Genomic DNA, 115343 nt, shown 5'->3' on the forward strand with positions numbered 1-115343 from the left:
AGCTTGCAATTGAAACGTTTGTAAATATGTTCAACGAAGTTGGATTAACGATGATTCACCCTTCAACGATGAATTATACAGCAGTTATTGCTGACGGAAAGAATTTTCATCAATTAGTAAGAAAATATTGGGAGGGTACGATTGTAGGAGTAGGGAATTTAAATCGGAAAGAGGCTGAAGAAGCGTTGCAAGAAGGAACAATTGATGTAGTGGCATTCGGAAGACCTTTAATAGCTAATCCAGATTTTGTTCATCGAATTAAAAATGCTGAAAGTTTAGTTGAATATGATGCGAAAGAGCATCTTGCTACGTTAATTTGAATAAAGATAAAAGGAGAACACATCAGGTGTTCTCCTTTTATTATGGATTTTCATAGGAGGAAGCGGGATGAGTGAAACGCTACTCGTTATTATTAGTATATTGCTCTTATTGATGTTACTATTAATCATTTTTTTTATTATTACATTTTTTATTAAAAAACGGACGCATCATTCTATATTAAAGCTGCATCCATACTTAGGAAGGATGCGTTATTTACTTGAAAAGATAGGACCGGAATTTAGGCAATATTGGTTTGATCATGATACGGATGGAAAGCCCTTTTCACGTTATGATTTTCAAAGTGTAATGTTTCTAGCGAAATACCGTTCAGAAATACTCGGTTTTGGATCAAAACGAGATTTTGATGCATCTGGATATTATATTGCTAATACATTATTTCCGATATTAACAGATGAATTAAGTGTGAATGTAACGCAAGAACGTGAAGGGAAAAAGTATGTGATTCATAAAGAAGGGTTATTTTCACGAAGAGAAAAATTGACAGCGGATACAACGAATCTTTGGTTATATGAAGAAGACGATGCAATTATCGTCGGTGAAAACCGCAAATATCCGTGGAAACTACATGGCATGTTTGGGGCATCTGCGACTTCTTACGGTGCGATTGGCGAAAATTATATTTTAGCGAGCGGATTTGGTGCGAAGATGGCTGGCGGATCGTGGATTAATACTGGCGAAGGTGGCGTTATTCCAGAACATTTACATACAGGTGCGAATATCGTTGCGCAAATTGGTCCGGGTTTATTTGGGTACCGTGATGAGGGTGGTAATTTTTCAATGGAGAAATTTATGGAGAAAGCAAAAGAAAGCAATATTAAAGCATTTGAATTGAAATTTGGGCAAGGTGCGAAAATACGTGGTGGTCATCTAGAGGGACAAAAAGTAAATGAGAAAATTGCTTCTGTTCGGAATGTGCGAAAAGGAGAAACGATTAATTCACCGAATCGATTTCCATTTTTAAAGAATGCAGCAGATACACTTTATTTTATTCAACGTTTGCAAGAAAACGGCGGTAAACCAGTCGGGATGAAGATTGTAATTGGACAGCAGGAGCCGTTGGAAGATTTATTCAAAAGGATGAAAGAGTTAAGCATCTATCCAGATTTCATTACAATTGATGGTTCAGAAGGTGGATCAGGAGCAACGTATAAATCGATGGCAGATAGTATGGGGATGCCGCTTATTCCAGCGTTACTGACATGTATTGATACAGCGAATCATTATGATGTTCGGGACAAATTCAAAGTGTTTGCCTCGGGGAAATTAATTACACCAGATAAAGTGGCAATTGCTTTAGCTATTGGTGCAGATGCTGTAAATTCAGCACGCGGATTTATGATGGCAAGTGGCTGCATAATGGCACTTCAATGTAATTCCGGACAATGTCCATCTGGAGTTGCCACGACGAATCCGCACTATCAAAAAGCGCTAGATCCGTATGAGAAGAAATGGCGAGTAATGAATTATGTTGTTAGCATGAGATATAGTTTGTTCTCACTTGCGGCCGCAGCGGGAGTAAAGAGCCCGCGTCATTTAACGAGAGAGCATATTGTGTTTAAAGATGAGGTGGGGCGGATAGTTCCTCTTTCAGAATTGTTTCCTACTAGTAAATAGAAGATAAGCTATGTTTAATAGATTAAAAGTCATATATTCGTATGGCTTTTTTCTTTTAAAATTTGTCTGATAAGTGAATGAAAATAAGGTGTGAAAAACGGTATTATATTTTCTGAATATTTTTACTTTAATTTATTTTAAAACCGGGGTAATCCACTGGGATAAAGGCGTTTATAAAGGTTTTCACATGTAGTGAAAAGGGCTTGTTCACTTGAAAGAACAAAAAATGTTTGTTAAGGTAGGGAACCATAAGCGAAAACAAGAAAATAGAAAAAGTCATTTTTCGAAATTTTGAATGGCTTATGTAACTAAGGGAGAGATTTGGTGAAGATTGAGATTATGGTTTCGCTTGCTATTTATATGGCAGGTATGTTGTATATCGGTTATTGGTCTTATAAGAAGACATCCGATTTATCAGATTATATGTTAGGAGGAAGGGGACTCGGTCCAGCAGTTACAGCTTTATCAGCTGGTGCTTCTGACATGAGTGGTTGGATGCTAATGGGATTACCTGGTGCGATGTACGCAACAGGATTATCTAGTGTATGGATTGCGATAGGGTTATTAATAGGTGCTTATGCAAACTATTTAATTCTTGCCCCGCGTTTGCGAACGTATACAGAAGTGGCAAATGATTCAATTACGATTCCAGACTTTTTAGAGAATCGATTTAAAGATCGTACGAAAATACTTCGTTTTGTCTCCGCTATCGTCATTTTAGTATTTTTCACATTTTATGCGTCGGCTGGTTTAGTATCAGGTGGGCGTTTGTTTGAAAACTCTTTCAACCTTGATTACAAAATTGGTTTATTTGTAACTGTCGGTGTCGTAGTTGCTTATACACTATTCGGTGGCTTTTTAGCAGTAAGTTGGACCGACTTTGTGCAAGGATGTATTATGTTTATTGCGCTTGTATTAGTACCAATTGTTGCTTTTACAGATGTGGGCGGTGTAACAGAAACCTTCAATACAATTAAGCAAGTTGATGCATCGCGTTTAGACATGTTTAAAGGGACTACAATTCTTGGTATTATTTCATTTTTAGCATGGGGTCTTGGGTATTTTGGGCAACCGCATATTATTGTTCGCTTTATGGCAATTACCTCTATTAAAGATTTAAAAACTTCTCGTAGAATCGGTATCGGTTGGATGACGATTTCAATTATAGGTGCAATGCTTACTGGTCTAATTGGTATTGCTTATTACGCTAAAAATAATGAGACATTACAAGACCCGGAAATGGTCTTTGTAACATTCTCAAATATTTTATTCCATCCGTACATTACTGGGTTTTTACTATCAGCTATTTTGGCTTCGATTATGAGTAGTATTTCCTCGCAATTACTTGTTATTTCAAGTGCAGTAACGGAAGATTTCTATAAAACATTTTTCCGTCGGGACGCTAGTGATAAAGAACTTGTATTTATCGGTAGACTGTCAGTATTAGTAGTAGCTATGATTGCAGTTGTTTTAGCAGATCATCCAAGTGATACAATTTTAACACTTGTCGGTTATGCTTGGGCAGGATTTGGTTCAGCATTCGGACCCGCTATTTTATTAAGTTTATATTGGAAGAGAACGAACAAATGGGGCGTTCTTGCTGGGATGATTGTAGGTGCAGTAGTTGTTATTACTTGGGTACAAATTCCAAGTTTAAAAGCCACTATGTATGAAATGGTACCTGGATTCTTCTGTAGCTTATTAGCTGTTATTGTTGTAAGTTTATTAACGAAAGAACCAGTGAAAGCAATTCATCGTGAATTTAATGAGATGGAAGCAGTGTTGGAAGAGGAAACGAAATAATTAGCGAAGAGAGTAAATGATAACTAGCATTTACTCTCTTTTGATTTAAAATGAAAATAAGCACCTTGTTGACAACTAAAAGTAAGTAACTTATAATAAATATTTAGTTCGAGATAATTTATTTCCGAATAAAGATTTCAGATGGAGTAAATATTTTTTGGGAATTATCTCGAATTCGAGATTAATTCAGTGATATAGAAGATAATGCGTAATTTCACAGCTTATATCTCGAATTAAAGATAAAATCATAACGATGGATTTTACTTTGCAGTATGGACAAAATGAATAATGAATTTTAATGTATACAAGTTTTTAAAATGAAATAAAAAGGGGCGGAGAAAATGGAAAAGAAAACGATGGGAATTCATCACATTACAGCAATCGTAGGACACCCACAAGAAAATGTAGATTTTTATGCTGGTGTGTTAGGTTTACGTTTAGTGAAACAAACAGTGAATTTTGATGATCCAGGCACGTACCATCTTTATTTTGGTAATGAAGGAGGAAAGCCTGGAACAATTATTACGTTTTTCCCATGGGCAGGTGCTCGTCAAGGAATTATTGGTGACGGTCAAGTAGGCATTACGTCTTATGTCGTACCAAAGGGCGCAATGGAGTTTTGGGAAAATAGATTAGAAAAATTTGATATTTCGTATACAAAAATGACTCGATTTGGAGAGCAGTATTTAGAATTTGATGATCCACATGGTTTGCATATAGAATTAGTAGAAAGAGAAGAAGGCGAATTAAATAATTGGACTTTTGGAGAAGTTACGCCAGAAGTAGCAATTAAAGGATTTGGCGGTGCTGTTCTTTTATCTGCACAACCTCAAAAAACAGCTGAATTGTTAGAGCATGTTATGGGTCTTGAGAAAATTGGAGAAGAGGGTGAATTCGTTCGATTCTGTTCTTCTGCTGATATTGGGAATATTATCGACTTGAGGCTATCGACAATCGGGCGTGGCCAAATGGGTGTTGGTACAGTCCACCATATTGCTTGGAGAGCGACTAACGATGATGATCAACTCGACTGGAAAGAGCATGTGTCTCGTTTTGGATATCACGTAACGCCTGTACAAGATCGAAATTATTTTAACGCAATTTATTTTAGAGAACACGGGGAAATCTTATTCGAAATTGCAACAGACCCTCCTGGTTTCGCTCATGACGAATCGTTAGAGACGATGGGTGAGGAATTAAAGTTACCGGAGCAATATGAACCACATAGAAAACAAATTGAACAAACACTTTTACCATTTGAAGTGAGAAATTTAGACGAAAAGTGATTGAAAGGGGAAAAGGATTATGATGAAACATATTTTTCAAAAAGGAAAAGATACGTCAAAACCCGTGTTGTTATTACTTCATGGTACAGGAGGTAATGAATTAGATTTATTACCACTTGCAGAAATAATTGATCGGGAAGCATCTGTATTAAGTGTTAGGGGAAATGTATTAGAAAATGGCATGCCACGTTTCTTTCGCCGATTAGCAGAAGGTATTTTTGATGAAGAGGATTTAATTTTCCGTACGAAGGAATTAAATGAATTTTTAGATGAAGCTGCAAAAACATATGAATTTGATAGAAATAACATTGTAGCTATCGGTTATTCAAATGGAGCAAACATTGCTGCAAGCTTATTATTCCATTACGAAAATGCATTAAAAGGTGCTGTCCTTCATCACCCAATGGTACCTAGAAGAGGAACACAATTGCCTAATTTAGCAGGGAAATCAGTATTTATCGCTGCTGGGACAAATGACCCGATTTGTTCATCAGCGGAGTCAGAGGAATTGAAGGTACTATTAGAGAATGCAAACGCTACTGTTACAATGCATTGGGAAAATAGAGGACATCAATTAACGATGGGTGAAGTAGAAAAAGCAAAAGAATGGTATGTCAATACAGTATTATAAAAGTAAAAAAGAAGCATCTGCTAACAATTAGCAGATACTTCTTTTTTTTACGACTGAATTGCAAGATGAGACGAAGAAAGTGGTAGCTGAATATCAACGATCGTACCTTTATTTAATTCGCTTGAAATGTGTAATTTACCATGATGTTCTTCAATTATTTTGTAACACATCATTAATCCTAGTCCTGTTCCCTTTTCTTTTAAACTATAAAATGGTTCACCTAAACGAGAGATACGATCTTCTGGGATACCGCAACCTTCATCTATAATACGTATTAAGATGAAAGTATCCTCTAATGGCTTTGTTTGGATGTAAATATTTCCGCCATTTGGCATTGCTTCTATCGCATTTTTTAATATATTTATAAAAACTTGTTTTAATTGGTTACCATCACATTGAATATCATGTTTGTAATCAAAATGATCCATAATGATATGAACACTATGCATAATAGCAGTTGGTAAAATAAATGTAACTACCTCTTCAATTAAAGCTTGTATGTTACAAGTTTGGATAGATAATACTTGTGGTTTAGACATCGCCATAAATTGACTCGTGATAGATTCCATCTGTGAAATCTCACTTAACATAACATCGATATACCATTTCTGCTCCTCATTTATTTCAGGGAGTAGCAATGTTAGAAAACCTTTTAGAGAAGTGAGTGGATTTCGAATTTCATGTGCAATTCCAGCTGTCAGTTGTCCGACTACTGCGAGCTTTTCTGATTTTCGTAATAACTTTTCCGTTTCTTTTAGCTCGGTAACATCTCTTCCCATTACGATAAGACCTTTACGGGAGCCGTCAGAATGATAAAGTGGAACTTTCGATATACTTAAGATTAGATCGAAATCATCTCTATGAATAATAAATTCCTCGCCATGAAGAATTTGTCTTTGTTGCCATGCTAGTTCGTCGACTTCTTCACAATGTAAAAAAGCCTCTCGGTACGCTTCGTTATATTGAATGAGTTCACTATCTTTTTTCCCGTGGTAAGGTACATGATGGAAATTGAAACAAGAAAGTGCGTAGTCATTTGCCTCAAGCCAGCGCCCCTCATGATCCTTAAATATAACAAACGCAGGCATGGAGTTCACTAATGTACGTAACCTCTTCTCACTTTCTTTTAGCATATTCTCAATTCTTTCTGATTTTTCAAGAGGCTTCATAATGGCATATACGCCAGTTAGACGATTTTGGACAAAAATAGGAACTAGTTTTGTCACGACGTCTAATAAGAATCCATTTTCATGATAAATTGATAAGATATACTCTTGTTGATTATCCGCTCCAGTATTCTTTATATTTTGTAATACTTGCTCAGAAATACGAGCTTCTAAAATAGAGGTAATATTTTTCTGTTCTAATTCTAAAGAAGTGTAACCTAATATTTTTTCGGCAGAAGGATTTATATGTAGTATAACTCCCTCTAAATTTAATGAAATAATACTATCAGGATTGTGTTCGAACAGAGATGCGTACATTTCTGTTAATGAACGATTTTGTATATGGTTTCGCAAACGTCTAGAAATGTTCGGATGACGTTTTCTTTGAGTTGATGAATATTTTTTACGACTCATAATAGTTCCTCCGTACAAATAGCATCTAAAAAGATTTGTCTATTCATAACTATAATATAGATGTAATGTGTATTTCTATAAAAAATGGAAGTTATATAATAAATTTTGTTTTCTTTATTTTTTGCAAAGTGAGTACAAGGTGGTAATAAGGGGAGCTTATATTGTTTTATAACTCTTTTGTAAGTTACAAAAGTAGGTTTTCTTTATAACATTAGGGTAGAAGAGGGGGGGAGAGAAAATGAGAAATTATATTCAAGGTATCGATCATGTGCAAGTAGCTGCGCCTGTAGGGTGTGAAGAAGAAGCAAGAGAGTTTTACGGTAATAAAATTGGTATGGAGGAAATACCGAAGCCAGAGGAATTAAAGAAGCGTGGTGGGTGCTGGTTTAAGTGTGGAAATCAAGAGATTCATATCGGAGTTGAGAAAAACTTCAATCCAGCTAAAAAGGCGCATCCAGCTTTTTATGTTTTAAAAATTGATGAATTTAAACAAGAGTTAATAAAGCAAGGCATTGAAGTAATAGATGATCATGCACGGCCAGATGTAATTAGATTTTATGTGTCAGATCCGTTCGGAAATCGAATTGAATTTATGGAAAATAAAAACTAGGTGGAAATCCACCTAGTTTTTTAACCTTTTCTAAACAATCCTAATACTTCAACCGTTTCGGTAATGTTAACGAATGCATGAGGGTCAATTTCAGAAATTGTTAATTTCATACTTGCTAATTCTTCACGAGAAACGACGGTCATAAGTACACGTTTTTTTTCGCTGGAATAAGCACCTTCGCCATCAAGTAATGTAATTCCACGTACAACAGTTGAAAGGAGTTGTTTTTTCATTTTTTCTGCTTCATTTGTTACAATCATAAGTGTAACCTTTCGATGTTTCGTATGAATAGCATCGATCACTTTACCAGTTACATAAATTGAAAGTAAGCTTGTAAGAGCAACATCCCAAGTGAAGAAGAATCCTGCAATTATTACAACGACTGCATTTAAAATAATAAGGAATCCACCAAGTTTAATGTCTCTTTTTCGAGACAATAGCATACCGATAATATCAAATCCACCAGTTGATCCATTACAGTTAAAAACAAGGCCGATACCAGCTCCGGCAATGACACCACCAAAGATAGATGATAAAAGTGGGTCTGTTGCTACGACTTTTACTGGAACGTAGTATAATGCAACAGATAATACAATAACAGAGATAACAGTGTTAAAAATCACTTTTTTTCCAAGACCTATGTAACCTAAAATAAGGATAGGTAAGTTTAATACAAAGTTAATAATACCCGTGTTTACAGGAGTTACAATCCCTAAAATAATAGCAATTCCGCCAATTCCGCTACTTAAAATTTTGTGGGGGATAAGGAAAAGATTAAATGCAATCGCAATAATAATAGAACCGATAATAACACCAAGAAATCTGACCATTTCTTTCCCGTCCTTCACTAAAAAATTCATATTATTTCAAGATTATATATGATATTGAAAGTTTTGGGTAAAAACAGTTTATTTCGGAAAATTAGATTAATCAAAAGAATTCGAGTATTTTCTCGTTTGAAAGGGGATACAGATATGAGGATAAAAACGTATCAACAGAAAAGCCCGTTAAAGCAAGAATGTGAGGATTCTTATTTTTGTAATGAAGAAAAAAAGGTGTATGGTGTATGTGATGGTGCAACACCGCTCGTCCCGTTTCGTGATGAAAAGGGACATAATGGAGCATACATCGCTTCGCATTTATTTGCAAGTTATTTTGCTTCATTACGTGAAAATCATAGTTTGCAAGTTGCCGTTGCAAAAGCAAATGAAGCATTGCAAAGCAAAATGTTAGAGTATGAAGTAGATACGAGAAAGAAAGAGCATTTGTGGTGTACATGTATTGCGGCAGTTCAAATAGATGGTGAGAAAATTGAATACGCACAGTTAGGGGACTGTATGATTGTCGCAATACTTCAAAATGGAACGATGCGAGTATTAACGCAAGACACGGTTGAAGGAATTAGTAAACGAGCAAAAAAAAAGAGGGAAGAAGACCGTAATAAAGGGTTAACTGTACCAGAAGAACATGTTTTTCAAGATGTGCGAGAACAGTTAAAATATAATCGTTATCTTGCAAATATGCAGGACGGGTATTCTGTTGCAAATGGAATGAAAGAAGCGATACATTATTTACAACATGGTGAACTACATATAGATGAAGTGAGTGGGATTTTTATTTGTTCAGACGGATTATTCCACCCAGATTGGCCACTTGAACAAACTGTTGCATATATAAGAAAGAATAGTATAAGTGAATATGTAGCAATCATTGAAGAGCTAGAAGGGGAAAAGAGAATAAGACCAGATGATAAAACAATTATGATCATTGATTTTTAAGGGGAGGATGTTCAAATGGAAATTAAATGTGTTAATTTAACATTTCAAGATGAATTAGTTCCTTTAGAGAAAGTTAATAAACTGATTATCCACCATACATCCGAAGATGGATGGGATGTGTATAAAACACATGAATTTCATCAAAAAGTAAGAGGGTGGAGCGGGATCGGTTACAATTATTTTATTGAAGAAGATGGAACTGTAGTCCAAGGGCGAGGTTTACATATTGGAGCACATGCGAAAGATAATAATAGGGATACAATTGGAATATGTATGACGGGTAATTTTGATAAATATGATCCAACTACCGCACAAATGAATGCATTATATTCTTTATGTAAAATGTTTATGAAGCAGTTTGCTATAAAGAAAGAAAATATACTCGGTCATAGGGAGCTAGAAGGCGTTACAAAAAGTTGTCCTGGAAAGCATTTTTCTATGGTAGAGTTAAGAAACGGACTAACTTAAATATAGAGGAGTAACAAATGATGATGAATATAAAAATACCTAATGATAAAAAAGAAGAGCTTGTGGCACAAATTCAGCAATTTTTCGTTGAAGAAGATTTAGATGAAATTGGACGTTTCCAAGCAGAGCGATTAATAGAAGAAATGATTAAATTAGTAGGACCGTTTGCATACAATCAAGCAATTGGAGATGCTAGAAAGCTTGTAACAGAGAAACTATCTAATATTGAAGAAGATTTGTATGTGTTAGAGAAGAATGAAGGGAAGTAAAAAGAGCCATTTTGGCCGTATTCCGTCAATTATAAAATAAGTATTATGCCACGGCTTTTTCCGATGTTCTGTTTGGAAAAGGCCGTGAAGTTGTTTTTGGGCATATAAAATAAAGTTTCATTTTTTTTGTCAAAAAGAACCCTAGAACTAAAAACGTTATTCTTTCTTAACAAGCTAGATGAGAAAGAATAACGTTTTTTAGATTGAGATTAAAAATATATTATCTTAATTTTATCTTTTTTTAATAATTTATTTATAGGCAATTTATAGTTGCTATTTATAATTCCTATATATAGCAGCTATGGATACTACAAAGAAGAAATTTGGATGTGTATCCCTTTGTATCCAATTAGCTGTAATCAAAATTTAAAACATGAATTGCTCACATAGAATCTTCTTTTGGAAGATAAGTGGTGTAATTCTTTGTTAAATGAAGGAAGGGATTGGGAAGCTATGAATAAAACAATTTTAAAAACATGTATCATATCAGCAGTTTTAGGTGGAAGTTTATTAAGTGAAACGAATGGAGAGGTGAAAGCAGAAGAGGTTACACCAAACACGAATCATACTGGTGTATTCAAAGATGTTCCAAAGGGGCACTGGGCATATGAGGCGATTCAGCAATTAGCAGGTGAGAAAATCATTTTTGGCTATGATGATGGAAGATTTGGTTTTGGAGATAACGTAACACGTGAACAAGTTGCAGCTTTAATGTATCGTTATTTTAATATGGAAGAAAACAAAAATTATCAAAACCCATACGGTGACGTAAGTGAAGATTCAACAAGCTATATAAAGGAAATTTTATCTTTAACAGAAATGGGTGTTTTTAAGGGGGATGAGCATGGAAACTTTAGACCGAATGCATCCTTAACACGCGCAGAAATGGCACAAGTTCTTACAAATGCTTTTCATTTAAAGGCAAAGAGTGATCATACTTTTAATGACGTTGCAACGAACTCATGGGCAAGAAATGCAATTAGTGCTGTTCAAACAAATAATATTGCAAAAGGAGTAGGAGGAGGGAAATTTGCTCCAAGTATGGATGTGACGCGTGAACAGTACGCACAATTTTTATACAATGCAATACAAGAAACAGAGCAAATTCAACAAACGAAAGGGCAACTACTAGCTAGCATACTTGGTGAAACAAACTGGAAAGGGACAAAAGTCTATGACAAAGATCATAATGATGTAACGAAAGAAAATCAAAATTTCATCGGGCTTGCAAAATATGATGCTAAAACTGCAAGGTATGAATTTTTTAATGCAAGTACAGGAGAGAGTCGTAATGATAGCGGTACCTTTTTTATAACGAATGATGGAAAGAAAAGGGTGTTAATTTCTGAAACGCAAAATTATCAAGCAGTTGTTGAATTAACGCAATTAGATAAGGAGAAATTTACATATAAAAGAATGGGGAAAGATGCAAAAGGGAACGATGTAGAAGTGTTTGTTGAACATGTTCCTTACCATGGAAAAGAACTTTCTTTCACGTGGCCTGATAAAAAGTTAGAAAGCTCGACGGGGAAAATAGTTACAGACGTTGATGGAGATGAAATTTTATCTAGTACACTATGGAATGGAACGGTGGTATTAGACGAACAGGGTAATGATGTAACAAAATACAACTCAAACTTAATCAGTCTAGCAAAATACGATAAAAATACAAATAAATACGAGTTTTTCAATGCGAATACAGGAGAAAGTCGTGGAGACTATGGTTTCTTTGATGTTGTACATGGTAATAAAATAAGGGCTCACGTTTCGTTAGGAAATAATAAATATGGTGCGGTCCTTGAACTGACTGAGCTAAATAAAGAGAAATTTATGTATACAAGAATCGGGAAAGATGCGAATGGAAAAGATATAAAAATCTTTGTTGAGCATGAACCGTATACAGGTGACCTAAAACCAAATTTCACAAAGTAATCTTTTACTCTAGCAAATGCACTATGTTAGTAAGAGAAAGCCTGAGCTATTAGGTAATTATACAGTAGAAGTAAAATAGTTATTTAAAGACAAATAGATGCCTTGAGGCATCTATTTGTCGGTTTAAAATGATTTTATGGGCAAATATTAAATACAAATTCTTTTTTCTAGGATCTAGTAACTCCCTACTTGCACAACCATATATCCTAGTTCTTTTTTATTTATTCTCTTTATGCTCTTTATATTCATGTACTTTCTCTTTTACATTACCAACCGTATCTTTAGCAGTGCCTTTCACTTTATCCCATTTTCCTTCAGCTTGTAATTTCTTATTGTCAGTTACTTTCCCGACAACTTCTTTTACTTCACCTTTTACTTTATCAATGGCACCTTCTACTTTTTCCTTTAAACCATGATCATTCTTAGTCATACATTTCTCCTCCTTGTAGTTTGATTAGAATTCTCTTTTCATGTTGCAAGTTGAATGATGTATCTAGTAATAGCGTAACAAATATAGTTTGAATATTCAAACGATTAATAGGATAGAAAAGGAATTGTCATGAAATGTATAAAATTGTAATGAGAAGAGAAAGCATGTAAATTACATGTCTTTTGCAGTCCATATTGATTTTGTATAAGCAATTTTCATATGGGCACGTTCCATATTATTTTGACTTCCGGTACCGAACCTTGCTTGTCCGACTATTAAATGACAGTTTTTCGCTAGGGCTTTTTCTATTCGTTTTTGAATTAAGGCAGTATGACAGCCTTTACGCTGAAATTCTGGCAAAGTAGCAGAAGCAGCTAATGAAGCAATCCCATTATTTATATACAGGACACCAATGCCTGCAGGAGTATTTTGAACTTCGGCTATGAAAAAATGCCAGCCAGGTTTATTGTAGAGAATTTCGTTATTTTGGCGTACGCCATCTTTTGTAAAGGGTGGCATGTTAAATCCACGTACATATATGTCTGCAAAAATATGAAATTCATTTTCTTTTAGTTGGCGTACTGAAATGTTAGAAGTAAGTAGGGATGGATCTTCTCTCGGTATACTATATAAAGCGGTATGGAAGCTGGATTGGTAAAATCCTTTTTGAGACAAGTATTGAAATAATTCAGCTGTACCTTGAGCGGGTGTAATTTCAAAACGACAAGGGATTTGTAGCGATTGATAATAAGAGATGATTTCATCTATCTCATCTGTATTTGTAAAGGTAACGCCTTTTACTGTGTTAAAAGCAGGACCAAAAATTATTTTTGATGAAAAGGCAGTGGCATTCCCGAACTTTTTCATTTGTATTTGCATTGGATTTTCAGCTAACGCTTGTAGTGCTTGTAGTCTAGAAGAGAGCATATGTATTTCTGCGTTTTCAATTTCTTGAGCTGCATTGAGTGTCATAATTGTACTCATAATATTCCTCCGTCAATAAATATATTTCATAGTACATATACGATGTTTGTTCGGAGATTCCTGTTGAAATGTAAGAGAATAAGAGGTTTTTTGGAAGGGAAATGGAAGTGAACTGTCGAAGGGAGTGGAAACAGATTAAAGGTGGTGCTCTCATGAAACAGGAAGACGTGCAGACATGCTCTAATTGTGGTTCTCATAACATAGGAGAAGGGGAGTTTGTCGGTTATGCACAAATACGGAAAAAGGAGACGATGTTCACATCTTCACCAGTAGATGCTTATATTTGTACAGATTGTGGGAATATCCTTTTATTAAAAGTACGACATTATGAAAAGTTTAAGCAGAAGCCGTTATGATTATGGAGAAGTGTTTTTATTAGGGAAGTTAGAGGAGTAATATTTTACATATATATATATGAGTATGTCCTTATATAAAGAGATGACAACATATACTGTGTGGGATGCTTATTAATCGTTGCACGACATACAAAAATGTATAGAAGAAATTGTGAATCAATATGGGGAAGACAAATTAACCCTTATTGGAATACTTCATATCGAAAACTCCTTTAAATGAATAAGGGAGTTTTTGGGTTTTTGTGACAGTAATTACCTTTAATTGTTATAATTGGTTATTGGGAGAGGGTATTTTATTAACGCCATAATCATAGAAGAAAACTAGCTAAATCGTATAGAAAACGGCTATATAACACAATCGCAACCATAAGTTTACAAAGTGCAACTGCAGGAAGATAGAGATAAGGGTAATGTTTACATACAATTTAGTTAAGAAAACAAAGGGGACACACATATGGGATTTGGTGAAAAGCTTTTTAAATTAAGAAAGGAAAAGGGCCTTTCTCAAGAAGCATTAGCTGAAAAATTAAACACAACAAGGCAAGCGGTTAGTAAATGGGAAAACGGTCAAGGTTTTCCTGAAACTGAAAAGTTAATAATGATTGGAAGTGTATTTGAAGTATCACTCGACTATTTATTAAAAGAAACTGCTGAGCAAAGTAATGAAAATGTGGAGGGCTATTACGTAAGTCAGGAAATGGCAGAAGGGTATATAGTGTATGGGCAAAAAATTTCTAAATATATTGCGTTAGGATTTAGTTTGCTCATTTTATCGACAATACCGTATTTATTATTTAAAGAAAATGCAACAATGTCGACATTTCTTGTCATTATCATTGCTGTCCTTGGAATTGGAGCAATGATGGTACCGGCAACGATAGAAGAGAGTCGATACAATGTATTGAAAAAAGAAGAACTACTATTTGATCAAAACTTTCTAAAAGAATTGACAAAAAGATATGAAGTAATTAAGAAGAAGTATGCTGCAGTAATGATCGTTGGATTTTGTTTTATAGCAGCAGGAGCGATACCATTTTTATTTGAGAAAAAGCATATCACTTCAGGAGAATTAGTGCAGTATTATCCGTACTGTGTTGTACTTATTGCGATTGGAGTCTATCTTTTTGTTCGTGTTGTAGGAGTGTGGGAGATATATCGAATTTTAGTAGAGAATAAAGAATATAGCAATCGTATTATTTTTAAAATGAAAAAGAAAGTAAGAAAAAAGGTAGATAGTTTATAAAAAATAAAAAACATGTTTCGAATCAATGTATTCAAAACATGTTTTTTATCGTTCTGAATTATTTCCAAAGAAATAATTCAGAAAATACGGAAAAATGTCGTAATCACTTGTAGAAGTCTGTTATAATGAACGAAATGAAAACGCTTTAAAGGGGGATATAACCAATATGATGATGAATGTACCGTTAACAATTAGTTCTATGATGGAAAGAGCAGAAAAACTGTTTTCAAAGAAAGAAATTGTTTCACGGACACATGATACAGTTACGACGTTAACGTATAAGCAGTTAGGTGAAAGGACGAGAAGGCTTTCTAGTGCGTTACAAAAGCTTGGGATTAAAGAAGGCGAGCGTATAGGAACGTTAGCGTGGAATCATCATCGACATGTGGAAGCGTATTTTGCTATTCCTGGTATTGCTTCCGTTTTACACACAATTAATATTCGTTTATCTCCTCAACATATTTCATACATTATTCAGCACGCAGAAGATCGAATTCTACTTATAGATGAAGATCTCGTACCACTTGTTGAAAATATTCAATCACAATTATCAACTGTACAAGCCTACATTATTATGACTGATAAAGATGAACTTCCCAATACTACGCTAGAACCTGTATATCATTATGAAAAGCTATTAGAAGAAGGCGATCCAACTTTCCAATTTGTAAAAGATATTGATGAAAATACACCTGCTGGTATGTGTTATACGTCAGCGACTACAGGAAACCCAAAAGGTGTTGTATATACGCATCGTAGTACTGTATTGCATTGTATGGCACTCGGTTTAGCGGATACAGCTGCTTTATCGGAAAGTGATGCGGCGATGGCAATTGTACCGATGTTCCATGTGAACGCTTGGGGGCTTCCTTTTGCAGCTACTTGGTTTGGAACTAAACAAGTACTGCCAGGACCAATGTTTACTCCAAAAATTTTATTAGAGATGATTCAAGCTGAAAAAGTAACGATAGCAGCAGGTGTGCCGACAATTTGGCTCGGTGTATTACAAGAGTTAGAAAATAATAGTTACGATTTATCTAGTATAACGAGAATATTATGCGGTGGTGCTGCTGCACCGAAAAGCGTTATTAAAGCATTTGAGCAAAAATATAATGTTCCTTTCGTACATGCATATGGTATGACTGAAACAAGCCCACTCGTAACACTTGCACGTTTAAAAAGTTATGAAACAGAATTATCATATGAAGAGCAATTAGAAATCCGCTCAAAACAAGGGTATCTTGTCCCTGGTGTAGAGATGAAAGTAGTTGGTACAAACGGTGAAGTGAAGTGGGATGGTACGGAAATGGGAGAACTATGTTTAAGAGCACCATGGATCGCTGAAAGTTATTATAACGATGAACGTACTGTCGAAGGTTTTCGTGATGGTTGGTTATATACAGGAGATGTCGTTACGGTTGACGAGGAAGGCTGCGTGAAAATTGTTGACCGTACGAAAGATGTTATTAAAAGCGGAGGTGAGTGGATTTCTTCAGTTGACCTTGAAAATGCATTAATGGCACATGATGCTATATTTGAAGCAGCTGTCGTTGCCGTTCCTCATCCGCAGTGGCAAGAGCGACCAATTGCCTGCGTCGTTCAAAAGAAAAATAGTACAGTAACAAAAGAAGAAATATATGAGTTTTTAAAACCACAGTTTGCGAAGTGGTGGTTACCAGATGATATTGTATTTATGGAAGAAATACCGAAAACATCTGTTGGGAAGTTTTTAAAACAGGCGCTTCGTAAAGAACTTGAGCATTTGCATAAAGAGAAATAATTGAAAAAATATTTGTAAACCTATATTTAAAACAAGTTGACAAAGACTAAATAGAAAGATAATATAACTCCTATAATATGTTATCTGAAAATCATTTTAAGTTTACAAATAGGAGAAGCAAATATGAATACAAAAAACTTAGTTTTCGTCGCTTTATTTAGTTCTATTATGGGAGTGTTAGGGTTAATACCTCCAATTGCTCTTGCTATTACACCAGTTCCGATTACATTACAATCACTCGGTGTTATGCTTGCTGGTGGATTGTTAGGGTCACGTCTTGGTGCGTTAAGTCAGCTTATTTTCTTACTTATAGTTGGAGTTGGAGCACCATTACTTGCTGGTGGACGCGGTGGTCCAGGCGTATTTGTTGGGCCAAGTGCAGGATATTTACTTGGTTATATCGTTGGAGCGTTTGTCATTGGTTATTTAATTGAGCGTTTACGTGAAGTTTCTATAATAAAGGTATTATGTATTAATATAATTGGTGGTATTTTCGTAGTTTATGTATTTGGTATTATTGTACAAGCTTTCTTTATGGATGTTTCTATATGGCAGACGATGAAAGTAAGTGCCGTATTTTTACCAGGTGATTGCATAAAAGCGATTATAGCAGCAATTCTTGTAACGAAATTACATCGTTCATTGAAACATATTATTACGCCTGCTCTCAAGAGTGGGAAATATACAAATGCGGGATAAGAAAGAGAAGAAACACGTTCATTGCGTGTTTCTTTTTATTATTTTGTAAAGAAAGGACGTCTCAAATGGGGATTACAAAAGAATATAAAAAGTATGCCTCTTTACAAACAAATAAAATAGCAATAAAGGAAAATGATCGAGTATTAACATTTAAAGAATGGTTTGAGTCAGTATGTAAAGTAGCAAACTGGTTGAATGAAAAAGAATCGCAGAATAAAACAATAGCAATTCTATTAGAAAATAGTATGGAGTTTTTACAACTATTTGCTGGTGCTGCTATGGCCGGATGGGTTTGTGTGCCGTTAGATATAAAGTGGAAACAGGATGAGCTCAAAGAAAGAATTGCGATCAGTAATCCGGCTATGATTGTGACAGAGCGATATAAGGTAAAGGATTTACCGGATGAAGAAGGAAGAGTAATTGAAATTGATGAGTGGAAAAGAATGATAGAGAACTCTCTGCCTGCATATGCCCCTGTAAAAGATGTACAACATGCTCCGTTTTATATGGGATTTACATCAGGATCGACTGGGAAGGCAAAAGCATTTTTACGTGCACAACAATCGTGGGTTCATAGTTTTGATTGCAATATACATGACTTTCATATGAAAAAAGAAGATTCTATTTTAATAGCTGGGACGCTCGTTCATTCTCTTTTTTTATACGGCGCAATAAGTGCATTATATGTAGGGCAAACGGTGCATATTATGAGAAAGTTTATTCCAGATCAAGTACTGGAAAAGTTAGAAACAGAAAATATTTCGGTCATGTATACAGTTCCGACAATGCTAGAATCTTTATATAAAGAAAATAGAGTAATAGAAAATGGGATGAAAATTATTTCGTCAGGAGCGAAATGGGAAGCTGAAGCGAAAGAAAAAATAAAGAGTATATTTCCTTATGCACAAAAATATGAATTTTACGGTGCATCGGAACTAAGTTTTGTAACAGCACTTGTTGATGAAGAGAGCGATAGAAGGCCAAATTCAGTAGGAAAACCTTGTCACAATGTTCAAGTTCGAATATGTAACGAAGCAGGAGAAGGAGTACAGAAAGGCGAGATAGGAACTGTTTATGTGAAAAGTGATCAGTTTTTTATGGGCTACATATTGGATAAGGTTTTAGTTCCAGAGTTGACTACGGATGGCTGGATGACAGTGCGAGATGTAGGTTATGAAGATGAAGAAGGCTTTATATACATAGTGGGTAGAGAGAAGAACATGATTTTATTTGGAGGAATTAATATTTTTCCAGAAGAAATAGAAAGTGTATTACATGAACACCCAGCTGTTGATGAAATAGTTGTAATTGGTGTGAAAGATAGTTACTGGGGTGAAAAACCTGTCGCCATTGTAAAAGGAAGTGCTACGAGGCAACAATTAAAAAGTTTTTGCTTACAACGATTATCCTCGTTTAAAATACCGAAAGAATGGCATTTTGTAGATGAAATACCGTATACAGATAGTGGGAAAATCGCTCGTATTGCAGCAAAAAATATGATTGAAAACCGGGAGAAGATATATGAATAGAGCGGTTATTGTAGAAGCGAAAAGGACACCTATTGGTAAGAAAAATGGGATGTTGAAAGATTATGAAGTTCAGCAATTAGTAACGCCGCTTCTTACGTTTTTAAGTAAAGGGATTGAGAGAGAAATAGCCGATGTCATATTAGGGAATATTGTGGGGCCGGGAGGGAATGTTGCAAGATTATCTGCTTTAGCGGCAGGACTTGGTTATCATATTCCTGGTGTAACGATTGATCGGCAATGTGGTGCCGGATTGGAAGCGATTCGCACCGCATGTCATTTCATTCAAGGCGGCGCAGGTAATTGTTATATTGCAGGAGGAGTAGAGAGTACAAGTACATCAACTTTTCAAAATAGAGCACGATTTTCACCAGAAACAATTGGTGATCCTAATATGGGAGTGGCGGCTGAATATGTTGCAGAGCGTTATAATGTAACGAGAGAAATGCAAGACGAGTATGCTTGCCTTAGTTATAAACGGACACTGCAAGCATTAGAAAATGGATATTTACAAGATGAAATACTTTCTTTTAATGGACCTTTAGATGAGGCTATAAAACGAGAAATGAATTATGAAAGAATGATTAAAAGAACTAAGCCCGCATTTTTACAAAATGGTACAGTAACGGCAGGTAATTCGTGCGGTGTAAATGACGGAGCATGTGCTGTTCTTGTAATGGAAGAGGGGCAAGCCCGAAAACTAGGATACAAGCCTGTTCTTCGTTTCGTCCGCAGTGCTGTAGTTGGAGTGGATCCAAATCTTCCGGGGACTGGTCCGATATTTGCGGTGAACAAATTATTAAACGAAATGAATATGAAAGTAGAGGACATTGATTATTTTGAAATAAATGAAGCATTTGCTTCAAAGGTTGTTGCTTGTGCAAAGGAGTTACAAATTCCTTTCGAAAAATTAAATGTAAATGGTGGTGCAATTGCGCTCGGTCATCCGTACGGTGCATCTGGAGCTATGCTTGTGACACGTTTGTTTTATCAAGCGAAAAGAGAGCATATGAAATATGGAATTGCGACGTTAGGAATTGGTGGTGGAATAGGGCTTGCGCTATTATTTGAGAAAGTAGAAAACTAGAAAGGGACTAGTTTTCTACTTTTTGAGGAACATAAGCATTGCTACCAGGTTTTGCTTTTATTTCATTCCAAGCAGCGATAGCATCAGCTTTTGATTTCCCTTTGTTATTTGGATCTTCGAAAAAGTCGCGAGTGAAACGATTGTATTCAAACTGCGCGCTAATAGTTGTTTTGTATGTAGGATCTTTTTTTCGTTCGTTTTCTTCATACCAAAACGTTAGCGCGTCTTCATATGTTTTTCCGACATTCTCTTTAAAAAACTTTTGAAGAGCTACTGTAAAGCGGAAGTTTGCTCCGATTTTTTCTTTGAAAAAAGCACGAACTTCTTCGCTGCAGCGGTGATTGTTAGTAATAATTGTTTGAAGAGAAAGTTCTTTATAAGAGAGGGAAGCTTTACTCACCTTTTGACGAGAGTTGTTTTTTAATATTTTACCAGTATGTAAATAATGTGAGATACGCTCGGTTATTTCAATCTTAGAGCCACTAGCTGGCAAACCATGCTCACGACAAAATGTTTGGAGTTCTGCTTTTAACCAATAAAAGTTTTGGAAATCTTCAAGTGATATAGACTTTGTTAAAGGTGGACGCATAGATGTAACAACTTCTTTCTTCCATAATTTTCTTTAATTATAAAACGTATGTTCTTTTTGTGGAAGGATTAATTTGTAAATATAACGGGAAGAGGAGATTACATATGGAAAGTGTAATGCAAGTTCGTGTTACGGGAATTTTAATTGAAGATGAAAAAGTATTGCTAGTAAAGCAAAAAGTTGCTAATCGCAATTGGTCTTTACCTGGGGGAAGGGTAGAAAATGGTGAAACGTTAGAAGAAGCGATGATTCGAGAAATGAGAGAAGAAACAGGATTAGAAGTTAAAATTAAGAAGCTACTCTATGTTTGTGATAAACCAGATGCTAGTCCATCTTTATTACATATTACGTTTCTGCTTGAAAGGATTGAAGGTGAAATTACGCTACCTTCTAATGAGTTTGATCATAATCCAATTCAAGATGTGCAAATGGTACCGATTAAAGATTTAAGTCAATATGGTTTTTCGGAAACTTTTATAACTCTTATAAGTGAAGGTTTTGCAAATGCAGGGAGTTATCAAGGCTTGAAACAAAATATAGGCTTGTAAATATAGTTGAAGGATAGCAGTTAGCTATCCTTCATAAACATGTTTTACACTTCTGACTGTAAAGAAGAAACAAGTTGATTTAAAAATTCGTCCCCGGTCATAACCGCTTTTCCGCCGCCGCGAGCACTCTTTTTATTTCCGCCACCTTTTCCTTCAATTGTAGGAAGTGCCTCTTTTAAAAGAGCATTCATATCGAGCGTGACTGTTTTTCCACAAGCGAGGATGCATTGTAGTTTGTCCTCATTTTCAATAACGAAATATGTAATGGCATGCTCTTGTTGTTCTGTAATAATGGCAGAAAGCTTTGCGATTTCTTGCATAGAACGATTTGTAAATACTTTAGAAATAAGTATGCCGGCATGTATTTCCGTAGGCTGTTGAAATAGTTCATTTGCCTCTGCAAATAATAATTTTTCATTCATTGTTTGTATTGCTTTTTCATTTTCTTTTTGAGAAGTAAGAAGTTGTGCTACTTTTGCTGGGATATCACTCTCGCTACTGTTTAATTGTTTAGAAACATCTTTCATAATTTGTAGTTGTTGGCCCATTAAATTTAGTGTGCGCCAACCAGCGATAAACGTTAATCGTATGCCCCCTTTATTGCGCTCCCACCCTAGTACTTGAATAGGACCTACTTCACCTGTACGTTTCGGATGCGTTCCGCCACAGCCGTTGTAGTCGAAGTTCTCAATTATAACAACACGTATATTTTCTGTTATAGTCGGTTCTTTACGAAGAGGTAACGTTTTCGCTTCTTCTAAATTCATCCACAGGGTACGGATTGGATGGTTTTCAAAAACAATTTTGTTTGCAATTTGTATTGCCTTTTCAACTATTTCTGCATGAAGATTTTCTGTTTCTAAATCAATTGTTACCGTTTCTTTACCAAGGTGGAATCCAATCGTAGGTATGTTAAAATGGTCCCAAAAAGCAGCAGATAAAATGTGTTGAGCCGCATGTTGCTGCATATGATCAAAACGGCGCTCCCAATTAATTTTACCTTCTACTTCTTCTGTATGTAATTGTTCGGTAATGAAGTGGCGGATTTCGTCATTGACTTCTTTAACATCGAGTACAGCAATTCCATTTAAAGTTCCAGTATCATGGGGCTGCCCGCCACCTGTCGGATAAAATGCTGTTTCATTTAAAACAACGTATAAGTTACCGTCTTTATCATAATCTTGCTTTATGACTTTCGTAGTAAAGTCTTTTTTATAAGCGTCAGTGTAATATAATTTTTGCTCCAATTTTCTTTCCCCTTTCCTGTTCACTAGTTTCATTGTAAAGCAATCGAAATTAGTTTCCTAATATTTCAGAAGAAAGAAACTATTTTTAGAATTTTCTTGCTATAATAAGAAGAAAATGCGGGGGTGGAATGAATATGTTATATGAAAACGGCGTAGATAAACTGCTTAGTTTAAGCAAAAATATTTCTGAATTGTATCGAGAATTAAATGAAATGACCCGGATTTTAACGGATTGTAATCGAGAAAGTGTGAAGTTTGATCGGTTATATGTAAAAGAGGTACTGTGGAAGAAAGAAGATGTAATAGAGAAATATGATCAGCTGCTTGTGCAACTTTGTATAAATGAATGCTTTGATTTAAAAAGTGTCATTACAGGGGAGTATAAGTATACATATGAAGAAGTAGAAAATATCGTTTTACAATTTAATGAGAAGTATAATGTCGTAATTTTAATTAAAGATGTTTGTAAAGAATTACAGTTTACATATGGCATAGATATGGAAATAACGAGAACAGCTCGGGTATCAACAGCTCAAGTATAAAAAGGGAAAAGAAAGCAGATCCTTTGCTTTCTTTTTTTTGTAAGAACAGGGAGAGTAGGTTTAACGATGAAAGGGAAGTTACAAAATATTCATCCGTTAGGAATGACAATTATAATAGGGACTTTATTTGCGAGGTTCGCCACGTCAATGAGTATTCCTTTTTTAGCAATTTATTTAACGACTGTTAAAGGTGTATCAGCTGGAATGACGGGTGCTATTATCGGAACGAGTGCACTTGTTGGAGTGTTTGCTAGTTTTATCGGAGGGAATTTATCGGATCGATTCGGCCGAAACATGATTATAATATGGTCCATGATCGTTTGGGTGTTTGTATTTATAGGTTTTTCATTTGCAAATCATGTTCTAAGTTTCTTTTTATTAAATGCTTTGAATGGATTATGTCGGTCTTTTTTTGAACCGACGTCAAGAGCATTATTATCAGATTTAACGAAACCAGAGTATCGTTTACTCGTATATAATTTGCGTTACGGTGCAATCAATGTTGGAGTAGCGATTGGCCCACTTGTCGGATTACAGATTGGAAGTGCAAAATCTACAATTCCTTTTTTAGTAGCAGCTGGAGTATATATTCTATATACAGCTATATTAGCATTCCAATTTAAGAAGTATCCAATTGAAAAAAAGAAAGTAAATACAGAAAAGCCTGTCACAATGTTAAATGCAGTTCGTATATTGCGAAAGGATGTCGTATTTTTAGTTGCTTTAGTCGGTATTATTTTGAGTAATTGTGGCTTTTCACACTTAACGACAACAGTATCTCAATATTTTGCGAATTCACATATATTTCAGGATGGAGTGACATTGTTTTCGTATATGTTAGCTTTAAATGCGATTGTTGTAGTCGTAATTCAATACCCTGTTATTCAAATATGTAAAAAGTATACACCGTTAACATCAATTATGGTTGGAACTTTATTTGTGAGCGGGGGGTTGTTTGGATTTGGAATAGCAGAATCTATGCTAGGTGCTGCTATTTGTACAATTATTTTTACAGTTGGAGAAGTTTTAATGTTTTCCATGACGGATGTATTTATTGATGATATAGCTGTTTCACATTTAAAAGGAACATATTTTGGAGCAATGGGATTTTCAGGGATTGGAGCAGTAATTGGTCCATGGTTTGGAGGAGTGCTTCTCGATTACTACGGGTATCAAAATGGGTTTGTAGTATTTTCAGCACTAGCTATATTTTCAACTGTAGCATTTCCTGTACTTGTAGTTACAAAAGGTTTATTGAAAAAAAGATATGATAGAAATTGTAATTTAGAATTAGATGCGAAATAAAATAAGCCCCAGCAGATGACTGGGGCTTATTTTTGTATTTATCCCGCTATTTGCGGGCAGTAAGAACCCATTGATTAAAGCTTTACTTTATTTTAATTCTCAATTTGAAAAAGAACTTTTTCTTCATGTTTATTAGCAACTTCATTTTTGGAAATATGAATGGCTAAATATCCATTCTCTAAGCAGGCTAGCATCTTTTTATAAATAATAGTAGCGGGTAAAGGGATGATCCGCTGCAAAGAAATATTTTTATGAAGTATGCAAATATTTAGGCCTGTCTCCATCTTTTTAATAACTACATTTTGTTCGGATACATTTGGTACATCTGTTTCCAAAATGTATTCTTGTTCAGTTTCACAAAGGTCAATATGAATTTGATTTGGGAAACTAAAGTTACTACAAGAATCAGAACAAAATTGATCCATCCATTCTTCGAAACCATCAACATGAAAAAGACAATCCTTCTTTTTCTTGCCCATGTAAGACACCCTCCGTAAAATCTCAATTCATACTATGTTATGCATGAATGAAGTAGGGGTGAAGAATAAATGGAAAAATATAAACATTGTATGTGGCAAAGGTAGCTAGTGTGAGCCTTTTGTTTTACATATCATGATGTGCATGATTTTTTTGGCGTGAATGGTTACGGTTTTTTACTTTATGAGATCCGCTTAATGGTTCAGGTTGTCCCTTTTTTTCTTTCGCTTCACGATTGTTTTTTCCCATTGTATGTGACACCTCCTCTTTCTCTTTAGAATGAGAGAAGTTTGCAAATTTATACGAGAATGTTTTTAGAAAAAAAGGTAAAGATAAATGGGACTAACTATTATGGAAAGGGGATTATATAATGCCATATCATAAAGATAAACAACAAGCTTTTCAAGCAGCGCAGCAAGGAGTTACACAAGCAGAAAACGCATTTAATAACATTGTAAAAAATGATCCAAACTACGGTCATGATTTAAAAGAGTTACGCCAAGAGGTTCAGGAAGCGTATGAACAAATTCAAAATGCGTTAGAGGTAGCTTCAGAAACACAACGCCCACAACTTGAGCAATACGAAAATAATCTCCAAAACATTATGCGAAATGTAGATCAATTAGAAAAGTAAATGAGATTGTTGTGTATTCGACAACCTTATTACTTTGACGAACGTTATGCTAAAACAGAAGATTTTTCTATTCGTTTTTTGTTTATTATGCGCATTACATATATTTCAAGTTGAAAAAGTGGAAGCGAAAATGTTGCTCAGAAAAGAGCTAGAACCAACTGGCTATGTAACGTGGGAAGTACCTAATAATGAAAAGATTATTGCCATTACATTTGATGATGGCCCAGATCCAACTTATACACCGCAAGTTTTACATTTATTACGTCAATATAAAGCAGAAGCAACATTTTTTATGATTGGATTTCGAGTTCAGCGTAATCCATATTTAGTGAAACAAGTGTTAAAAGAGGGACATGAAATTGGAAATCATACGATGAATCATTTATATGCGAGTAATTCATCGGATGAAAAATTAGAAAATGATATTTTAGATGGAAAGAAATTTTTCGAAAAATGGGTGAAAGAACCTTTACTATTCCGTCCACCTGGCGGATATATTAACGATGCTGTATTTAAAACAGCGAAAGAAGCAGGTTATCAAACTGTTCTATGGTCGTGGCATCAAGACCCGCGTGATTGGGCAAATCCAGGGGTTGAATCCATTGTAAATCATGTAGTAAAAAATGCTAAAAGTGGAGATATCGTATTGTTACATGATGGAGGAAATGATCGTAGTCAAACAGTAGCAGCATTAGCAAAAATTTTACCTGAGCTGAAAAAACAAGGATATCGATTTGTAACGGTTTCAGAATTACTACGTTATAAACATTAGAAAAAATCCCAAAAGGAAATGGACCTTTTGGGATTTTTCGTTACTGGTTCTTTTTACGTTTTTTATTATTTTGTCGCTCTGCTGGAGTTAAAGGCTCGTTTGCAAATTCTTCATTATAACCAGCACCTTGTCCTTGTGCAGATGCCGCATTCATTCCTGAAATAGTATGATTTGCTTTTCTTTTACCCATTTTATTTCACCTCTATAACTTTTTTTGTATGTTGAATGATGAGCAGTTCATAGTATGTATGAACTGTAAGTAAAGCACTAATAGAGCACTTTACTTTATGGTAATAGTATTCATAAGGAGCGTGAACACTATTCAAATTTAGAAACATAAAGAAAACTTATGATAATCTATAAGTTTCTTATTATTTACTTATTTAGAAAGTTGTAATAAGATATTATCGTAAGGTATTGAAAAGTTTGTCTACATTTTATATTCAGACAACTTAGTCACGTTTAACAGGGGGGAAACATAATGGTCAAACATAATCCATTTCAATCACGTGCAACTTTTGAATTAGATGGAAAAACGTATCATTATTATAATTTGAAAGCGCTTGAAAACGCAGGGGTTGGCAACGTATCTCAATTACCATATTCCGTGAAAGTTTTACTTGAATCAGTACTTCGTCAAGTAGACGGACGTGTAATTACAGAAGAGCATGTTACAAATTTAGCGAAATGGGGAACGAAAGATGTGCAAGATATCGATGTTCCATTTAAACCATCTCGTGTAATTTTACAAGATTTCACTGGTGTACCAGCTGTTGTAGATTTGGCTTCGCTTCGTAAAGCAATGGCAGATATGGGCGGGGATCCTGATAAAATTAATCCAGAAATTACTGTAGACCTTGTAATTGACCACTCTGTACAGGTTGATAGAGCGGGTACGGCAGACGCGCTTGCATTCAACATGGACTTAGAGTTTAAACGTAATGAAGAACGTTATAAATTTTTAAGCTGGGCACAAAAATCATTTGATAACTATCGCGCAGTGCCACCAGCTACAGGTATTGTACACCAAGTAAACCTTGAATATTTAGCACCAGTTGTTCATGCTGTGAAAAATGCTGAAGGTGACTTAGTTGCATACCCAGATTCATTAGTTGGAACAGACTCACATACAACAATGATTAACGGTATCGGCGTTCTTGGATGGGGCGTTGGTGGTATAGAAGCGGAAGCAGGAATGCTTGGACAGCCTTCATACTTCCCAGTACCTGAAGTAATCGGTGTGAAATTAACTGGTACACTTCCAAGTGGTACTACAGCAACTGACGTTGCATTAAAAGTAACACAAGTATTACGTCAAAAAGGTGTAGTTGGTAAATTCGTTGAGTTCTTCGGTAATGGACTAAAGAGCATGCCTTTAGCTGACCGTGCAACAATTTCAAACATGGCACCAGAATACGGTGCAACTTGTGGATTCTTCCCAATTGACGATATTTCATTAGAATACTTACGTTTAACAGGTAGAGATGAAGAGCAAATTCGCATTGTTGAAGAATACTGTAAAGCAAATGGTTTATTCTATACAGCAGACAGCAAAGATCCAATTTACACTGATCTTGTTGAAATTGATTTAAATACAATCGAATCTAACCTTTCTGGACCGAAACGCCCACAAGATTTAATTCCACTTTCAGATATGAAAGATGCGTTCCATAAAGCTGTTGTAGCACCAGTTGGAACACAAGGACTTGGATTTAATGAGCAAGAGTTCGATAAAGAAGTGAAGGTTACATTAGAAGATAAAGAAGTAACGATGAAAACAGGTGCAATTGCAATCGCTGCAATTACAAGCTGTACAAATACATCAAACCCATACGTATTAATTGGGGCAGGTCTAGTTGCGAAGAAAGCAATTGAAAAAGGGCTTGTAGTACCTGAGTACGTAAAAACATCATTAGCACCAGGATCTAAAGTTGTTACTGAATACTTAGATAAATCAGGTTTAACAACATATTTAGATCAATTAGGTTTCCAAACAGTTGGTTACGGTTGTACGACTTGTATCGGTAACTCTGGTCCGTTAGCAGAGGAATTAGAAGAAGCAATCGCAGCAAACGATTTATTAGTAACATCTGTTTTATCTGGTAACCGTAACTTTGAAGGTCGTATTCATCCACTTGTAAAAGCAAACTACTTAGCATCACCACCACTTGTTGTGGCATATGCACTTGCAGGTACTGTTGATATTGACCTGAAAAATGATGCAATCGGTAAAGATGCAAATGGCAATGCTGTTTACTTCAAGGACATTTGGCCATCAGCTAAAGAAATTGAAGATGTAGTTCAAAACGTTGTTACATCTGAACTGTTCAAGAAAGAATATGCACAAGTATTTAACAGCAATGAGCGCTGGAATGAAATCCAAACTTCAAATGAAGCTTTATATACTTGGGATAATGATTCAACTTATATTCAAAACCCACCGTTCTTTGAAGGATTATCTAAAGAGCCAGGTGAAGTTGAAACGTTATCAGATTTACGCATAGTTGGTAAATTTGGAGACTCTGTAACGACAGACCATATTTCACCAGCAGGTTCAATTGGTAAGCATACACCAGCAGGACGCTACTTATTAGAAAACGGCGTACAACCTGTTGACTTTAACTCTTACGGTTCTCGTCGTGGTAACCACGAAGTTATGATGCGTGGTACATTCGCGAACATCCGTATTAAAAACCAAATCGCACCAGGAACAGAAGGCGGATACACAACATATTGGCCAACTGGTGAAGTAACATCAATCTATGATGCTGCTATGAAATATAAAGAAGATGGCACAGGCCTTCTAGTTATTGCTGGTAAAGATTACGGTATGGGAAGTTCTCGTGACTGGGCTGCGAAAGGTACAAACTTATTAGGTATTAAAGCGGTAATCGCAGAAAGCTTCGAACGTATTCACCGTAGTAACTTAGTATTAATGGGTGTATTACCACTTCAATTTAAAGATGGCGAAAGCGCTGAAACGTTAGGTCTTGTTGGTAACGAGTCATTTGAAATTCAAATTGACAAAACAGTTAGACCACGCGATCTTGTAAAAGTAGTTGCAACTGATGCAGATGGCAACGAAAAACAATTTGAAGTAGTAGCTCGTTTCGATAGTGAAGTAGAAATTGACTACTACCGTCACGGTGGTATTCTGCAAATGGTTCTTCGTGAGAAAATTGAAGAGTCTAAAGTGTCAAACTAAATAATTGAAATGAACGATAAGGAAGCTAACAACTGTTAGCTTCCTTATTTTATGGAAAGGGATGAAACCATTTGGTTTCATCCCTTTCTTTTTACTATAAAAATGGAGGGAACATCATGAAAGAATATAAAAGAATATTGTTACCGTTACAGAAAGAAAAATTATTAGTAATAGCAGCTGTATGTAGTGGATGCTTTGCTGCTATTTTAAATTTATCTCGTCCACTATTCATGGGATTAATTGTAGATAACCTTATTCAACGAGAGTTAAAGGAGGTGTATCTTTACATTACTTTGTTTGCAGCTAGCCGCTTGTTGATGTGGGTGAACAATCTTTCATTTGATTATGTAAGTTCAAAAGCGAGTCAGCGAATATTACGAGAGAAGCGTATAGATGTATTGCGTCATTTCTTCTCATTACCGTTTGAAGAGAGTGAGAAGATTAAGGGAGGAGAGTTAGAGACATTAGTTGTGTCTGATATTCCGAACTGGGTCAGATTATATGGATCTATATTAATAGAATATATACATGCTATTGCCCAATTTATTGGCGCAATCATAGCACTACAACATATAGATATAAAGTTCATATTGTGGGTAGCTCCGTTTTTATTTTTAAGTGCAACGGTTCCGATGTTGATGGGGAAAAAGGTAAGAAATATCGCCAGCATTGCTCAAAGAAATCAATCAAGTGTTGTAGAGATGGTGTCACAGTTTGTAAAAGGAGCACAAGATTTACGTAGTTTGCAAAAAGAAAAATGGGCCATTCGCTTATTTAAGGGAGTAACGGCACAATCTTATAAAACAGAAGTAAAGAAGACGATGATGCAACATTGCATTGGAGTAGTTGGAACCGTGATTGAAACAGGGGCATATATCGTTGTTCTCATTATAGGCGTGCAGAAAATAATGAAGGGGGAAATGGAAGTTGGTTCAATTGTTGCCGTGTTAGCCACAATTGAAATGCTCTTTTTTCCAGTCCGCTACGTTGGCGATTTATTAATGATGACACAAGTTGCAGTTGCTTCGGCAAATAGAGTTTTTTCCTTTTTAGATAAACGAGTGGCAAATAGTAAGGTGGAAAAAGCGATGGGGATAACGGTAACAAATGTTTCATTTCAGGAGAGTAATGAAGAGAAATGCAGAATTCATAATATTGATTTGCAAATTAATCCTGGTGAACTCGTTATGATTGTAGGAGAAAGTGGTGCAGGAAAGACGACACTTTTAAAATTAATGATAGGGTTGTATAAACCATCTAACGGTAACATTGTTTATTATGGTAATGTGGCTCGTATGACGACAGTGTGGCAAGAACCTCGTTTCTTTCGGACGACAGTAAAAGAGAATATGTATTTCGGGGGAAAGTATCTAGAAAATCAGTTAGAAAAAAATATGGAACTTGTAAATGTGAAACCGATTATTAGTGATTTACCTAGGGGGATTGAAACTGTACTACATAAAAGCGGGGAAGAGTTTTCTGGAGGGGAAAGAAAACGTCTTGCATTATTACGCGCTATTGGTTCAAATCCGAATCTTATTATTTTAGATGAACCGACTGCGGGATTAGATCCGGGCAATCAAGAAACTGTTTGGAATATGATAGAAGGATTAGGAAGAGGGGTCACGAGAATTGTGGCAACACATGATGTAGAGAAAGCGATACTAGCAGATCGTGTTGTTATAATGAGAGAAGGAAGTATTGTTGCATGTGGAAGTCCTGAAAAATTAATAAATAGTCATTCGTTTTTACAGAGATATGAATAAAGATAAGAGCACTGCTCTTATCTTTATTCAGCATCATTTATTTGATACTCGATAGATTCGGAGTGATTCAGATCAACGTTAAAAGTAGCAGTCATAAGGAAAGTTGCAATTCCGAGAATTAAGAAAAGGACGAATGAGACTAGAGAGACGTAGAGACAAATACGCCCTACTTTCTTTTTTTCAAGATCTTTACTAAAGAGTGAAATGATCCATGTAATAATGCCGATTGGGTATAAAAGAAAACTAAGAATATATAATGTTGTTTTTTCGAATGAATTCATAAACAATCCCCCTTTTGTTGAAGGTTATATAACTACGAGAGTAAATAGGTAAGTGGGTCAATAAGAAGATAAAACACCTCATCTGTTTTTCTAATTATATGATAAAAAGGAAAAAACTTCACTTTAAATAAGAATATTCTAATTATTTTGACTGTGAATATTTCCAAGCTTGTCCGTATAAGCTAAAATAAGGTATATAGTATTTGGGTAATTAGGTTAATAAGAAGATAAATACGTTAGGGTGATATAAAATGTGGCGGAAGCTTACGATTATTGTAGTGTTACTTTGTTTAGCGGGATATGCAGCTTATGAACAGTTTGGTAAAAAAGACCAGGCGGTACAAGGGGAGCAAGAAAAAAGTGAAGCTGCTATGAAAGAGATGATTGCAAGTAATGGTATCGAAATAGGGAAGAGTGCGCCAAACTTTGAATTAACGAAGTTAGATGGAACGAATGTAAAGTTATCAGATTTGAAAGGAAAGAAAGTGATTTTAAACTTTTGGGCAACTTGGTGTGGACCTTGCCAGCAAGAAATGCCGGATATGGAGGCTTTCTATAAAGAACATAAAGAAAATGTAGAAATTTTAGCAATAAATTATACGCCTTCAGAAAAGGGCGGGGGAGTAGAAAAGGTAAGCAATTTTGCAAAAGAAAAAGGAATTACTTTTCCTATTTTATTGGACAAGAACATTGATGTGACAACAGCGTATAAAGTAATTACGATTCCAACTTCGTATTTTATAGATACGAAAGGTGTCATTCAAGATAAGTTTATTGGACCGATGACGCAAAAAGAGATGGAGAAACGGATTGCTAAATTAAAATAATGGTGAAAAGGTAGAGGTGGAAAGTTACCATTTCTGCCTTTTCTTTTTCACGTAGTGATAGCAGCATGTTATGATAAAAGAAATATAAACGTTTAGAGGTAAAGGAGTGTTTGGAGTGGGGAATATATCCTTACCGTTAGATTATGTTGTAATTGATTTTGAAACAACAGGATTTAACCCTTATAATGATAAAATTATTCAAGTAGCAGCAGTGAAATATCGTAATCATGAACTAGTAGATCAATTTGTTTCCTATGTGAATCCAGAGCGTTCAATTCCGGACCGAATAACGAGTTTAACAGGTATTACAAATTATCGTGTTTCAGATGCACCGACGATTGAAGAAGTATTACCTTTATTTTTAGCATTTTTACATACAAATGTTATTGTCGCTCATAATGCATCTTTTGATATGCGTTTTTTAAAAAGTAATGTAAATATGCTTGGGCTGCCTGAACCTCAAAATAAAGTAATTGATACTGTGTTTTTAGCGAAGAAATATATGAAGCACGCACCTAATCATAAACTTGAAACGTTAAAGCGAATGCTTGGCATTCGTTTAAGTTCTCATAATGCATTTGATGATTGTATTACTTGTGCAGCTGTTTATCAAAAATGTGCATCTATTGAAGAAGAAACAAACAGGAAATCGAATACAGAAGTACTTGATGAAACAGTAGTATATGAAGCAGTAAAAAAGATACTTGTACGAAATAAACGTGATATCGAATGGATTCGTTGTATGAATGTAGGAAGCTATTTAGATATAAAAGCTTTTTATCCAGTTATGAGAGTAAAAGTAAAAGGGCGAAAGAAATACGTATTAACAGAGATATTAGAAGATGATGTGAAAGAAATATGTACGAGTTTAAATTGTGAACCCGCGTTAAAAAGTGAAGTTGGTAATACGAGAATTATGCTTAATAGCTTAGAGGATGTCCTGAAATTAGAAAGTTATATTTTAGGACAGTATGATTTCGTACTGCAAGCGCTAAGTGAGTATAAACAAAGTGAAATGAATGCAGATGAAAAGCTAAAAGAATATTTAAATATAATGGTATAAAAAACTCCGTGTACAAGAAGTTGTGCACGGAGTTTTTTTAGGAGTACTAAAACATAAAATTTTCTTACAAATCTGATTAAAGAGTTTTTCATTTGCTCATACTATGTATAGTAAGAATGCGAAGGAGAGAGGGTGAACAGCATGAGAAGAAGTCGCCGTAAATCATTTGACGAACTTGTGAAAGAAAATAAACAACAATTATTAAGTGATCGTGATGCAATCGATCGCATTGAAGAGCGTATTGAAAAACGTTATGAAATGCAACTTTTTAAGCAAGCTGAATAATTCTTAACACTAGTACGATACTAGTGTTAAGGAGGCGATAGTAATGGGTAATCCGAAAAAGAATTCAAAAGACTTTGCACCGAATCATATTGGAACACAATCAAAAAAAGCTGGTGGCAATAAAGGAAAGCAAATGCAAGACCAAACAGGCAAACAACCGATTGTTGATAACGGTTAAAAAAGAGAGAATGTTGTCATTCTTCTTTTTGTGACGGATTTTTAATAGTCAAAAAGGGCTGACTTATGTCAGCCCTTTTTCGTAATCGTAAAATTTTCAACGAGTAAACGCCAATTTTGCGGGAATGGTAAGCCAATCTTCCAGTAACTAATACCGCCTATACCTTGTTCTTTCATTAAATTGAATTTGCTTTGAACAGACCGTGAATCTTCAAACCAAACTTCGTGTTGAACACCATTTTCATCAAAATAATTAAAATGAGGAGCTTGAGCTGTGAAATCATAGCGGATGGGGACATTGTATTTACGAGCTAGTGCGACAGCTGCGACAGAGCTAATTGCTTTTGCAGGCGGATTGCCTTGTTTGAACGGAAGTTTCCAATCGAATCCGTATAAGTTTTGCCCCATCATAATTTTTTGGGGAGGCATTTGAGATTTTGCATATTGAAGTACTTCTTTTACAGGACCGATAGGAGAAATAGCCATCGGTGGCCCGCCTTGCCAACCCCAGTCATATGTCATAATGACGACGAAATCAACAATTTGCCCTTGTGCTTTATAATCGTGAGCTTCGAAAAATTTTCCCTTTTGATTTGAACTTGTTTTCGGTACAAGCGTTGTACTCAATGTGTATCCGTTAGGTAAGCGTGTTTTTACATTTCGTAAAAAACGATTATACGCTTCGCGATCTTCAGGTGCTATACTCTCGAAATCAAAATGAATGTCTCGCATACCGTACTTCTCAGCTGTTTGTAAAATGTTAGTAATAAATTTGTTTTGAATCGATGCATCGCGTAAAATAACCGATGTCAGATCGGCACTGAAATTTCCATTTTCAATATTTGTAATAACGAGCATCGGGATGGTTTTGCCTTGCGTTGCAATATTAGCGATTTTAGCTGTTTCAGTTGGTTCTTTTAACGTACCATCTCTTTTTGCCTCGAAACTGAAGTAAGCCAAATATGTTAAAAATGGATTAATGGCACGCGTAGCGTTAACCAAACTTTCTTTTATTGGTATTGTTGAAGGTTGTAAATAAGCGATGGATTCTACTGCGCGTTTTGTGCCTTTTGGTATATATAATTGCTGTCCAACATGGAGAATGGATTTTAAAGATAAGTTATTAACCTTAGCTAAACTAGCGAGAGGTACGTTATATGTTTGAGAGATGCGATATAGGCTATCGCCAGGCTGTACATAATAATTATTCCCTTTCGTATTAACGATTAGTGCCTGACCTACAACGAGTGTTTCAGCTGGATTTAGTCCATTGTCCTTTACTATTTCGTCAGGTGTTGATCCGTACTTTGATGCCAAGCTATATACGCTATCACCGCTACGAACAGTTACAATTTGAATCATATGCTTGCTCCTTTCAGTAAAAGATTCACTGTTTTTATTTTATTTTTGATGTCACTGTATTATGATTAAATGTATGCAAGGTAGCAGAAGTGAAAGAAGGCGAATACATATGTTTGTAGCAGAACATGAAGTTGAAATCCGTTATGCGGAAACAGATCAAATGGGTGTTGTTTACCATTCAAACTATTTGGTGTGGCTTGAACTAGGTCGCACGAAACTTATACAAGATTTAGGATTTTCATATGTTGAAATGGAGAAAGAGGGAATTATTTCTCCTGTGTTAGATTTGCAAATTTCATATCGTAAAGCGATGCGTTACGGAGAAAAAGCAATTGTGAAAACGTGGATTGATACTGTTAGTCCGCTTCGCGTTGTATATGGTTATGAAATATATAACGGTGAAGGTGAACTTTGCATTACTGCAAGTACGACGAATATTTGCGCGAAAAAAGAAGGGTTCAGGCCTGTATCATTTAAAAAGTTATATCCAGATTGGTATGCGAAATATGAGGAAATTAAGAAAAAATAAAAAAGCGTGGCAGAAGCCACGCTTTTTTATTTTTCATAATTAAATTGCGGGAAATCATCACCGTCGTTAAATGTAACAGCTAAATTATGTCCATCGAAGAACCACTCATCATCGCCTTCAATAAAGAAGTTAATACCTTCTTCTTGAGTTTGAACAGCAGGATGTGCAGGATCATCTTTACGAATACCTAAAGAAAGTCCTTTTTGCACAGTACTGCAACCGCCGTATTGTACGAAAAGGCGTAGTGTTTCACCCGATTGTAAGTTTAATTCGTTTTTATACCATTGTGCTGCTTCTTTTGTTACGGAAAGATTCATGTATAGTTCCTCCAAATTATGTTGCTTTTTCTTTAGTATAAAAAATAACGCAAAAAGACGCTATTAATATGCTTCACGTTTTCTTTTTGCGTTATGTGGGTTACGATCTTATTTTTGCTTTTTTGAAAAGTTTGCTTTCGGTTCAGTTTTATTTATAATTCGTCCGATATTTGCACGGTGTTTATAAATAACCATACCTGCTAATAAACACATCGCAATAATGAAGATTTTATCCCCGCTAACAATGGATGCAATAACAGCAACGACGGCTGTTACCATAGAAGAAAGTGATACGTATCTTGTTGTAAATAAAAGGCTGAAAAAGACAACAGCTAATATTGCAAAAACAACTGGAGAGTAGCATAATAGCACGCCAGCAGAAGTTGCAACAGCTTTACCACCACGGAATTTCGCGAAAATCGGATACACATGTCCAAGAACAGCTGCTAATCCGAACCATAGTGGGTGAACATCTAAACCGAAAATAATCGGTAGACTTGTTGCTAATGTACCTTTTAAAATGTCAGCAATTGTAACGATAAAACCTGCTTTTTTCCCTAGTGTGCGGAATGTATTTGTTCCGCCTAGATTACCGCTTCCGTGCTCACGAATATCGATTCCGTAGCCGATTTTTCCAACGACTAGTGCGAATGGAATCGAGCCAAGTAAGTAGGCAACGATAAATAAAAGATATGTAATAACCATAAGTTCAGTCTCCTTTATTCAAATGTGTTGATAAAGGGTAAAAAGAGTTTTTCCCGTATATTGTACCATACATTTGTAAAGAGCACATTTCTTTTTTGTAAATGAAAAATTCATTATTTCGTGAAAAAAATTTCACAGGAATGTTACATTTCTCACAGAAACACCAAGACTATATGTAGTAACATTTTAATCAAAAGACAACAACATATTGGTGGAGGGTTATAAATGTTACAACGAAATGTACGTGGAGAAGAATTAATGAGAGTGTTTGAGACGATTGTCCACGGTAGTGAGCAAGATTTAATGCAAGAAAATGCAAATGTAGATGGTCGCTCTCCAATGGGAGTAATGGGAACGTTCGCATCAGAGAGTGCGAAATATTATGCAGTTGAAAATTTATTGTCAGATCAAGTGAAAAAAGCGATAAATCAAAATATATTATATCCACATGACTTAGATTTTTATGCGACAGGAACGACGACTTGTTCGCAAATTCCGTTAGCGCAAATGCTTGCGGACGGTTTTCATACCGGACATGGGCATATGAGACAACCGCAGGATATTAAAAGTGCATTGGCTCTTTCGTCTATTATTTTTCAGGCGAATCAAAATATGCAGCACGGTGGTCAATCATTTGCACTCTTTGATATTGATTTAGCTCCATATGTGAGAAAAACAGTAGCGAGACATAAGAAACGATTACAGTCATATCCGCTTACGAAAGAACAAATAGAAGAATTTGCATGGAAAGAAACAGAAAATGATACGTATCAGGCGTGTGAAGCTTTCGTTCATAATTCAAATAGTATGCACAGTAGGGGCGGGGGACAAGTACCGTTTATTTCTATTAATTATGGAACAGACACATCAAAAGAGGGACGGTTATTAGTTAGACAACTTTTAAAAGCGACACAAGCTGGTCTTGGTAAAGGAGAAACACCAATTTTTCCGATTCAAATTTTTAAAATGAAAAAAGGTGTGAACTTTGAAGAATGTGATCCGAACTATGATTTATTTGAATTAGCGTTAGAGACAACGGCTGAACGATTATTCCCTAACTTTTCATTTTTAGATGCGCCATTTAATGCAGTGCATTATGACGGACGACCGGAAAGTGAAGTATGTTATATGGGATGTCGTACCCGTGTCATGTCTAACATACATGGAGAAGAAACAGCGATTGGAAGAGGCAATTTATCATTTACGTCTATCAACTTAGTGAAATTAGCGTTAATTAGTGGTTCAAAAGAAGCATTTTTTGAAGCGTTAAATTACTACTTAGATTTAGGGATTAAGCAATTATTAGAGAGATTTGAGTATCAATGTACGAAGCGAGCAAGAGATTTTCGATTTTTATATTCACAAGGTGTATGGCGCGGTGGAGAGAAGTTACAGCCTGAAGATTCTGTAGCATCCATTTTAAAGCAAGGGACGTTAAGTCTTGGTTTTATCGGTCTTGCGGAGTGTTTAGTAGCTTTAACAGGAAAGCATCATGGAGAAGATGAAGAATCATGGAAACTCGGGTATGAAATCATTTCCTTTATGAGAGATAAAATGGATAAAGCAACGGAAGAACATGAACTGAATTTCTCAGTAATTGCAACTCCTGCAGAAGGGTTATCAGGGAAGTTTGTGAAAAAAGATAGAGAAGAATTTGGTGTGATTAGCGGTATAACGAACCATAATTATTATACGAATTCATTCCATATCCCAGTTTACTATAGCATTCAAGCAATAAATAAAATTCGTTTAGAAGGACCTTTCCATGCTCTATGTAACGGAGGACATATTACGTATATTGAGCTAGACGGAGCAGCTATGCATAACAAACAGGCGTTAAAACAAATTGTACGAGCGATGGCAAATCATGGCGTTGGATACGGTTCAATTAATCATCCTGTTGACCGTTGTAAGTGCTGCAGTTATCACGGAGTTATTGGAAATGAATGCCCAAGTTGCGGAAATGAAGACGAAGCTAATATAGAAAGAATTCGCCGTATAACAGGTTATCTTGTAGGAGATATGTCGAAGTGGAATAGTGCGAAACGTAGTGAAGAGATGGATCGGGTGAAGCATAAATGAAAGTGATGAACATCATTCATGATAGTGTAGTAGATGGGGAAGGGTTGCGGACAGTCGTGTTTTTTGCGGGCTGTCCGCATCGTTGTTTCGGTTGCCATAATCCAAAATCGTGGAATATTTGTAATGGAACTGAAATGACAGTAGAAGAAATTGTGAACGAGATTGCAAGTAATTCATTAACTGATGTAACATTTTCAGGTGGAGATCCATTCTTCCAAGCTGCTGAAGTGAAAAAAGTAGCAAAAGCTGTGAAAGACTTGAAAAAAAATCTATGGATGTATACAGGTTATACGTTAGAAGAGATACAGAGTTCTCAAAATAATGATATGATAGAGTTGTTACATTATGGGGATGTTTTAGTCGATGGAAGGTTTGAAATCGAGAAAAAAGATTTAACACTTCCATTTCGCGGAAGCTCCAATCAACGTATTATTCGATTGAAAGAGTAAAAAGGCGGGATAGATTATATGAATAAAACAGTATTACTTGTTGAAGATGAAAGAAGATTACGTGAAATCGTTAGTGATTATTTTCGTAATGAAGGTTTTGAAGTAATCGAAGCAGAAGACGGAAAAATAGCGTTAGAATTATTTGCAGAGCATGAAATTGATTTAATTATGTTAGATATTATGTTACCAGAAATAGATGGATGGTCTGTTTGTAGACGAATTAGAAAAGAATCAGCAGTACCGATCATTATGTTGACAGCACGTTCAGATGAGGATGATACACTACTAGGGTTCGAATTAGGTGCAGATGAGTATGTAACGAAACCTTTCAGCCCGAAAGTGTTAGTAGCTCGTGCGAAGACGTTATTAAAACGCGCGGATGGTGTGGTAGGAGTAGCGGAAGAAAATGCTATGTCTTTAGCTGGAATAGAAGTGAATCGTCTATCTAGAACCGTTTTAGTAGATGGAGAAGAAATTATATTGACACATAAGGAATTTGAACTTCTTGTTTATTTAATGGAGAACAAAGGAATTGTGTTGTCACGTCAACATTTATTAGATCAGTTATGGGGATATGATTACTACGGTGATGACCGAACGGTTGATACTCATATTAAAAAACTACGAAATAAGCTAGGAGATAAAGCGAAGCATATCGGTACTGTTATTCGAGTGGGTTACAAATTTGAAGAATAACCTTTAAATTACTATGCGCTTTGGCTTTGGGATATAGCAAATTTATACTCTCTTTTGTAGGTGGAATGTACAAAAAATACTTTTCTTGTCTACAATGTTAGATAAGAGTATTTTTTTAATTGGATTTCACGATGAGTTCACAAGAAGGACACAAAACGTGACTATACTGAAAATACGAATTCACCAGAGAGGGGAAGTAAACATGGGATATTACGACGGACCAAATTTAAATGAAGAGCATAGTGAAACGAGAGAAGTGAGAAAATCAGGTAGTAAAAAAGGTTATTTTTTCACAGGTTTAGTCGGAGCTGTAGTTGGGGCTGTCACAATTAGTTTTGCGGCACCATATATGCCATGGGCTCAAAATAATGGAGCGGCTGTATCATCATTCAGTTCGGATTCAAAAGTTGAAGGTACTGTAGTTCCTGTTGTCAATAAAGCAAAAAATGAAACTGATTTACCTGGTATGATTGAAGGCGCGAAAGATGTTGTTGTAGGTGTTATTAATATGCAACAAAGTGTTGATCCATTTGCAATGCAACCGACAGGCCAAGAGCAACAAGCTGGCTCAGGATCAGGTGTTATTTATAAAAAAGCAGGAAATAAAGCGTATATTGTAACGAACAACCATGTAGTAGATGGAGCGAATAAACTTGCTGTAAAACTAAGTGATGGTAAAAAGGTAGATGCAAAACTTGTAGGGAAAGACCCTTGGTTAGATTTAGCGGTTGTAGAAATTGATGGATCTAATGTAAATAAAGTTGCCACTTTAGGTGATTCAAGTAAACTTCGTGCGGGTGAAAAAGCGATTGCAATTGGTAACCCACTAGGTTTTGATGGAAGTGTAACGGAAGGTATTATTAGTAGCAAAGAACGTGAAATTCCAGTAGATATCGATGGCGATAAGCGTGCAGATTGGAATGCTCAAGTTATTCAAACAGATGCAGCAATTAACCCAGGTAATAGTGGTGGTGCGTTGTTTAATCAAAATGGTGAAATAATTGGGATTAATTCAAGTAAAATTGCACAACAAGAAGTTGAAGGAATTGGATTTGCTATTCCAATTAATATTGCAAAGCCAGTTATTGAATCACTTGAAAAAGACGGAGTAGTGAAACGTCCAGCTCTTGGAGTAGGTGTCGTTTCATTAGAAGATGTGCAAGCTTATGCAGTAAATCAATTGAAAGTACCGAAAGAAGTAACAAACGGCGTTGTATTAGGTAAAATTTACCCAATATCACCTGCAGAAAAAGCTGGTTTAGAGCAATATGATATTGTAGTATCATTAGATGATCAAAAAGTAGAAAATTCGCTTCAATTCCGTAAATATTTATATGAAAAGAAAAAAGTAGGCGAGAAAGTAGAAGTTACATTCTATCGTAACGGTCAAAAAATGACGAAAACAGCTACTTTAGCAGATAATTCAGCTACAAAGAATCAATAATTGAAATAAAAGAAAGTCTCTTTCATATTGAAAGAGACTTTCTTTATCGGCTATACTAAAGGAATAGGAGGGATAAATTATGACAATTGAAAACCCAACTCGTACGGAAATTGGTGAAGTATTAAAGAAAAGCAAAACGATTGCAGTTGTTGGATTATCGGATAAGCCAGAACGTACATCGTATATGGTTTCAAAAGCAATGCAAGATGCGGGGTATCGCATTATTCCAGTAAACCCAACAGTAGATGAGGTGCTTGGAGAAAAAGCAGTTTCTTCACTAAAGGATATTAAGGAACATGTTGATATTGTAAATGTATTCCGTCGTTCAGAATTTTTAATGGATGTTGCGAAAGAGTTTGTAGAGATTGATGCAGATATTTTTTGGGCACAATTAGGAGTACAAGATGAAGATACATATAAACTTTTGCAAGAAAAAGGCTATACTGTAATAATGGATCGTTGCATTAAAGTAGAACATGCGATGACAAAATAGTATAGGTTTTAAAGAGAGAAAGATTGATTCAGCCCTCTTTATAAATAAGTAGGGCCGATGAACGAGGTGTTCATCATGAGATTTTTTAAAGGCTGTTTTTGGGGATTGTTACTTGTTATCCCATTTTGGATATTGATCATTTGGATCATGATAAAGGTTTGGAATGTATAATCTTGGCATACATATCCATTTCTCGTTGACAAACGATTATTTTTCTGAAATAGTAGCCTAGAGGAATCCTTGTGAAAAAACAAGGATTTTTCTATTGAAAATGGTATATAAAAGAGATAAGATAACTTGCCAAAACTATAGTCGAGGCGTTATTCTATAATAGAAACATATGTTCTGATTTGATTAGGAAAGGGGCAAGGAGTTTGGCAAAGCATCAGTTCCAATATAATGAAGATGCAATTCAAGTGCTAGAAGGACTTGAAGCCGTTCGAAAACGCCCGGGTATGTATATCGGGAGTACGGATAGCCGTGGATTGCATCATTTAGTATATGAAATAGTAGATAACTCCGTTGATGAAGCGTTAGCGGGATTTGGCGACGAAATTTCTGTCGTAATACATAAAGATAATAGTATTAGCGTTATTGATAAAGGGCGAGGAATGCCTACGGGAATGCATAAACTTGGGAAACCTACACCTGAAGTTATTTTAACTGTACTTCATGCCGGTGGTAAGTTTGGTCAAGGTGGCTATAAAACAAGTGGTGGTTTACACGGTGTTGGGGCATCAGTTGTAAATGCCTTGTCAGAATGGTTAGTAGTGACGATTAAACGTGACGGAAATATTTATGAACAACGCTTTGAAAATGGTGGTATTCCTGCAACGACACTGGAAAAGATCGGGAAGACGAAAGAGTCTGGTACGACAATACATTTTAAACCAGATACAACGATTTTCAGCACAACAAATTACAATTACGAAACATTATGTGAAAGATTACGTGAATCTGCATTCTTATTAAAAGGGATGAAAATCTCAATAAAAGATGAGCGAAATGATTTAGAAGATGTCTTTCATTATGAAACAGGAATCGAAGCTTTCGTTTCATACTTAAATGAAGAAAAAGATTCAATCCATCCGGTTGTATATTTTACTGGTGAACAAAATGGAATTGAGGCAGAGCTAGCTTTTCAATTTAACGATGGCTATTCAGAAAATATTCTTTCGTTTGTAAATAATGTACGTACAAAAGATGGTGGAACACACGAAGCTGGGTTTAAGACAGCAATGACTCGTGTGTTCAATGAGTATGCTCGTAAAGTATCGTTATTAAAAGAAAAAGATAAAAACTTAGAAGGTACAGATATTCGTGAAGGTGTAGCGGCTATCGTTTCTGTACGTGTACCAGAAGAAGTACTTCAGTTTGAAGGGCAAACGAAAGGGAAACTTGGTACAAGTGAAGCTCGTTCTTCAATTGATGCAATTGTATCTGAGCATTTAGCTTACTTTTTAGAAGAAAACCCAGATGTTGCTACACTTCTTGTGAGAAAGGCAGTTAAAGCAGCGCAGGCACGTGAGGCTGCTCGTAAAGCGAGAGAAGAAGCGCGTACTGGTAAAAAGAAAAAGAAATCAGAAGGTACATTAAGTGGTAAGTTAACACCAGCACAATCACGTAACCCGCAAAAAAATGAACTGTACCTAGTAGAGGGTGACTCTGCGGGTGGTTCCGCGAAACAAGGTCGAGACCGACGTTTCCAAGCGGTATTACCGTTACGTGGTAAAGTAATCAATACAGAAAAAGCAAAACTTGCTGATATCTTTAAAAATGAAGAAATTAATACAATCATTTACGCTATTGGCGGTGGTGTAGGGAATGAATTCGCTGTTGAAGATATTAACTACGATAAAATTGTAATTATGACCGATGCTGATACAGATGGTGCGCACATTCAAGTATTGTTACTAACGTTCTTCTACAGATATATGAAACCACTTATCGAAGCTGGCAAAGTATTTATTGCACTTCCTCCTTTATACAAAGTAAGTAAAGGAAAAGGTAAGAGTGAAGTGATTGAGTATGCATGGTCTGATGAAGAATTAGATGGTGTAACAAAAAAGGTCGGTAAAGGCTACATGCTGCAGCGCTATAAAGGACTTGGCGAAATGAATGCCGATCAATTATGGGAAACGACGATGAATCCTGAAACACGTACGTTGATTCGTGTGAAAATTGACGATGCATCAAGAGCGGAGCGCCGAGTTACGACATTGATGGGTGATAAAGTAGAACCTCGCCGTAAATGGATCGAACGAAATGTACAATTTGGTATGCAAGAAGAAGGAAACATTTTAGAAAATGAAATGATTATGGAGACGGAGGTGGAATAACATGCAGGCAGAGAAGTTTCATGACCTCCCGCTTGAAGACGTGTTAGGTGACCGCTTTGCACGTTATAGTAAATATATTATTCAAGATCGCGCGCTTCCAGATGCGCGTGACGGTTTAAAACCGGTACAAAGACGTATTTTATATTCTATGTATGTAGAAGGAAATGTACATGATAAAGCATTTCGTAAATCAGCTAAAACAGTTGGTAATGTTATCGGTAACTACCATCCACACGGTGATTCCTCTGTATATGAGGCGATGGTACGTTTAAGTCAAACTTGGAAAGTACGTAATGTTTTAGTTGAAATGCATGGTAATAATGGTAGTGTGGATGGCGATCCAGCAGCGGCAATGCGTTATACGGAAGCACGATTATCACCAATCGCATCTGAGTTATTGCGTGATCTCGATAAAGAAACAGTAGAATTCGTGTCAAATTTCGATGATACGAGTGAAGAACCTGTTGTACTTCCAGCGATGTTCCCGAACTTATTAGTGAACGGATCGACAGGAATTTCAGCTGGTTATGCAACAGAAATTCCTCCGCATCACCTTGGGGAAGTAATTGATGCGACGATGATGCGTATTGATAAGCCGAATAGCACTGTTGATGATTTATTAACAGTTATGAAAGGACCAGATTTCCCGACAGGTGGTATTATTCAGGGGATTGATGGTATCAAAAAAGCGTATGAAACAGGAAAAGGTAAAATTATTATTCGCGGAAAAGCTGAAGTTGAAACGATCCGTGGTGGGAAGCAACAAATCGTTATTACAGAAATTCCGTATGAAGTAAATAAAGCGAACCTTGTTAAAAAAATGGATGAATTACGTCTAGATAAAAAACTAGATGGAATTGCTGAAGTACGTGATGAGACAGATCGTACAGGTCTTCGCATCGTTGTAGAGTTAAAAAAAGAAGTAAATGCTGAAGGTATTTTAAATTATTTATATAAGAACACAGATTTACAAATTCCATATAACTTTAATATGGTAGCGATAAATAATCGTCGTCCGACACTTATGACATTACCTAAGATTTTGGATGCGTATATTGGGCATCAAAAAGAAGTTGTTACGAGACGCTCACAATATGAATTAAGAAAAGCAGAAAACCGTCAACATATTGTAGAAGGTTTAAAGAAAGCATTATCGATTTTAGATGAAGTGATTGAAACAATCCGTGCTTCTAAAGATAAACGTAATGCAAAAGATAATTTAAGTACGAAATTTGGATTTACAGAAGCGCAATCAGAAGCAATTGTTTCGCTGCAACTATATCGTTTAACGAATACAGATATTACGGCGCTAGAACAAGAAGCAGACGAGCTTAATAAGAAGATTATAGAGTTACAGTCAATTTTACAAAGTGAAAAAAGACTTCTTCAAGTTATTAAAACAGATTTGAAGAGAGTCAAGAAAACATATAGTGATGATCGCCGTGCTATTATTGAAGAACAAATTGAGGAAATTAAAATCGATGTGGAAGTTATGATTCCGCAGGAAGATGTCATCGTTACTGTAACGAAAGAAGGATATGTGAAACGAACAGGTTGGCGTTCACATAATGCATCGAACGGAAAAGACTTCGGTATGAAAGAGGGTGACATCTTACTGGAGCGATTCGATACGAATACGACAGAGACAGTCCTCTTATTTACGAATAAAGGAAACTATATATATCTGCCAGTATATGAAATGCCAGAAATTCGTTGGAAAGATTTAGGTCAACACGTTGCGAATCTCGTTTCACTCGAGCGGGATGAAATGATTATTTGGGCGACCGTCGTACCGAATTTTGAAGAAGAAAAACGATTTATCGTATTTGTTACACGAAATGGTATGATTAAGAAAACAGAATTAAACCAATATAAAGTTCAGCGTTATTCAAGAGCGTTCGTCGCTGTGAATTTGAAAAAAGATGATTATGTTGTAGATATATTTGCAACAGATGGAACGAGTGATATTGTTCTTGCAACCTATGGTGCATATGCACTTATTTTCCATGAAGATGAAGTAAGTCCAGTCGGTGTAAGGGCCGCTGGTGTAAAAGCAATTAACTTAAAAGAAGATGATTATGTCGCTTCGGGTAAACCGTTACATGGTGACAAAGATCAACTTATTCTTGTTACGCAGCGAGGTGCTATAAAACGTCTAAAAGCATCAGAAATTGAGAAATCAACGAGAGCGAAGCGAGGTCTTGTTATTTTTAAAGAGTTAAAACGTAATCCATACCGTATTGTCGGTATTGAAATTGTTCGAGATGATGAACTAGTATATATGAAGACTGAGAAACATATTGTAGAAGAAATTGATCCGAAAGCGTATCGAAATAAAGACCGGTATAGTAACGGTAGTTTAGTACTAGATGTTAATGATACTGGTGAAGTTATTGAAACGTGGACAAAAAAACGACCGGAGTAAAAAAGCATCTTGCTATGAATAATGGCAAGATGCTTTTTTCTAGGCAAATTATTATGTAAATAATAATAATCTTGTTATAATAACTGAATGAAATCGTTCTCATAAAGTGGAACTTTAATCAATCGGACTTTTACGAGCAGTTGATTCCTCAACTAATTTCTTTGCTTTCGCTGAATTTTGAGGTAGGAATCTTACTGTCCGTTAAAGCGGGACAGATGGAGGGGCAACATGGAAAAAATAGGTGTAGGCATTGTAGGATTTGGATTTTCTAGTACAACATTTCACATCCCATTATTACAAACGATAGAAGAATATGATATTCGTGCTATTTTATCTTCAAAAGAAGAACTAGTGAAGCAAGCATTACCAAATGCTGAAGTTGTTGGCACAATTGAGGAATTAGTAAATCGTGCTGATATTGACTTAGTGGTCATTACTTCACCGAATACAACTCATTTTCCATATGTAAAAGAAGCAATTTCACATGGTAAGCATGTAGTTGTGGAGAAGCCATTCGTTGTTTCAATTGAAGAAGGCGAAGAACTAATTTCATTAGCAAAACAGCATAATGTGGTGTTAAGCGTGTATCATAATCGCCGTTTTGATAATGATTTCTTAACGATAAAGAAATTGTTAGAAGAAAATAGAGTAGGGAATCTATACGCATATGAAGCGCATTTCGATCGTTTTCGCCCGAATGTACGTGATCGCTGGAGAGAAAAGAATTTACCAGGATCAGGTATACTGTATGATTTAGGATCGCATTTAATTGACCAAGCATTATCATTATTTGGGAAACCAGATGCGATAAGTGCAGATGTAATCAAACAACGACCAGGTGCAGAAATTGATGATTACTTCCATGTTATACTTCACTACGGTGTTAAACGTGTCACTTTACATAGTAGCAGTTACGTAAAGCAAGAAGGTCCACACTTTACATTGCATGGAGATAAAGGTTCTATCGTGAAATACGGTATGGATTCACAGGAAGAACAATTAAAAAATGGAATGAAGCCAGGCGATAACGGTTATGGATTAGATGCTGAAGAGAATTTTGCTACTTTACATACGGAAGAAAAGCTAGAGCGTATTCCAACAGAAGTTGGCTGTTATGACATGTATTATAAAGGTGTAAGAGATAGTATAGTAAATGGTGAGAAACCACCTGTAACAGCACAAGAAGGCTTAGAAGTTATTCGACTTATTCAATTAGCGATTGAAAGTAGTGAAACCGGTAGAGTCATCACTGTAAAGTAAAAAAGACACGAATTTCGTGTCTTTTTTATTAGGAATATGTGAATATGGATAATTATTTAGTTTAATCGTTTGTCATACATTAACTGGATTTGTATGCCGTAAGGATCTTCAATAATCCCATATGCTTCACTAAATATATTTTTTTCTAGCGGAGAGATTATCTTCACATGCTTATCGGAAATTAAATTATTATAAAACCTTTGTATTTCTTCTAAATTAGCGCTTTGAATGCAAAGTGACATGTTATTTCCAACGTTATAACGTTCATTAGGCTTCATTGTATCTTCTGCTATCATTAGCTTTGTATTCCCAATTTGTAAAACAGAGTGAGCAATATGATCTTTATTTTCACTTGTAATTTTAAAAGAACTATCTCTTTTGGCCAGTTCTCCATACGTAACAATCATTAACTGCGTAGCTTCTAAATTACGTGTGTAAAAATTAATTGCCTCCTTTGCTTGCCCATTCATTGAAAGAAAAATAGCTATTTCTAATGTCATAAATATATAACTCCTTTATTAGTTAATAATTATAATATAGACTAAAAAGGTTCCAATACATGACACCTTTTTGGGAGGGAAATATGAAAAAAACGGAACGAATAAATGATATGCTTATTTTCTTAAATAATAAAAGATATTTTAATTTAAAAGATTTAATGGCTAGATATGATATTTCTAAAAGTACCGCGTTGCGAGATATTCAATCATTGGAAGAAATAGGTGTACCAATATATTCTGAACTGGGTAGAAATGGAAGTTATAAAATTATAGAAAATAGTGTGTTATCGCCAATTTATTTTAGTGTGGATGAAATGTATGCGTTATACTTTTCGATTCTTACGCTAAATGGATACAAGACAAAACCATTTAATGTAGAAAGTATTGCGCTTGAAAATAAATTTAAACATGTATTACCTGATAATGTGAGTGAAAATATTTCAATCATGGAAAGAACGCTTTCTTTTGAAGTAACAAATCATAGTAATTTTAGTCCGTTCTTAAAAGAAATTTTACAGGGGATTTTTGCTGAGCGAGTTTATCATTTAACATATTTAAAAAAAGATGAGGAAAAAGTATTGGTCGCCCAATTTATTCGAATAGAATCTAAATTTGGCCAGTGGTATGCTAAAATCTTTAATTTTGAGACAAATAATGTTCAAATAATTAGATGTGATAAAATTCTTTCTATTGAGGAAACAAGCAATACGAATCCAAAAAATCTTGAAGAGCTGTTAAGTTATCTTACAACTTTTCACAGAAAGCCGGATGCAATTGATTTTCGTGTCATTGTTAATCAAAAAGGAAAAGATATTTTTGATAAAGAGAATTATCCTTCCATGAGGATACAAAAAGAAAATGAAAATTATAGTATAACAGGCTATTTTAACAAACAAGAAGTTGAGTTTATTTCAAGTTACTTTCTGAATTTCGGTGAAACAATTATCTCAATTCAGCCAGTTATGCTAAAAGAGTTAATCTATAATAAGGTATTATCTATAAAGCAGCATTTAACTGCTTTAAGATAAAGTTAGTTTTAATCATTTTATTGACATGAAAAAGCCCTTGAGATTTAAATATCCAAAGGGCTTTTTTGTGATGGTATTTGTTCTTTAGAAACATTATTTTTCTGGGACGGACAGTCCATAAAAGAACATCGTAACGATATCTTGTATATGTTTTTCGCGATCTCCTTCAAGAAGCTGAGCCCCGAAATCATCACCTAGTTTAGTGAACATTTGAATGTATAGTAACATCATTTCTTTAGTAAGGTGAGGGTTAATTTCATTTTTTTGCTGTGCTTGTTCTAGTATTTCTAAATACCAAGGCAGGATTTTTTCGTTTTGATAACTATAAATAAACTCTCGGAGCTCTTCATCTCTTTGCATCATTTGTAGTAACATATCCGGCTGAAATAACCCACCAGTATTCATTTTTCTTACAATCATTTTTTGCATCATCTCATGAAAAGGTAATTTTTCCTCTGCAAGATCTTTATAATATTGAAATTCAGATATGATAAATTCTTGTATAAGCTCTCTAAATAACGCATCTTTACTTCCGAAATGATTATAAATGGTAACTTGAGAAACATTTGCTTTTTTTGCAATATGTTCTATTTTCACTTCATTAAATCCACGTTCTGAAAATAATAAGAAAGCCGCCTCTTTAATAGCGTGTTTTTTCTTTTCTTTCACTCTTTCAAAGCCGTTCAATGCAATCACCTCAATTAAAATATACAAGAAAAAATAATGGAAAACAATAATTTTGAAATATGGACATATAAATATTTCAAAAAGTTGTTGCGAATATGAAAGATGAGGAGTACAATAATTTTGAAATATCACATATTAAATATTTCAAAAAATGAGGTGGAATTATGATTTCAGTTCAAAATGTCACAAAACAGTTTTCAAATGGAAAAGGTTTGTTTCATATTACATTTGATGTAAAAGAAGGGGAAGTATTCGGTTACTTAGGACCAAATGGTGCTGGGAAATCCACAACGATTCGTAATTTAATGGGGTTTATAAAACCGACAGATGGTAAAGCGACAATTTTTGGATTAGATTGCTGGGATGAAGCGGCGAAAATTCAAAGAGAAGTTGGCTATCTACCAGGAGAAATTTCTTTTATTGAAGGAATGAACGGATTAGAGTTTTTAAAGCTAATGCAAGGAATGCGTGGGTTAAAGGATACGAAAAGACGAGATGAATTAATAGAACGTTTGCAATTTGATGTTAAAACACCGATTCGAAAAATGTCTAAAGGAATGAAACAAAAAGTAGGAATTGTTGCTGCTTTTATGCATGATCCGGAAGTGTTAATTTTAGATGAACCAACATCAGGACTCGATCCACTTATGCAGCAAGTGTTTATCGATTTAATATTAGAAGAAAAGCAAAGAGGGAAAACAATCCTTATGTCATCGCACATTTTTACTGAGATTGAGAGAACTTGTGACAGAGTGGCTATAATTAAAGATGGTCGCCTTGTAACGGTTGAAAATATTCATGATTTACAAAGCTTGAGACGACAGGTAATAGATGTAACCGTATCATCGCAAGAAGAGATTGAATCTCTTACACAATGTAATTTGCAATTTGAAGCGGTGAAAGGTAGAGAAGCATCGATTATTGTGCAAGGAAACTATCAAACTGTTTTACAAACACTTTCAAACTATAATGTAACGGCGCTTCAAACGAGAGCAATGGATTTAGAACATTTATTTATGCATTATTACGATAAGAAAGAAGGGGTAAAGCATGAATAAGCAATTGTTTTTAGCTAGTTTGAAAGAAACACAAAAAAGTATTTTGAGTTATGCAACTGGTGCAGCTCTATATTTATGGTTATTAATTTGGATCTTCCCTTCAATGGTATCAGCGAAAGGGTTAAATGAATTAATAAGTGCTATGCCTTATAGTGTGAAAAAAATTGTTGGAATGGAAAGTCCGATTCAAAACGTAATGGATTTTTTAGCTGGCGAATATTATAGTCTATTGTTTATTATCATATTAACAATTTTTTGTGTAACAGTTGCAACGCATTTAATTGCTCGTCATGTAGATAAAGGAGCGATGGCATACTTGCTAACAACACCTGTATCTAGAGTGCAAATTGCAATCACGCAAGCGGCTATTCTCGTATTAGGGCTACTAATCATAGTAACTGTTACGTATGTAGCGGGTATAGTAGGTGCAGAGTGGTTTCTACAAGATAATAACTTAAATAAAGAATTATTCCTGAAGATAAATATAGTCGGTGGGTTAATATTTTTAGTCGTTAGTGCGTATTCATTTTTCTTTTCTTGTATATGTAATGACGAAAGAAAGGCACTTAGCTACTCAGCAAGTTTAACTATTTTATTTTTCGTAACGGACATGGTAGGTAAATTAAGCGATAAGTTAGAGTGGATGAGAAATATATCATTATTTACGCTATTTCGTCCGAAAGAAATTGCTGAGGGAACATATAATATATGGCCAGTGAGTATAGGTTTAACTGCTGGAGCACTTTGTATTTTCATAGTAGCAATTGTAGTGTTTAGGAAAAGGGATTTACCGTTGTAAAGTAGAAAGTCCACGGATAGAGTGGGCTTTTTTTGATGAGGAGGAAATGAATGAATCATTTGTTCCGGGTTAAACTATATGTAAATGATATTGAGAAGTCATTATTGTTTTATGAAGAAGTAATTGGTTTACAGTTGTATAAAAGAAGTATGCATGCAGCACGCTTTAATCACGATCAGTTTTCTCTGTTACTAGCTACTGATTCAACATTGAGTGAAAATCACTATTTTTACAATCGAAAAGACATGAAGGGGAATGGCTTTGAACTAATTATTGTTGTCAATCGGATTGAAGAAGTATATGAACGTTGTAAAGAGAAGCGATGCACAATACAAGAAGAAATTCAAACTTATCCGTGGGAGATGCGGGGATTTAAAGTTGTCGATCCAAAGGGATATGTCCTCAGAGTTACGTATAAAAAAGGTAAACATGAAGAATGTTTACCTTTTTTATGGAAATATTCAAAAAAATGAACCTTTTTCTAGGCTCATCCGTCTAATACATGTAAAGTTAAATTTGAAGTGAGGATGAAACAGGAGGAGCAATTGTGAAAGTAATCCCTTTATATAAAATGATTGTAAAAGAAGAAACCGATGTTTCCTTAGCGAAAAAAGGTGATCATGAAGCGTTTATGGCGCTTATACATACAGAAAAAATGAAGATGTATCGTATTGCAAAGGCTATGTTACGTGATGAGACAAATATAGAGGATGCGATACAGGCAACAATTTTAAAAGCCTATGAAAATATAAAAAAATTAAAAAAAGAAGAGTTTTTTCAAACTTGGTTAATTCGAATTTTAATGAATGAGTGTAACAATATTATTAGAGCGTATAAAAAGGTAATTGTGACAGAAGAGAATGATTACAATATGAGTGCTTGTGATCAGTATGAAGATATAGATTTGTGTAATGCGATTCAATCGTTACATGAAGAATTAAGAGCTGTTACGGTTCTTTATTATTATGAAGATATGAATCAAGAGAGTATAGCAAAGCTTTTAGAAATACCAAAAGGAACAGTGAAATCGAGATTGTCACGTGCGAGGGAACAACTGCAAAAACGATTAAAGATGGAATAGGAGGTGTAAAGAGTGGATAATGAAAAATTATTTGATGAGAAATTAAAAAAGAGAATAAAAGACGAGAATGTTATAGTACCGCCAGAGTTAAATGAAAAGATTAATCGTACACTACATAATCTTCCGGTAAAAAAGAAAGGTTACAAAGTTTATATGATGGCTATAAGTGCTGCGGTTCTAACACTGTCCATTGTGTCTATGTCGGAGTTTTCTGATCAAATTTTTGCTCAAAATGGTGGGGTATTTGAATATGTAAAGAAAAAGGCGTTTTCTGATTATGAAAATGAAGAAGAAATAAAATCGAACGTAAATTATCCAGATAAAGAAAAGATTCATGAAAAGATGTTGGATTCTATTGATCATTTTAAAAATATTTCAGGACAATTTGAGGAATATTCTAGTTCGTCAAGAATCGCTACAACATACAAATATGCGATTGATACGGAGCAACAAAGAGGTATCTCTTCGAAAGAAGATAAGCTAACGAAAAAACGAACAATTATATATAACGAGGGCAAGAAAAAAGAATTTGATGATGAGAAGTATACATATAGAGAGAAGAAATGGAGCCCGAAGGAAAGAAACTATGAACTATTAAAATTAAATCCTACGGAAAGATTATTGAGAAAATCAGGTGAAAAGAAACGATATGATGACGAATATGTGGGATTTGCGAAGTATAGTATGCAATCAGAATTTGCTGAGCTATTAATCCGATATAAAGATTGGAATTATAAAGAAACGAAGTATCTTGGACTTGATTGCTACAAAATAGAAGGGACAATAAACATAGAAATGCCTGTAAGTACATCTGAAGATTTAAGAGGGAAATTTGAAATGGTTGTAGAGAAAAATACGGGGATTATGCTAAAGTTCCTTAGTTTCCACGAAGGTATGATTCAATATTCGATTACAACTGAATGGATACAAATAAACAAAGGGTTGAAAGAGAATGTATTTCAAAAGGATAGTACTAATTATGAAAAATTGAAAAATATATTAGATGAATAGAAAACGGAGGGAACGATATGGAGAATACCTCTTCTTCAAGAGAAAAGAAAAATAAAAGAAAATATAACAAGACAACGATAATAAGTGTCTTGTTAGTAGTATTACTATTTGGCGGAGTTGGATATGGTACTTATGTATATATGAAAACTTCTAATCTCGTACAAAAGTCTAGTTTAAATTTAGCGCGTGGTGAAAAATCACATTTACGTGAGGAAACTGTAAAGCCAATTGCAAACAATGTTTCACTTTTAATTATGGGAATTGATGAAAATCAAGAACGACAAAAGGAGTATAATGGTGCTTTCCATACAGATGCACTACTGTTAGCTACTTTTAATAAAGATGATAAGACAGTGAAATTAACGAGCATACCACGTGATACATATACATATGTTCCAGTTGAAAAGAAAAAAGATAAAATAACGCATGCATATGGAAGTGGTTTCGTTAAAAATGGTAAAGATGGAGGACCGCAAGCTTCAGTGGAAGCAGTAGAAAAGTTGTTACAAGTGCCTGTTGATTATTTTGTGAAGTTTAATTTTAATTCATTTACTAAAATTGTTGATGGATTAGATGGAATTGAAGTAAATGTCCCAGTTGAATTTATGGAGCAAAATAGTAAAGATGAACCTGACGCAATCCATTTGAAAAAAGGACTACAAAAATTAACAGGGGAAGAAGCACTTGCACTGGCAAGAACGCGTCATATTGATAGTGATGCAATGAGAGGTCAGCGCCAACAACTTGTTATTGAAGCGATGTTAAGTAAATTAAAAAGTGTAGGCTCGATTACGAAGCTAGAAAAAATAGTTGAGGCGATTGACGGCGATTTTAAAACAAATTTAGTAATGGATGATATTTTATGTTTTTATAAATACGGTTTAAATGGTTCAGTTGAAAAGATTCAATTAGGCGGAGATGATTTATATTTACCTAACGGTCCAAATGGGCAACGTGTATATTATTATAACCCTAATAAAAAAGATCTACAGAGTTTGAGTAATACGCTTAGAACACATCTAGGATTAAGTGAAAAGCAGATTGAGGAGAATTAAAGCAGGCATAATGTCTGCTTTTTTATTACGTTTAATAGTATGACATTTAAATTTAAATATTATATACTATTTTAAAGTTATTGATAATAGTGTAACATAATGATGTGGTTTAAGTTAAATAGCAGGGGGGCTATTACATAAAATACATCATTAGCAATTATTGAAATCGTATGGGAGAAATGAACGAAACAGGGGAGTATTAAAAATGAGAATTGTAAAGAATTTAACATTCCAAGTTATTGTGGCAATTATTTGTGGTATTGCAGTAGGGGCAATTTGGCCTAGTGTTGGACAAGAGATGAAGCCAATTGGTGAAACATTCATCAATATGATTAAAATGGTTATTGCACCGATAATCTTTTTAACGATTGTGCTTGGTATTGCAAGTATGGGAAGTATGAAAAAGGTAGGTCGTGTTGGTGGGAAGGCACTATTATATTTTGAAATCGTTACAACAGCGGCTTTACTTATTGGTATCATCGTAGCGAATGTTGTACGTCCCGGAGATGGATTAGATCCTTCGAAACTAAAGGGTGGAGATGTTTCACAATATGTACAAAGCGGGCAAGAAATGCAGTGGATGGATTTCTTTTTACATATTGTGCCGTCTAACATGTTTGAAGCATTTGCAAAAGGTGATATTTTACAAGTTCTGTTCTTCTCCATTTTATTCGGTGCAGGGTTAACGATGCTCGGGAAAAATGGACAACCTGTTATCGACTTTTTTGAAAGATTATCGAAAGTATTTTTTAATATTTTATCTATTGTTATGAAGTTAGCGCCAGTTGGAGCATTCGGTGGAATGTCGTTTACAATTGGTAAATATGGTTTAAGTACGTTAATACCACTTGGTAAACTAATGATTTGTGTATATACGACAATGGCATTATTTGTTTTTATTGTTTTAAATTTTATTTGTAAACTGTACAAATTTAGTCTGTGGAAATATTTAGCACATATTAAAGAAGAATTACTTATTGTTCTAGGGACATCATCATCAGAATCAGTATTGCCGCGAATGATGACAAAGATGGAAGACTTCGGGTGTTCTAAGCCAGTAGTAGGTTTAGTCATTCCGACAGGTTACTCTTTTAATTTAGATGGAACGACGATTTATTTATCGATGGCAACTATATTTTTAGCTCAAGTTTTTCACGTCGATCTTTCACTAGGTCAACAATTAACTATAATAGCTATTTTATTAGTTACATCTAAAGGGGCAGCAGCAGTAACAGGTGGAGGTTTTATAGTACTAGCATCTACTTTATCTGCAATGAATGTTATCCCGTTAGAAGGGTTAGCGCTATTACTTGGTGTAGATCGTTTCATGTCAGAAGCACGTGCTATCGTGAATTTAATTGGTAACGGTATTGCGACTGTAGTTGTTGCAAAAAGTGAAAATGAATTTGATGAAGAGAAGTATACGAGAGTAATAGAGGAAATGAAAAAAAAGAAAATGGCCGGATAAAAAAGTCAGCAAAGCTGACTTTTTTATTTTTGTAGAAAAGAGGTTTGTTACGATATACATTATTTATTAACAATAATTTACAAGTGTTTTATAGCGAAGGGATATAAAGACTATTAAATCAATACATAGAATTCAATGAGGTATAGTGTTTTAAAAGATTATGGAATTTTTATGAATATTACTGTAAAAAAATAATTTTTTAAAAATTTTCAATAATAACACTTTACAAAACTCAAAAAATTAGTAGAATAATAGTTAATAAGAATCTTCTGATAAATATATAAAGAAAAACAGAATTATCAGAAAATTCTTAAACGAGAGCGTTTAGAATTAGGGAGGGTACAGAAAGTGAAAAAGAAAAAAATGAAAAAACTAACAGCAGTTGTAGCACCAGTTTTAGCAATGAGTATGGCATTAACAGCATGTTCTACATCAGGTGGAGATAAGAAGACAAGCACAAATTCTAGCTCTGGCGGGGATAGCAAATCAGAAGAAAAATTAGCAGCGAAACAAGTATTAAATCGTACTGAAACAAATGAAATTCCAACGATGGATACTTCTAAAAATACAGATACATTAGGTTCTCAAATTTTGGGGAACACAATGGAAGGTTTATACCGTTTAGATAAAGATAACAAACCAATCCCAGCTGCGGCAGAATCAAGCACGAAGAGTGAGGATGGTAAAAAATATACATTCAAATTACGTAAAGATGCAAAATGGTCAAATGGTGATCCAGTAACAGCAAAAGATTTCGTATTTGCATGGCAACGTTTATTAGATCCAAAAACAGCTGCTGAGTATGCATTTATTGCATTCCCAGTCAAAAATGCAGAAGCGGTTAATAAAGGTGAAAAACCTGTAACGGAACTAGGAGTAAAAGCAGTAGATGACCTTACTTTAGAAGTTGAATTAGAACAAGCAGTACCATACTTCTTAAACTTAGTAGCATTTCCATCGTACTATCCATTAAATGAGAAGTTCGTGAAGGAAAAAGGAGATAAATACGGTTTAGAGTCTGATACAACAGTCTATAATGGACCGTTCGTTCTTACTGATTGGAAGCATGAGCAAGGATGGAAACTAAAGAAAAATGATCAATATTGGGATAAAAAGACTGTAAAACTAGATGAAATCAACTATAGTGTAGTAAAAGAAGTAGCTACAAAAGTAAATTTATATGATACAAATGCAATTGATTTTGCACTTCTATCAGGTGAATTCGTTGATAAGTATAGAAACAATAAAGAAGAGTTTGGGACTTATTCACAAGTAAGTACTTACTTTATTCGTATGAACCAAAAACGTGGTGGACAAGATACACCATTAAAGAGTCAAAAATTACGTGAAGCAATTGCCTACTCTATTGATAAGAAAAATTTAGCAAATGTTATTTTAAATGATGGATCTAAACCTGCGGACTTCTTAGTGCCGAAAGGATTAGCAACTGGACCAGACGGTAAAGATTTCCAAGAAACATTTAAAAACGGTATTAAACCAGATGCGAAAAAAGCAGCTGCTGCATGGGAAGCAGCGAAAAAAGAACTTGGAAAAGATCAAGTTACAATTGAGCTATTAAACTATGATACTGGTAATGCGAAAAAAGTTGGAGAATATGTTAAAGATCAAATCGAGAAGAATTTAAAAGGTGTAACAGTTAATATTAAACTTCAGCCGTTCAAGCAAAAACTAAAATTAGAAACAGAGCAAGATTATGATATTTCATATGGCGGTTGGAATCCAGATTATGCGGATCCAATGACATTCTTAGATATGTTTGAGTCTAAGCATTCTCATAACCAAATGAGCTTCTCTGATCAGAAGTATGATGAAATGATTAAAAAAGCTGGCGGAGAATTAATGGGCGATGCGAAGAAACGTTGGGAAGAGCTAGGACAAGCTGAGAAATTGCTTCTTGAGAAAGATGTAGCAATTGTACCTTTATACCAACGTGGTGATGCATACGTTCAAAAACCAAATGCAAAAGGTATTGTTCACCATAACATTAGCCCAGAGTATAGCTTCAAGTGGGCATATATGACTGAAAAGGATGGAAAATAATTTTAAACAGTAATACTATCTTTAAGTGGATGTATACAAGTTTCTTAGCTTATTTTGTAGTGAGAATCTCAATGTCCACAATAGAAAGATAAAATGATAGAGCATTCCAAAGGTAGATTCTTTACTTTTGGAATGCTTTTTATTATGAGATTAAATGTAAAAAATAATGGATATAAGGTTTCTATTGTGAAAGGAATAATTTTTAGAATATTTTAAAAATAACTTTACAAAACCAGAAAAAATAGTAGAATATTAATTAATAAGAATTTTCTGATAACTAATTATTAGGAAATTACTCAAATCTAGTTTCGTACATATAATTGGGGAGGGTACAAAAATGAAGAAAAAGATGAAAAAGTTCACGGCGGTTGTAGCGCCAGTTTTAGCGATGAGTATGGCGTTGACAGCGTGTTCTGGATCAGGTGGGGAGAAGAAAACAACTACGACGTCTAATGGTGGTGGGGAAGAGAACAAATCCGAAATTAAATACGCAGCAAAACAAGTATTAAATCGTACAGAGAATCAAGAAATTCCGACGATGGATACTTCTAAATCTACTGATACGTTAGGGTCACAAATTTTAGGGAACACGATGGAAGGATTATATCGTCTTGATAAAGATAATAAGCCAATCCCAGCTGCTGCAGAATCTAGTACGAAAAGCGAGGATGGCAAAAAATATACATTTAAATTACGGAAAGATGCAAAATGGTCGAATGGTGATCCTGTAACAGCGAAAGATTTCGTATTTGCATGGCAGCGCTTACTCGATAAAAATACAGCGTCAGAATACGCATTTATTGCTTACTATATTAAAAACGCAGAAGCAATTAATAAGGGTGAAAAACCTCTAACAGATTTGGGGGCAAAAGCGGTAGATGATTATACACTAGAAGTAGAATTAGAAAAGCCAGTACCATATTTCTTGAATTTACTAGCATTCCCGTCATACTATCCGTTAAATGAAAAATTCGTAAAAGAAAAAGGCGATAAGTACGGTTTAGAAGCAGATACAACTGTGTATAACGGGCCGTTCGTGATGTCTTCATGGAAACATGAACAAGGATGGCAGCTAAAGAAAAATGATAAGTATTGGGATAAGAAGACTGTGAAATTAGAAGAAATTAACTATAGTGTAGTAAAAGAAGTTGCGACGAAAGTAAACTTATATGATACAGGATCAATTGATTTTACATTACTATCAGGAGAATTTGTAGATAAATATAAATCGAACAAAGATGAGTACGGTGAGTATTCAGAAGCAAGTACATTCTTCTTACGTTTAAATCAAAAGCGTAACGGACAAGATACACCGTTAAAGAGCAAAAAGCTTCGTGAAGCAATCGCATTATCGGTTGATAAAAAAGGGCTGGCAAACGTTATTTTAAATAATGGTTCAAAAGCAACGGATCAATTGGTTCCAAAAGGGCTGGCGACAGGACCAGACGGTAAAGATTTCCAAGATACATTTAAAAATGGTCTGAAATATGATCCGAAAAAAGGTGCAGCAGCATGGGAAGCAGCGAAAAAAGAACTTGGAAAAGATCAAGTTACAATTGAATTACTAAGTTATGATGATGGAACTGCGAAAAAGATTGCTGATTATGTAAAAGATCAAATTGAGAAAAATTTAAAAGGTGTAACGATTAATACAAAAATTCAGCCGTTCAAACAAAAACTAAAATTAGAGACTGCACAAGATTATGAAATTTCTTATGCAGGTTGGAGTCCAGACTATGCGGATCCAATGACATTTATTGATATGTTTGAATCGAAGAGCCCATATAACCAAATGAGTTATTCAAATGCAAAATACGACGAAATGGTACAAAAATCAGGGAATGAATTAATGAGTGATGCGAAGAAACGTTGGGAGACGTTAGGGAAAGCAGAAAAATTATTCCTTGAAGAAGATGCAGGGTTAGTTCCTTTATATCAAACAGGAAGAGCGTATGTAATGAAACCGAATGTAAAAGGAATTGTGAAACATAACATTAGTCCAGAATATAGCTTTAAGTGGGCTTATGTAACGGAAGGGAAATAGGAAAAAAGAGCGTTAAAAAAATATATTATTTATTTTTTTAACGCTCTTTTACTATTCAATTAAATTTAAATAAATAGAGAAGAATAAGAAAAGTGGTACTTACATATAGTAGATGGGGGAGAATTCGTATAGTAGTAATAGATTGTTATTGATTTAAATAAATTAATTATTATGAATATTCTTCAAAAATACTTTACAAATCGCGAAAAATTAGTAGAATGATAATTAGTAATAATTTTCTGATAATTTAAATTTGAAATCTCTCAAAGTTAGTTTCGTACATATAAATTGGGGAGGGTACAAGAATGAAGAAAAAGATGAAAAAGTTTACGGCGGTTGTAGTGCCAGTTTTAGCGATGAGTATGGCGTTAACAGCGTGTTCTGGATCTTCTGGTGGGGAGAAGAAAACGACAACGACATCTAATAATGGTGGAGAAGAGAAGAAATCTGATATTAAATATGCGGCAAAGCAAGTGTTAAATCGTACAGAAACGAATGAAATTCCGACGATGGACACTTCAAAAAGTACGGATACACTTGGGGCACAAATTTTAGGGAATACAATGGAAGGTTTATATCGCCTTGATAAAGATAATAAGCCAATCCCTGCTGTGGCAGAATCTAGCACAAAAAGCGAGGATGGTAAAAAATATACATTTAAATTACGGAAAGATGCAAAATGGTCGAACGGTGATCCTGTAACAGCGAAAGATTTCGTATTTGCATGGCAACGTCTAGTAGATCCAAAAACAGCTGCTGAGTATGCATTTATTGCTTACTATCTTAAAAATGCAGAAACAATTAATCAAGGAAAAGCAGAAGTAGCTACATTAGGTGTAAAAGCGGTAGATGATCATACGCTTGAAGTTGAACTAGAAAGACCAGTACCATATTTCTTGAATTTAATGGCATTTGCGTCATACTATCCATTAAATGAAAAATTCGTAAAAGAAAAAGGAAATAAATTCGGTTTAGAGTCTGATACAACAGTATATAACGGACCTTTTGTTCTTACTGATTGGAAGCATGAGCAAGGTTGGAAATTGAAGAAGAATGAGCAGTATTGGGATAAAAAGACTGTAAAACTAGATGAAATTAACTATAGTGTAGTAAAAGAACCAGCTACTAGAGTGAATTTATATGATACAGGTGCAATTGATTTCGCAATTTTATCAGGAGAATTTGTTGATAAGTATAGAAATAATAAAGAGGAATTTGGAGCATATTCAGAAACAAGTACGTTTTACTTGCGTCTAAATCAAAAGCGTGGTGGGCAAGATACACCGTTAAAGAGCAAAAAGCTACGTGAAGCAATCGCATTATCCATTGATAAGAAAGCTTTAACGAATGTTATTTTAAATGATGGTTCAAAACCAGTGGATTACTTAGTACCAAAAGGTTTAGCGAGTGGACCAGACGGTAAAGATTTCGCAGAAACGTTCAAGAATGGTTTAAAACAAGATTCTAAAAAGGCAGCAGCAGCATGGGAAGAAGCGAAAAAAGAGCTTGGAAAAGATCAAGTAACAATTGAATTGTTAAATTATGATACTGGTAATGCAAAAAAAGTTGGGGAGTATGTAAAAGATCAAGTTGAAAAGAATTTAAAAGGCGTGACAGTAAATATTAAACTGCAACCATTTAAGCAAAAACTAAAATTAGAATCAGACCAAGATTATGATTTTTCATATGGTGGCTGGAATCCAGATTATGCGGATCCAATGACGTACCTTGATATGTTTGAAACGAAAAATTCTCAAAACCAGATGAGCTACTCAAATTCAAAATATGATGATATTATTACTAAAGGTAAGACAGAATGGATGGCTGATGCAAAAAAACGTTGGACAGAGCTAGGGAAGGCAGAGAAATTGTTACTTGAGGAAGATGTAGCACTTGTACCTTTATATCAAAGTGCTAAATCATATGTTATGAAACCGAATGTAAAGGGAATTGTGAAACATAATATTAGTCCGGAATATAGTTTCAAATGGGCGTATGTAGAAGAGAAATAAAAAAGAGAAGAGCATTTTCAAGTTGCGGTATAGCACTTGGAAATGCTTTTTTTATGTGCACGATTTATTGATAGGTGAATATATGTATTATAGAAAATTTAAAGGAGAATTCTATGAAACGAAATACTTACATCGATTTCCTAGCTTATTACGGAATAGGAAGTGCTCATCCTGGTGGTTTTACGTTAACGAAACAATTGTTAGCACAATTGCCTTTTAGATATGGAGCAAATGTCCTTGAGATAGGCTGTGGTACGGGGAAAACAGCGGCATATATGAAGAAAGAATATGGTTATAAAGTAACGGCGGTTGAAAAGAATGAGATTATGATTCAAAAGGCGAAAGATAGATGGTCGTTTGAAGGAATAGACATTCAATTAATTGAAGGAAATGTAGAGCAATTACCTTGTTTGCATGACTCATTTGAGTTCGTACTCGGAGAATCGATACTCGCTTTTACAGAGAAAGAAAGGGTTATCCCGGAGTGCTATCGTGTACTACAGAAAGACGGTAAACTTGTTGTCATTGAAATGATTATTGATAGGCACATTGAGAAGAGTGAGGAAGGAAAAATTGCCCGACTATACGGGATGAAAGAACTATTAACTGAGAGTGAATGGGTACAATTATTTCAGAAAGCAAATTTTAAAAGAATTACAATTGCTGGCGGTGGTACAATTGCAGAAACAATCTCGGGCTATATAGAAGAGCCAGAATGGAATGTATCCTCGCATATTCCAAATGAATTATATGAGGCATGGGTACAGCATGAAAATGTACGACTTATGTACCAACATATTTTAGGACATCGTATTTTTATATGTGAAAAATAAAGAAAGAGAGTTGACTAAAGCTAGTCAACTCTTTACTATGTTAAATGAAAAATAATGCAGCTAATGTAATTCCGAAGATGAAACCAAATCCGAGTTCAACGCCCCAGCCGCCGCCGCCCCAGCCACCACAACTACCGCAACCACGACCGCCACATCCACAGCCGCTGAATCCACCACCACAACCAAATCCGCAACTATCACATCTGCTAAGGCCCCCACAAAGGTCACAGCCACCGTTTGCATATGCGTCATAGTATCCAAATCCTGTATCAAAAGATGAGCGCTGTTGCACTGGTTCAATCCATACAGAGCTGTTTGTCACATCAATTATTTTACCTAAATGAATGCGACCATCACGATCTTCAATGCGAACGACTTTACCGAAATAACGTTGGCACGTATCGTAACATTTTTGTCTATGCATGTTCTTTCCTCCTTCCCCATTACAGTAATACGATATGTAATGGGGACAAGTGCGGCTTGTACGAATGCCCTATCTATCATAATTGTTATAGGAAAGGGGAAATATAGGAAGAGGATATATAAGGAGGCAAAAGGCATGAAATCTACAGATCAGTTTCAGACATACGAGGTACCGTGGGAAGAATTTATTGAAGCATTGCGAGAGGAAATGAAGAAGCAAGTAGGGGCAGATATAATTGATACAGTAGTTTGCAATTTAGAAGATGGCTTTGAAGTGTATACATATGTGCAGGGGGATTTGGAGTTTGAATACAAGGAAGCACTTGAAAGAAAATACGGAAGCGATGCAAAAACTCCTAATGTGCTAACGATTGTGTTATTAGCTAGTATTTATAGTACAAGTGAAGAGAATATACGCTTGCATGCGGATCATAAAGATAATCCAATTGTTGAAGTGTATGTGAAGAAATGAAACACGCTGTGAAAGGCGTGTTTTTTAATTGTCCCGCTATTTGTGGGCAGTAAGACCCTCACCTCAAAATTCAGCGGAAGCAAAGAAGTTAGGTAGAGGATTAACTGCCCGTAAAAGCCCGATTGGTGAGGGCTAATAATCAGTGGGAAATGAACAAAACTCCCACTGATTCAAGTTTCACTTTATATGATAAAATATTAGAAAATTGAGAAAGAAGGTGAAGGTTTGAAAATTAAACATCTTAATTTAACAGTTTCAGATGTAGCAGCTACTAGAGAGTTTTTAGAAAAATATTTTGGTTTAACTTGTAGTGGGGCAAGGGGAAATGGCTTTGCGGTTATGCGTGATAACGATGGGTTTATATTAACGTTAATGAAAGGGAAAGACGTACATTATCCGAAAACATTTCATGTAGGGTTTCCTCAAGAAAGTGAAGACCAAGTAAATAAGATGAATCAAAGGTTGAAGGAGGATGGATTTTTGGTCGAACCTCCTAAGCATGCACATGCGTATACGTTTTATGTGCAAGCACCTGGTGGATTTACAATTGAAGTGATGTGTTAATTTAAAATCAAACTTTTTGATGCTTGTTTTCAATATAAAAAGTAGGAAAAGTCTGTTTTAAGTGTAGAGCTTAAACAGGCTTTTTTACTTATAGTATCGGATAGAAAACGCTAGAAGGAATAATATTCAGTTTTTATAACTGTTTACATAATAAAGTTATGATGCGCTAGTTGTCCTAAAATACAAGTCATATATCTTGTATCCTCTCATAAATTTAAACATAGGAATTTGTCTACAAAGGTGGCGAAGCCTCATCATGAAAATTCGAATTTGTGCCACATTCATGTTGTTTCTATTTATATGGTTACATCCTTTTTGGACTTTTGCAAAAGGAGAGGAGGCAAAGGAAAGGGTCGTTTCACTTGTATATGATGATTCGGGCAGCATGAGAAATAACGATCGCTGGAAATATGCCAATTACGCTTTGCAAAGTTTAGTTGCGCTATTAGATGAAAAAGATAAATTTTCTTACGTTCCAATGAGCAAGCCGAATGATCCATTAAACATTTCGTTAACGAAGGATAAGAGACAAACAGAAATTGAGGGAATTGGAGCATGGAAAACGTATTTAAATACTCCGTTTAGCGCAGTAGAGACGGCGATGCAATCTATAAAAAAGGAAGCAGATATAGATGGAAAACGTGAATTTTGGCTTATTGTCTTAACTGACGGGGCATTTAATGATTTAGAGAAAGATAAGGTTGGCGGAAAAGAACAAATTACACAGAAGCTAGCACAGTTTAAGAAAGAAATGGATGCAAAAAAGATATCGTTACATCCAATTTTAATTACGATGGAAGAGGATTTAGGGCAGCAAGAAAAGGCACAACTAAATACGTTTAAAGAAATATGGAAGAAAGAGATAAATGGCGTTACGATGCCATCTAGTGGAGAGGATGGTATTGTAAAAAGCGTCAATCAAGTGGCAGCATTAGTTGCAAATCGTGATCCGTTCTCCTCGGTTGAATCGATTGTAAAAACGAAAGTAGTAGGAAAGAAAGTAGAGATTACAACACCATTCCCGTTAAAGCGTATGACGCTTGTACGGCAATCGCCTTCTTTGTCTAGTTATCAGGTCACACAAATTTCTAAACCATTACAATTACAATCTTCTTATTCCATACATGCACCAGGAGAAGCGAAATTATTCGGAAATATAGTTCATATAAGTACGGAAAATCACGAAGTTATTAAACCAGGAACGTATACGATAGAAGTGGATCGAGATATTGAGAAAGAAGGATTACAAGTACTAGTTGAACCGGCGCTTAACTATACTGTTTCTACTTATGACAAAGACGATAGTAGTCAAAAAAATGTGGAGAAAATGTACGAAGGTGTTACTGCTGTTATTGAAGCGAAGCCTACGGAATTACCAATTCAGTCTTCCTATTTTCAGTCAGAAGTAGAAATAGACGGAAAACAGTACCCGATGAAGTGGGACGATAAAAAACATGTATTTTACTACGAAACGAAGATCGATAAAGGGTTAGTGCGCGGGAAAGTTCATATGAACATAAAGGGGTTTTACAGACAGACGAAGGAATTTAAAATCGAAGTAACTGAAAAACCAAAATTATCATTGCAAACTATTACGAAAGATTATGAGGAAAAAGTAACGAATTTAGAGAATAGTAAACCGTTTATTATACAACCACAGTTAGATGGTAAGCCGATGACAGAAGAAGCTGTAAAGAAACTATTAAAATCTACTGGTGTCACATCTAAACAATCAATCAACTATGAAATAAAACAACAGGATAATCAAATTTATATTTATCCTCGCCCTCATTACTCCGACACATTCAATTTTACAGATACCGGCACCGTAGAAGCTACCATCGTAGTGCAAGATTCAAAATTACAAGAAGTTAAGAAAAATATATCACTTCATATTCAAAATGCACCGTTCTATGAAAAATATGCGCTTATTTTTAAGTTTGTTATTCCTATCACTTTATTATTGTTAGTAGTAGGAATAATCGTTTTAGGATGGATTGTTCGTCCAAGATTTCACCGAAAAGCACTATTGTATTACGAATGGGATCAAGAGGTAGCGAAAGATTGGTTATATCAATCTGAGCCAGAATTACTTAAAAATAAATGGTGGAAACACTATTTTGGCATTCCATTCCGAGCAGAAAGAAAGACTGTGCAATCCGTTACGTTTATAGCAAAGAAAGGATCGAAATCAATATTTGTAGCGAAAGAGTCACAAGTAGTAGGAATGATTATTGATGGGATGTTTATAACAGAAGATGAGGTTGGAATGGAACATAAGACGCTATATCCAAATGAACTTTTAGTAATTGATAGAGGGTATGGTAAAGAAATTTACAAATATGAGTGTGAATAGTAGATAGGGAAAAGGAGGGAGTCTTATCTTTCTCCCCTCTTTTCAAACAAGCAAGAATAGGAAGGTGGTTCACATGACGTTACAAGTTCCAACGATATTAATTGGTTTAGGTGGAATCGGTAGTACTGTGACACATCAAATATATGAAAGGCTACCTGAGGAGCGCCGAAAAAAGGTAGCAATGCACGTATTTGATACAGATGTGAATACATTGAGTAAATTTGATCATATTCGAAAGTTTAAGACGCAAACGAGTTCTAGTAAAACGCCAAGAGAGTATATTGCAGGAGATCCAACGATTCCAGAGTGGTTTCCGATGGACCCGACTATACTTGATAAACCACTGACAGAAGGGGCAGGACAGTTACGCGTCATTTCCCGTTTAGCGTTACTTGCTGCGATGAAAGAAGATAAATTGACATCCTTTTGGCAAGAAATCGAGAAGATTTTTCCGGTTACAAGCGATCAAACGGAATATGGAGTGCGTGTCATTATCGTAACATCACTAGCGGGCGGAACAGGTTCAGGGATGTTTCTACAAATTGCATTATATTTACGTGAAATGCTTCGGAAAAAACTGCAGCATCACAACATTTTAATACGTGGTGCGTTTTTAATGCCGGATGTTTTAGTTAAGACGAGAACGGTTAGTGCGAAAGAGTTTGAAACGGTGCAAGCAAACGGCTATGCCTCGTTAAAAGAATTACATGCCATTACACTCGGTTCCACTGGAGAATTATCAAAACGTGGCGGTGTGACGATTGAATTAGAATATCGACCTGATCAAGTAGATGAAGACGGAAGAACGAATCATACGATTAAACAACATCATTTACCATACAATTATTGTTTCCTATACGATTACGAAAATCTACATGGACACCATCTGCACAATTTATCAGATTATATGGAGCAAATGGCAAATACGATTTATTTACAGTTATTTAGTCCGATGTCTGCAAATCATTTTGCACAGGAAGATAATCAAATTCAGCAATTAGCAGAATCAAGTGGGAAAGGACGATATTGCGGGGCAGGAACGGCAAAGATTATTTATCCGTATGAGCACGTGTTAAAATATTGTGCTTTAAAATGGGCTGTGCAAGGTTTAGATGAGTCTTGGCTGCATTTAGATCAACTGTTTCAAGAGAAGAAGCAAAGATATGACCAAGACGTCAAACGCGGGATGCAACGTGAAAAGCCAGAGCGTGGGAAAAGTTATTTAGAAGACTTAGAACATCTTGCTACCCGTCCAGAACAGGCTCATATTTTTTATAGACAAATGTACAATGAAACGCGTGAAGGAGCAGAGGGCGGTAAGGTCGGTGTTGCGAAATCTAAACTGTTTTTAGAGGCTGTAGAAAGTTATGTACAGCGTACGGTGCAAAAAGATGAGGAATTAAACCGACTGCAGCACGAGTGTAAAATTTCGGCTGCTAAACTGAAAATGATGGAGCAAATGAAAGGTGAAGTAGCAAGGGTGGATCATGCGGTTCGTTTATATGCGTATGCGATTCCGAGCCGCGTACATGAGCATGTAACGACACTATTGTATGACATGATTGAATCAGACCGTTTTGCACCAAGTGGTTCTGAAGGACAGTCCTATCAATTAAATACATGGTTTTTAAAGAAAACGGATCCTGTTCATCCAGTATCAGCTCGTTTTATGTTGTATGAAATTCGAAAGCAGTTAGTCGAGAAAATGAATCGACTACATGAAAATAATGAACAAAAGCGTAATTTAATTCAAAACTACGATAAGAAATTTAATGTGAGTAATATTGATGGAACAGTAACAGCTGTTCGCCGAGTAGAAATCGCGCAGCAACAAGGCTGGTTTGGAAAAATGATTAATAATCAGCAGCGTTTGTTTAAAAAAGAATTTGAAGATATTGTAACGCAGTATGTACACAAATTAAACGAGTATCGCAAAGAAATGCTATTAGAACTCGTTTATCAATCGCTTTATCAAGCAGTTAATAAAATGATTCAATATTGGGAAAGGTTTTTTGATAATTTACACGAAACGCGTGAAAATTTATTGTTTGAAATTCAAAAACGAAGCAAGGAATTTGAAGGGAAAACAAACCCAACGAATGTATACGTATTAGCTGAAGAGAAGTTGCAAGAAAAGATATGGCAAGATATGCAGCAACATTTAAATTTGGGAGTATTACCGAAAGATATATCTGCGGAAATTTATATGAGTTTATACGGGGAATATTGCCGGGATGCAAAAACAGAAGAGATTCAATCGAAAAAAGTAGAAGATTTTTATCGTGAGCACATACTAAGTTATTGCTACGATGAATTACAAATACGCTATCGTGATAAATTAGAGCTGAATATCGTTGAGGCGTTACGAAAAGAGGCGGATTATAAGAAGCGTGATCGTGATGAATACGTCCGTGAAAAAATTGAAGACTTGTTCCATTTAGCAAGTCCATTCGTTCCGAAAGTTTCCCATCATAGGGAATTACAATATTGGGGTATACATCCATCTTTAAAGAAAGAATTGCAAGAGGAATTAATTCAAGAAATGTTTAAAGAAAAAGATACAGTACATGAAGCTTTTTCGCCATTTGAAGTCATTTGTTATCGTGCGCATTACGGTTTATCACTACAAGACTTTCCTAAGCTGTCGTCTGGACATATTGCAAATGGATTTATGAATGATAAAGGTGATTATTTTCAGTCTTACTATCGCCGTGTGAACAAGTTGAATAGTAAAAAATCTAGTTTAACGCCGCATTTAGATAAATATTGGCACTTGCCAGCTTTCATGCCAGACTTAAATGCAACGCAAACGAAGTTGGATTACGATAAATGTAATCGCGCTCTTCTATACGCGTATATGTATCGTTGGATTAGTTTAGTTGCTGTTGATGGCCAGTTCGTGTATCAATATAACGGTGTTGGACGAAGCTTCTTAATTCAGTCGATGGGAAAAAATATTTCAAGTGAAAGTTACAAATTACACAGAGCATTGCTTCATAATCCGTTTATTTATGAAAACATCTTGTCCAGATTTGAAGAAGAACAAGAAAAAGCTATGATACAGGGCGGACATTTATATACACATCCGTTCGTATTAGGTGCTCAAGATATTAGATGGCTTCGTAAAGAGCATGTCCATAATATTTTAGATATGATTTTAATGTATGACCGTGAAGCAAAATATGATCCAACGTTAGAAGAAACTTCTGATGAATTATTAAGATTATTCCTTGACGAAATTGAGTTATATTTCCAAAACTATTACGGTACAGGTGCCGATATGGTTGCAAAGAAAGAGAAAGAAATGTTTATTAAACAATTGTGGGATCGTTCGTACGCGAAAGGTTATGTAGATCCAAATAGTGCTCCTTATAAAAAGTGGCAAAATTTATTAAGCGTTCATGATGAAGAAGAAACGCCAAAAACGAATGTATAATGAATGAAAAGGGAATCCTTAAAAGTGGCAATACAACTTTAGAAAAGAGGGATTCCGATGCCGTTTTTAGGAAGTGTATATCAAATATTTGGATTGTATCCAGAAATTTATTATGGAATGATTTCAGCCGAACTTGCGGAGCAGCAAAGATTGGAACAGGCGGAAAACGAAGAACCAGAAACAGAAGCGTAACTGTATAGGAAGCTTCAAAATAAAAATGAAAACACGCTACTTACTCTTTATACGTATAAGAGCAAGTAGCGTGTTTTTTTTATTTAATAATCCCGTTCTCTAAAATTTTAATAGTAGGTGCTACTTTCACATTAGACTTTGAAAAGGCACTCGGCCAATCGTCTTCAACCGTTTTCCATTCTTTATATTGAAATGCTCTCGCATAATCACCAAACCCGAATGGATCAAGTTGCTGTTTTTGAATTTTGTGGATTAAATCGTTTAAATCTTTGTTTAGTTGTTTTGTAATAAGTGAAGTTAATTTCTTTCTACCTTTGTCTATATCCATGTTGAATGTAAGTTCAGATACGGAAACTTTAAAATTCATTGCAATATTAAATTTGAAGTGGTTATCGTTATAGCCTGTGTGAATGTCACGATTCATGCTAAGAACATTTATTGTTGCGAAGTCGTCGCCGTCTGTATCTTTTAGATGACTATTACTTTCAACTGAATGAGAAGGGATTTTCAGTGTAAGTGAAACGGGTATATTCGCTTTCTTTTGTAATAGAAGAAGAAGGGCACTTTCATATCGATTTAAAGACATTTTATAGATTCCGCGAGAAGTTAATAATGCAGAGCCGGTAACGAGAATATCTTTTTTACCTTTTTTTATTTCTGAGATAGCAGGTGTTATACCTTTATTAAAAGTTTGCCTATGGAATTCATGGAATGTCGTAAACGCGGTTCGATTGTATAGTTTGTTCGTATTAATTAAATCTGTTAAATATTCAGGAAGTGCAGGCTTATCTTTAAAATTATTATATATAACTGAAGAGATTGGACCGTCTACTGCAACCATGCGCATATTTCCAGTATTTTTAGGGTCGCGATACCAAACATCAAGGTAAGGCATAGCTCCTTCTTGTTTTAAAAATTTCGTACTAAATAAAATGAGTTGTAACTTTTCTGTAGATACTAAACCGCTACTTGAACTATTAAATGTTGCTTTTGCTTCTCGAGGGGTATGTACTGTCGCTTCATGAGTTTCGTATTTTTTCTCCACATCTTCATTAAAAATAGGGTTTACGTGGTATACAATTAATTTTCCTTTTGCTTTTGCATCAAACCCGTAAATTAATGAAATGGATTGTTTTTCTAAGTCGAGCCGATCTCCTCCACATCCTGTTAAAAAGGTTATGAGAAAGCAAAATATAGTGAAAATAAAGCGTCTCATTTAAATTTTTCTCCTTTTCCAATGCTGATAAAGTGTCATGTATAAGAGAAATACGACTGGGAATAGAAAAACGATAAAATAACTTGCAGTTCCCCAAAATTCCCGCAATGCACTTATTTGATACGAGGATGGGATATAAAAAAATAAAACGAAAACACACCCGAATAATAAAAACCAAATAGGTAATGAACTCCCTTTTTTGTTAAGTAACTGATTGATTCCATCTGAGGCAGTAAAAATATAAGGAATGCAAGAATCAAAAATAATGAAGAGATAAAATGACAAAAAGATAATTTCAAACCGTTCCAGAAATGAAAAGTGAAATGGTGTAACAAGAGAAAGAGTGGGCCATAAAAACTTAGTTATACCATCTGGGCTAAAATAAACGAAAGAAACGAACGTAACTTGCAGGTAAACGAATAAAGTAATCATATTTGCAATAACGATTCCTTTTTTTGCAGAGGATTTATTACTGAGATAAGGATAAAGGACAAATGCAAACTCAAATCCGAGAAAGGCAATAATAGTTGATTTTACTGTGTTGAAAACTGGTAGCCATCCCTCTTTAAGGAGAGGAAGAAGATAAACCCAATGCCCGTCTTTAAGTGGGATAAATAATAGCAATGGCATCCAGAGTGTAAATAAGACAGTAAAAACAGCATAGCGGCTAATAATAAGAACACCTTTACATGCGAGCATAACCATTGGGATAGATAATAACATCATGATTAAAAACATTGAAGATCTAGGTAAAATCCAAATGTGAATAACATATAAGAGGGAAAAAATTAAGGATACAGCTGCAAGAACAGCATATAAAATCCAAAAAATCATTCCTACTCTTCCTAGCCACTTCCCAAGATAACGAGTTAGCACATCAAGTAAAGTATACCCGGGATGTTTTTCCATAATTTTTACAATACATAGACTGACTAAAGTAGTGATAGCGCATCCTATTATAATAGACATCCAACCATCTGTATTCGCCCCTTGCGCAACTTCACGTGGCAGTGTAAGTACACCGAACCCTACTTGAACACCACTAATCGTTAAAATGTATTGAAATAAACTAATCTCCCTCTTTGCACGCTTTGTCACTTATCTTCCTCCGTTTCTTCTATATCGCGTTGTCGATTCTCTTGTTTTAAGTTAAGGGATAGTGGTCGTTTCTTCATTAGTTTCCATGGTAAACGTACAAGAATGTCTTTTAAATCTGAAGCAAATGACGGAGAAAAAGGACTACCATAAGGAACACCAAGTGATTCCATAGAAAGAATATGGATGATGATAACTGCCATCCCGACCATAATTCCAATGACCCCAAACAAAGAAGCGGTTATCATCATTGGAAAGCGAAGAAGCCGAATTCCTGCTGACATTTCCATGTTAGGGATGATAAAAGAAGCGACTGCAGTAATAGATACGACGATAACCATAACATTACTTACTATTCCTGCTTGGACAGCAGCTTGCCCAATGACAATCCCTCCTACGACTCCAATCGTTTGTCCAACGGGACCAGGAAGCCGAACCGCAGCTTCGCGGAGCATTTCAAGTACTAGTTCCATCAAAAGTGCTTCTAATATAGGGGGGAAAGGAATTTTAGCTCGAGATTCTCCAATTGTTAACAATAATTTAAGTGGAATCACTTCATAATGAAAGGAAATCATAGCAATATAAAGAGCTGGAGCAAATATTGCAATAAATAGTCCGGTAAAACGAAGTAGTCGTATGAAAGATGGAATCATTGGCCGGAAGCTGTAATCATCTATCGTCTGAAAAAAAGATGAAAAGGTCATAGGTCCAATTAATACGCCGGGTGAGCGGTCTACAACAACAGCAATTCGTCCATCCAAAATGTGATGGGCCGTTGTATCAGGGCGTTCGGTTATTGATAATTGCGGAAAGAGAGTATAGGAATTATCTTCAACAAACCCTTCTAATTCTCCAGTAGTAATAATGGCATCCACTTTGATTGATTCGATACGGCATGCCATTTCTTGTACAACGTCTTCGTTTGCAACGTCTGCTAAGTACAGCAAAAAAACCTTTGAAGTAGCTCGTTCACCAACAGTGAATTCCTTCACTTTCAATTCGCGATTTGGAATATATCGACGAATAAGTGCAAGACTGTCGCTCGCTACTTCATTAAATCCTTCGTGGGAGCTTTTTATAGCAGTTTCTGTTGTAGGTTCTTCAATACTTCTTTTTGGCGTCGATTGCGTATCTAGTTCTAATGCTGTAAGTTGTCCATTTATAAATAAAATGCTTTTACCATGTAAAAGGGAATGTTCAATGTCGGACCACTGCTGAACTTTCTTTATATTCCCGACTGTAACTGAGGATTCCCAACAATCAACTTCATTCCACTCTTTAAATAGGAGAGGGCGAAGAATATCAATGTTAATAACGGTTTTGTCTACAAGTCCTTCCATATATATAATTGCAGCTTCTTTTCCGTTTTTTAACGGAAAAGTACGTGTAATTAATTCTGGAATACCGGTAAAAAGTTTGGACAAGTGCTTTAGATTAAGGGAAAGAGAGGAAGAGATAGATTTATTTAAAAGGTGATCAGCTTGTTCTTGTGCAGAGAAAGATTTTTCACCACGTATCCATTTATTAAAAGACCCCATTTGTTCGCTTACTCCTTGTTATGTTTTATATGGGTTATTATGGATAGTTCCGTGCTGACATATGCGTAGTTTAAATTTTATATTGTATATTTCCATCTTTAACGCTATAATTATAGTGTTAAAGATGGAATCGTGATATGACCTGTTATGAATCTATCGTTTTATTTATGAATAAATGGATTGGTATTTTAGCAAGATGTGCTAATAAACTACTCCACCATGATAATAACGTGCCGAAATGTGGTGCGTATATTTTCGTGGTGGAGTTTTTTTATTCTCAAAAAGGGGGAAAGACCATGAATAACAACATGGTTCATATTACAATTGACGGAAAAAAGTATACAGCGGAGCCTGGTTCAACGATATTGGGTGTTATTAATGAGAACGGGATTGAACATCCGCAAATTTGTTACGTGCCAGAAGTAGATCCTATTCAAACATGTGACACTTGTATTGTAGAGGTTGACGGGAAGTTAGTGCGCTCTTGTTCGGCAGTAGTGACAGAAGGTATGAACATTGAACGTAATTCTGCTCATGCCAAAGAAGCACAAACAGAGGCAATGGATCGGTTACTAGAAAATCATTTATTATACTGTACAGTATGTGACAACAACAATGGGAACTGTAAACTGCATAATACAGCAGAATTAATGGAGATTGAACATCAAAAATATCCTTATGAACCAAAAGTAGATGCAAGTGAAGTTGATATGACGCATCCGTTTTATCGCTACGATCCTAACCAATGTATTGCATGCGGTCAATGTGTGGAGGTTTGTCAAAACTTACAAGTAAATGAAACGTTATCAATAGAATGGGAAGCGGAACGTCCACGAGTTATTTGGGATGAAGGAGTAAATATTAATGATTCTTCATGCGTGAGCTGTGGTCAATGTGTAACCATTTGTCCTTGTAATGCTTTAATGGAGAAAACGATGCTCGGTGAAGCTGGATTTATGACGGGATTAAAACCAGATATTCTTGAACCGATGGTAGATTTAATTAAAGAAGTTGAGCCTGGATATAGCGGCATTTTTGCGGTATCAGAAGTGGAAGCGGCTATGCGTGATACTCGTACGAAGAAAACGAAAACAGTATGTACATTTTGTGGTGTAGGTTGTTCATTTGAAGTGTGGACGAAAGGGCATAAAATCCTTAAAGTACAGCCTTCTTCTGATGCGCCAGTTAACGCAATTTCTACTTGTGTAAAAGGAAAATTCGGTTGGGATTTCGTAAATTCTAAAGAAAGAATTACGAAACCTTTAATTCGTAAAAATGGAACGTTTGTTGAATCTACATGGGAAGAAGCACTAAATGTAGTTGCAAGTAAATTAGGATCTATTAAAGAAGAATACGGTAAAGATGCTGTCGGCTTTATTTCTTCATCTAAAATTACGAATGAAGACAATTATGTAATTCAGAAATTAGCTCGACAAGTATTTGAAACGAATAATATTGATAACTGCTCACGTTATTGTCAATCGCCAGCGACAGACGGATTATTCCGTACAATTGGTATGGGCGGAGATGCTGGAACGATTAAAGATATCGCAAAATCCGGTCTTGTTATTATTGTAGGTTGTAATCCGACAGAAGGTCATCCTGTTTTAGCTACACGTATTAAACGTGCGCATAAATTACACGGACAAAAATTAATTGTGGCTGATCTTCGTAAAACAGAAATGGCAGAGCGTTCAGACGTTTTTATTAGTCCAAAACAAGGAACAGATCAAGTATGGTTAATGGCTGTTACGAAATATATGATTGACCAAGGCTGGCACGATCAACGATTTATTGATGAGAATGTAAACTTCTTTGAAGATTTTAAAGAGAGTCTTACAGAATATACACTTGAATATGCAGAAGAAATGACTGGTATTTCAAAAGAAATACTTATTCAAATGGCTGAAATGATTCGTGATGCAGATGGTACATGTATCCTTTGGGGTATGGGAGTAACGCAAAATACAGGTGGATCGGATACTTCCGCTGCGATTTCAAACTTACTGCTTGCAACAGGTAATTATCGTCGTCCAGGTGCTGGTGCATATCCACTTCGAGGTCATAATAACGTACAAGGTGCTTGTGATATGGGTACTTTACCAGGATGGCTTCCTGGATATCAGCACGTTACTAACGATATGGAACGTGCGAAATTTGAAATGGCTTACGGAGTGAAAATTAATAGTGAACCAGGTCTTAATAATATTGAAATGCTTCACGCAATTGATGAAGGGAAAATGAAAGCTATGTATCTTGTCGGAGAGGATATGGCTCTTGTAGACTCTAATGCGAACCACGTACATGAAGTGTTATCAAGCCTTGATTTCTTCGTTGTACAAGACGTTTTCTTATCTAAAACTGCTCAATATGCAGATGTTGTATTACCGGCAGCACCGTCTCTTGAGAAAGAAGGTACTTTCACAAATACAGAGCGTCGTGTACAAAGATTGTATCAAGTTCTTCCTACGCTTGGAGATGCGAAGCCAGATTGGTGGATTGTGCAGGAGATTGCGAATAAATTAGGTGCAAACTGGAATTATAGCCATCCAAGTGAAATTTTTGCTGAAATGGCAAGTTTATCACCACTATTCTCACAAGCAAACTATGAAGTACTTGAAGGGTGGAATAGTTTCCATTGGGGAAGTTTTGATGGAACGAATACACCACTTCTGTTCCAAGATGGATTTAACTTCCCAGATAAAAGAGCTCGTTTTGCGATTGCTGACTGGGTACGTCCAGCTGAATTCCCAGCGGAGTTCGATCTTCACATTAATAACGGTCGTATGCTTGAGCATTTCCATGAAGGGAATATGACAAATAAATCAACAGGTATTCAAACGAAAGTACCTGGTGTGTTTGTAGAAGTTTCTCCAGCACTTGCAAAAGAACGTGGAGTGAAAACAGGTTCATTAGTTCGTCTTGTTTCTCCTTTTGGAGCATTAAAATTACGTGCACTTGTAACAGACCGTGTAAAAGAAAATGAGCTATATTTACCGATGAACTCTACAGATAATGAAACAGCAATTAATTTCTTAACAGGTCCTGCTGTGGACATACGTACGAACACACCTGCTTATAAACAAACGAAAGTGCGTATGGAAGTGCTAGAAGTTGATGGCGCAAATCCGATGCCAAAAGCGAACCCGCGTAACAAAAAACGTCATCCTCAAGCTGGTATTGAGGTAAATCGTAAGTGGGCACGTCCAGGGTATGTGCATTTAACGGATAAGTAGGAGGAGAAAAATATGGCTACACCTATAAAAGTGATTCAAAAACAAGAATTAAATGAGGAAGAAATAAAACAGCAAAAATTAGATGATTTAAAAGAGCTTCTAGCTAATAATGAAGAGGCTTTAAATCAAATGTTTAATATTGTTGGGGAATTAAATGACATCGGAATGCTAGAAGCTGCAAATTCTATGTTAAAGGCGAAAGAACCGATCGCAAAGATTGTACTTGGCCAAGTGACTCGTGAGCCTGTTACGAATTTAATTAATAATATGATGGGTGCTGCGGGTGCTTTAACAGAACTTGATCCAGAACTTACGAAAAAGCTTATAGGTAGCTTATTAGTAGGGTTAGAAGAAGGTAATGAACATCTAGAGAGTAATAAAAAAGTAGGGGTATTTGACCTTATGAAAGTATTGAAAGACCCAGATATTAACCGTGCTATAGGGTTTGGGCTTCATTTCTTAAAAGGTATGGGTAAAGGGTTAAAAGACGAATAATCTTCATGAAGTGAATCTTTTCGCCCAAATGTTTGTACGAAATATTTTGGGCGGAAGGGTCATTTTGGTAAAATATATAATAAAGTAAAATGAGGATTTTTGGGAGGTATAATTGTATGTCAAAAAAAGTACATGAATTTAATGATATGATACGAAAACTTCGAAAGGAACTTTTCGGAAAAGGACCAGAACGAATTCATACTGTTTTTGCTGAAAATATGGCGATTGCGACCCTTTACGGAAACTTAACACCTACTGAAAAATTCATTTCAAGTACGATGGACGGTGCGGAAATGGTTCATATGGCTAGAACGAAAATGATTCAAGAAGTGTATGCTGCGAATTCCCGTGAACATTTGGAGGAACTTGTTGGAGCGAAATTAGTGAATTTATTTTCAGATATGAAAGTAGAAGAAGATATTGCAGTTTCGGTATTTGTTTTTGATAAAAATATAACGTGAGAGAAGGATACTGATCGTGAAACCGATACAGGTAGAAAGAGAAATCTTTCGTTATGAACAAGGGGCGTTTAAACATATAGAGGACAGTATTGTAACAGAGTTTCCTGTCACGATTAAAATGAACGGACAGGAGTTTGTTACAATGGTTAGTACTCCAGAATATATAGAAGATATGGTAATAGGCTTTTTAGCATCTGAAGGAATCATTCGGAAGTATGAAGATATTGATGACATATGGGTACAAGAGAAAGAAGGATTTGTACATGTCACAACGAAAAAAGTGAATCCGTATTACGAACAAATGCAAAATAAACGTTATATTACTTCATGCTGTGGTATGAGTAGACAAGGGTTTGTTTTTGCAAATGATGCACTAAGCGCTAAAAAAATGAATGGTGTCCATGTACAGGTTGCTGCAGAAGACTGCTTTCGATTAATGAAAGAAATGCAGCAATCTGCAGAGACATTTCAACATACAGGTGGCGTTCATAATGCATCTTTGTGTGATGTGAATGGCATTATTTTAAGCCGAATGGATATCGGTAGACATAATGCATTAGATAAAATTTACGGTTATTGCTTAAAAAATAATATTTCTATAAAAGATAAAGTCATTGTATTTAGTGGTCGTATTTCTTCGGAAATATTATTGAAAGTTGCAAAGATCGGTTGTGAAATTATATTGTCAAAATCAGCTCCAACCGAATTGGCTTTGCAGCTAGCAGAAGAATTAGGTATTACTACGATAGGGTTTATTCGGAATCAATCCTTAAATGTATATACGCATCCAGAGCGTGTTATAAATATAAAATAAGTAAAAGTGAGGCAATAAATATGAAATCTGTCACATTAGACAAACTACAACGACCTTTAAAGGATTTACGTATTTCTGTTACTGATCGCTGTAATTTCCGCTGTCGTTATTGTATGCCAGAAGAAATATTTGGTCCTGATTATTCGTTTTTGTCTAATGATAAAATTTTATCTTTTGATGAGATTGAAAGGATAACACGTATTTTTGTTTCTTTAGGTGTAAGAAAGTTACGAATTACGGGCGGAGAACCGTTACTTCGAAGAGGACTTCCGCAGCTTATTGAGCGCCTTAATAAAATAGAGGGTGTGGAGGATATCGGTTTAACAACCAATGGATCGCTACTGAAAAAGTTTGCTCCTGATTTATATAAGGCGGGTTTATCACGTGTGACAGTTAGTTTAGATTCCTTAGAAGAAGATCGGTTTTTCTATTTGAATGGTAATAGAAGCAAAGTGCAAAGGGTTCTGGAAGGAATACAGGCTGCAGCTGAAGTTGGTATGAAAATTAAAATAAACATGGTCGTTCAAAAAGGAAAAAACGAACAAGACATCTTGCAGATGGCGCAATACTTTAAGGAAAATAAGCATATTCTTCGGTTTATTGAGTATATGGACGTTGGAAATTATAACGGTTGGGAGTTAAAAGAGGTTGTCTCGAAACAAGAAATAGTAGATGCCATTCATCAAGTTATGCCATTAGAACGGATAGAAGCGAATTATGTAGGTGAAGTTGCGACTCGCTATCGTTATATTGGAAGTGATGAAGAAATAGGTATTATTTCATCAGTAACAGATTCCTTCTGTTCATCATGTACGAGAGCACGTATTTCTGCAGAAGGAAAATTATATACTTGTTTGTTTGCTTCTAAAGGAAATGACTTGAGAGAACTACTTCGATTTGGATACACTGACGAGGAAATAATAGATATCGTACGTGATATATGGAACAACCGAGAAGATCGTTATTCAGATGAACGCTTAAGTCATACAAGTAAAAAAAGATCGCCTAAAATTGAAATGTCACATATTGGTGGTTAATATATAAGAGTGACGCTTTGAGGAAGTATATACAAAATGGAAAGTATGCAACGTTTGTAGATTTTCTATTTTATAGTAAAAGTGATGATTGATATCTCTGTAAAAGATGTGCAGAGAAATTAAGCAGCATTCAAAAACCTTTATTTTGAGGAGGTTTTTTGAAGCTGCTTTTTTATTTGGAGAAAATGGAGGAATTGGTAATGGCATTTCATAAACCGGAACAAATTGCTGAGCTTGTAATTGAGGCCGGTGTTCAAAAAGTAAGTCAGACGTTGCCAGCAATGCTTATTCTCGGTTTTTTAGGAGGAGCGTTTATTTCGTTAGGTTTTTTGCTTAATATTCGTGTTTTAGGTAATTTACCTGAGCGCTGGGGTAGTTTAGTCAATGTTTTAGGAGGAGCGGTTTTCCCTGTTGGATTAATGCTCGTCGTATTAGCAGGAGGAGAATTAATTACCGGAAATATGATGTCACTTTCTATGGCGCTTTATGCAAAGAAAATTACATTGGTAAGTGTACTAAATAATTGGGTTTGGATTACTTTCATGAATTTCGTGGGAGCTATTTTTGTTGCGTATTGTTTCGGTCATCTTGGCGGATTAACAGAGGGAGATTATTTAAATAAAACGGTAGCGATAGCGGAAGGGAAATTACATGAATCATTTGGGAGAACTTTAATTTTAGCAATTGGTTGTAATTGGCTCGTTTGTCTTGCGCTTTGGCTCGCTTATGGGACGAGTGATTTTGTCGGGAAAATAATCGGAATTTGGATTCCGATTATGGCATTTGTAGTGATTGGATTTCAGCAAGTGGTAGCAAATATGTTTGTTATTTCAGCAGTTATTTTTGCAGGTCATCTGACGTGGATGGATCTTGCTAGAAATTTTGTTCCTGTTTTTATCGGAAATGTAATTGGGGGAGCTGGATTTGTTGGATTTGCTTATTTTGCTTGTTATCAAAAACAACATTCTAATATGAAATAGAGTTCGTGAGAGGAAGGATATGTAATGGCTGAGCGGTATTCACGACAACAGTTGTTCAAACCAATTGGGAGTAGAGGGCAAGAAAAAATTCGGAATAAACATGTGTTAATTGTAGGAGCAGGCGCATTAGGAAGTGCGAGTGCTGAATGTTTCGTACGTGCAGGTATTGGCAAGTTGACGATTATCGATCGTGACTACGTTGAATGGAGTAATTTACAAAGGCAACAATTGTACTCTGAACAAGATGCGAGAAAGAAAATGCCGAAAGCAATTGCTGCTAAAGACCGGCTAGAACAAATTAATTCGGAAGTACAAATGCATGCTTTCGTAATGGATGCAGTTGCAGAAAATATGGAAGAGCTATTAAAAAATGTAGATGTAATAATTGATGCAACAGATAATTTTGATATTCGATTTGTAATCAATGATTTATCACAAAAACATAATATTCCATGGGTATATGGTTCTTGCGTTGGATCGTACGGTATGAGTTATACGGTTATTCCGCAAGAGACACCGTGTTTACATTGTGTGCTGAAGAACGTTCCTGTTACAGGTGTGACATGTGATACCGCTGGAATTATTAGCCCGACTGTTCAAATCGTCGCAGCATATCAAGTGGCGGAAGCACTCAAAATTTTAGTCGGAGATTTCTCAGCAATTAGAAAAACATTTTTCATGTTTGATATATGGAGTAATCAAAACCATTTTATAAAACTAGGGAAAAGCAAAACAGAAGATTGTCCCTCGTGCGGTTTGAATCGAACTTATCCTTATTTATCATACGAAAACCAAACGAAGGTGGCTGTTTTATGCGGAAGAAATACAGTGCAAATTAGGCCGGTAGAAAATAGGAAGTACGATTTTGACGATATAGAAAAAGTATTAAAAAAATTGGGGGAAGTAGATCGGAATCCGTATTTACTATCTTGCCAACTAGATGATTACCGCGTCGTTATTTTTCGAGATGGTCGTGTTTTCATTCATGGTACAAATGATATTTCGAAAGCGAAACAATTATATTATCGCGTATTCGGTTAATAGAAAGGGTTGTCAATAATGGAAAGAAGAGTGCCAATTACGGTTGAAGAAGCTGTTCGTAAAGTAATGGGATTTGCTAATGAGGGATTAAAGGAGTTACTACCTATTGAATTAGCTTACGGACGTATATTAGCGGAGGATTTAATAGCTGACCATGACGTACCTTCATTCAATCGTTCACCGTATGACGGATTTGCTATTAGAGCAGAAGATACGAATGTAGCAAGTTATGAAACACCAATTGTGTTTGAAGTAATTGGTGAAATTGGTGCGGGATCAATATTTCACGAGAAAGTAGGACCGTTTCAAGCGGTTCGAATTATGACGGGAGCGCAAATTCCGAATGGGTGTGATGCGGTTGTTATGTTAGAGCTGACTCGTCAATATGAGGAAGCTGGCAACAATTATATGGAAGTGAAGCGATCATTCAAAACGGGTGACAATATTTCTTTTCAAGGTGAGGATGCTCGTAAAGGAACGGTTCTTGCAAAAAAAGGATCATATATTCATCCAGGTATTTCAGCTCTTCTTGCTACGTTCGGATATAGTGAGGTACCAGTGGCAAGAAAGCCTGTAATTGGATTGTTAGCGACTGGTAGTGAATTACTGGATGTAAATGATTCATTACAGCCAGGGAAAATCCGAAATAGTAATACGTATATGATATTGTCTCAAATTCGAAGAGCGGGCGGAAGAGTAAAATATTTTGGGAAGTTTAGCGATGAGTTTCATACATGCTTCACAGCTGTAAAAGAAGCGTTAAGCCAAGTGGATATGCTCATTACAACAGGTGGTGTATCAGTAGGGGATTACGATTATTTACCAGCTATTTACGAAAAGTTAGGTGCATCGGTTCTTTTCAATAAAGTTGCAATGCGGCCAGGTAGTGTTACGACTGTAGCACAATTAAATGGCAAGTTATTATTTGGTTTATCAGGAAATCCATCTGCTTGTTACGTAGGATTTGAATTATTTGTAAGACCTTGTATTCGGACGTATATGTTTAGTGAAAAAGCACATGTAAAAAGAGAAAAAGCGTTATTAGGAGAAGATTTTCTAAAACCAAATCCATTTACCAGATTTGTGCGAGCAAAACTGACATATAACGAAGGGCAATTAATCGCTTATCCGTCAGGGTTTGATAAATCTAGCTCGGTTTCTTCTCTAGCAGAGACAAATATATTTATTGTACTTCCAGGTGGTACGAGAGGTTATAAAAAAGATATGTTCGTAGATGTTCTTTTGCTGGAAGATAAAGAAGGTAGTGAATGGCCTTGGGCATTTTATAAAGTGAGAGGTGTTTCTAATGGGACAAGCGCTATTTGAGATTGTAGATATAACGATTGTAGTTGAAGAAGTAACGAATAAAGTCGCAAGAAGAGAAGCAGGTGCAATTACAACATTTATTGGTACGGTGAGAGAATTAACAAAAGGAAAACGAACGTTACATTTAGAGTATGAAGCATATAAACCGATGGCAGTAAAACAACTTACAAAAATTGGTGAAGAAATTAACGGGAAATGGCCGGACGCAAAAGTAGCAATTAAGCACCGTGTAGGGCGGCTAGAAATCATGGATATTGCGGTCGTTATTGCAGTTTCAGCACCGCATCGTAAAGTAGCGTATGAAGCGAATGAATACGCGATTGAACGTATAAAACAAATCGTCCCAATTTGGAAAAAAGAATTTTGGGAAGATGGGACGATGTGGATTGGAGATCAACTTGAAAATACGGCATATCCAGAAGGAAAACCGAAGAAGGAAGAATGAGAAGATGATTACAATTTTATTGTTCGCAAATTTGCGTGAGGAAATCGGATCGGATCAATTAATAATTTCAGAAAAACAAGAAATGACAGTGCAGCAATTAAAAGAATGGCTCAAATCAAGCTATTGCTTACAATCGCTTGATAGAGTGATGGTGGCTGTTAATGAAGAATTTGTAACGGATGAAGAGATGATAAAAGCTGGAGATATAGTCGCATTAATCCCGCCCGTTAGTGGGGGATAATAAGCTTTTTCGCCAAGAAGATGTTGTATATAAATTCGAATACGAGAAGGGATGAGTTCTATGATTACTCAAGAACAAATAATGAACGCATTAAAACATGTAGAGGATCCGGAGTTACACAAAAGTATTGTAGAATTAAATATGGTTAGAAATATACAAATGAATGGAACAGAGGTTAAACTTGAAGTAGTGCTAACGATTCAAGGTTGTCCATTAAAGGCAAAAATTCAACAAGATGTGGAAGAGTCTCTTCAGGAAATTGGTGCATCTAAAGTAGATTTGACATTTGGTTCTATGACACAAGAAGAACGAGCTGCGCTAACAGAGAAGTTAAAGAAAAATAGTAGAACAGAAACTGGAATGCCGAGCATGCTTCGCCTTGATTCAGGGGTACGATTTATTACTGTAACGAGCGGTAAAGGTGGAGTTGGAAAATCAACAGTGACAATTAACCTTGCAACTGCTTTAGCTCGTATGGGAAAAAAAGTGGGGATATTAGATGCAGATATATATGGTTTTAGCATTCCGGCTATGATGGAAACGAATCAAAAACCGACGATGATTGATCAAACGGCAATTCCGGTTGTAAGTCACGGTGTAAAAATTATGTCGATGGGATTTTTTGCAGAAGGAAATAACCCGGTTATGTGGCGCGGACCGATGTTAAATAAATGGATTCAAAACTTCCTTGCGAATACGCACTGGGGAGAATTAGATTATTTACTTCTTGATTTACCACCTGGCACAGGAGATGTAGCTATTGATGTTGCAGCAATGATCCCGCAGGCGCAAGAAATTATCGTTACAACACCACACAACGTAGCTTCATTCGTAGCATCTAGAGTAGGTGTTATGGCAAAACATACGAAACATGAGATTTTAGGAATTGTAGAAAATATGGCTTATTATGAAGAACAAGATGGATCGAAAAATTATCTCTTCGGAAAAGGAGGCGGCGAAATGCTTGCAGAACAATTGCAAACAGAAGTGATTGCACAAATACCTTTTGCAAGACGAGAAGAAAATAACGGTTCATCTGTATATGATGAAGAGTCTCTTGTAGGAGAAGTGTTTACATCGTTAACGGAGGATATTATTTATAGAGGATAGAGGGGGAAGTTTAGTATGGCGTGTAATATCGATCATTCTATGGAAGATGTAATGAGTAAACTTGAAAGTCAAAAGAGTTTTTTACCGGAAGTGATTTTTAAAGAGTTAAAGGTATTTTTGCGAGGGAATCATTCACAGGAAATATTAAATGATATCTTTCATCTTTTAAAAAAGTATGATTTGGTTAGTGAAGAAGAACGAGAGATGAGAAATACTCAATTATTGCTGATTATAAAATAAATACGCTTTGGCTTTTGTTTTTTTGCAGAAGGGGTGAATGTAATGAAGATGAAAAAGATGATTGAAACGATAGAAGCAACTAAAGTGACTAACGAAGAATTATCGATTTCTACTTTACATCAAAAGCTTGTGAAGTTGTATAGTCAAAAAGATAGTGCGGAGTATAAGGAGATATTAAAATATATTTTATCATTATCCGTGCAGCTGAACCTACATTTCGTATTGAAATATTTTGGTGTGCGCCCGGTTGTTGCTGCAGATGAACGTATGCAATTTCAAGAGATATTTAAATGTTTAGCTAAGAAAGATGATAATGGGGAATGGTTTCTAAATTTCGTTTCTTTATATGTAGGACTAATTGTAGTTCTTCATTTTGATGAAAAAGAGATTGAAAGAAGTTTTTTCGATGATATGGTAGTGGATGAAGGGAATGCAATATAAGATTCTGCTCATAATATCTTTCTATTTAATTGCTGTAACTGCGATTTTAGTTGGTTATTTAAATATAAAGGTAACCAATTAATAAAAAGTGTTCTTCAGTTGTTTCCATCGTTTTTTCATGTTACCATTAAGCGAATTTTTCATAGGGAGAGAAAGCGATGAAATGGATTTATTTTATTATTATTAACGTTATAGCTTTTAGCCTTATGGGGCTTGATAAACGAAAAGCGAAGAAGAAACAGTGGAGAACGCCAGAAAGTACGTTGTTTTTATCAGCGGTAGCTGGAGGCGCAGTTGGTGCTTGGATTGGTATGTATATGTTTCACCATAAAACACATAAAAAGAAATTTGTTTTCGGTATACCGTTACTTGTCGTTATAACAGTATGTTTACTTTTTGCTGTATGAGAAATGTCGAAAGAATTGCAGATTGATTATTGGTAAAGTGAGCATGCGGGACCGTATAATGGAGAAAAATGAGAAGAGGAGAAAAGGGAAGATGGGGAGTCAATCAGCACAGCAAAAAAAAGGAATTATATATGCGGCTGGTGCTTATACTATGTGGGGAATCCTACCAATCTATTGGAAATGGGTTGAGGAAGTTCCAGCAGATGAAATATTAGCACACCGCATCGTTTGGGCGTTCGTTTTTATGTTACTTGTGTTAGGTGTCACGAAGAGGTTTCGTCAGTTTATTGGGGAGTTCGTGAATCTTTTTAAACGACCTAAATTATTAATGTCATTAACAATAGCTTCAGTCTTGATTAGCGGAAACTGGTTTGTCTACATATGGGCCGTTAATCATAATCATGTCATTGAAGCAAGTCTTGGATATTATATTAATCCGCTTATTAGTATTTTACTTGGTACAGTCGTTTTAAAGGAAAAGTTAAACTTTTGGCAATATGTTGCAGTTGGTTTAGCTGGAATAGGGGTTATCATTTTAACAGTCCGTTTCGGATCTATTCCGTGGGTTTCTTTATCACTTGCCTTTTCATTTGGATTATATGGATTAACAAAAAAATTGTTAAACTATGATGCGACAATTGGTCTTACGATGGAAACGATGTTAGTGACGCCGTTTGCGATTATCTATCTCGTTATGACAGGAGCGCATGGATTCGGTTCATTTGGATCTATTTCCATGTCATCGACGTTACTATTAATAGGAGCGGGCATTGTTACAGCTTTACCACTTTTTTATTTTGCAAAAGGAGCACAACTTATTCCGCTTTATATGGTAGGATTTTTACAATATATTGCACCAACGATTAGTTTAATTTTAGGTGTATTCGTATTTGGTGAACATTTCACATCTACTCATATGATGGCATTTTTCTGTATATGGGTTGCATTATTTGTGTTTTCAATAGCGAAAACAAAGTTTTTAGTGCAGAAACAACCGAAATTTATAAAAAATAAATCAGCAAAAGTATCATAATGCGTAGTATTTTCTACGCATTTTTCTTTATACTGATACTATATAGATTTCCATTATAGTCAGTAGGGAGCTGAGAACGTGGAAACAATTTTACATAATGATCCGCTTATGGCCGCTGTAATTTCATGGTTTCTAGCACAATTAACGAAAGTAGTCTTTAAATTATTCAAAACGGGTGAATTTGATTTTGCAAAGTTTTTCGCTTCAGGTGGGATGCCGAGTTCTCATGCTTCAACTGTTACAGCACTTGCGACAGGTGTTGGCGTTGTAGAAGGTGTGGAAAGTACCTTATTTGCTATTGCTGCTATCTTTGCAATAATTGTTATGTATGATGCTTCAGGAGTAAGACTTGCAGTTAGTAAACAAGCGAAAATATTGAATGAGTTCTTTCACGGTAGACAAACAGAATATAAGAAGTTAAATGAACTTGTCGGGCATACACCGTATGAAGTAGTAGTCGGTGCTTTAGTAGGGATTATTGTCGGAGTGGGATATTGCTTATGAGCAGAACATTTTATATGTTCTGTTTTTCTTTGTTTTCATACATATTTAGCTACCTTTTTGAATATCGTTATACGGATTTCGAAAGGGTGGGTGAGTAACTTGTTATTATATGAAAAAGTGCATGAAGAAATAGCGAGAAGAACAACTGCACTTCAAACGATGCAACGGCAAGATGGTACGTGGCAGTTTTGCTTTGAAGGAGCACCATTAACAGATTGCCATATGATTTTTTTATTAAAATTATTAGGTAGAGATAAAGAGATAGAACCGTTTGTAAAAAGATTAGCATCACTTCAAACAAATGAAGGAACATGGAAATTGTATGAAGATGAAGTGGGTGGCAATTTATCTGCTACAATTCAATCTTATGCTGCCTTACTAGCTTCAAAAAAATATACAAAAGAAGATGCGAATATGAGGCGAGCCGAAATGTTTATTAAGGAACGTGGAGGCGTGGCGCGTGCTCATTTTATGACGAAGTTTTTATTAGCAATTCATGGAGAATATGAATACCCTTCGCTCTTTCATTTGCCAACACCGATTATGTTTCTGCAAAATGATTCACCCCTCAGTATATTTGAATTGAGTAGCTCAGCACGTATCCATTTAATTCCGATGATGGTGTGTTTAAATAAAAGATTTCGAGTAGGAAAAAAGTTACTGCCAAATTTAAATCATATCGCAGGCGGGGGCGGGAAATGGTTTCGGGAGGAGCGGTCTCCGTTGTTTCAAACGTTATTAAGTGATGTAAAACAAATCATATCGTATCCACTTTCTTTACACCATAAAGGATATGAGGAAGTCGAACGTTTTATGAAAGAGCGTATCGATGAAAATGGAACGTTATATAGTTACGCAACTGCCTCATTTTATATGATTTATGCTTTACTCGCGTTAGGACATTCTCTTCAATCATCAATGATTCAAAAAGCTATAGCAGGGATAACATCTTATATATGGAAGATGGAAAGAGGGAATCATTTGCAAAATTCTCCTTCAACTGTATGGGATACGGCTTTACTCAGCTATACGTTACAAGAGGCCCACGCTTCGAAAGATAATAAGATGATTCAACATGCAGCAGCGTATGTATTAAAAAAACAGCATACAAAAAAAGCTGATTGGAGCGTACATGCTCCGGCGCTGACTCCAGGCGGTTGGGGTTTTTCGGATGTGAATACGACAATTCCAGATGTCGATGATACAACAGCTGTGCTAAGAGCGTTGGCAAGAAGTAGAGGGAACGAAAATGTAGATAATGCTTGGAAGAAAGGGGTCAATTGGGTTAAAGGATTACAAAATAATGATGGTGGCTGGGGAGCGTTTGAAAAAGGTGTGACGAGCAATTTATTAGCAAATTTACCAATCGAAAATGCAAGCGATATGATTACAGATCCGTCCACACCAGATATTACAGGAAGAGTGTTAGAGCTTTTCGGGACATACGCGCAAAATGAATTGCCTGAGAAACAAAAACAAAGTGCGATAAATTGGTTAATGAATGTGCAAGAGGAAAATGGATCATGGTATGGGAAATGGGGGATTTGTTATATATATGGTACGTGGGCTGTTATGACTGGTTTACGGTCACTCGGAATTCCATCTAGCAATCCATCAATGAAAAGAGCAGCTTTATGGCTGGAACATATACAGCATGAAGATGGTGGGTGGGGGGAATCGTGCCACAGTAGCGTGGAAAAAAGGTTCGTTACTTTACCATTTAGTACACCATCCCAAACAGCATGGGCGTTAGATGCTCTCATTTTTTACCATGATGAAGAAACACCAGCTATTCGAAAAGGTATTTCATATTTGCTTGCGAATCCTGATGATAATGAACACTATCCTACCGGAACAGGTTTACCAGGTGGGTTTTATATTCGTTATCATAGCTATGCATATATATATCCGCTACTTACTTTGGCACATTATATAAAAAAATATAGAAAATAAACCGAGAGGATATCTCTCGGTTTATTTTATTGGGTAGTAGGTCCCTGTTGAAAAGAATAAGGTTGTGCGTTCCTTATTTTTCTATTGACTGGCGTTTTTGACGTGCATCAGCGGCATTTGCACGTGTGTTTGCTTCTAAGTCATCGTGGTCAGCGAGTTCACGAGAGAACTCAACATCAATGCCATCAGCAGCTTTGTTTTGCTTGAAATTTTTTTTGTTCATTCGACACAATCTCCTTGTGTTTTATGCGACGTTGCAAAGTTAGTTTGACACAAATAGACTTTTTTATACAAAGAGGAATTGGGAAGCAAAGAGCCGAAATATACAGTATAAGTAATAGAAATGGGGGATAGGGATGGAGTTTTTAAATGGGAAAACAGCTGTAGTAACAGGAGCTGCACAGGGAATTGGAAAAGAGATTGCAAGGGTTTATGCAAAACTAGGGGCTAAAGTATTAATTAGCGATGTAAATGAAGAGAAGCTACAAAAAACGACACGTGAGTTATCAGATGAAGGATATGAAGTGAAGCAGTATCGTTGTGATGTGAGTAATCAAAATGATGCGAAGTCCTTAATTGAATACGCTGTCCAAACATTTGGTACACTGCACATTTTAGTAAATAATGCAGGAATTACGCGAGATGCTATGTTACATAAAATGGAGAAACCGGAATGGGAACAAGTACTGCAAGTAAATTTAACAGGTGTTTTTTATTGTATGCAGCCAGCACTTCTTTACATGAGACAACAAGGGTATGGACGCATTATTAACATATCTTCAATTAGTAGAGAAGGAAACATAGGTCAAGCGAATTATGCGGCTACGAAGGCAGGCGTTGTAGGTTTAACGAAAACGGCAGCGAAAGAAGTTGGAAGTTTCGGCATTACGTGTAACGCGATTTGCCCAGGATTTATGGATACAGATATGACAAAAACGATACCAGATAAAGTGAAAGAAAAGATGGTTGGCGCGATTCCGGTTGGTAGAATTGGAACGCCAGAAGATATTGCGAACGCAGCGGCCTTTTTAGCATCAGAGTACGCATCCTATATTACAGGAGAAGTATTAAATGTGAGCGGGGGATTGCAAGTTTAAATGAATACATAATGAAAAGAACCTGACCGGATAGGTCAGGTTCTTTTTTCGTTAATTTAAGTTGAGCCAAACACTCTTCACTTCTGTATAGTTATTTAATGCGTAAGATCCCATTTCACGACCAAGACCAGATTGTTTAAATCCTCCGAATGGAGATGCTGCATCAAAGACGTTATAACAGTTTACCCATACTGTACCAGCACGTACTTTACTTGCAACATAATGTGCTGTTTTAACGTTTTCTGTCCACACACCAGCCGCTAAGCCGAATTGTGATTTATTTGCACGTTCAATTACTTCATCAATATCGTTAAAAGGTATTGCAGAAATAACTGGACCGAAAATTTCTTCTTTTGCGATCGTCATTTCGTCATTTACGTCAGCGAATACTGTAGGAGAAACGAAGTAGCCTTGATCGAATGGATTGCCTCCTCCGCAAAGTACTTCAGCGCCTTCTTCAATCCCTTTTTCAATGTAGCCCATTACACGTTTTTGTTGTTCTTCGGAAACGAGAGGACCGATTGTTGTTTCAGGGTTAAGACCGACACCTTGATTTAGTTTTTTAGAATAGAGGACGAGATCAGCCATGACATTATCATACATTTTCTTCGGAACAAATAAACGTGATCCAGCAGAGCATACTTGTCCTTGGTTAAACATAACACCAGAAAGTGCACCAGGAATCGCGCGAGATAAATCAGCATCTGGCAAGATGATATTTGGTGATTTACCGCCTAACTCAAGTGTAACGCGTTTTAATGATTCAGATGCTTGTCGCATAATTTGTTTACCGACTGGAGTAGAACCAGTAAATGCAATTTTATCAACGAGTGGATGATTAACGAGAGCTTGTCCAGCTGATTCACCGAATCCAGGAACGATATTAATAACACCTTTCGGGAATCCAGCTTCTTCAATTAATTCAGCTAAGTATAGAGCGGATAGTGGAGTTTGCTCTGCAGGTTTTAAAACGATTGTACATCCTGTAGCAAGCGCTGCTCCCATTTTCCACATTGCCATAAGAAGTGGGAAGTTCCAAGGAATAATTTGACCGACGACACCAACAGCCTCATGGCGTGTATAGTTAAAGTAATTACCAGAAACAGGAATTGTTTGACCAACGATTTTCGTAGCCCAGCCAGCATAATAGCGCATATGTTCAATTGCAAGTGGTATGTCTGCTGCCATTGTTTCACGGATTGGCTTTCCGTTATCTAATGTTTCGAGCTGTGCAAGCTCTTCTTTATGTTCTTCCATTAAATCAGCTAACTTGTACATAAGACGGCTTCGCTCAGCAGTGCTCATGCGAGACCAAGGACCTTCGTCGAAAGCCATGCGAGCTGCAACGACAGCTTTATGAATATCTTCTCGACCAGCCTCAGAAACGACGGCAAGTGTTTCGCCGGTTGCTGGGTTAGGTGTTTTAAATGTTTTTCCGGAAGCGCTTTCAATGAAAGATCCATTCACATATAACTTTTTTGTACCTTGAAGAAACTTTTCTACCTTTTCATGAAGATTTACAGCTAGTTGACTCATTGTATAACCCCCTTGAAAATATAATGTAAACGCAGTACGAGACGGCGTTTATTCCGAAATCAAGGATGTGGGAACTAGATGGAAAGCCTCTAATTTTAATCATAATTAACAAATGCTGAAAATTCAAATTTCATTTGTGTTACAATTGTAAAAAATATGTAATGTAAGAGAAACTTCTATATGATTATAAAAAATCCTGCTTGTTTTTGCTTTCTAGTAGGAAAAACTAGAAGAACAATGGTACAATAATACATCGTGAGAGGAGGGAGAAAATGAAGAATTATCATGATGATCCACGCTTTCGAATTGCCCATAGAGAAGCGTTAATTGGTCTTGGACTTGCTATTATCAATTTTATAATATGGTACGGATTTGCTTATGGGCTTGGTAGTAAAAATCCAAGTGAATATACATATGTATTCGGTTTTCCAGCATGGTTTTTTTATAGCTGTATCGTTGGATTTATCGTTATGGTTATTTTACTTAGTTTAGTTGTTCGTTTTGTATTTCAAGATATTTCACTCGATGAGGAAGAAAAAAGTGAGGAATAATAGATGAATTGGTATGTAATCATTCCAATGATAATTTCGTTTATCGTTGTATTTTTAATTGGTGTATATGCTTCAAGACGCGTACAAGCGACTGCTAATAATAAATTTTTACAAGAATATTTTCTTGGTGGGCGTGAACTTGGCGGTTTATTATTAGCGATGACAATGATTGCTACGTACGGTAGTGCTAGTAGCTTTATTGGTGGTCCAGGTATTGCGTACAATATGGGCCTCGGATGGGTATTATTATCTGCGATTCAAGTTGTAACAGGGTATATCGTTTTAACGGTTATCGGTAAAAAGTTTGCAATTATCGCTAGGAAGATGGAAGCCATTACTCTTATCGATTATTTAAAGGGAAGATACAATAATAAAGCAGTTGTTATACTTTCTGCGTTATGTATTATTATCTTCTTATTTTCAGCAACAGTAGCTCAATGGGTCGGTGGTGGCCGATTAATTGAATCACTAACGGGTCTATCTTATACAACAGCACTATTTTTATTTACTTTTTCTGTACTTGTGTACGTATTAATTGGTGGATTTCGTGCAGTTGCTTTATCAGATACGTTATTAGGAATCATTATGTTAGTTGGAACGACAATCATTTTAATTGCTACTGTCATTGCTGGTGGTGGAATTGAAAAGATTATGCAGGAGCTTATTCAAATCAATCCAAATTTAATTACACCATTCGGAGCGGATGGTAGTTTAACGAAATCATATGTGACATCATTTTGGATTTTAATTGGAATTGGTGTTGTTGGGTTACCGCAAATTAGCGTGCGTGCCATGTCTTATAAAAATTCAAAAGCTATGCACCAAGCGTTAATAATTGGAACGGTTGTTGTAGGTACAATTATGATTGGTATGCATTTAACAGGTGTATTTGCGCGAGTCGTACTTCCGGGTATAACGGTACCGGATAAAGTCATGCCGCTACTCGCGATGGAAGTGTTGCCACCTTGGCTAGCTGGAGTTTTCTTAGCTGCGCCAATGGCAGCAATTATGTCTACAGTAAACTCGTTATTGTTACTTGTAAGTTCATCAATTATTAAAGACATATACGTAAATTACATAAATAAAGATGCAGCAGACAGTACGATTAGAAAAGGAAGTTTGTGGATTACTGGTATCGTAGGGCTGCTCGTTTATGCAGCAGCAATTAAACCACCAGATTTTTTAATATGGTTAAATTTATTTTCTTTCGGTGGGTTAGAAGCAGCATTCATTTGGCCAATCGTATTAGGGTTATATTGGAGAAAAGGAAATGCAACAGGAGCGCTTGCCTCTATTTTAGTTGGGGTAGGCTCATATATGTGTATTCATCTTTTCTATCCAAATCCGTTCGGTATACATACAGTTGTCTTCCCAATTTGTTTTGCGTTTATAGCTTATATCATTGGAAGTATGAGTGCTGTGAAGAAAAACAGTATAGGTTAGAGGAAGAACGTAGTCCTTATAGAGGACTACGTTTTTTTGTGTGAATTTATTCTTTTTTATTCTGTATATGTAAGGTTATTCATAAATTAATAACAATTGAGGGGATGGAGTTGAGGTCGATGAAAAAAGTATTATTTTTGGGAGACCCAGGAATTGATGACTCTTTAGCAATTATGTATGGATTGTTGCATCCTGATATTGATATTGTCGGCGTAGTAACGGGATATGGAAATGTAACGCAAGAAAAGGCGACGAGTAATGCAGCATATTTATTACAATTAGCAGGAAGGGAAGATATACCGGTTATTAATGGTGCGAAGATTCCTTTATCTGGAGATATTACAACATACTATCCGGAAATTCACGGGGCAGAAGGTTTAGGACCAATTCGTCCTCCGAAAAATCTTTCTCCGAATATAAAGCCTTTTTGTGAGTTTTTTGATATTCTTGAAAAATATAAAGGAGAATTAATCATTGTCGATGCTGGCAGGTCAACGACACTTGCGACAGCGTTTATTTTGCAAAAGCCGATGATGAAGTATGTGAAAGAATATTATATAATGGGTGGTTCTTTCTTAATGCCTGGAAATGTTACACCAGTTGCAGAGGCGAATTTTCATGGTGATCCGATTGCGTCACAATTAGTTATGCAAAACGCCAAGAATGTGACATTAGTGCCACTTAACGTTACATCTGAAGCAATTATTACGCCAGAGATGGTGAATTACATTACGAAACATTCTAAAACGAATTTTAATAAATTAATTGAACCGATTTTTACGTATTATTATAAAGCTTATAGAAAGCTAAATCCGAAAATAAAAGGAAGTCCAGTGCATGACGTTGTCACAATGATGGTTGCGGCGAATCCGTCTATTTTGGACTATGTATACCGCCGTGTCGATGTAGATACAGTAGGGATTGCAAAAGGAGAAAGTATTGCTGATTTTCGTCCACAACCTGATGCAAAATCCTTAAAGAATTGGGTGCGAATTGGTTGGTCATTACATTATAAAAAATTTCTCGAAGACTTCGTGAAAATTATGACGTAGACATAATAGGAGAATACAAGTTAAAATAATGGAGATGATTACTAAAATAATCATCTCCATTATTTTGTTTGAAAGAGATAGATAGAGAAGAGTTATACAATAGGAGAGGAATTTTACTTGAAAAAAACTATAGTATGCGCAGTGATTGTGGGTATTTTCGTTTTGCTAATATCGGGTAATTTTTTAGTGAAAAAAGTGTGGAGTTCAAATAATGATGATGCACAGTATATCGCATCCTTTATTGAAGAACATAAAGATGAAAAAAATAGTGCGCTTCTCGTGAAGAGAAATGATAAAGTTGTTTATTCTGTAAATCCAAATGTTGTATTGCCAGTTGCTAGTACGATGAAGTTAATTGTGGCGCTTGAATATACGAAACAAGTTACGGAAGGGAAAATTGATCCGTCTAGTTTCGTTTCCATTAATGATATAAATCGTTATTATGTGCCGAATACAGATGGCGGTGCACAAGATAGATGGCAAAGGTATTTGCAAAAGACAGACAAGATAACAGAAGGGGCAGTTTCTTTAGAAGAAGTGGCAAAAGGAATGGTTAAGTTTAGTTCGAATGCGAATGCTGAATATTTGATGGAAGTGTTAGGATTAGATAATATTAATCGTAATTTACAAAGTTTATCGCTTCCAGCACATCAGCCGCTATTTCCGATTGTTTCATCTTTATACATCCCTGGATATTTGCATAAAGAATTACATGTTCCGAAATATAAAATAGAGAAAAAGTTAAAAGAGATGTCTCAAGAGCAATATCGTGAATATGCGATGATTATACATGAACGCTTAAAGAAGAAGGGACCATTATTACAGAAGGAAATTCCTCTTTATTTAGAGGAACGTTACGATAAAATTTGGTCAGATCGATTACCAGCAGCTTCTGCAAACGATTATATGGTACTGCTTCAAAAGGCAAATCATAAAGGTGGCCTAACAGAGGCCGAAGAAAAAGTGTGGGCGAATATCGTTGAAACAGATATGAGTGCTAAAAAATATCGTAAAACATTTAGACATGCAGGGCAAAAAAATGGCTATACGCCATGGACAGTTACAAAAGCAGTTTATGCGATGGATAAACGCGGGAATTGTACAGAAATAGTGTTTTTAGCAAATAATTTAAATGAGGACGACAGTGCAGAAATACGGAAACATTTAGCGAACTTACATTTCCAAGTGCTGCAAAGTGATAAGTATGATGCGACTTTTATTAAGTAAACTCGGTGCAGAGAGCATCGAGTTTATTTTTATATACAAGCACTTTTTTACTCTCTCTGGGTATGATGGGTAGTAATACTTAGGTGAGAGGGGAAAAGGTGATGAAACAAAGTAAAGAAGAGTTTATAAAGAGTGAAGGCGCTGATTTCCCTGGAAAAACATATGTAGATTGCGTATTACAACATGTATTTCATTTTCAGCGAAATTACTTATTGAAAGATATGTTTCAAGTGCATAAAGCGCATATCACGATGCTGACTGAAGAAAATTTAATGAAAAAGGAAGAAGCTAAAGTTATACTACACGCATTAAAAAAGGTAGAGGGAATTCCAGAAGAGCAATTGCTCTATACAGAGCGGCATGAAGATCTCTTTTTTTTAGTGGAACATTTAATTTCTCAAGAAGCGAAATGCGATTTTGTAAGTAATATGCATATTGGTAGAAGTAGAAATGATATGGGTGTAACGATGTATCGCATGAGTTTAAGACGATATGTATTACGATTAATGGAACATCATTTATTATTGCAAGAAAGTATATTACAACTTGCCGATGATCATAAGGAAACGATTATGCCAGCTTATACACATACACAACCAGCACAGCCCACAACATTTGGTCATTATACGTTAGCGATTTATGATACGATGCAAAGAGATTTAGAACGAATGAAACGAACGTACAAACTTTTAAACCAATCTCCAATGGGAGCTGCCGCTCTTTCTACAACAAGTTTCCCAATTAAACGAGAGCGAGTTGCCAATTTACTTGGGTTTACAAATGTAATTGAGAACTCATATGATGCTGTTGCTGGAGCGGATTATTTATTAGAAGTTAGCTCGTTACTTATGGTAATTATGACGAATACGAGTAGATGGATCCATGATTTCTTACTATTAGCGACGAAAGAATATGATGGTATTACTGTCGCAAAGCCATATGTACAAATAAGTAGCATTATGCCGCAAAAGCGAAATCCAGTTTCCATTGAACACGCCCGTGCGATTACGAGTAGTGCTTTAGGAGAAGCATTTACAGTATTTCAAATGATTCATAATACTCCATTTGGTGATATTGTCGATACGGAAGATGACCTGCAGCCGTATTTATATAAAGGGATTGAAAAGACCATTCGTGTTTTTTGTATTATGAATGCAGTTATTCGAACGATGAAAGTAGAAGAAGAAACGTTGAAGAGTCGTTCTTATAAACATGCAATTACGATAACTGATTTCGCAGATGTTTTAACAAAAAACTATAGCATTCCATTTCGGCATGCGCATCATGCAGCGAGTGTTATTGCGAAAATGTCATTGGAGCAGCAAAAGGAGCTGCATGAATTACATTTAAAAGATGTAAATATATACTTACAAGAAAAATTTAAAATACATTTATTGGAAAAAGAGTGGGAAGAAATTGTATCGCCAGAAGCATTTATTCAAAAAAGAAATGTATATGGTGGACCGAGTAAAAAGGAAATGGAGCGTATGATTAAAAATCGAAAAGAGTCATTTCAAAAAGAAGAAGAGGTATTTGAAAAAGAAAAACAGAGAATTTTACAAGCTGAAACTGATTTGAATATGTTAACTTCGCATAGTATTGAATCGTAAAAGAGGGATTTAATGGATTAATCGCCAATACTTAATGAAACTATAAATAGAGAGAAGAGATTGTCGATGATTCAATTACATGTATATGAAGAGATTCTTACTTTTAAAAAAGAGATTACGCCATTTTTAGAAAAGAATGAGCAGGAAAATAATCTCATATTAGGTGTATTACAAATGGTCCAACAACCGATATTTATGGGGGTAGCAAAACAAGAGGAAGAAATTGCAGTTGTATTTCTTCAAACAGAAGAAAAGAAACAAATCATTGTTGCTACGTCTGAAATGTCGGAAGAGGACATCGTGGAACTTGCAAAAAAATTAACGAAAGTATATCCAAATGTTCCTAGGTTGATTGGTAATAAGAAAACTGTACAGAGATTAGCGGAAGAGATTGCAGTGTTAGAAAATAAGAAAACTACTGTTGCAATGGAGCAAGGTATATATGAATTAAAACAAGTGAAGAAAAAGTGGAACGGAGATGGAGTATTTCGAGAAGTAAGTAGTGATGAGCTAACATTAATAGAACAGTGGATATATCAATTTTGCGAAGATGTGAATTTGCCTACTACGAAAGAAGAAGCGACCCAAACCGCTCATACATTAATTACTAACCGTCGTCTATTTGGTTTAGAAGTAGATGGGAAGCTTGTATCTGTAGCTGCAAAAACGAGACCGACTACAAACAATATAACAGTTAATTTCGTATATACGCCGAAAGAAGAACGGAAAAAAGGATACGCATCTAGTTGTGTCGGTGCACTTAGTCAACGTATGTTAGATGAAGGGTATAAGACGACTACGTTATATACTGATCTAGCGAATCCTACGTCTAATAAAATTTATCAAGAAATTGGTTATGAACAAATTGCGGAGTCTGTACTTATATTTTTAGAGAAATAAAATGAAAAGGCACGCTATTAGAGCGTGCCTTTTTGTTATTCATCAATTCGAATGACTTCACCTTGCGGGAAATTCTCAGTTTCTAGTAAGTTACGAATTGCTTTCGCAACGTATTCAGGTGACAATAGTTTTCCTTCTTCTTTTAGTGCGATGAAGCGGTCTAAATTTATGAAATCTTCTTTATTTGTTTCACGAATTTGTGCTTGCATACTTGTGTCAACAACACCAGGTGCAAAAGAGACGATTTTTACTGGATATTCTTTTTCTGCTTCTTCGGTTGCTACGCACTGTGTAAACATATTTACACCAGCTTTCGTCGTGCAATAAGCGCCCCATCCGAAATAAGGATTTTTCCCTGCACCAGATGAAATGTTTATAACACGTTTATCTACTTTCCAGTCTTTCGTATGTTTCATGAAAGTGGAGGTAAGGATCATCGGTGCAAGTAAATTAATTTGAACATTCGTAATGAGTAGTTCGCTTTCAGCTTTTTCTATTGGTCTCATTGGTGCGAGTGTACCAGCGTTATTAATTAAATGAATAGATGATACAGTGTCTTCTTGAATGGATGAAATGATTTCGTTAAAGTTCGTTTCTAAATTATGTACATCTTGAAGATCTAAGGAGTGGAAAACACAATTGCTGTTATATTGCTGTGCAAGTTTCGTAAGCTCTTTATTTTCTCTTCTAGAAATAGAGATGATACTCGTGTTTTCTTCTAACAATTGTGCGGCAATTGCCTCACCTAAACCTTGTGAAGTTCCTGTTACAATAACATAGCGCATAGTGTAGTAAGCTCCTCTCGTATGTGCGGAATTTTGTTGGACAAAGTACATTGCATAGTTTGTCTACATTTTATAGTATAGAGCACTTTTTACTATAATTGAAATGAGATGATTGTGTGCCTTTTATAAATCGTTTTACAACAACAGTACCTGGTGCCGTCACTTTTACGGGGAATACGTTAGGGCTTAGCCCTACATCGCCTGCACCAGGTAATATTTTTGGTACACTTGCTGTGTTTACGACAGTAAATACAGCGCTACAAGTACCAGGATTCCCGGTAGGGACAACAGATGAATGGCAATTGAATTCTTCAAGTGCAATTTTAAACCTTCCAGCGGGAAGTAGTGTGTTATATGCAGAATTAGTTTGGGCTGGTACTTTCCGGACTGATACGGAAGATGTTTTACCGTTTTTAAATGATAATATTACATTTACAACACCGGCTGGGACTTTTTCTGTTACGCCAGATCCTGCTACTGCGCAGCAAGGTTCAGTAGGGAATCAGTTTTATTATGCGCGCTCTGCCAATGTAACGAATCTTGTTAGTGCAGGCGGGGCAGGAACTTATACTACAGGTGCAGTGCCAGCTGCAAGAACTTCATCTGATCCAACTATTAGTCGTTCGGCTGGTTGGACACTTGAGGTTGTGTATCAAAATGCTAGTTTGCCACTTCGGAATTTATCAGTTTATGCAGGTCAAGAAATTATCGATGCTTCATCACCACCAGTGGATGCTACTATTTCAGGATTTGCTACTCCAGCCACAGGAGCTGTAACAGGACGGGTGCTCGTAACTGCTCAAGAAGGTGATTCTAACATTGTTGGAGATCAACTTCGTTTTGGACCGAATGCAAATACTACAGTTGCATTATCCGGCCCGAGAAACCCCGCAAATAATTTTTTTCAGTCACAAATTTGTAACGATATTGGAGAGTTAGATACAACTGGAACGTTTGGAGATTTGAATCAGCCTTTAGGGATAGCTTTAGCCGTCCGAAGACAAGGGTGGGATATTACAAATGTAAATGCCTCTGCATCATTAGTAAATAATCAAACGTCAGCAACGGTTCGATTCGTTACTAATGGAGATGGATATGCTGCAGCTGGTTTTGGGGTTCAAATTGATGCAACGGGGCCAATTATTAATCCTGTTAAATCGGTCAATAGAACAGTTGCAGGAGTTGGAGATATTCTTACCTACACAATTACAGTTCCTAATACAGGTACGGGAAGTGCAGAAAATGTTATATTACAAGATAGTATTCCGAACGGAACGACGTTTGTTACAGGTAGTGTAACGGTAGGTGGAGTAACACAGCCGAATGCGAACCCTGCTAATGGAATTAATTTAGGCACAATCCCAACTAACGCGCAAAGAGTTGTTACATTTCAAGTGCGAATAACATCGTTTCCGAACCCAAATCCTATTCCGAATCGCGCAATGGTGTCATATCAATTCCGTCCTTTCGTCGGTAGTCCACCAATTACAAGTATGTCTTCTTCAAATTCAGTACAAACGACAGTGAATCAAGCAACTATAAGTATGCAAAAATCTGTAGATTTACAGACAGCAACCCTTAATGATGTGTTAACCTACACAGTTAATGTGACGAATAATGGAAATATCACTGCAAATAATGTTGTTTTTGTTGATAGTATCCCTGGTGGCACAACATTTGTTCCAAATAGTGTTACGGTAAATGGGGTAGCACGTCCAGGAGCAAATCCAGCAAGTAGTATTAATCTAGGAAGTATTAATGCTTCGCAAACGACTGTAGTGCGCTTTCAAGTTCGAGTAACATCTAATCCGCTTGTCAATCCAATTCCGAACCGTGCGAGTGCAACATTTAACTTTACTCCAGTACCTGGTCAACAACCAGTTTCAGGGCAAGCGACAAGTAATACTGTAGTTACTACTATTAATATAGCTGATATAAGAACGAGAAAAACAGTAGATAGAGCTTTTGCGACAGTGAATGACGTTCTTACGTACACTGTTACAATTGAAAATATAGGAAATGTACTTGCGACGAATGTTATTTTTCAAGATCCAATCCCAATTGGAACGACTTTTATAGCAAATAGTGTAACTGTAGATGGGGTTTCACAACCAGGAGCAAATCCTTCGACTGGGTTTGCGGTAGCAAATATTTCTCCAGGTGGAAGTAGGACAGTGCGTTTTCAAGTCCGAGTGACATCTACGCCATCCGGAGGCACGATTGCGAATCGAGGAAATGTATCTGCTAATTTCGTCGTTATTCCGAATCAACCACCAGTGACGATTAATAGACAAACGAATACAGTTGTGACGCAAGTTAATACAGGCGGTTTAAATGTAATAAAAGAAGTGAATACGACACAAGCGGCAGTAGGGGACACTTTAACGTACACGATTGCCGTTCAAAATACAGGAAATGTTCCGTTAACAAACGTGTTTTTCCAAGACACTATTTCTTCAGCGGTTTCTTTCGTTGCAAATTCTGTAACAATTAATGCAGTACCACAAAGTGGATTAAATCCGAATACAGGATTTTCTCTTCCTAATATTCCTGCGGCTCAAACAGTTATAGTCACATTTGACGTATTAATTGTACAGGATCCAGAAAATGAAGATATTTTAAATCAAGCAAATGTAACAGCGAGTTTTCAAGTGAATCCGAGTGAACCGCCAGTAACAATCAATGTTCCGAGTAACATTGTGAATACAACAGTACAATCAGGGAACTTTGAAGTTTTGAAAACAGTGAATACGGATGTTGCAACGGTAGGGGATGTTTTAGTATATACAATTGAAATTATAAATGCAGGTAGTGTAACAGCTACAAATGTGTTTTTTCAAGATTCAATTCCACAAGGGACATTATTTATTGAAAATAGTGTAGTTGTTAATGGTGTTTTACAAGAAGGGGCAGATCCAGAACTTGGATTCTTATTAAATAATTTGCCTACTGGCGCGAGTATAATTGTTACGTTTGAAGTATTAATTGATGAAATTCCTCAAGGAAATAATGTTGTAAATAATGCGAATGTAACTGGAGATTTCCTTGTAAATCCAACAGAGCCACCAATTACTGTAACGGTGCCAAGTAATACTGTTAATACAGTGGTGAATTCTTCAGGGCTAAATGTAATAAAAAGTGTAAGTGCTACTGAAGCAGGTGTAGGAGATACGCTAACGTATACAATTCGTATACAAAATAGTGGAACAGTAGCAGCGACAAATGTATCATTCGTTGATCCAATTCCATCTGGAACAACGTTTGTAGCAAATAGTGTAACGATAAATGGAACGCCTCAACCAGGTTTAAGCCCAACATTTGGATTTCCACTTGCTAACATTCCGGTAGGAGGTATGGTAACAGTTACTTTTCAAGTGACGATTACGAGTGTACCACCAAATAGAGTTCTTCCGAATAATGCGAATGTAACTGCTGATTTCCAAGTAAGTCCTCTCCAGCCACCAGTTACAATTGTAACGATTAGTAACATTGTTGTGACCCGAGTGAATGTAGGATCACTTAATGTAATGAAGAGTGTAAATACACCACAAGCAGGAGTAGGAGATACGTTAACGTATACGATTCTTATTCAAAATACAGGAACTGTTCCTGCAACGAATATTATTTTTCAAGATCCAATTCCGTCTGGTACTGCGTTTGTAGCAAATAGTGTGACGATAAATGGAGTTGTTCAGCAAGGCGCGAATCCTATGGTAGGTTTCCCAGTACCAAATATTCCGGTCGGGCAAACATCTACGATTACGTTTCAAGTTACAGTGACGAGTGTTCCGAGCGGTGGAAATATAAGAAACCAATCGAACGTTACTGCAAGTTTTCTTATAAATCCAGCAAACCCTCCAATAACGACTGTTACGAATAGTAATTTCGTTGTGACGCAAGTAAACACTGCTCGATTAAATATACAAAAATCTTCATCTGTACAACAAGCTGCACTTGGAGAGACTTACACGTATTCTGTTGTCATTCGAAATAACGGCACAGTAACAGCAACGAATGCTTCCTTTATTGATCCAATTGCTCCAGAAACAACATTTGTAGCAAATAGTGTAACGATAAATGGAACGCCTCAACCTGGATTTGTTCCAAATATAGGTTTTCCGCTTCCTAATATCGCAGCTGGAACATCATTGACTGTAACGTTCCAAGTAACAGTAGTTGCGCCATCCACGCGCGGAGCCGTATTAAACACGGCATCTGCTACAGCCACTTTTTTATTAAATCCTTTACAGCCTCCTGTAACAACGACAAATTCAAGTAATACGACAGTAGTTACGATACCGTTACCTCCTCCTGGTGAAGTAACAGCAACAAAAACAGTTGATGTTGCTGCTGGAGCGGTTGGGGATGTATTAACGTATACTGTGCTAATTTCAAACGTAGGAATTATACCAGTTACAGATGTGTTCTTTCAAGATGTCATACCAGAAGGAACGATATTTGTAGCAAATAGTGTAACGATAGGTGGGGCGCAGCAACTTGGCTTAAATCCAGAAACAGGATTTCCAGTTAGTCCGTTATTAAATGCAGGTGCAAATATTGCTGTGACGTTCCAAGTGACGATTACGGAGATTCCAGATAATGAAGTCATATTAAATGATGCAGATGTTACATTTACTTCACAACCAAATCCGCAGGAACCACCAATTACGGAAACGATATTAACGAATCTAGTCGTTACGACAATTAATATAGCGTCTATATTTCCATTAAAACTAGTCGATAAAGAGGTAGCGACGGTTGGAGAAATATTAACGTATGATGTATTAATTTTTAATTTCGGTACAGTGGCAGCAACGAATGTTAAATTTATAGATACAACTTCCGCCGGTGTAGCATTTGTACCGGGAAGTGTGAGCATAAATGGGGTGCCGGCACCAGGATTAGATCCTTTCATTGGTTTTACAGTTCCAGATATCCCTGTAGATGATTTTGTACTTGTCACATATCAGGAAGTGGTTACGAGCATACCTGAGGGGGGAACGATTGTTAACTTTGTAGACGTTACAGCTACATTTGCTGTAAGTGAAACAGAGCCGCCTATTACAGAAACAATGACAAGTAATACGACATTAACAGAAATTAATGAACCTGGTTTAAATGTTTTAAAATCAGTAAGCCAGCCGGTTGTTGCAGTAGGTGATACAATCACATATACAACAATAGTTCAAAATACAGGTACAGTGGTAGCGACAAATGTTCAATATAGTGATGTATTACCGTCCTCGATCACATTTATACCAGATAGTGTAACGATAGATGGTGTGCTACAACCTGGATTCAATCCTAATAATGGATTCCCGCTTCCAGATATAAGCCCAGGTGAAAGTGTAGAAGTTACGTTCCAAGTAACAGTTGTCAGTGTTCCATCAAACGGAACAATTGCTAATACTGCAAATATTACGGGAAGCTTTATATTAGTACCAGGAGAACCACCAGTTGTAGTAAACCAACCGAGCAATACAACACTTACAACTGTAAATAGAGGACGATTTAATGTTATTAAACAAGTAAATAGGGCTGCTACTCTCGTTGGAGATGTATTAACGTATACAGTTCAAATAACGAATACAGGAACAGTAACAGCTAATGAGGTTCAGTTTATTGATACGATTTCAGCAGGAGCGTCATTTGTACCAAGTAGTGTAACTATAAATGGAGCCCCGCAACCAAACTTAAATCCGATTACTGGCTTTGGAGTTGGAGATATACCAGTTGGAGAAACAGTTATCGTGACGTTTCAAGCGACAGTTACAAACATCCCGTCATCAGGAACCATTACGAACGTTGCAAATATAACAGGAAGCTTTACTTTAGTACCAGGAGAGCTGCCGGTTGTAGTAAATGAACCGAGTAATACGACAATAACAAGAGTAAATAGAGGACGATTTAATGTTATAAAAACCGTAAATAAGCAAGCAACACGATTAGGGGATACGTTAACTTATAGTGTGCAAGTTACAAATACGGGAACGGTATTAGCGACGAATGTTCAGTTTATTGATGTTCCATCACCTAGTTTAGAATTCGTTCCAGGAAGTGTACAAATAAATGGGATTCCGCAAGTAGGTTTAGATCCTTTTGTAGGCTTTCCATTACCTGATCTTGCAGTAGGGGACAGTATATTAATTACATTTGAAGTAAATGTAATCGCAATTCCGCCTTCTAGTAGCATTATGAATACAGCGAGAGTAACTGGTGATTTCGAATTGATTCCAGGAGAACCACCGTTTACAATTACGAACTCAAGTAATACGACAGTCACACCAGTAAATCGAGGTAGTTTAGATATGCTGAAAGAAGTAGATAATTCGGTTGTTGGAGTGGGAGAAACGGTAACGTATACTGTTCGTATATTAAATACTGGTACGGCTGATGCGATGAATGTTCAATTTATAGACGTGTTATCTCAGGAAGCTGAGTTTGTGCCAAATAGTGTAACGATAAATGGAGTTCCGCAACCAGGGGTAAATCCACAGGCTGGATTTACGATACCAGACATCCCAGTCGGTGAGACGGCACTTGTAACATATGAAGCTACAATTACAAGTTTTCCAGATGGTGGTACAGTAGTAAACATTGCTGGGGCGTTAGCAGAGTATATTTTAGTACCAGGAGAGCCACCGGTTACAGTAATGGACACGAGTAATACAGTTATTGTAACGGTAAATACTGCAATTTTATTTGTTGCAAAAGGAGCAAACTTTGAAGTAGCGATGGTAGGAGATGTTGTCACTTACGGAATTGCTGTTATAAATGATAGTACAGTTCCTGTGACGAATATTGTTTTAACAGATATCATTGATTCGAATACGTTATTTATAAATGGCACGGTAACGGTCAATGATGTACCTTTTCCATTTGCCAACCCGAATACTGGTATTCCGTTAGGTGATTTTCAGCCAAACGATGCAGCTATTATTAATTTCCAAGTTGTAATAACAGGAGGGCAAATAAATAACTTAGTTACAAATACAGCGACAGCGAGTGGGCTTGCAATTGTGAATCCTAATGAACCTCCTGTAGTAGTTGAAGGCGATAGTAACACAGTTGTTATCCCGTTTATTCCTCAAAATGTTTCAACGACTGTTGTAAAAGTGGCAGACCATCAAACAGCAACAATAGGAGATGTTATTACGTTTACGACAGTTATTACAAATACGGGAGATACAGCGATACAAAATATTCGTTTTCAAGATATGTTAGATAGTAGTGTTCAATTTGTCCTTAGAAGTGTAACGGTTGATAATACGCCAGTGCCAAATGTAAACCCAATATCAGGATTTCTTATAGGAAGTTTAAATCCAGGTGAAGCACGCACAGTCTCGTTCCAAGTAGTAGTTCAGAGCGCGCCAAGTGGTTCAGGAAATTATATAAATCAAGCGAGTATTCGCTTCGAACATCAAGTAGGTACAGTGTTACCGCCTGTTACACAAATAATAGAAAGCAATATTGTGGTCATACCGTTCGTCCCAACGATCGAACAAATTTGTGAAACAAACTTTAATTGCTTAGATAAAATTCCATTTCAATGTTCTCCGTGTAATCATTTGCACGAACATAAAAAATAAAAAAAAAGAGCATCCTGAAAGAATAGGATGCTCTTTTTGTATTAATCACATAGATTCATTTTCGGGTGAGGTAAAAAACTCGTTGATTTTGTTGGAAAGTAGAAATGGAATGGCTCCTTTTATAACAGAAATATCCCAATCCCACCATGCGAGATTTTCTAGCTTGTCAATCGTTTCTTGTGGGAAACGATATCGAACAAATTTTGCAGGATTACCAGCTACAATTGCATATGGAGGTACGTCTTTTGTAACAACACTCTTTGCCCCAATAATGGCTCCGTTACCAATTGTAACACCAGATAAAATGCAGGATTGATAACCAATCCATACATCGTTGCCGACTACGATGTCACCTTTTGAAGAAGGATGACCAGTAATATGTGCTCCTTCATTAAAAAATGCATTAAATGGGTATGTCGTTATCCAGTCTGCGCGATGTTCACCGCCAAGTATAAAAACGACTTCTTCTCCTAATGAACAAAACTTACCTATTTTTAATTTTGTTTCATCATTCCAAGAAAAAATGGTTGGACCTACTTTACTATAAGTATAATCACCAATATCATATTTATTATATTCAGGTTTTTGATTTAAAAATAACATAACAAATTTAGCATCCTCTCTAAAGCAAGTAATGGATATGGAACATTATATGCAACTTGGAATAAGTCGAACTGTGTTGTATGAATTGGTAATGCACAAAAATAGTAGTAGGCGTAATGCATAAAAAAGGAGTGGAATGAATGATATACGAAATGGGATTATATAATAAACCTTTTCAATCAATTCAATTAGGAAAAAAAGTATATGAAGTACGTTTATACGATGCAAAACGTCAACTTATAAAACAAGGCGATCATATTGTATTTACGAACCTTACGACAGAGGAAACGATGACTGCCAAAGTAACGGAAATAAAACGATACGAAAGCTTTAAAGCGATGTACGAACAAATTGATAAAAAATTATTGGATTGTGAAAATGATAGTTTAGAGGAAATGCTAGAAAGTACATACAAAATATATACGAAAGAACAAGAAGAAAAGTGGGGAACAGTTGCGATTCGTATTGAGGTAATAAAATGATAAGAAATCGCGGCGCGGCTATCATTGTGCAGGAAGGGAAAATCGTACTTATAAAACGTATCCGAGAAGGAGAAATATATTATGTTTTTCCGGGAGGAGGAATTGAAGAAGGAGAAACACCTGAAGAGGCAACGAAGCGAGAGGCTTATGAAGAGTTAGGGGTACATATAAAAGTGGAGCATCTCATTGCAAAGGTGGAGTATAAGGGAACGGAGTATTATTTTAATGCCCATATTGTAGGTGGAGTTTTCGGAAGTGGTAAAGCTGAAGAATTCGAAATGAAAGATAGAGGGAGTTATATTCCATTATGGTTGCCGATACACGAGTTGGAGAAAGTGAATATAAAACCGTATGAAGTGGTCGGAAGTATATGTAATCATTATAAAAAGTAAGGTCTGACAACATACAAAAAAAACCATTGACATAGCCTTCTGATTTAAGTATTGTATTCGAGTATGTTTATAATCAGGAGGTTTATATGAGCAATCAAACAACTACACATCATGTGAAAATGACAACAGCAGATCCATCTGGAATTGGTCTATTTGGATTAGCGATGGTAACACTTGTAGCATCATCTCAAAAGTTAGGCTTAACAGATGGCGTTTCACTTGTATTACCGTGGGCAATCTTTTTAGGAGGATTTGCACAAATCTTTGCGTGCATTCACGATGCAAAGCATAACAATACGTTCGGTACAACAGCATTCGGTGCATACGGCCTATTTTGGTTAGGTGTTGGAATGACTTGGTTAATTCAACTTGGAGTATTTGGCGAAAAATTAGCACAAGCTGCAGATTCAAAACAGCTGGGTGTAGCCTTTATTGGATATTTGATTTTCACAATCTTTATGACAATTGGTGCAATGGAAACACATAAAGTATTATTTATGATTTTCGTCCTTATTGATTTCTTATTTATTGGTCTTTCATTAAGTACTTTAGGTGTTATGCCACATGCAATGCATAATTTAGCAGCGTATTCTGAACTATGTATTTCATTATTATCTTTCTATGGTTCAGCAGCAGCAGTGTTAAATACACACTTCGGTAAAGTTGTATTACCAGTTGGAAAGCCGTTTGGTATTTTTAAAAAGTAATAAAAAAGCACAGGTGATTGTATAGTCATCTGTGCTTTTTTATATGGAATAAATAAAAATGAAAAATACAATTGAAATTGATTCTCATTATTAATATAATGAGAATGAGAATCATTTATTGTAAGAGGGGGATGCCGAAGTGGCAAAAATTTTAATAGCTTATGCAAGTATGTCAGGAAATACAGAGAGTATTGCTGATTTAATAAAAGTTAGTTTAGATGCTTTTGATCATGAAGTAGTATTGCAAGAAATGGAAGGCATGGATGCTGAAGAATTATTAGCCTATGATGGAATCATTTTAGGATCTTATACGTGGGGCGATGGTGAATTACCGTTTGAGGCGGAAGATTTCCATGAGGACTTAGAAAATATAGATTTATCAGGAAAGAAAGTAGCGGTATTCGGATCAGGTGATACGGCGTATGAACTATTTTGTGAAGCGGTAACGATATTTGAAGAAAGACTTGTAGAACGCGGTGCAGAGCTTGTACAAGAAGGATTGAAAATCGAACTAGCTCCAGAAGATGAAGAGGATGTTGAAAAATGCAGTAATTTTGCAATTGCATTTGCTGAGAAGTTCTAAGAATGGGAGTGTCAACGTGGAGACAATGTTAAGTGCGACCGCTATTACAAAGTTAAGAGATGGAAAACTTATGTTAGCTACTACATATAATGGCTTATTTATTGAACGAGACGGAGAATGGAAACAAATATTAAAAGGTTTTCAAAAACGAATTAGGGATTTACATAGCGAAGATAATGTAGTGTATGGTGTAGGTGACGAAGGGATTTTTATTCGTAGTATGAATGGTGGAGAGAACTGGACGGTTCAGCGTTTTCCAACAAAAGCAACGAGTTGGAATGTGTGTAGTAATGTACAAGGAACAGTCATTGCTCATGGAGATAAAACGTTGTATCGTTCTAATGATTTTGGTTCGACATGGGAAACCATTCATCCATTTCTTGAATATGGTGGCGGGGCACCATCTATTCGATCGTTATTTTTATATAAACATTACTTATTTATCGGTACGAAAATACATGCTAAATATGGTGGGGTTTGGCTCTTTAATTTGGAGACACGTAAATTAAAGAGGATTAAAATCGTGATGAATCAGATGATCTCAGCGTTGACTGTACACAATTCTTATATAGTAGCAGCGAGTGGATCGTGCAAGGGGATTAGCGGGAATATTTCTTTTTGTAAAATAGATGAAAGTATTGAGAGTGAAAAAACATATTGGCACACATGTCAAAGTGAGCAGAAAGCAAGTAGCTATTTAGCCTTGAGTGTAGATCAACATGTGCTATATACAACGTCAACGCAAAATAAGGCGGGGATTAGTACGGTTTGTCGTGTACTTTTAGAAGAAGGACTTGTTACAATATGTGACTCAGTTAAAGGGCATGGCTGGCGCATCGTTAACCAAAAAGAGGGTTATGTTGTAGCTGGATCAGGTGAATCAAAAGCGATGCAGTGGAAGAAAAAAATTATATAGCAAAAAAAACTTTACTTTTATTATATTGATATGATATAGTTACTTTAAACCATTTTACTTTTAATAATATAGAGATTTAAATGAGCTGTAACTTCCGAGGAGGATAGCAATGTTAAATCTCCTCTGGGGTTGCAGTTTTTTAATGTTTGAAGTATTATTGTAAAGTGGTTGAAAATGAATATGTACATATAGGTACATTGTAGGAGGATTTTTTAAATGCAAAACGGTAAAGTAAAATGGTTTAACGCAGAAAAAGGTTTCGGTTTCATCGAGGTTGAAGGCGGAGAAGACGTATTCGTTCATTTCTCAGCTATCCAAGGCGACGGCTTCAAATCTTTAGAAGAAGGTCAAGAAGTTACTTTCGAAGTAGAACAAGGTAACCGTGGACCTCAAGCTACAAACGTTAACAAGAAGTAATTACGGAAAAAAGAAGGGCTTGCCCTTCTTTTTTTTGCATTTTTATTGAATAACCTCCTATGTACATATAATAATGAGATTAAATTTTCGTTTATTAGACGAAGTATTTCATGCATAAAGTGTATGAATAAATAAATACTGAAAATAGAGTATGTGTGTGAAAAGGAATTTAGAAAGAGGTAAATAAATTGGAAAACGCTACACATTTTATTGTGTTCGATATAGAGAGAAATTTCAGGCCGTATAAATCAGAAGATCCGTCAGAGATAGTTGATATCGGAGCTGTAAAAATAGAAGCAAGTACAATGAAGGTAATTGGAGAATTTTCGGAGTTAGTAAAGCCGAGTGCACGACTCACTCGTCATACGACAAAATTAACGGGAATTACAAAGGAAGATTTAATTGGTGTGGAGAAATTTCCGCAAATTATAGAGAAATTTATTCAATTTATCGGAGAAGACTCTGTATTTGTTTCATGGGGAAGAGAAGATTATCGTTTTTTATCTCATGATTGTACGTTACACGGTGTAGAATGCCCATGTATGGAAAAAGAGAGCAAATTTGATTTGCAGAAGTTTGTTTTCCAAGCCTATGAAGAGTTATTTGAGCATACACCAAGTTTACAATTTGCAGTAGAACAGCTCGGTTTAACGTGGGAAGGGAAGCAGCACCGAGCTTTAGCGGATGCTGAGAATACAGCGAATATACTTCTTAAAGTATATAGCGAGAGAGACATTCATAAACGGTACAAAAGACATGGTGAGCTTGAACTTGTAGAGAACGGAAAACTAACAGAAAAAGCGAAAAAAAAGATGCGGAAATGGGTATTTAAAGAAATGAGAAAAAATACAGAGCGTCCTTTCGTTTGGAGTGCATTTGAAAATAGTGACACGTGGGAAAGTATAACGGAAAGATATTATATAAGTGAAGCTACAATAGCACTTCTGAAAAAGCATTTTCCTACGGCGGTGAGAAAAGCGGAAAGGCAGATTAGGTATTTGGCTGAGATGGAGGAGAATGTAGAGGTTAAATGACATTCTCCTCTATTTCTAGCTACATAAATTTAACGTCATTGTACTGATGGATGAATAAAGTATTCATATTAAATAGGAATTGATTTGTTGTGATTGGGCCATTATAATTGCTTTGAAAATTAAGGTGTGGTAAGAATTTTTAAATACATTCATAAAATTAGAGCCCATAGAAATGAAAAAGGATAGAGTTAAATGGAAGCAATCTTTAACATTGTAACAGTTTTAGTTTTTGGGATAATATTTACCACGCTATTAGCAGTAATTACACTTCCTTTCATAGCAAAGAAGAAAAATTGGAAAACGCTTAATATATCTTTAAATCATGGTGTATTAAAGGTTAAAATCGAAGAGTAAAATATGAGTTTTATACAAGGGAGGTGTGATGGTGATAGACTTGGATATTAAAGACGTCGCCGTAAAGATGGAATTAAACGGAGTCTTTTGGAATGAGGATGGGATTGCTGAAATGACCGTGACTACAAAAGAAGAGCATTCTCTTCTTCTTCGTCTAGTAGTTGACTTAGAAAGTAAAACTATTAGGGCGAAGAGTGCCGAAATAGTGAATGGATTCTGCCCTCTGTGCAAACAGAAAAGGGACGAATGTAGTGAACTTAATGACTTACAAAACAAAATGGATATTTTAGAAGAAGCTTACGATTGGGTGAGAGAGCATCCAGAATATCGTTTTCAATTATCTTTTTACGAGTACAATAAATTTGAGGTAGTGAAGTGAAATTTTCATTTTACCAATATACATAGTGACTACTCTAATGGAAATACACTTGTACAACAAGGAAGGAATCTACTGGATTCTGCAACAATTGTTATCTTGGATTAAAAATAAGCATATTTTGTTTTAAAGCAGAAAAACCGATTCTTAGAAGAATCGGTTTTTTTATATAACTGTCAACTATGTCCCAAATAAAAGAGCGTTTGTTAACAGCGCTCAGTAAAAATAGTTATATGGAAGGATTTATCCCGCATTAACGGGCAGTAAGATCCCCCACCTTAAAATTCAGCTGAAGCAACGAAGTTAGGTGGGGGATCAACTGCCCGTAAAAGCCCGATTGGTGAGGGCTGATAATCAGTGGGGATGAACAAAAACCCCACTGATTAAAGTTTCACTTTATTCAATCCCGTTCGGATCGTAAGAATACTGTTGCTTATTCTCAATCCGCTCAATCACATCTTGCAATTCATCTGGCTTCAGAAATTCAATCGGAGAGAAGCCTTTCTCAAACGTAAGTGTATCAGCTTCGATCATTAGTACGTATCGGTCATTTACCTTTGCGATATGTATTTGATCCCCGAAATCAGCAAGCAGGGCCTTTACGGAGATATGGTCTGCTTTTAGCTTTAATTCCACTTCAGGAGCGTGCTCGACGATTTGAGCGGTAGCTTCCATTACTTCTTCGGTTGAAAATTGTTCCATAATTTCGCGTTTCGGACTGGCAGCCCATACTTCCATTGCTTGGTCGAATTGTTCGCG

Annotated in this window: 110 protein-coding genes and 2 pseudogenes (2 of these 112 running past the window's edge); 87 read left to right on the forward strand and 25 right to left on the reverse strand. The window is 35.9% G+C overall.

The features are described 5' to 3' along the window. The 5 genes from ACSG5Z_RS14370 to ACSG5Z_RS14390 all read left to right on the forward strand — a co-directional run. Window positions 1–320, forward strand: partial view of an alkene reductase gene (locus ACSG5Z_RS14370; protein ID WP_262749924.1) — the end only. Its footprint begins 808 nt before the window's first position; 320 of the gene's 1128 nt are visible here — the last part of the coding sequence; its start codon lies beyond the left edge, outside the window; it ends in the stop codon at window positions 318–320. Between the two features lie 67 nt (window positions 321–387). Further along, window positions 388–1956: an FMN-binding glutamate synthase family protein gene (locus ACSG5Z_RS14375; protein WP_098082512.1), complete on the forward strand. Its 1569-nt coding sequence runs from the start codon at window positions 388–390 to the stop codon at window positions 1954–1956. A gap of 324 nt (window positions 1957–2280) precedes the next feature. Beyond that, entirely contained in the window at window positions 2281–3759 is a 1479-nt protein-coding gene (putP, locus tag ACSG5Z_RS14380; protein ID WP_435711629.1) for a sodium/proline symporter PutP, read from the forward strand. Between the two features lie 341 nt (window positions 3760–4100). Then, window positions 4101–5045 (forward strand): ring-cleaving dioxygenase, encoded by a 945-nt coding sequence (locus ACSG5Z_RS14385; protein ID WP_262749918.1) that lies wholly within the window; start codon window positions 4101–4103, stop codon window positions 5043–5045. 19 nt (window positions 5046–5064) lie between these two features. Next, complete coding sequence (locus ACSG5Z_RS14390; protein ID WP_087982089.1) at window positions 5065–5676, forward strand: alpha/beta hydrolase; 612 nt, start codon at window positions 5065–5067, stop codon at window positions 5674–5676. A 47-nt stretch (window positions 5677–5723) separates the two neighbouring features. Here ACSG5Z_RS14390 and ACSG5Z_RS14395 read toward each other — a convergent pair whose 3' ends face one another. Next, window positions 5724–7256, reverse strand: coding sequence for a BA3702 family sensor histidine kinase (locus ACSG5Z_RS14395; protein WP_087982092.1), 1533 nt, complete (start codon window positions 7254–7256; stop codon window positions 5724–5726). Window positions 7257–7494: 238 nt separating this feature from the next. Between ACSG5Z_RS14395 and ACSG5Z_RS14400 the strand changes: the two genes are divergently transcribed. Further along, the gene (locus ACSG5Z_RS14400) at window positions 7495–7866 is read left to right on the forward strand and encodes a VOC family protein (protein WP_001246939.1); all 372 of its coding nucleotides are present in this window, start codon (window positions 7495–7497) and stop codon (window positions 7864–7866) included. Window positions 7867–7886: 20 nt separating this feature from the next. On the opposite strand, the gene ACSG5Z_RS14405 is transcribed toward ACSG5Z_RS14400, so the two are convergent. Beyond that, on the reverse strand, window positions 7887–8696 hold the full coding sequence (locus tag ACSG5Z_RS14405) for a YitT family protein (RefSeq protein ID WP_000251342.1): 810 nt from the start codon (window positions 8694–8696) through the stop codon (window positions 7887–7889). Between the two features lie 144 nt (window positions 8697–8840). Here ACSG5Z_RS14405 and ACSG5Z_RS14410 point away from each other — a divergent pair, with 144 nt between their 5' ends. The 4 genes from ACSG5Z_RS14410 to ACSG5Z_RS14425 all read left to right on the forward strand — a co-directional run bounded on the left by ACSG5Z_RS14410 (window position 8841) and on the right by ACSG5Z_RS14425 (window position 12313). Further along, window positions 8841–9644: a protein phosphatase 2C domain-containing protein gene (locus ACSG5Z_RS14410; protein ID WP_087982093.1), complete on the forward strand. Its 804-nt coding sequence runs from the start codon at window positions 8841–8843 to the stop codon at window positions 9642–9644. A 15-nt stretch (window positions 9645–9659) separates the two neighbouring features. Next, window positions 9660–10112, forward strand: coding sequence for a peptidoglycan recognition protein family protein (locus ACSG5Z_RS14415; protein ID WP_088122887.1), 453 nt, complete (start codon window positions 9660–9662; stop codon window positions 10110–10112). 17 nt (window positions 10113–10129) lie between these two features. Further along, window positions 10130–10381 carry a DUF2164 domain-containing protein gene (locus tag ACSG5Z_RS14420; protein WP_001994665.1) on the forward strand — a complete coding sequence of 84 codons (252 nt, stop codon included), beginning with the start codon at window positions 10130–10132 and terminating at the stop codon, window positions 10379–10381. A gap of 453 nt (window positions 10382–10834) precedes the next feature. Then, entirely contained in the window at window positions 10835–12313 is a 1479-nt protein-coding gene (locus tag ACSG5Z_RS14425; RefSeq protein WP_435711630.1) for a DUF4822 domain-containing protein, read from the forward strand. Between the two features lie 217 nt (window positions 12314–12530). On the opposite strand, the gene ACSG5Z_RS14430 is transcribed toward ACSG5Z_RS14425, so the two are convergent. Beyond that, on the reverse strand, window positions 12531–12743 hold the full coding sequence (locus ACSG5Z_RS14430; protein WP_016077378.1) for a CsbD family protein: 213 nt from the start codon (window positions 12741–12743) through the stop codon (window positions 12531–12533). A 171-nt stretch (window positions 12744–12914) separates the two neighbouring features. Then, window positions 12915–13727 carry a GNAT family N-acetyltransferase gene (locus ACSG5Z_RS14435; RefSeq protein WP_087982102.1) on the reverse strand — a complete coding sequence of 271 codons (813 nt, stop codon included), beginning with the start codon at window positions 13725–13727 and terminating at the stop codon, window positions 12915–12917. Window positions 13728–13879: 152 nt separating this feature from the next. Here ACSG5Z_RS14435 and ACSG5Z_RS14440 point away from each other — a divergent pair, with 152 nt between their 5' ends. The 6 genes from ACSG5Z_RS14440 (at window position 13880) to ACSG5Z_RS14465 (ending at window position 20418) form a co-directional block, all read left to right on the forward strand. Next, window positions 13880–14083, forward strand: coding sequence for a hypothetical protein (locus ACSG5Z_RS14440; protein ID WP_048544090.1), 204 nt, complete (start codon window positions 13880–13882; stop codon window positions 14081–14083). 454 nt (window positions 14084–14537) lie between these two features. After that, a complete protein-coding gene (locus ACSG5Z_RS14445) occupies window positions 14538–15326 on the forward strand; it encodes a helix-turn-helix domain-containing protein (protein WP_435711631.1) in 789 nt (262 codons plus the stop codon). Window positions 15327–15492: 166 nt separating this feature from the next. Next, window positions 15493–17106: a long-chain fatty acid--CoA ligase gene (locus ACSG5Z_RS14450; protein ID WP_098068990.1), complete on the forward strand. Its 1614-nt coding sequence runs from the start codon at window positions 15493–15495 to the stop codon at window positions 17104–17106. A 123-nt stretch (window positions 17107–17229) separates the two neighbouring features. Next, the gene (locus ACSG5Z_RS14455) at window positions 17230–17805 is read left to right on the forward strand and encodes a biotin transporter BioY (protein WP_001093321.1); all 576 of its coding nucleotides are present in this window, start codon (window positions 17230–17232) and stop codon (window positions 17803–17805) included. A gap of 65 nt (window positions 17806–17870) precedes the next feature. Further along, window positions 17871–19334 carry an acyl-CoA synthetase gene (locus tag ACSG5Z_RS14460; RefSeq protein WP_098146494.1) on the forward strand — a complete coding sequence of 488 codons (1464 nt, stop codon included), beginning with the start codon at window positions 17871–17873 and terminating at the stop codon, window positions 19332–19334. Next, window positions 19327–20418: an acetyl-CoA C-acyltransferase gene (locus ACSG5Z_RS14465; protein ID WP_097908056.1), complete on the forward strand. Its 1092-nt coding sequence runs from the start codon at window positions 19327–19329 to the stop codon at window positions 20416–20418. The genes ACSG5Z_RS14460 and ACSG5Z_RS14465 overlap by 8 nt, the downstream gene beginning before the upstream one ends. Window positions 20419–20425: 7 nt before the next feature. Here ACSG5Z_RS14465 and ACSG5Z_RS14470 read toward each other — a convergent pair whose 3' ends face one another. Next, entirely contained in the window at window positions 20426–21007 is a 582-nt protein-coding gene (locus tag ACSG5Z_RS14470) for a DUF6434 domain-containing protein (protein WP_097908057.1), read from the reverse strand. Window positions 21008–21111: 104 nt separating this feature from the next. Here ACSG5Z_RS14470 and ACSG5Z_RS14475 point away from each other — a divergent pair, with 104 nt between their 5' ends. Beyond that, window positions 21112–21555 carry an NUDIX hydrolase gene (locus ACSG5Z_RS14475; protein ID WP_435711632.1) on the forward strand — a complete coding sequence of 148 codons (444 nt, stop codon included), beginning with the start codon at window positions 21112–21114 and terminating at the stop codon, window positions 21553–21555. Between the two features lie 44 nt (window positions 21556–21599). Here the strand turns inward: ACSG5Z_RS14475 and ACSG5Z_RS14480 are convergent, their stop codons facing one another. Next, window positions 21600–22802, reverse strand: a complete 1203-nt coding sequence (locus ACSG5Z_RS14480; protein WP_179192173.1) for an alanyl-tRNA editing protein — start codon at window positions 22800–22802, stop codon at window positions 21600–21602. A gap of 134 nt (window positions 22803–22936) precedes the next feature. Between ACSG5Z_RS14480 and ACSG5Z_RS14485 the strand changes: the two genes are divergently transcribed. Then, the gene (locus ACSG5Z_RS14485; protein WP_137035270.1) at window positions 22937–23344 is read left to right on the forward strand and encodes a hypothetical protein; all 408 of its coding nucleotides are present in this window, start codon (window positions 22937–22939) and stop codon (window positions 23342–23344) included. A gap of 66 nt (window positions 23345–23410) precedes the next feature. Then, on the forward strand, window positions 23411–24649 hold the full coding sequence (locus tag ACSG5Z_RS14490; RefSeq protein ID WP_060487392.1) for an MDR family MFS transporter: 1239 nt from the start codon (window positions 23411–23413) through the stop codon (window positions 24647–24649). 92 nt (window positions 24650–24741) lie between these two features. On the opposite strand, the gene ACSG5Z_RS14495 is transcribed toward ACSG5Z_RS14490, so the two are convergent. Both ACSG5Z_RS14495 and ACSG5Z_RS14500 read right to left on the reverse strand, forming a co-directional pair. Then, window positions 24742–25128, reverse strand: coding sequence for an Hsp20/alpha crystallin family protein (locus tag ACSG5Z_RS14495; RefSeq protein WP_048544065.1), 387 nt, complete (start codon window positions 25126–25128; stop codon window positions 24742–24744). Between the two features lie 124 nt (window positions 25129–25252). Then, the gene (locus ACSG5Z_RS14500) at window positions 25253–25375 is read right to left on the reverse strand and encodes a small acid-soluble spore protein P (protein WP_000517650.1); all 123 of its coding nucleotides are present in this window, start codon (window positions 25373–25375) and stop codon (window positions 25253–25255) included. A gap of 121 nt (window positions 25376–25496) precedes the next feature. Here ACSG5Z_RS14500 and ACSG5Z_RS14505 point away from each other — a divergent pair, with 121 nt between their 5' ends. Both ACSG5Z_RS14505 and pdaB read left to right on the forward strand, forming a co-directional pair. Beyond that, window positions 25497–25760 (forward strand): hypothetical protein, encoded by a 264-nt coding sequence (locus tag ACSG5Z_RS14505; RefSeq protein WP_001146295.1) that lies wholly within the window; start codon window positions 25497–25499, stop codon window positions 25758–25760. A 46-nt stretch (window positions 25761–25806) separates the two neighbouring features. Next, window positions 25807–26532 (forward strand): polysaccharide deacetylase family sporulation protein PdaB, encoded by a 726-nt coding sequence (gene pdaB, locus ACSG5Z_RS14510; protein WP_002008296.1) that lies wholly within the window; start codon window positions 25807–25809, stop codon window positions 26530–26532. Between the two features lie 40 nt (window positions 26533–26572). Here the strand turns inward: pdaB and sspO are convergent, their stop codons facing one another. Then, window positions 26573–26722, reverse strand: a complete 150-nt coding sequence (sspO, locus tag ACSG5Z_RS14515; protein WP_000518053.1) for a small acid-soluble spore protein SspO — start codon at window positions 26720–26722, stop codon at window positions 26573–26575. A gap of 291 nt (window positions 26723–27013) precedes the next feature. On the opposite strand from sspO, the gene acnA reads away from it, so the two are divergent. Beyond that, a complete protein-coding gene (gene acnA, locus ACSG5Z_RS14520; protein ID WP_435711633.1) occupies window positions 27014–29737 on the forward strand; it encodes an aconitate hydratase AcnA in 2724 nt (907 codons plus the stop codon). Window positions 29738–29853: 116 nt separating this feature from the next. After that, window positions 29854–31503 carry an ABC transporter ATP-binding protein gene (locus tag ACSG5Z_RS14525; protein ID WP_262749896.1) on the forward strand — a complete coding sequence of 550 codons (1650 nt, stop codon included), beginning with the start codon at window positions 29854–29856 and terminating at the stop codon, window positions 31501–31503. A 23-nt stretch (window positions 31504–31526) separates the two neighbouring features. Here ACSG5Z_RS14525 and ACSG5Z_RS14530 read toward each other — a convergent pair whose 3' ends face one another. Continuing rightward, window positions 31527–31784 (reverse strand): hypothetical protein, encoded by a 258-nt coding sequence (locus ACSG5Z_RS14530; RefSeq protein ID WP_046954569.1) that lies wholly within the window; start codon window positions 31782–31784, stop codon window positions 31527–31529. Window positions 31785–32035: 251 nt separating this feature from the next. Between ACSG5Z_RS14530 and ACSG5Z_RS14535 the strand changes: the two genes are divergently transcribed. The 4 genes from ACSG5Z_RS14535 (at window position 32036) to sspN (ending at window position 34137) form a co-directional block, all read left to right on the forward strand. After that, window positions 32036–32611, forward strand: a complete 576-nt coding sequence (locus ACSG5Z_RS14535) for a TlpA family protein disulfide reductase (RefSeq protein WP_000269060.1) — start codon at window positions 32036–32038, stop codon at window positions 32609–32611. A 115-nt stretch (window positions 32612–32726) separates the two neighbouring features. Next, window positions 32727–33674: a 3'-5' exonuclease gene (locus ACSG5Z_RS14540; RefSeq protein WP_088122827.1), complete on the forward strand. Its 948-nt coding sequence runs from the start codon at window positions 32727–32729 to the stop codon at window positions 33672–33674. A 141-nt stretch (window positions 33675–33815) separates the two neighbouring features. After that, window positions 33816–33959, forward strand: a complete 144-nt coding sequence (locus ACSG5Z_RS14545) for an FbpB family small basic protein (RefSeq protein ID WP_001254698.1) — start codon at window positions 33816–33818, stop codon at window positions 33957–33959. Window positions 33960–34002: 43 nt separating this feature from the next. Continuing rightward, the gene (gene sspN, locus ACSG5Z_RS14550) at window positions 34003–34137 is read left to right on the forward strand and encodes an acid-soluble spore protein SspN (RefSeq protein ID WP_000527987.1); all 135 of its coding nucleotides are present in this window, start codon (window positions 34003–34005) and stop codon (window positions 34135–34137) included. A 68-nt stretch (window positions 34138–34205) separates the two neighbouring features. On the opposite strand, the gene ACSG5Z_RS14555 is transcribed toward sspN, so the two are convergent. Next, the gene (locus ACSG5Z_RS14555; protein ID WP_046957740.1) at window positions 34206–35498 is read right to left on the reverse strand and encodes a glycoside hydrolase family 18 protein; all 1293 of its coding nucleotides are present in this window, start codon (window positions 35496–35498) and stop codon (window positions 34206–34208) included. Between the two features lie 109 nt (window positions 35499–35607). Between ACSG5Z_RS14555 and ACSG5Z_RS14560 the strand changes: the two genes are divergently transcribed. Beyond that, window positions 35608–36027, forward strand: coding sequence for an acyl-CoA thioesterase (locus ACSG5Z_RS14560; protein ID WP_137013124.1), 420 nt, complete (start codon window positions 35608–35610; stop codon window positions 36025–36027). Window positions 36028–36053: 26 nt separating this feature from the next. Here ACSG5Z_RS14560 and ACSG5Z_RS14565 read toward each other — a convergent pair whose 3' ends face one another. Then, complete coding sequence (locus ACSG5Z_RS14565) at window positions 36054–36344, reverse strand: HesB/YadR/YfhF family protein (RefSeq protein ID WP_001054448.1); 291 nt, start codon at window positions 36342–36344, stop codon at window positions 36054–36056. Between the two features lie 108 nt (window positions 36345–36452). Next, window positions 36453–37049, reverse strand: coding sequence for a glycerol-3-phosphate 1-O-acyltransferase PlsY (gene plsY, locus ACSG5Z_RS14570; protein ID WP_000237189.1), 597 nt, complete (start codon window positions 37047–37049; stop codon window positions 36453–36455). A gap of 225 nt (window positions 37050–37274) precedes the next feature. Here plsY and ACSG5Z_RS14575 point away from each other — a divergent pair, with 225 nt between their 5' ends. The 8 genes from ACSG5Z_RS14575 to ACSG5Z_RS14610 all read left to right on the forward strand — a co-directional run bounded on the left by ACSG5Z_RS14575 (window position 37275) and on the right by ACSG5Z_RS14610 (window position 48237). Further along, the gene (locus tag ACSG5Z_RS14575) at window positions 37275–39131 is read left to right on the forward strand and encodes an anaerobic ribonucleoside triphosphate reductase (RefSeq protein ID WP_137013122.1); all 1857 of its coding nucleotides are present in this window, start codon (window positions 37275–37277) and stop codon (window positions 39129–39131) included. Further along, on the forward strand, window positions 39128–39580 hold the full coding sequence (nrdG, locus tag ACSG5Z_RS14580) for an anaerobic ribonucleoside-triphosphate reductase activating protein (protein WP_000867068.1): 453 nt from the start codon (window positions 39128–39130) through the stop codon (window positions 39578–39580). Before ACSG5Z_RS14575 ends, nrdG begins: the two co-directional genes overlap by 4 nt. Window positions 39581–39598: 18 nt before the next feature. After that, window positions 39599–40276 (forward strand): response regulator transcription factor, encoded by a 678-nt coding sequence (locus tag ACSG5Z_RS14585; RefSeq protein ID WP_001044675.1) that lies wholly within the window; start codon window positions 39599–39601, stop codon window positions 40274–40276. A gap of 202 nt (window positions 40277–40478) precedes the next feature. Next, window positions 40479–41720 carry a S1C family serine protease gene (locus tag ACSG5Z_RS14590; RefSeq protein WP_046957742.1) on the forward strand — a complete coding sequence of 414 codons (1242 nt, stop codon included), beginning with the start codon at window positions 40479–40481 and terminating at the stop codon, window positions 41718–41720. Between the two features lie 79 nt (window positions 41721–41799). Next, on the forward strand, window positions 41800–42213 hold the full coding sequence (locus tag ACSG5Z_RS14595; protein ID WP_137013120.1) for a CoA-binding protein: 414 nt from the start codon (window positions 41800–41802) through the stop codon (window positions 42211–42213). 374 nt (window positions 42214–42587) lie between these two features. Further along, window positions 42588–44552 (forward strand): DNA topoisomerase IV subunit B, encoded by a 1965-nt coding sequence (gene parE, locus ACSG5Z_RS14600; protein WP_001062189.1) that lies wholly within the window; start codon window positions 42588–42590, stop codon window positions 44550–44552. Between the two features lies 1 nt (window position 44553). Continuing rightward, window positions 44554–46977 (forward strand): DNA topoisomerase IV subunit A, encoded by a 2424-nt coding sequence (parC, locus tag ACSG5Z_RS14605; RefSeq protein ID WP_435711634.1) that lies wholly within the window; start codon window positions 44554–44556, stop codon window positions 46975–46977. Window positions 46978–47205: 228 nt separating this feature from the next. Continuing rightward, window positions 47206–48237, forward strand: a complete 1032-nt coding sequence (locus ACSG5Z_RS14610) for an oxidoreductase (protein WP_435711635.1) — start codon at window positions 47206–47208, stop codon at window positions 48235–48237. Window positions 48238–48293: 56 nt separating this feature from the next. On the opposite strand, the gene ACSG5Z_RS14615 is transcribed toward ACSG5Z_RS14610, so the two are convergent. Next, window positions 48294–48737, reverse strand: coding sequence for a VOC family protein (locus ACSG5Z_RS14615; RefSeq protein ID WP_087982129.1), 444 nt, complete (start codon window positions 48735–48737; stop codon window positions 48294–48296). Between the two features lie 59 nt (window positions 48738–48796). Between ACSG5Z_RS14615 and ACSG5Z_RS14620 the strand changes: the two genes are divergently transcribed. Next, window positions 48797–49765 (forward strand): helix-turn-helix transcriptional regulator, encoded by a 969-nt coding sequence (locus ACSG5Z_RS14620; protein WP_088122823.1) that lies wholly within the window; start codon window positions 48797–48799, stop codon window positions 49763–49765. A gap of 93 nt (window positions 49766–49858) precedes the next feature. Here the strand turns inward: ACSG5Z_RS14620 and ACSG5Z_RS14625 are convergent, their stop codons facing one another. Continuing rightward, window positions 49859–50479 (reverse strand): TetR/AcrR family transcriptional regulator, encoded by a 621-nt coding sequence (locus ACSG5Z_RS14625; protein WP_435711636.1) that lies wholly within the window; start codon window positions 50477–50479, stop codon window positions 49859–49861. A gap of 137 nt (window positions 50480–50616) precedes the next feature. Here ACSG5Z_RS14625 and ACSG5Z_RS14630 point away from each other — a divergent pair, with 137 nt between their 5' ends. From ACSG5Z_RS14630 to ACSG5Z_RS14645, 4 genes and pseudogenes are all read left to right on the forward strand, one after another. Continuing rightward, entirely contained in the window at window positions 50617–51510 is an 894-nt protein-coding gene (locus ACSG5Z_RS14630; protein WP_435711637.1) for an ABC transporter ATP-binding protein, read from the forward strand. Further along, entirely contained in the window at window positions 51503–52309 is an 807-nt protein-coding gene (locus tag ACSG5Z_RS14635) for an ABC transporter permease subunit (RefSeq protein ID WP_435711638.1), read from the forward strand. Before ACSG5Z_RS14630 ends, ACSG5Z_RS14635 begins: the two co-directional genes overlap by 8 nt. A 50-nt stretch (window positions 52310–52359) precedes the next feature. After that, window positions 52360–52782 carry a VOC family protein gene (locus tag ACSG5Z_RS14640; protein WP_435711639.1) on the forward strand — a complete coding sequence of 141 codons (423 nt, stop codon included), beginning with the start codon at window positions 52360–52362 and terminating at the stop codon, window positions 52780–52782. A 158-nt stretch (window positions 52783–52940) separates the two neighbouring features. Beyond that, window positions 52941–53366, forward strand: a pseudogene (locus ACSG5Z_RS14645) (sigma-70 family RNA polymerase sigma factor); the annotation flags it as partial. On the opposite strand, the pseudogene ACSG5Z_RS32880 reads toward ACSG5Z_RS14645, so the two are convergent. Further along, a pseudogene (locus ACSG5Z_RS32880) lies at window positions 53338–53433 on the reverse strand (hypothetical protein); the annotation flags it as partial. The pseudogenes ACSG5Z_RS14645 and ACSG5Z_RS32880 sit on opposite strands and share 29 nt — an antisense overlap. Here ACSG5Z_RS32880 and ACSG5Z_RS14650 point away from each other — a divergent pair. From ACSG5Z_RS14650 to ACSG5Z_RS14680, 7 genes are all read left to right on the forward strand, one after another. Continuing rightward, entirely contained in the window at window positions 53403–54401 is a 999-nt protein-coding gene (locus ACSG5Z_RS14650; RefSeq protein WP_426934051.1) for an anti-sigma factor, read from the forward strand. The pseudogene ACSG5Z_RS32880 and the gene ACSG5Z_RS14650 overlap by 31 nt on opposite strands. Before the next feature lie 17 nt (window positions 54402–54418). Next, window positions 54419–55456 carry an LCP family protein gene (locus tag ACSG5Z_RS14655; protein WP_435711640.1) on the forward strand — a complete coding sequence of 346 codons (1038 nt, stop codon included), beginning with the start codon at window positions 54419–54421 and terminating at the stop codon, window positions 55454–55456. A 205-nt stretch (window positions 55457–55661) separates the two neighbouring features. Next, a complete protein-coding gene (locus ACSG5Z_RS14660; RefSeq protein WP_060487376.1) occupies window positions 55662–56924 on the forward strand; it encodes a dicarboxylate/amino acid:cation symporter in 1263 nt (420 codons plus the stop codon). A 348-nt stretch (window positions 56925–57272) separates the two neighbouring features. After that, the gene (locus ACSG5Z_RS14665) at window positions 57273–58985 is read left to right on the forward strand and encodes a peptide ABC transporter substrate-binding protein (RefSeq protein ID WP_262719525.1); all 1713 of its coding nucleotides are present in this window, start codon (window positions 57273–57275) and stop codon (window positions 58983–58985) included. Between the two features lie 337 nt (window positions 58986–59322). Then, complete coding sequence (locus tag ACSG5Z_RS14670; RefSeq protein WP_088064175.1) at window positions 59323–61029, forward strand: peptide ABC transporter substrate-binding protein; 1707 nt, start codon at window positions 59323–59325, stop codon at window positions 61027–61029. A 305-nt stretch (window positions 61030–61334) separates the two neighbouring features. Further along, entirely contained in the window at window positions 61335–63041 is a 1707-nt protein-coding gene (locus ACSG5Z_RS14675; RefSeq protein WP_048565906.1) for a peptide ABC transporter substrate-binding protein, read from the forward strand. Between the two features lie 113 nt (window positions 63042–63154). After that, the gene (locus tag ACSG5Z_RS14680) at window positions 63155–63874 is read left to right on the forward strand and encodes a class I SAM-dependent methyltransferase (protein ID WP_048565907.1); all 720 of its coding nucleotides are present in this window, start codon (window positions 63155–63157) and stop codon (window positions 63872–63874) included. Window positions 63875–63914: 40 nt separating this feature from the next. On the opposite strand, the gene ACSG5Z_RS14685 is transcribed toward ACSG5Z_RS14680, so the two are convergent. Next, window positions 63915–64298: a hypothetical protein gene (locus tag ACSG5Z_RS14685; RefSeq protein WP_048544012.1), complete on the reverse strand. Its 384-nt coding sequence runs from the start codon at window positions 64296–64298 to the stop codon at window positions 63915–63917. Window positions 64299–64433: 135 nt separating this feature from the next. Between ACSG5Z_RS14685 and ACSG5Z_RS14690 the strand changes: the two genes are divergently transcribed. The 5 genes from ACSG5Z_RS14690 (at window position 64434) to ACSG5Z_RS14710 (ending at window position 71317) form a co-directional block, all read left to right on the forward strand. Further along, window positions 64434–64769: a hypothetical protein gene (locus tag ACSG5Z_RS14690; RefSeq protein WP_060487373.1), complete on the forward strand. Its 336-nt coding sequence runs from the start codon at window positions 64434–64436 to the stop codon at window positions 64767–64769. Between the two features lie 225 nt (window positions 64770–64994). Next, window positions 64995–65333 carry a VOC family protein gene (locus ACSG5Z_RS14695; protein ID WP_060487372.1) on the forward strand — a complete coding sequence of 113 codons (339 nt, stop codon included), beginning with the start codon at window positions 64995–64997 and terminating at the stop codon, window positions 65331–65333. 256 nt (window positions 65334–65589) lie between these two features. Further along, a complete protein-coding gene (locus ACSG5Z_RS14700) occupies window positions 65590–67689 on the forward strand; it encodes a vWA domain-containing protein (protein ID WP_060487371.1) in 2100 nt (699 codons plus the stop codon). A 73-nt stretch (window positions 67690–67762) separates the two neighbouring features. Beyond that, window positions 67763–71125 carry a tubulin-like doman-containing protein gene (locus ACSG5Z_RS14705; protein WP_046957761.1) on the forward strand — a complete coding sequence of 1121 codons (3363 nt, stop codon included), beginning with the start codon at window positions 67763–67765 and terminating at the stop codon, window positions 71123–71125. A gap of 57 nt (window positions 71126–71182) precedes the next feature. Beyond that, the gene (locus tag ACSG5Z_RS14710; protein ID WP_001116178.1) at window positions 71183–71317 is read left to right on the forward strand and encodes a hypothetical protein; all 135 of its coding nucleotides are present in this window, start codon (window positions 71183–71185) and stop codon (window positions 71315–71317) included. Between the two features lie 79 nt (window positions 71318–71396). Here ACSG5Z_RS14710 and ACSG5Z_RS14715 read toward each other — a convergent pair whose 3' ends face one another. Genes ACSG5Z_RS14715 through ACSG5Z_RS14725 form a run of 3 tightly spaced genes read right to left on the reverse strand, consistent with a single transcriptional unit; the run spans window position 71397 to window position 75166 of the window. Further along, window positions 71397–72533, reverse strand: coding sequence for a Ger(x)C family spore germination protein (locus ACSG5Z_RS14715; protein WP_098803002.1), 1137 nt, complete (start codon window positions 72531–72533; stop codon window positions 71397–71399). After that, on the reverse strand, window positions 72534–73631 hold the full coding sequence (locus tag ACSG5Z_RS14720; RefSeq protein ID WP_147786393.1) for an endospore germination permease: 1098 nt from the start codon (window positions 73629–73631) through the stop codon (window positions 72534–72536). Beyond that, on the reverse strand, window positions 73628–75166 hold the full coding sequence (locus ACSG5Z_RS14725; RefSeq protein ID WP_435711641.1) for a spore germination protein: 1539 nt from the start codon (window positions 75164–75166) through the stop codon (window positions 73628–73630). Before ACSG5Z_RS14725 ends, ACSG5Z_RS14720 begins: the two co-directional genes overlap by 4 nt. 296 nt (window positions 75167–75462) lie before the next feature. Between ACSG5Z_RS14725 and fdhF the strand changes: the two genes are divergently transcribed. The 17 genes from fdhF to ACSG5Z_RS14810 all read left to right on the forward strand — a co-directional run bounded on the left by fdhF (window position 75463) and on the right by ACSG5Z_RS14810 (window position 90930). Further along, the gene (gene fdhF / locus ACSG5Z_RS14730; RefSeq protein ID WP_435711642.1) at window positions 75463–78402 is read left to right on the forward strand and encodes a formate dehydrogenase subunit alpha; all 2940 of its coding nucleotides are present in this window, start codon (window positions 75463–75465) and stop codon (window positions 78400–78402) included. 12 nt (window positions 78403–78414) lie between these two features. Beyond that, window positions 78415–78897 carry a helical membrane plugin domain-containing protein gene (locus ACSG5Z_RS14735; protein WP_435711643.1) on the forward strand — a complete coding sequence of 161 codons (483 nt, stop codon included), beginning with the start codon at window positions 78415–78417 and terminating at the stop codon, window positions 78895–78897. A gap of 116 nt (window positions 78898–79013) precedes the next feature. Then, entirely contained in the window at window positions 79014–79358 is a 345-nt protein-coding gene (locus tag ACSG5Z_RS14740; RefSeq protein ID WP_000039582.1) for a Na-translocating system protein MpsC family protein, read from the forward strand. 16 nt (window positions 79359–79374) lie between these two features. Beyond that, the gene (gene fdhD, locus ACSG5Z_RS14745) at window positions 79375–80172 is read left to right on the forward strand and encodes a formate dehydrogenase accessory sulfurtransferase FdhD (RefSeq protein WP_075311558.1); all 798 of its coding nucleotides are present in this window, start codon (window positions 79375–79377) and stop codon (window positions 80170–80172) included. A 20-nt stretch (window positions 80173–80192) separates the two neighbouring features. Further along, window positions 80193–81209, forward strand: coding sequence for a GTP 3',8-cyclase MoaA (gene moaA / locus ACSG5Z_RS14750; protein WP_223811595.1), 1017 nt, complete (start codon window positions 80193–80195; stop codon window positions 81207–81209). 200 nt (window positions 81210–81409) lie between these two features. Continuing rightward, window positions 81410–82189, forward strand: a complete 780-nt coding sequence (locus ACSG5Z_RS14755; RefSeq protein WP_033656377.1) for a formate channel — start codon at window positions 81410–81412, stop codon at window positions 82187–82189. 24 nt (window positions 82190–82213) lie between these two features. After that, window positions 82214–83230: a molybdopterin-synthase adenylyltransferase MoeB gene (locus ACSG5Z_RS14760; RefSeq protein ID WP_097858303.1), complete on the forward strand. Its 1017-nt coding sequence runs from the start codon at window positions 82214–82216 to the stop codon at window positions 83228–83230. Between the two features lie 18 nt (window positions 83231–83248). After that, window positions 83249–84556, forward strand: coding sequence for a molybdopterin molybdotransferase MoeA (gene moeA, locus ACSG5Z_RS14765; RefSeq protein ID WP_435711644.1), 1308 nt, complete (start codon window positions 83249–83251; stop codon window positions 84554–84556). Then, entirely contained in the window at window positions 84537–85001 is a 465-nt protein-coding gene (moaE, locus tag ACSG5Z_RS14770) for a molybdopterin synthase catalytic subunit MoaE (protein WP_435711645.1), read from the forward strand. Before moeA ends, moaE begins: the two co-directional genes overlap by 20 nt. 4 nt (window positions 85002–85005) lie before the next feature. Next, on the forward strand, window positions 85006–85242 hold the full coding sequence (gene moaD / locus ACSG5Z_RS14775) for a molybdopterin converting factor subunit 1 (RefSeq protein WP_435711646.1): 237 nt from the start codon (window positions 85006–85008) through the stop codon (window positions 85240–85242). A gap of 60 nt (window positions 85243–85302) precedes the next feature. Then, window positions 85303–86352 carry a P-loop NTPase gene (locus tag ACSG5Z_RS14780; protein ID WP_435711647.1) on the forward strand — a complete coding sequence of 350 codons (1050 nt, stop codon included), beginning with the start codon at window positions 85303–85305 and terminating at the stop codon, window positions 86350–86352. Window positions 86353–86367: 15 nt separating this feature from the next. After that, window positions 86368–86592, forward strand: a complete 225-nt coding sequence (locus ACSG5Z_RS14785; protein ID WP_060487359.1) for a hypothetical protein — start codon at window positions 86368–86370, stop codon at window positions 86590–86592. 42 nt (window positions 86593–86634) lie between these two features. Beyond that, window positions 86635–87033 (forward strand): hypothetical protein, encoded by a 399-nt coding sequence (locus ACSG5Z_RS14790; protein WP_435711648.1) that lies wholly within the window; start codon window positions 86635–86637, stop codon window positions 87031–87033. A 158-nt stretch (window positions 87034–87191) separates the two neighbouring features. Beyond that, window positions 87192–87440: a DUF1294 domain-containing protein gene (locus ACSG5Z_RS14795; RefSeq protein WP_000871331.1), complete on the forward strand. Its 249-nt coding sequence runs from the start codon at window positions 87192–87194 to the stop codon at window positions 87438–87440. 91 nt (window positions 87441–87531) lie between these two features. Further along, on the forward strand, window positions 87532–88473 hold the full coding sequence (rarD, locus tag ACSG5Z_RS14800) for an EamA family transporter RarD (protein WP_000535553.1): 942 nt from the start codon (window positions 87532–87534) through the stop codon (window positions 88471–88473). Between the two features lie 78 nt (window positions 88474–88551). Beyond that, window positions 88552–88977: a divergent PAP2 family protein gene (locus ACSG5Z_RS14805; RefSeq protein WP_000447816.1), complete on the forward strand. Its 426-nt coding sequence runs from the start codon at window positions 88552–88554 to the stop codon at window positions 88975–88977. Window positions 88978–89076: 99 nt separating this feature from the next. Then, on the forward strand, window positions 89077–90930 hold the full coding sequence (locus ACSG5Z_RS14810) for a terpene cyclase/mutase family protein (RefSeq protein ID WP_435711649.1): 1854 nt from the start codon (window positions 89077–89079) through the stop codon (window positions 90928–90930). A gap of 73 nt (window positions 90931–91003) precedes the next feature. Here the strand turns inward: ACSG5Z_RS14810 and ACSG5Z_RS14815 are convergent, their stop codons facing one another. Beyond that, a complete protein-coding gene (locus ACSG5Z_RS14815; RefSeq protein WP_137035771.1) occupies window positions 91004–91153 on the reverse strand; it encodes a YfhD family protein in 150 nt (49 codons plus the stop codon). A gap of 133 nt (window positions 91154–91286) precedes the next feature. Between ACSG5Z_RS14815 and fabG the strand changes: the two genes are divergently transcribed. Further along, window positions 91287–92027, forward strand: coding sequence for a 3-oxoacyl-ACP reductase FabG (fabG, locus tag ACSG5Z_RS14820; protein WP_000395032.1), 741 nt, complete (start codon window positions 91287–91289; stop codon window positions 92025–92027). A gap of 51 nt (window positions 92028–92078) precedes the next feature. Here the strand turns inward: fabG and dhaS are convergent, their stop codons facing one another. Beyond that, window positions 92079–93563 (reverse strand): aldehyde dehydrogenase DhaS, encoded by a 1485-nt coding sequence (gene dhaS, locus ACSG5Z_RS14825; protein ID WP_046954598.1) that lies wholly within the window; start codon window positions 93561–93563, stop codon window positions 92079–92081. A 272-nt stretch (window positions 93564–93835) separates the two neighbouring features. Here dhaS and ACSG5Z_RS14830 point away from each other — a divergent pair, with 272 nt between their 5' ends. The 6 genes from ACSG5Z_RS14830 (at window position 93836) to ACSG5Z_RS14855 (ending at window position 100346) form a co-directional block, all read left to right on the forward strand. Next, window positions 93836–94114, forward strand: coding sequence for a YhdT family protein (locus tag ACSG5Z_RS14830; protein WP_000800722.1), 279 nt, complete (start codon window positions 93836–93838; stop codon window positions 94112–94114). Window positions 94115–94117: 3 nt separating this feature from the next. Continuing rightward, entirely contained in the window at window positions 94118–95557 is a 1440-nt protein-coding gene (gene panF / locus ACSG5Z_RS14835; RefSeq protein ID WP_001104842.1) for a sodium/pantothenate symporter, read from the forward strand. Window positions 95558–95661: 104 nt separating this feature from the next. Further along, a complete protein-coding gene (locus ACSG5Z_RS14840) occupies window positions 95662–96609 on the forward strand; it encodes a nucleoside hydrolase (protein WP_137035772.1) in 948 nt (315 codons plus the stop codon). Window positions 96610–96726: 117 nt separating this feature from the next. After that, on the forward strand, window positions 96727–97836 hold the full coding sequence (locus ACSG5Z_RS14845; RefSeq protein WP_087982182.1) for a serine hydrolase: 1110 nt from the start codon (window positions 96727–96729) through the stop codon (window positions 97834–97836). A gap of 101 nt (window positions 97837–97937) precedes the next feature. Further along, complete coding sequence (gene argH / locus ACSG5Z_RS14850) at window positions 97938–99446, forward strand: argininosuccinate lyase (RefSeq protein WP_435711650.1); 1509 nt, start codon at window positions 97938–97940, stop codon at window positions 99444–99446. Between the two features lie 66 nt (window positions 99447–99512). Beyond that, window positions 99513–100346 (forward strand): GNAT family N-acetyltransferase, encoded by an 834-nt coding sequence (locus tag ACSG5Z_RS14855; RefSeq protein ID WP_435711651.1) that lies wholly within the window; start codon window positions 99513–99515, stop codon window positions 100344–100346. A gap of 35 nt (window positions 100347–100381) precedes the next feature. On the opposite strand, the gene ACSG5Z_RS14860 is transcribed toward ACSG5Z_RS14855, so the two are convergent. Continuing rightward, window positions 100382–101131, reverse strand: a complete 750-nt coding sequence (locus ACSG5Z_RS14860; protein WP_088064154.1) for a (S)-benzoin forming benzil reductase — start codon at window positions 101129–101131, stop codon at window positions 100382–100384. Window positions 101132–101247: 116 nt separating this feature from the next. Between ACSG5Z_RS14860 and ACSG5Z_RS14865 the strand changes: the two genes are divergently transcribed. Continuing rightward, window positions 101248–108720, forward strand: a complete 7473-nt coding sequence (locus ACSG5Z_RS14865) for a CLIPPER-2 domain-containing protein (RefSeq protein WP_435711652.1) — start codon at window positions 101248–101250, stop codon at window positions 108718–108720. Window positions 108721–108765: 45 nt separating this feature from the next. Here ACSG5Z_RS14865 and ACSG5Z_RS14870 read toward each other — a convergent pair whose 3' ends face one another. After that, window positions 108766–109323, reverse strand: coding sequence for a CatB-related O-acetyltransferase (locus tag ACSG5Z_RS14870; RefSeq protein WP_000898179.1), 558 nt, complete (start codon window positions 109321–109323; stop codon window positions 108766–108768). A gap of 140 nt (window positions 109324–109463) precedes the next feature. Here ACSG5Z_RS14870 and ACSG5Z_RS14875 point away from each other — a divergent pair, with 140 nt between their 5' ends. The 9 genes from ACSG5Z_RS14875 to ACSG5Z_RS14915 all read left to right on the forward strand — a co-directional run bounded on the left by ACSG5Z_RS14875 (window position 109464) and on the right by ACSG5Z_RS14915 (window position 114587). Continuing rightward, window positions 109464–109805, forward strand: a complete 342-nt coding sequence (locus tag ACSG5Z_RS14875) for an ASCH domain-containing protein (RefSeq protein ID WP_098858326.1) — start codon at window positions 109464–109466, stop codon at window positions 109803–109805. Then, complete coding sequence (locus ACSG5Z_RS14880) at window positions 109802–110197, forward strand: NUDIX hydrolase (protein WP_088064151.1); 396 nt, start codon at window positions 109802–109804, stop codon at window positions 110195–110197. Before ACSG5Z_RS14875 ends, ACSG5Z_RS14880 begins: the two co-directional genes overlap by 4 nt. Before the next feature lie 86 nt (window positions 110198–110283). After that, on the forward strand, window positions 110284–110904 hold the full coding sequence (locus ACSG5Z_RS14885) for an acetate uptake transporter (protein WP_000070936.1): 621 nt from the start codon (window positions 110284–110286) through the stop codon (window positions 110902–110904). A gap of 139 nt (window positions 110905–111043) precedes the next feature. Further along, entirely contained in the window at window positions 111044–111487 is a 444-nt protein-coding gene (locus tag ACSG5Z_RS14890) for a flavodoxin (RefSeq protein ID WP_001062763.1), read from the forward strand. Window positions 111488–111503: 16 nt separating this feature from the next. Further along, the gene (locus tag ACSG5Z_RS14895) at window positions 111504–112403 is read left to right on the forward strand and encodes a WD40/YVTN/BNR-like repeat-containing protein (RefSeq protein ID WP_435711653.1); all 900 of its coding nucleotides are present in this window, start codon (window positions 111504–111506) and stop codon (window positions 112401–112403) included. Between the two features lie 216 nt (window positions 112404–112619). Continuing rightward, the gene (cspB, locus tag ACSG5Z_RS14900) at window positions 112620–112820 is read left to right on the forward strand and encodes a cold shock-like protein CspB (protein ID WP_001179147.1); all 201 of its coding nucleotides are present in this window, start codon (window positions 112620–112622) and stop codon (window positions 112818–112820) included. 188 nt (window positions 112821–113008) lie between these two features. Next, entirely contained in the window at window positions 113009–113854 is an 846-nt protein-coding gene (locus tag ACSG5Z_RS14905) for an exonuclease (RefSeq protein WP_000426513.1), read from the forward strand. Window positions 113855–114046: 192 nt separating this feature from the next. Further along, entirely contained in the window at window positions 114047–114208 is a 162-nt protein-coding gene (locus ACSG5Z_RS14910; RefSeq protein ID WP_088064148.1) for a hypothetical protein, read from the forward strand. Between the two features lie 31 nt (window positions 114209–114239). Continuing rightward, the gene (locus tag ACSG5Z_RS14915) at window positions 114240–114587 is read left to right on the forward strand and encodes a hypothetical protein (protein WP_137014375.1); all 348 of its coding nucleotides are present in this window, start codon (window positions 114240–114242) and stop codon (window positions 114585–114587) included. 393 nt (window positions 114588–114980) lie between these two features. Here the strand turns inward: ACSG5Z_RS14915 and ACSG5Z_RS14920 are convergent, their stop codons facing one another. Continuing rightward, a protein-coding gene (locus ACSG5Z_RS14920) for a DUF3900 domain-containing protein (RefSeq protein WP_000345047.1) crosses the window boundary here: on the reverse strand, window positions 114981–115343 show its 3' portion. It continues 729 nt past the right edge of the window; 363 of the gene's 1092 nt are visible here — the last part of the coding sequence; its start codon lies beyond the right edge, outside the window; it ends in the stop codon at window positions 114981–114983.

Origin of the sequence: Bacillus pretiosus (assembly GCF_051294775.1) — a bacterium.
GTDB lineage: Bacteria > Bacillota > Bacilli > Bacillales > Bacillaceae_G > Bacillus_A > Bacillus_A wiedmannii.

Coding starts and splice junctions, on each gene's coding strand:
- ACSG5Z_RS14375 (WP_098082512.1), top strand. CDS start 388: ATGAGTGAAACGCTACTCGTTATTATTAGTATATTGCTCTTATTGATG.
- ACSG5Z_RS14385 (WP_262749918.1), top strand. CDS start 4,101: ATGGAAAAGAAAACGATGGGAATTCATCACATTACAGCAATCGTAGGA.
- ACSG5Z_RS14390 (WP_087982089.1), top strand. CDS start 5,065: ATGATGAAACATATTTTTCAAAAAGGAAAAGATACGTCAAAACCCGTG.
- ACSG5Z_RS14395 (WP_087982092.1), bottom strand. CDS start 7,256: ATGAGTCGTAAAAAATATTCATCAACTCAAAGAAAACGTCATCCGAAC.
- ACSG5Z_RS14400 (WP_001246939.1), top strand. CDS start 7,495: ATGAGAAATTATATTCAAGGTATCGATCATGTGCAAGTAGCTGCGCCT.
- ACSG5Z_RS14405 (WP_000251342.1), bottom strand. CDS start 8,696: ATGGTCAGATTTCTTGGTGTTATTATCGGTTCTATTATTATTGCGATT.
- ACSG5Z_RS14410 (WP_087982093.1), top strand. CDS start 8,841: ATGAGGATAAAAACGTATCAACAGAAAAGCCCGTTAAAGCAAGAATGT.
- ACSG5Z_RS14415 (WP_088122887.1), top strand. CDS start 9,660: ATGGAAATTAAATGTGTTAATTTAACATTTCAAGATGAATTAGTTCCT.
- ACSG5Z_RS14420 (WP_001994665.1), top strand. CDS start 10,130: ATGATGATGAATATAAAAATACCTAATGATAAAAAAGAAGAGCTTGTG.
- ACSG5Z_RS14425 (WP_435711630.1), top strand. CDS start 10,835: ATGAATAAAACAATTTTAAAAACATGTATCATATCAGCAGTTTTAGGT.
- ACSG5Z_RS14430 (WP_016077378.1), bottom strand. CDS start 12,743: ATGACTAAGAATGATCATGGTTTAAAGGAAAAAGTAGAAGGTGCCATT.
- ACSG5Z_RS14435 (WP_087982102.1), bottom strand. CDS start 13,727: ATGAGTACAATTATGACACTCAATGCAGCTCAAGAAATTGAAAACGCA.
- ACSG5Z_RS14440 (WP_048544090.1), top strand. CDS start 13,880: ATGAAACAGGAAGACGTGCAGACATGCTCTAATTGTGGTTCTCATAAC.
- ACSG5Z_RS14445 (WP_435711631.1), top strand. CDS start 14,538: ATGGGATTTGGTGAAAAGCTTTTTAAATTAAGAAAGGAAAAGGGCCTT.
- ACSG5Z_RS14450 (WP_098068990.1), top strand. CDS start 15,493: ATGATGATGAATGTACCGTTAACAATTAGTTCTATGATGGAAAGAGCA.
- ACSG5Z_RS14455 (WP_001093321.1), top strand. CDS start 17,230: ATGAATACAAAAAACTTAGTTTTCGTCGCTTTATTTAGTTCTATTATG.
- ACSG5Z_RS14460 (WP_098146494.1), top strand. CDS start 17,871: ATGGGGATTACAAAAGAATATAAAAAGTATGCCTCTTTACAAACAAAT.
- ACSG5Z_RS14465 (WP_097908056.1), top strand. CDS start 19,327: ATGAATAGAGCGGTTATTGTAGAAGCGAAAAGGACACCTATTGGTAAG.
- ACSG5Z_RS14470 (WP_097908057.1), bottom strand. CDS start 21,007: ATGCGTCCACCTTTAACAAAGTCTATATCACTTGAAGATTTCCAAAAC.
- ACSG5Z_RS14475 (WP_435711632.1), top strand. CDS start 21,112: ATGGAAAGTGTAATGCAAGTTCGTGTTACGGGAATTTTAATTGAAGAT.
- ACSG5Z_RS14485 (WP_137035270.1), top strand. CDS start 22,937: ATGTTATATGAAAACGGCGTAGATAAACTGCTTAGTTTAAGCAAAAAT.
- ACSG5Z_RS14490 (WP_060487392.1), top strand. CDS start 23,411: ATGAAAGGGAAGTTACAAAATATTCATCCGTTAGGAATGACAATTATA.
- ACSG5Z_RS14495 (WP_048544065.1), bottom strand. CDS start 25,128: ATGGGCAAGAAAAAGAAGGATTGTCTTTTTCATGTTGATGGTTTCGAA.
- ACSG5Z_RS14500 (WP_000517650.1), bottom strand. CDS start 25,375: ATGGGAAAAAACAATCGTGAAGCGAAAGAAAAAAAGGGACAACCTGAA.
- ACSG5Z_RS14505 (WP_001146295.1), top strand. CDS start 25,497: ATGCCATATCATAAAGATAAACAACAAGCTTTTCAAGCAGCGCAGCAA.
- pdaB (WP_002008296.1), top strand. CDS start 25,807: ATGCTAAAACAGAAGATTTTTCTATTCGTTTTTTGTTTATTATGCGCA.
- sspO (WP_000518053.1), bottom strand. CDS start 26,722: ATGGGTAAAAGAAAAGCAAATCATACTATTTCAGGAATGAATGCGGCA.
- acnA (WP_435711633.1), top strand. CDS start 27,014: ATGGTCAAACATAATCCATTTCAATCACGTGCAACTTTTGAATTAGAT.
- ACSG5Z_RS14525 (WP_262749896.1), top strand. CDS start 29,854: ATGAAAGAATATAAAAGAATATTGTTACCGTTACAGAAAGAAAAATTA.
- ACSG5Z_RS14530 (WP_046954569.1), bottom strand. CDS start 31,784: ATGAATTCATTCGAAAAAACAACATTATATATTCTTAGTTTTCTTTTA.
- ACSG5Z_RS14535 (WP_000269060.1), top strand. CDS start 32,036: ATGTGGCGGAAGCTTACGATTATTGTAGTGTTACTTTGTTTAGCGGGA.
- ACSG5Z_RS14545 (WP_001254698.1), top strand. CDS start 33,816: ATGAGAAGAAGTCGCCGTAAATCATTTGACGAACTTGTGAAAGAAAAT.
- sspN (WP_000527987.1), top strand. CDS start 34,003: ATGGGTAATCCGAAAAAGAATTCAAAAGACTTTGCACCGAATCATATT.
- ACSG5Z_RS14555 (WP_046957740.1), bottom strand. CDS start 35,498: ATGATTCAAATTGTAACTGTTCGTAGCGGTGATAGCGTATATAGCTTG.
- ACSG5Z_RS14560 (WP_137013124.1), top strand. CDS start 35,608: ATGTTTGTAGCAGAACATGAAGTTGAAATCCGTTATGCGGAAACAGAT.
- ACSG5Z_RS14565 (WP_001054448.1), bottom strand. CDS start 36,344: ATGAATCTTTCCGTAACAAAAGAAGCAGCACAATGGTATAAAAACGAA.
- plsY (WP_000237189.1), bottom strand. CDS start 37,049: ATGGTTATTACATATCTTTTATTTATCGTTGCCTACTTACTTGGCTCG.
- ACSG5Z_RS14575 (WP_137013122.1), top strand. CDS start 37,275: ATGTTACAACGAAATGTACGTGGAGAAGAATTAATGAGAGTGTTTGAG.
- nrdG (WP_000867068.1), top strand. CDS start 39,128: ATGAAAGTGATGAACATCATTCATGATAGTGTAGTAGATGGGGAAGGG.
- ACSG5Z_RS14585 (WP_001044675.1), top strand. CDS start 39,599: ATGAATAAAACAGTATTACTTGTTGAAGATGAAAGAAGATTACGTGAA.
- ACSG5Z_RS14590 (WP_046957742.1), top strand. CDS start 40,479: ATGGGATATTACGACGGACCAAATTTAAATGAAGAGCATAGTGAAACG.
- ACSG5Z_RS14595 (WP_137013120.1), top strand. CDS start 41,800: ATGACAATTGAAAACCCAACTCGTACGGAAATTGGTGAAGTATTAAAG.
- parC (WP_435711634.1), top strand. CDS start 44,554: ATGCAGGCAGAGAAGTTTCATGACCTCCCGCTTGAAGACGTGTTAGGT.
- ACSG5Z_RS14610 (WP_435711635.1), top strand. CDS start 47,206: ATGGAAAAAATAGGTGTAGGCATTGTAGGATTTGGATTTTCTAGTACA.
- ACSG5Z_RS14615 (WP_087982129.1), bottom strand. CDS start 48,737: ATGACATTAGAAATAGCTATTTTTCTTTCAATGAATGGGCAAGCAAAG.
- ACSG5Z_RS14620 (WP_088122823.1), top strand. CDS start 48,797: ATGACACCTTTTTGGGAGGGAAATATGAAAAAAACGGAACGAATAAAT.
- ACSG5Z_RS14630 (WP_435711637.1), top strand. CDS start 50,617: ATGATTTCAGTTCAAAATGTCACAAAACAGTTTTCAAATGGAAAAGGT.
- ACSG5Z_RS14635 (WP_435711638.1), top strand. CDS start 51,503: ATGAATAAGCAATTGTTTTTAGCTAGTTTGAAAGAAACACAAAAAAGT.
- ACSG5Z_RS14640 (WP_435711639.1), top strand. CDS start 52,360: ATGAATCATTTGTTCCGGGTTAAACTATATGTAAATGATATTGAGAAG.
- ACSG5Z_RS14655 (WP_435711640.1), top strand. CDS start 54,419: ATGGAGAATACCTCTTCTTCAAGAGAAAAGAAAAATAAAAGAAAATAT.
- ACSG5Z_RS14660 (WP_060487376.1), top strand. CDS start 55,662: ATGAGAATTGTAAAGAATTTAACATTCCAAGTTATTGTGGCAATTATT.
- ACSG5Z_RS14670 (WP_088064175.1), top strand. CDS start 59,323: ATGAAGAAAAAGATGAAAAAGTTCACGGCGGTTGTAGCGCCAGTTTTA.
- ACSG5Z_RS14675 (WP_048565906.1), top strand. CDS start 61,335: ATGAAGAAAAAGATGAAAAAGTTTACGGCGGTTGTAGTGCCAGTTTTA.
- ACSG5Z_RS14680 (WP_048565907.1), top strand. CDS start 63,155: ATGAAACGAAATACTTACATCGATTTCCTAGCTTATTACGGAATAGGA.
- ACSG5Z_RS14685 (WP_048544012.1), bottom strand. CDS start 64,298: ATGCATAGACAAAAATGTTACGATACGTGCCAACGTTATTTCGGTAAA.
- ACSG5Z_RS14690 (WP_060487373.1), top strand. CDS start 64,434: ATGAAATCTACAGATCAGTTTCAGACATACGAGGTACCGTGGGAAGAA.
- ACSG5Z_RS14700 (WP_060487371.1), top strand. CDS start 65,590: ATGAAAATTCGAATTTGTGCCACATTCATGTTGTTTCTATTTATATGG.
- ACSG5Z_RS14705 (WP_046957761.1), top strand. CDS start 67,763: ATGACGTTACAAGTTCCAACGATATTAATTGGTTTAGGTGGAATCGGT.
- ACSG5Z_RS14710 (WP_001116178.1), top strand. CDS start 71,183: ATGCCGTTTTTAGGAAGTGTATATCAAATATTTGGATTGTATCCAGAA.
- ACSG5Z_RS14715 (WP_098803002.1), bottom strand. CDS start 72,533: ATGAGACGCTTTATTTTCACTATATTTTGCTTTCTCATAACCTTTTTA.
- ACSG5Z_RS14725 (WP_435711641.1), bottom strand. CDS start 75,166: ATGGGGTCTTTTAATAAATGGATACGTGGTGAAAAATCTTTCTCTGCA.
- fdhF (WP_435711642.1), top strand. CDS start 75,463: ATGAATAACAACATGGTTCATATTACAATTGACGGAAAAAAGTATACA.
- ACSG5Z_RS14735 (WP_435711643.1), top strand. CDS start 78,415: ATGGCTACACCTATAAAAGTGATTCAAAAACAAGAATTAAATGAGGAA.
- ACSG5Z_RS14740 (WP_000039582.1), top strand. CDS start 79,014: ATGTCAAAAAAAGTACATGAATTTAATGATATGATACGAAAACTTCGA.
- moaA (WP_223811595.1), top strand. CDS start 80,193: ATGAAATCTGTCACATTAGACAAACTACAACGACCTTTAAAGGATTTA.
- ACSG5Z_RS14755 (WP_033656377.1), top strand. CDS start 81,410: ATGGCATTTCATAAACCGGAACAAATTGCTGAGCTTGTAATTGAGGCC.
- ACSG5Z_RS14760 (WP_097858303.1), top strand. CDS start 82,214: ATGGCTGAGCGGTATTCACGACAACAGTTGTTCAAACCAATTGGGAGT.
- moeA (WP_435711644.1), top strand. CDS start 83,249: ATGGAAAGAAGAGTGCCAATTACGGTTGAAGAAGCTGTTCGTAAAGTA.
- moaE (WP_435711645.1), top strand. CDS start 84,537: ATGGGACAAGCGCTATTTGAGATTGTAGATATAACGATTGTAGTTGAA.
- moaD (WP_435711646.1), top strand. CDS start 85,006: ATGATTACAATTTTATTGTTCGCAAATTTGCGTGAGGAAATCGGATCG.
- ACSG5Z_RS14780 (WP_435711647.1), top strand. CDS start 85,303: ATGATTACTCAAGAACAAATAATGAACGCATTAAAACATGTAGAGGAT.
- ACSG5Z_RS14785 (WP_060487359.1), top strand. CDS start 86,368: ATGGCGTGTAATATCGATCATTCTATGGAAGATGTAATGAGTAAACTT.
- ACSG5Z_RS14790 (WP_435711648.1), top strand. CDS start 86,635: ATGAAGATGAAAAAGATGATTGAAACGATAGAAGCAACTAAAGTGACT.
- ACSG5Z_RS14795 (WP_000871331.1), top strand. CDS start 87,192: ATGAAATGGATTTATTTTATTATTATTAACGTTATAGCTTTTAGCCTT.
- rarD (WP_000535553.1), top strand. CDS start 87,532: ATGGGGAGTCAATCAGCACAGCAAAAAAAAGGAATTATATATGCGGCT.
- ACSG5Z_RS14815 (WP_137035771.1), bottom strand. CDS start 91,153: ATGAACAAAAAAAATTTCAAGCAAAACAAAGCTGCTGATGGCATTGAT.
- fabG (WP_000395032.1), top strand. CDS start 91,287: ATGGAGTTTTTAAATGGGAAAACAGCTGTAGTAACAGGAGCTGCACAG.
- dhaS (WP_046954598.1), bottom strand. CDS start 93,563: ATGAGTCAACTAGCTGTAAATCTTCATGAAAAGGTAGAAAAGTTTCTT.
- ACSG5Z_RS14830 (WP_000800722.1), top strand. CDS start 93,836: ATGAAGAATTATCATGATGATCCACGCTTTCGAATTGCCCATAGAGAA.
- panF (WP_001104842.1), top strand. CDS start 94,118: ATGAATTGGTATGTAATCATTCCAATGATAATTTCGTTTATCGTTGTA.
- ACSG5Z_RS14840 (WP_137035772.1), top strand. CDS start 95,662: ATGGAGTTGAGGTCGATGAAAAAAGTATTATTTTTGGGAGACCCAGGA.
- argH (WP_435711650.1), top strand. CDS start 97,938: ATGAAACAAAGTAAAGAAGAGTTTATAAAGAGTGAAGGCGCTGATTTC.
- ACSG5Z_RS14855 (WP_435711651.1), top strand. CDS start 99,513: ATGATTCAATTACATGTATATGAAGAGATTCTTACTTTTAAAAAAGAG.
- ACSG5Z_RS14860 (WP_088064154.1), bottom strand. CDS start 101,131: ATGCGCTATGTTATTGTAACAGGAACTTCACAAGGTTTAGGTGAGGCA.
- ACSG5Z_RS14870 (WP_000898179.1), bottom strand. CDS start 109,323: ATGTTATTTTTAAATCAAAAACCTGAATATAATAAATATGATATTGGT.
- ACSG5Z_RS14875 (WP_098858326.1), top strand. CDS start 109,464: ATGATATACGAAATGGGATTATATAATAAACCTTTTCAATCAATTCAA.
- ACSG5Z_RS14880 (WP_088064151.1), top strand. CDS start 109,802: ATGATAAGAAATCGCGGCGCGGCTATCATTGTGCAGGAAGGGAAAATC.
- ACSG5Z_RS14885 (WP_000070936.1), top strand. CDS start 110,284: ATGAGCAATCAAACAACTACACATCATGTGAAAATGACAACAGCAGAT.
- cspB (WP_001179147.1), top strand. CDS start 112,620: ATGCAAAACGGTAAAGTAAAATGGTTTAACGCAGAAAAAGGTTTCGGT.
- ACSG5Z_RS14910 (WP_088064148.1), top strand. CDS start 114,047: ATGGAAGCAATCTTTAACATTGTAACAGTTTTAGTTTTTGGGATAATA.